Origin of the sequence: Rhizobium jaguaris, assembly GCF_003627755.1 — a bacterium.
In the GTDB taxonomy this organism is placed as follows: domain Bacteria; phylum Pseudomonadota; class Alphaproteobacteria; order Rhizobiales; family Rhizobiaceae; genus Rhizobium; species Rhizobium jaguaris.
Genome location: NZ_CP032694.1, coordinates 1,869,862 through 1,982,338 on the forward strand (window position 1 = coordinate 1,869,862; position 112,477 = coordinate 1,982,338).

Sequence of the window (112,477 nt, forward strand, 5' to 3'; positions counted from 1 at the left end):
GCATGATTGCCGTCTGGATATTGACGGGCACGGGCAGGCTCGCCTTGGGCGGCGCGGTCATTTCAAGCCGGGTGATATGGACTTTGAGCGACGATGGCGTTTTCACAGGGACCGCGCCGCTCAGTCTTTGCCGGTGACGATAGGTGTATCTCGCCGGCTGCCCCATTCCGACCACGAGCCGTCATAGAGCCGGTTGGCACCATGGCCGAGCGATTCCAGCGCCAGCGTGATGATGGCGGCGGTGATCCCGGAGCCGCAGGTGGTCACAACAGGCTTTTCGAGATCGATGCCGGCCTTCTCGATCGTTTCGCGCAGTTCCGGCAGGGATTTGAACTTGCCGTTTGCAGCGAAGCTGCCGGACGGCAGGCTTTTCGCACCCGGCATATGGCCGGAGCGCATGCCTTCGCGCGGCTCCGGTTCGGTGGCGGCGAAGCGGCCGGCGCTGCGGGCATCGGCGATCTGCAGGGAGCCGCTGTCGACGATCTCGAGCATCTCATTGAAAGGGACGATGCGGGCGGCATTGAAATTCGGTTTGAAGGTGACCGCGGGGAGTGCGGGCAGGGCAGTTTCCAGCGGCCGCCCCTCGGCCTTCCAGCCGTCCAGGCCGCCGTCGAGCACGATGACATTCGGGGCGCCCATGACGACATGGAACAGCCACCAGACGCGCGGTGATGCGAAGACGCCGGGGCCGTCATAGACGACGATACGATCGGTCTCGCTGATGCCCAGCTTGCCGACCTCGGCTGCGAAGAATTCCGGCGACGGCACCATGTGCGGCAGACCGGTAGAATGATCGGCGACCTTGTCCTGATCGAAGCGGATGGCGCCGGGAATATGGCCGCTGGCATATTCGGCATCGGCATCGCGTTTCTGTGCCGGCAGATAGAAGGACGCATCGAGGATGCGCAGATCCTTGGCCCCCAGTTCACTCTGCAGCCAATCGGCCGATACGACGAAACGGCTCTTCTCCGCTGTCATGGTAGTCTCCCTGATTTATATCGGGCCTTATTTATAACAGGAATCGTCAGCTCAAGCTTCGTCGGTGGGCGCGCCGAAACGAATGCGGAAGCGGCGGTTCTCTTTGCCCTTCTTCTCGATCTTGGCGATGTAGATTGCACCGACTTCCTGCGTCTCGGACACATGTGTGCCGCCACAGGGCTGGCTGTCAACGACAGAGTTCTCGCCGATGCAGACAAGGCTGACGCGGCCGAGACCAATCGGCGGGCGCACATTCTTGGATTTGACGATACCCGGATTGGCTGCAAGCTCCTCATCCGTGATCCACTGAACGAAAACGGGATGGTTCTCGTTGACGAGCGCCATCATCTTCGCCGTCACCTCATCCTTGTCGATCGTCTCGCTCATGTCGAAATCGACGCGGCTTTCGTCCTCGCCGACGGCCGCACCTGTGATCGGATATTGGCAGACGACCGAGAGCAGGTGGCAGGCCGTGTGCATACGCATCAGCCTGTAACGGCGCGGCCAGTCGACATGCAGCACGAGCTTTTCGCCGACGGCAGGCCGCGTTTCACCCTCGAGCGGCACATGGATGATGATATCCTTCGTCGCCCCGTGCTTGGTCTGGCCAAGCGCGATTTTCGAACCGTCGGCGCGCTCGAAGAAACCGATGTCGCCCGGCTGTCCGCCGGAGGTGGCATAAAAGCAGGTCTGATCGAGCTCGATGCCCCCATCTTCGTGAATTGCAGCTACGACAGCTTCGGCGGTCGAGAGATAGAAATCGTCACGATAAAGGGCATTCACCGACATAAGATCACGCTAGGTTCTCGTAAGGAACAGGAATATCGGAATTCGTCGTCAGATATGCCGGCAGCGGCAGGCCCTTCGACTTCAGGAAATCCGGATTGAAAAGCTTGGACTGATAGCGATTGCCATAGTCGGCGAGGATGGTCACGATCGTATGGCCCGGGCCGAGATCCTTGGCAAGGCGCGCAGCGCCGGCAATGTTGATGGCCGTCGAGCCACCGAGGCAAAGACCTTCGTGTTCGACCAGATCGAAGACATAGGGCAGGGCTTCGGCATCGCTGATCTGATAGGCGAAATCGGGCTTGAAGCCTTCCAGGTTAGCCGTCACGCGACCCTGGCCGATACCCTCCGTGATCGAGGAGCCGGAGGATTTCAGCTCGCCGTTCTTGTAGAATTCATAAAGTGCGGCACCTTCGGGATCGGCGATGCCGATCTTGATGTCCTTGTTGAAGGCATGCAGACCCATGGCCACGCCCGCCAGTGTGCCGCCAGAACCGACCGAGCAAATGAAGCCGTCTATCTTGCCGTTGGTATCGGCCCAGATTTCCTTGGCGGTCGTTTCGATATGGGCCTGGCGATTGGCGACATTGTCGAACTGGTTTGCCCAGATCGCACCGTTCGGGTCGGTCTTCGCCAGCTGTTCGGCCAGCCGGCCGGAAACCTTCACGTAATTGTTGGGATTCTTGTAGGGAACGGCCGGCACTTCCACGAGTTCGGCGCCGAGCAACTTCAGCGCGTCCTTCTTTTCCTGGCTCTGCGTTTCCGGAATGACAATGACGGTGCGGTAGCCGAGCGCCTTGGCGACCACCGTCAGGCCGATACCGGTATTGCCCGCCGTGCCCTCGACGATGACGCCGCCGGGTCTCAGCAGGCCCTTCCTTTCGGCATCGCGGATGATGTAGAGCGCGGCGCGATCCTTGACCGACTGGCCGGGGTTCAAGAACTCCGCCTTGCCGAGAATGGTCGAGCCCGTCGCCTCGGAGGCACCCTTTAGCTTGATCAGTGGCGTGTTGCCGATCGCTTCTAGGACGGAGGGATGGACGGTCATGGAATCTCTGCCTTCTGTTCAGGACTACTGTAAGAACGGTCTTTTCCCTTCACAAGGCGGCATAGGCAAGAAATTCTGTTCCACACTCCCCTTCCACGCCGCAAAATTCCACTTGGGCGATAAAAGTCATCTGCAAAGCGTCCTTGAAGGGCCCCGGCCTTCTGCCTCGTCGACGCGGATTTCTACCCTGACGACCGTGGCTGGCCGAAAGAGGCCACAATGATGCGTTAGTTCTAAAATGCTGCGGAAGACCGCCCGAAGGCTGCATCGGGAAGGTTGCCGGCCAAGGAGAAAAAGTCATGCGCCCGTTTATTGCCCGTCCCGAACATGGAGTGATCTGGATCACAGGAGCCAGCTCCGGGATTGGCCGGGCGCTGGCACTGAAACTTGCAGGCGAGGGCTACAAGGTCGCCGTCACCGCCCGACGTCATGACAAGCTCTTGGAGCTGCAGGCGGAAGCAAGCGAGCAGCCCGGCAGCATTATCGTGCTCGACGGCGATGTCACCAATGCCGAGGATATGGAGCACACCGTCGCGGCGATCGAATATCAACACGGCCCGCTGGCTCTGGCGGTCCTCAATGCCGGCATCTATCTGCCGGCGCGCGGCGAGGATCTGAACCACGATGTCTTCGACCGGAGCTTTGCCGTCAATCTCCATGGCGTCATCAACTGCCTGGTACCGGCTGTGCGCCATATGAGGGCGAGGGGGCATGGTCAGATCGCCATCGTCTCCTCTGCGGCTGGCTATGGCGGTGTACCAGCGGGCGCGGCCTACGGCGCGACCAAGGCCGCCCTGATCAACATGGCCGAAAGTCTGAATTTCGAACTTGACCGGATGGGCATTCATATCCAGCTCGTCACGCCGGGCTTCGTCGACACAGCGCTGACCGGGAAGAATAAATTTTCAATGCCGGGACTGATGTCGGCCGAAGACGCAGCGAAGGCGATCGCCGCCGGCCTGAAATCGCCCGGTTTCGAAATCACTTTTCCGAAGAGCTTCACCTACCGCGCGAAGCTGGTGAACTTTTTGCCGTATAGCCTTTATTTCCGCGTCATCAGACGTATCATCGACGGCCGTCGCCCGTCGCAGGCCTCCGGCCATCATCCCAATCCGCATCCGGCCGAATAGCTGCTAATGTTGCCTCTGATGAAAAGCTTGTGCGCTGCACAATTCGCCGGGCCTTGTCACCGTTTTGTAATGCAAGTTCGCTAGCAGTCCAGCCAACTGACGGGCCCAGAATTGACAGGCAGGGAAGAGCAAGATGGCAGAGATCCGGATCGAGCAAGTCCGCAAGGCCTATGGCCGCAATCAGGTCGTGCACGGCGTCGACCTGAACTTCCGCTCCGGCGAGTTCGTCGTCATTCTCGGCCCTTCCGGCTGTGGTAAATCCACCCTGCTGCGCATGATTGCCGGCCTCGAGGATATTACGTCAGGCGAAATCATCATCGACAACAAGGTGGTCAATCAGCTCGAGCCGCGCGAGCGCGGCTGCGCCATGGTCTTCCAGAACTACGCGCTTTATCCGCATATGGATGTCGCCGCCAACATGGGCTACGCGCTGAAGGTGGCCGGTGTGCCGCGCGAGGAGCGCGACCGCCGCATCAAGGAAACGGCCCGCATCGTCGGCCTCGAAGATTTCCTCGCGCGCAAGCCGTCCGAGCTGTCTGGCGGCCAGCGTCAGCGCGTCGCCATGGGCCGCGCCATCATCCGCGAACCGAAGGTCTTCCTCTTCGACGAGCCGCTTTCCAACCTCGACGCCAAGCTGCGCGTGCAGATGCGTGTCGAAATCCGCCGCCTGCACAAGCGCCTGTTGGCCACCTCGGTTTTCGTTACCCATGATCAGGTCGAAGCCATGACGCTCGCCGACAAGCTGGTGGTCATGTACAAGGGCAATGTCGAGCAGGTCGGCACGCCGCTGGAAGTCTACAATACGCCGCGCACCCGTTTCGTCGGCTCCTTCATCGGTTCGCCGGCCATGAATTTCCTTGAGGGTTCCTTTTCGGCGAATGGCGAGCAATTCATTTTTGACGGACTGCCGATCGCCGTCGACGCCAATATCGGCAAGCGCCACGCTGGTCAGCCGGTCGCGCTTGGCATCCGCCCGGAACATGCGCGTCTCGTGCCGGCGGGTACGCCCGGCGCTGTTCCCGCCACGGTGGATTTCGTCGAAGAACTCGGCGCCGGCCGCGTCATTCATTGCGATATCAAAGGCTCGAACTTCGCCGTTGCCGTCGCCGACCATACCACGGGACAAACGGGCGACGCCGTCGGCCTGGAGCTTCCCCAGCAGCATACTCATCTTTTCGCCCAGGACACCGGCCTGCGGCTCGATGCCATTGCCTCCGTCACGCCCCTCAAGGTCGCGGCGAATTAATTTTCAGAATCAATTTTCAGCAAGAGCGCCCGGAAATCCCATGGGATTTCCGGGTTTTTTGGTGCTTAGGTGGAAGACGGCGGCTGTGGCCTGAAAGCTCGATTGACCCTTACCTGCACGAGCGCACCCATTAGCGTCGCGATGTTTGCACGACGTCTAGGCCTGTTATGCTCGCACTATCGTCGATCAGGCGTCAGGAGCCTGCCGCACTTCCCAAGGAAGCGCGGCAGACAATTCAATTACTTCTCGGGCACGATCAGGCCACGCACGAACCAGCGCTGCATCAGCACAACGACGGCGAGGGGCGGCAGCATAGTGATCAGCGTGCCGGCCATGGCGATGTTCCATTCCGGAATGCCACCCTCATTGGGAATGAGGCTCTTCAGCCCAACGACTGCCGTGGAGAAGGCGGGATCGGTGGTCACGAGCAAAGGCCAGAGATACTGGTTCCAGGCATAGAGGAACATAATGGTGCCGAGCGCGGCCATATTGGTGCGCGACAGGGGCAGCAGGATATCGACGAAGAAGCGCAACGCGCCGGCGCCGTCCATGCGGGCAGCCTCCGTCAATTCGTCCGGCACTGTCAGGAAGAACTGGCGATAGAGAAACGTGCCCGTGGCGGTTGCGACGAGCGGCAGGATTAGGCCGGAATAGGTATTCAGCAATCCCAGGTTCAGCGACACTTGAACGCCGCTTACTTGCTGGATCAGCCAGCTTATGCCGGTGATGTCAAGAATTGCCTGAAAGGGCGACAGCACGTTGGCCGCCACCGCATAGGTCGGCACGATGCGAACTTCCAAGGGCAACATCAACGTGATGAAGACCGCCCAAAAGATCAGGCCTCTGCCGGGATAGCGGAAATAGACCAGCGAAAAAGCCGTCAGCGCCGAAATGATCACCTTGCCGGCAGCCACGCCGGCGCCCAGAATCAGGCTGTTGAGCAGTTGTGGCCCAAGATTAGCCGTCGTCCAGGCTGTTTTCATGTTGGCCCAAAAATCGCTGCCGGGGATCATCGACATGGGGACGTCGTTGACATCGGCAAGATTGTGCGAGGCGGCGATCGCGACGATGACGAACGGCGCGACTGCCACCACGAAGCCGATAAACAGGATGATATGGGTGAAAAAATCGAGTATGGGGGTACGTTCGACCATGGTCGCGCCTCAGCGGTAATGTACGCGCCGCTCGATGAAGCGGAACTGGAAGATGGTGAGCAGAATGATCAGCAACATCAGGATGATGCTCTGCGCGGCGGCGCCCGAATAATCGAGGCCTTTGAAGCCGTCGAAATAGATTTTGTAGACCATGAGATTGGTCGAGTTGGCTGGGCCGCCACTGGTCATGATGTCGACGATGCCGAAGGAGTCCTGGAAGCTCTCGGTGATGTTGATCACCAACAGGAAGAAGATCGTTGGCGTCAGCAGCGGTAATTGCACGTCTCGGAAGCGGCGTAGCACGCTGGAGCCGTCCATCGCGGCCGCCTCGATCAGCGAGCGCGGTACACCTTGCAACGCCGCCAAGAAGAAGATGAAATTATAGCCGATATATTTCCACGAGAAGGCGATGATGATCGAGGCCATGGCATCGGCGCCGTTGAGACCCGGATCCCAAAGGCCCGGCCAATAGTGATTGACAACGGACATGAAGCCGGCTTCGGGCGCCAAGATGAATCGGAAAGCCATCGCCAGCGCGGGCGCAGCGATACCGTAAGGCCAGATCAGCACCACGCGGTAGATCTTAGAGCCTTTGAGCTGTCGATCGGTCAGCGCTGCCAATATCAATCCGCCGCCCATTGCCAGCGTCGTCGTGATCGCGGCAAAGGTCAGGCTTAGGGTCACCGAGTTCCAATATTCGGGGTTGGTGAGGATGGATCTGAAATTGTCGAGTCCGACCCACTCATTACCACCGCCCCAGGGTTGCTGCAGCGTCAGCGACCAATAGACCGCCTCACCTGCTGGCCAATAGAAGAAGGTGAAGATCAGGAGAATTTGCGGCACGGCGAAGAGGAAGCCGATGCTCCATTTGCTGAAGGTTGTACGCTTTTCCATCGGCCCTTCCGGTGAAGATGTCGGTTGCCAGTGCTGCATCATGCCTTTGGCCACGCATGGCGGAAGGGATGATGCAGTCGTTCGAACGAAGCCTTCGATCACGAAGATTGCCGAACCTTGCCCGCTGGATCAAGGTCGGTCGTCGCACCGATGTCGGCTTATAGAAAACGTCCGCCGGGAAAGCCCGGCGGACGCTTGCTGTGGAAACCTGCAGATCAGGGGAGCTGCTTGCCCTTGTAGGTGGCTTCGAAACGGTCGAGGACGGCGTTGCCGTTCTTGACGAGGTTGTCGAGGCCTTCCTGAACGCTAACCTTGTTGGCGAAGATGGCCTGCATCTGGTTGCCGAATTCAGCGCGGATCTGCGTGAAGTTGCCCAGGCGAACGCCGCGGGTGATCGCGGTCGGCTCGGAAGCCGTCAAGCTGGCGATGGCGACTTCGCGGCCCTTGTACGGAGCCTTGTCGTAGAAGCCGGAGGACTTCATGAAGTCGAAGCCGGACTTGGTGACCGGGATGTAGCCGGTATTGGTCGACCAGAAGAGAGCGGTTTCCGGCTTGGCGATGAAGTTCAGGAACGCAGCGGCGCCCTTGTATTCATCGGAAGACTTGCCAGCGAGAACCCAGAGGGAAGCGCCGCCGACGAGCGAGTTCTTGCGCTCCGTGCCGGCGTAGACCGGAAGTTCGGCAACATCCCAGTTCATGCCGGCCTTCTGCGTCTTGCTGACGGTGCCGTGGTCGCCGACCGAAGTCAGGATCATCTGGCAATCGCCGGAGGCGAAAGCCTGGACCATGTCCTGGCCGAGGTCCTTCGACTTGATCTTGATGAGGCCGGCGTCGTACCAGCTCTTGAGGTCGGTGACGTACTTGACGAACTTGGTCTTGTTGACGGTCAGGCGGGCATCGAGGCCGTCATAGCCGTTGTTCTGAGTAGCAACCGGCTCGTTGTGGATGGCCGAGAACTGCTCCATCAACTGCCAGCTTTCATTGCCGGAGATGTTGATGGCCATCGGGCAATCATAGCCTGCGCCCTTGAGAGCCTTCATGTCGTCTGCGGCTTCTTCCCAGGTCTTCGGAGCGGCGGTCTTGCCGATCTTGGCGAAGGCGTCCTTGTTCCAGTAGAGCAGGGCGGTCGAGGAATTGAACGGGAAGGAGAGCAATTCGCCCTTCGAGGTGGCGTAGTAGCGGGCGATACCGGGGAAATAGTCGTTCCAGTTAACCTTGTAGCCGTTTTCCGACATCAGCTTGCTGACCGGATAGTAGGCGCCCGAAAGCATCATGGTCGCCGTGCCGACGTCATAAACCTGCACGATAGTGGGCTGCTTGCCAGCGCGGAAGGCGGCAATGGTGTTCTGCAGAGCGGCGTCGTAATTGCCCTGGCTCGTGCAGACGACCTGATAGTCGGTCTGCGAATTGTTGAAGTTCGTGCACATCGTCTGAACGACGCGTTCCAGATCGCCCGACAGGCCAAACCAGAAATCGAACTTGATGGGAGCAGCAGCAGCCGGCAGGGCCAGCGCTAAGCTCATGACGCCGGCGGCAGCCGCCGAAATGCAGTTTTTAAGTTTCGACATATCCCTAATTCCTTTTGAAAGCTCGGAACCGATGGCCTTGCGCAAGTCCGCGGCAGCGGCGTTATAGACAAGCTGTGTGACAGTTTGTTGTGGGCCAAAATCTCTTGTCAGCAGGGGTTTCGCGTCTCTGCAAACGCTTTTAAAGGGCTATCGCGGAATAATCCGGAGGAAGGGGCAGACAGTGCTTTGTGTCTAACATAAGGTGCGTCTAAATTTTAAATATCGGGAGGAGCTACGCATGAGTCGTCGATCCCGGCGCCTCATCAGGATGGAGCGCTATATGATGCAGCAATTGCTTCTGATTATAGCTGGACTCACCTTGATTGCACTCGCCCCGTTGGCGCTGTTGATCGCGACATATTAATGGGCGCGGCTGAGCTGTGCGCTCTCCTTGCCGCCCACCCGTATCGTGTGCATGATCGTCCCGACAAACTGACAGAAGTCTCGGGAGGAGAGCGGACGATGGGCCAAAGCGAGCGGCAGAAGATGGCGGCGGGGGAATGGTATTGCTGCATCGATCCAGAGCTCGATGGTTTGCGCGCAGTTGCCCGCGAGGCCGTGCATCAGCACAACACTATGCCGCCGGGCGAGCGTGGCAATATCGGCCCCGCGCTGTCGATGCTTTTTGCCAGTGTGGCCGAGGGCGTGTTTATCGAAGCGCCGTTTCATTGCACTTACGGCATAAATATCTCGCTCGGCCCTAACGTCTATTTCAATGCCGGCTGCATCATTCTCGATACTGCCACCGTGCGCATTGGAGAAGGCAGTATGCTCGGGCCGGGCGTTCATATATATTGTGCGGAACACCACAGGGGTCTGGCGGAGCGGCGCGCCGGGCTGGAAGTCGCGCGGCCGGTCGAGATCGGCAGGGATGTCTGGATTGGCGGCGGCGCCATCATCCTTGGCGGCGTGACCATCGGCGATGGTGCCATCGTCGGGGCAGGCGCAGTCGTTACCAAGGATGTGGAAGCAGGCGCGACGGTGGTCGGCAATCCTGCGAGGCATTTGGTCGTCAGATAGGTAAAAAGATTAGTCTGCCGGCCGCCGCCGTCTCGTCCACCACACGGCAAGGCGCCGACGCCAGCGCCGTACGAGCGGCAGGTCATGCGATAACACGATGAAGCCCAGCGGCAACATCCAGAAGCCGAGGACGGGCAGGAAGCCGAGACAGCCGCCGAAGATCAGCGCGAGACCAATGCCAAGGCGGGCAAGCCGCGATCGCGGGAGTGGAATGCGAATGGAGCCGATAACCAGCGCGCGTGCGGTGTGATCTATCCCGAAATGCCGGGCCTTTTCGCTGCCGTTGCGATCGGTGTTTTTTTCGGCTCTGCCTTGATCGATCATCCACAGGAGATGGTAAGGCGACGAAATAATACAAGGGAAATGGATTTTTTTGAAAAAACCGCTTGGCAAATCGGGAAAGCGTTTGTATTACCCCGCTCACACCGCGCCAAGCGGTATTCCCTGGTAGCTCAGCGGTAGAGCATTCGACTGTTAATCGACAGGTCGCCGGTTCGAATCCGGCCCGGGGAGCCAGTTTTTAAGAGCCACATTCTCATTGCCGGGAATGTGGCTTTTTCATTTTCCAATCTTCTGCGTCGAGGCTGGTGGCATTTCCTCGGATGTCGAGCGCCCGCTTCGCCAGCTCCTCCGGGTCACTGCGGAGCGGCCGATATAGCCAGGCTCGGTCATCGCTGGACTTGGATGGATACCCATGTCCTGCGTTGTTGAACATCGTGCCGAAAAACGACACGATCGCGGGTGGTGGAAGTAGCCATTCCCTGTGCCGCGCGTGGCGTTCTGACGCACTTTCCCTTCAGGTCAGGCTGCTCTCGGAAACGTGAGGACGCATTCATGTATCGTTAATGTGAATCGGAGCATGAACGTCGTGCGCCATCATAGCGCAGCATATTCCCCCAATGCTTTTAGAGGTTCGAAATGAAAAACCTGATTCTTGCTTCCGCCGTCGCTCTGGCCTCCTTTGTCGGCATCAGCACGCAGTCTGAGGCAGCCACGATTGTGCATGTGGACAATCATCATCATCACCATTGCGTCGTAAAGACCGTACGCCATCACGTTAACGGCCATTGGGTCGTGCGCAAGGAACGCGTTTGCCGTTAATTCTGTAACAAGTTCAAGCCGGTGGCCTTTGTCGCCGGCGAAATAAGCCGGCTGTTGCCGAATATTGTTCGGCAACGGCCGGAATGTTTTTGGGGGTAAGAGCAGCAGACCCCGCTCATTTTTCATGACGGCGATGCGCCAGGAGTCATCATGAAGCGCCTAAACGACCACTGCCTGCCGCTGTGAATTACGGCCTGATTTCGAAGTAGATGCCTCCGTGGTGCGGACGGTAGTACCGGTTGCGGTAGCGCCAGTCATCATCCCAATAACGGCGGCGATCCCAGCGGTTATCGCGCCAATAGCGGCCATGATAGTGGCGATCGCGCCAATATTCCCGTCGCCCATAATCCCAGTTCGGGTCTCTCCGGGATCCGTGCTCTTGAACCTGAATGACACCGGAAGAGCTAGGCGAGGGCGAATTCGTCAAAGGCAGTGCCGTTGCTGGAACCACGGCGGCCAGCACTGTTCCGATGGTGAGCGAGGCGGCCAGGACTATCGAAGCAATGTGTCTCAAAACGCCGAATCCTTTCGTGGAACAACATCTCTTTTCCCGGGAAAGAACGCCGCGACGGCGGCGAGGTTCCCCTTCAAGGTTGATCCTGGCTCCGGCGACAACACGCTGGAGGACGGCAATGGCGAGATTTTAAGGGGTTGCAGCCCGCTGAAAGTGGCGTAACCGGCTGTGTCGGGCAGGGTCTGAACGAGACCGAGGCTATACGCTCAGGAGGCGTTTGCGTAGAAAAGAGGCCCACATGGAAAAGGAGCCCGGCAGGGAAAGCCGGGCTCCTCTCTTCTCTGATCGGAGGTCAATTCAGATCAGGTCAGAAGTTGCGCTCGAAGCGGAGGATACCGGCGACGGTATCGTCCTTGGCAACGTCGTAGTGAACGTAGGTCACTTCCGGCTCGACCAGCAGGTTCTTGACCGGGTTGAACTTCAGGTTCGTCGTTGCTTCGAACATCTTCGAGTCGGTGTAGGCGAGCTGGAGATTCCACTTCAGCTTGTCGTTGAACGGTACGCCAACGCCGCCCCAAACTGCCCAGTCGCCCCAGCCGCATTTTGCGCCATGAACGGTGCCGTCCGGTGCCGTGCAAGCCGAGACGTTCTGGTTCGAGCCGGCATACTGGTTCAGCTTGTCGCCGTCCGTGTTCCAGCCGCCCATCAAGAAGGCCGAGAAGGCGCCGAAGTCAGCGTCGACACGAGCCTTGATAGCGCCTTCTTCGACGATGGAGTCATAACCACCGACGACGCGGAACTGCCAAGCGCCGGCCTTGTAGCCAGCACCGGCAACGACGTTCGGAGCATAGTGGTTGGCCTTCGAGGTAACCCAGGCGCCGTCATAGCTGGAAGCGTCAGAAGAGGAGTTGGAATCTTCGAGCGAAACTACAGCCGTGAAGCCGTTGCCGGCGTCATAGTTGTAGGTCAACTGATTGAGTTCGTACGGACCGTCATAGATCACGTCGTCGTTGATGACGTCGCCGGCGTAACCAACGAACTGGTTGTAGTAGGAGTCGGTCTTACCAACGGTGAAGCCGCCGAGGCTGATGTACGACCACAGCAGGTTCGTTTTCGTGTCGTTGCCGTCGTTCCAGTCCCAACGAACGATGGTTTCGGTCTTCAGCGGACCATATTCGGTGTCGGTCGCGGTGTCGACGTTCAATTCTGCGCGGGTGTGCCAGAGTGTCCCGACCTTGCTGGTACGGTTGTAAGCGTCATACCACTCACCTTCCGTACGCACCTTTCCGCCGACTTTGAGGCAGGTCTCGGTACCCGGGATGAAGAAGTAGCCTGCACCGTAGGCGTCGCAGATGCGAACGTATTCGAGCGGCTCCGGCTCGGCGGCAACGATGGCGTCGGCCGCGTGAGCACCGGATGCTGCTGCAAGCGCGGCAGCGGAGCCGAGAAGAAGGCTCTTGATGTTCATAATAACTCCAATCTTTTCCTGATTGGGCATGAGATATCGCGCCGAAAAGACGACGTGCCCAACCCCATCCCGTTCATGTTCCCTATCAGTAGGTGCGAAGTAATAAGCTTCGCGAACTATTTCCTGAACCCGTCTCGCTGATTTGACAAGATACTAAGGTGGGCGAATTATACGCGCACTACTTGAAAAAGGGCCTTGTTGCAAAAATGACGCAATTCGCCAGATGGGCGCCTCTGGGTGCCTTATTGGTGTCAATAAAATGGTAAGGTTTGCGGCGGTTTGGCGGCGCCCGCGAGCTGGAAGCCAAGTTATTTGATGATCAGCCGCGATAGGTCTTGCGCTCCAATAAGATTCGTTCTAAACGCCCGCCATCACTCGCCTTTACAAATCGGATGGCCTCGTGGCGGAGTGGTTACGCAGAGGACTGCAAATCCTTGAATCCCGGTTCGATTCCGGGCGAGGCCTCCAAAATTTCCCTTCACGAAAGCTGATAATGTCCGCGACAACCGATTGGTTGTCGCTGAAATTGCAGACATTTTCTGCACGTCCGCGGAATAGATTCGCACTCCTTCTGAGTCGAACGTCGCAGCCCTGTATTTGCAGCAAAATGCTGCATTGCAGAAATCGACCGCTCCCCTATGTCCCGATCACGTGTCGGTCGAACAAATGGGTAGTCCATGAAATACGTTAGGGAGTTTGAGGCCCTCAGGGGCATGCTGGCGATCTGGGTTCTCGTCGGCCATGTCGCTTCGGCCGTCGCCATTCACGGGCGATTGTTTCAGGAGCGATTCTATAATGAGTATGCGGTCGATGTTTTCATCATTCTCAGCGGCTTCGCTATCACCGCATTGATCGACAAACGGCCGGAGCCCTATCGGCTCTATATCGCCCGGCGCGCGCTCAGAATCTTTCCGGCCTACCTCTTCTATTTGGCCATTTCCGTAGCGGTCGCGACAATCGCGTTGCGCATATGGACGGCTTCGCCTGATGGTTCGATGAAGGCTGCGCGCATCGGCATTGCCGCCGACACGCTCGCCTATTGGCCCTGGCATCTCCTGGCGCATCTGACGGGCCTGCATGGGCTGGTACCGCCCGGTCGCTTGCCGTCGACCGACTATGCTTTTCTCGGCCAGGCCTGGAGCATTTCGCTCGAATGGCAATTTTATCTGGTTGCACCACTGCTGATCGGATTGGTGATCAGGCCGGTGTCATGGCAGCGAATCGCGGCGCTCATTCTCCTGGTGCTCGCTGTCGCTACAGTTTCGCCGAAGCTGCCGCAAAGCTTTCTCGGCAAATGGCTCGTCGGTTTCAGCATCGGCATCGGCAGCTTCTATTTCATGAAATACCGTGCTCTTGGCGAGCCCTTCCTGAAAGCGTTGCCACTGCCGCAGCTTTGGCTGATCGGGATCATCCTCTGCATATTGCAACGTTCCGTCGCCTATCTGCCGCTTGCCATCTGGCTGACGGCGATGCTGGTGATCATTTCGGCGCGCGAGGGCAGGGGCGACATCTATGAGCGGCTGTCCGCCATTGCCTGCAGCCGACCGCTACAGTGGCTGGGCGGCATGGCCTATTCTCTTTATCTCTCGCATATGCTGGTGCTGCTTTTCGCGCTCGGAACGCTCCCGAGCCTTGGCCTTTCCTCACCATGGGCGCAGGCGGCCTATCTCCTGGCGGTGACACTCGTCGGCACGCTCATCGTCTCCCGGCTGTCTCATCTTTATATAGAGAAGCCGTTTCACGAGTTCGGCCGCAATCTCGGCAAGAGCGCACCCGTTGCGGCCGAGCCTGCCGATGTCCCTGAAAAGCAAGCGGTTTGATCTATGCAGGGAGGAAAGGGCTGTTGTTGCACGGCGACGCATCGTCACGAATTTCTGCGCCTGCGGCTGCAACGCCTTGAAAGCGCAGCCGCACGCGATTAAGACACGCTGAGCATACAAGCAAACCCGGCTTTGCCTTAGGGCGCGAGAGGATATGATGGATTTCGAAGCAGCACGCGTGAAGATGGTCGAGAACCAGATTCGCACGACGGATGTCACCTCCCATTCGGTGTTGAATGCGTTTCTGACGGTGCCGCGCGAGAATTTCGTGCCGGAGAAGTCGAAGCTCTTGGCCTATATCGACAACGATATCGAGATCAGCCCGGCCATTTCCGGCAAGCCGGCGCGCTTCCTGATGGAGGCATCGCCGCTCGCAAAGCTCCTGCAACTCGGTGAAATCGATAAGGAGGACAAGGTCCTCGATGTCGGCTGCGGCACGGGTTATGTTTCGGCGCTTCTGTCGATCCTTGCCGGCTCGGTCGTCGCGCTCGAATCCGACGAGGCGTTGGCCGTTGAGGCCAAGACCAATCTCGCCGCCCTCGGCTACGACAACGTCACCATCGTCACCGGCGAGCTGGAAAAGGGCCATGCCGGCAGCGGTCCCTATGACGTCATTTTCGTCGACGGTTCAGTTCAAGAGGTGCCGCAGGCGCTTCTCGATCAGCTCGGTGAAGGCGGCCGGTTGATCGTCGTCCTGGGCTATGGCCATGCTGCCCGCGCCACCGTGTTTATTCGGGAGCGTGGTGCTCTTTCGGAAAACGTCTTCTTCAATGCTTCGATCAAGCCGCTGCCGGGCTTCGCCAAGGCAAAAGAATTTGTGTTCTGACCGGTCGTACGGCTGAATGACCCTTTTAGGACGGGCGCTTTGAGCGCCCGTTTTTCGTTGGGCATTTGGATAAAGAAGTCCACAATATCAGGTGATTCGCAGCCACCGTAACAAAACTGTGCATCAGGTAGCTTAGTGCTATCGCGGTGATTTTTTTCCCACGGGTAGTATTCTACGGTGGCGCTGATTGGAGCGCTGCTTTGGCGGAATTCCGGTCATTGTCTGGGAAAACGGGGATGAATATGGCTCAGCCAAATGTAGTGCGTGAACCGTCCATGGAAGAGATTCTGGCGTCGATCCGCCGGATTATCGAAAGCAACGAGCCCGGCGCCGGTAAGTCCATTTCCCCCTCCCTGCCAGCGGTTTATACCGTTGCCGATGATGAGCAGGATGGCGATATCCACCTGACGGTCGATGAAGAATTTGCTGCTGCTGAACTGGATGACGTACCATTCGCCGCAGCCGCTGTCCCCGAGCCACGTTTCGTCGCAGCCAATTCGCAGGTTCCGATGCGCGAGCCGGAATCGCCCGCCCGCACCATGTCGCTTGCCGATGTCGCAGCGCGCGTTCGTGCCGCCTCCGAACGGAATGCTGCGCAGCTAAACCCAGCGCGCGAAGCGCCGCAGCCGCGCGAATTGCCGCCCGCCATGGCCGCGCGTCTCGCCGTTGAGCCGGTCGCCGATGTGCCATTGCGCAACGCGATCGCCGAGGCGCCGGCGCCCGTCGTTACGCCGCCTGCAGCTGCTCTTCTCGCTGAGGCAGCCGTGTCCGTTGCCAAGGCCGAACCGCAGCCTGCACCGGTGGAAGAGCGGCAGCCGCCCGTCGCTTCAGCGGCGCCTCCGGTCGAAATGCCGGTTTTCAATCAACCGCAGCCGGCTACAGCCGCTGCAGATCGCTACCTGCCGCAAGTGCAGGCTGAGCTTACATCCTCGCTGATGTCGGAAACCGCCGGGGCGCAGGTTGCCCGTTCCTTCGGCGAGCTCGCCGCCGCGATCGACGGCAGCCAGCGCCGGTCGCTTGATGAGATCGCCCAGGAGATGCTGCGGCCGATGCTGCAGGAATGGCTGGACGACAATTTGCCGACTTTGGTCGAGCGTCTCGTGCGCGAAGAAATCGAACGAGTGGCTCGCGGCCCGCGCCGCTGACAGCCTGAGCTTCGGGTAGACGATCCGCCGCTCCGGCTTCCGGGGCGGCTTTTTTATTGACTTGCCCGCGCCCATCCTATTTACAACCCGCATCACCGAACCCTCCAGATCCGGTCCCCAAATGCTCGACAAAACTTATGATTCTGCCGCCGTCGAACCGAAGATCGCCCAAAAATGGGATGAGGCCGACGCCTTTCGCGCCGGTGCGAACGCGAAGCCAGGCGCTGAGACTTTCGCGATCGTCATCCCGCCGCCGAATGTTACCGGTTCGCTGCATATGGGCCATGCGCTGAACAACACGCTGCAGGACATTATGGTGCGGTTCGAGCGCATGCGCGGCAAGGATGTGCTCTGGCAGCCGGGCATGGATCATGCCGGCATCGCCACGCAGATGGTGGTCGAACGCCAGCTTATGGAGAGGCAGCAGCCCGGCCGCCGCGACATGGGCCGCGAAGCGTTCATCGAAAAGGTCTGGGAATGGAAGGCGGAATCGGGCGGCTTGATCTTCAACCAGTTGAAGCGCCTCGGTGCTTCCTGCGATTGGTCGCGTGAGCGCTTCACCATGGACGAAGGCCTGTCGAAGGCCGTTCTCGAAGTCTTCGTCACGCTTTACAAGGAAGGCCTGATCTATCGCGACAAGCGGCTGGTCAACTGGGATCCGAAAATGCTGACGGCGATTTCGGATATTGAGGTCGAACAGCATGAGGTCAACGGCCATCTCTGGCATCTGCGCTATCCGCTCGAAGAAGGCGTCACCTATCAGCACCCGGTCGCTTTTAATGAAGAAGGCAAGCCGAGGGAATGGGAAACGCGCGACTATCTCGTCGTCGCCACCACCCGCCCGGAGACCATGCTCGGCGACACCGGTATAGCCGTTCATCCGAGCGACGAACGCTACAAGGCAATTATCGGCAAGCATGTCATCCTGCCGATTGTCGGCCGGCGCATCCCGATCGTTGCCGACGAATATCCTGACCCGACTGAAGGTACCGGCGCCGTCAAGATGACGCCGGCGCATGATTTCAACGACTTCGATGTCGGCAAGCGCCGTGGCTTGCGCGTCGTCAACGTCCTGACGCCCGATGCCCGTATCACCATAAAAGACAATGAGGATTTCCTCGAAGGCCTCGACCACCCGGCGGCGCTGCACGGCGCCTGGGATGAGCTGGAGGGAAAGGATCGTTTCGAAGCCCGCAAGATCATCGTCCGCATTTTCGAGGAGGGTGGCCTGCTCGATAAGGTCGAACCGCACAAGCATACGGTACCACATGGCGACCGTGGCGGCGTTCCGATCGAACCGCGCTTGACCGAACAATGGTATGTCGATGCCAAGACGCTCGCCGAACCGGCGATCGCCTCCGTTCGCGAAGGCCGCACCAAGCTCGTTCCGAAGAGCTGGGACAAGACCTATTACGATTGGATGGAAAATATCCAGCCCTGGTGTATTTCCCGCCAGCTCTGGTGGGGCCACCAGATTCCGGCCTGGTATGGCCCGGACGGTCAGGTCTTTGTCGAAAAGAGCGAGGAAGAAGCGCTGCAGGCCGCTATCCAGCACTATCTTTCCCATGAGGGGCCGATGAAGGCCTATGTCGAGGACTTGCTGGAAAACTTCAAGCCGGGCGAAATCCTGACGCGCGATGAAGACGTGCTCGATACCTGGTTCTCGTCGGCGCTCTGGCCGTTCTCGACGCTCGGCTGGCCGGATCAGACGCCGGAACTGGCGCGTTACTATCCGACTAACGTACTCGTCACCGGCTTCGACATCATATTCTTCTGGGTCGCCCGCATGATGATGATGGGTCTGCATTTCATGCAGGACGAAAACGGCGATCCCGTCGAGCCCTTCCACACGGTCTATGTTCACGCCCTGGTGCGCGACAAGAACGGGCAGAAGATGTCGAAGTCCAAGGGCAACGTCATTGATCCGCTCGAACTGATCGACCAGTATGGCGCCGATTCCCTGCGATTTACGCTGGCGATCATGGCGGCGCAGGGCCGCGACGTGAAGCTCGATCCGGCCCGCATCGCCGGCTATCGCAATTTCGGCACCAAGCTTTGGAACGCTACGCGCTTCGCCGAGATGAACGGCGCAACCAGCGATCCGCATTTTGTGCCGGAAGCAGCCGAACTGACCATCAATCGCTGGATCCTGACGGAACTGGCACGCACGGAGCGGGACGTCACCGAAGCGCTGGAAGCCTACCGCTTCAACGATGCTGCCGGATCGCTCTATCGCTTCATCTGGAACCAGTTCTGTGACTGGTATCTCGAACTGCTGAAACCCGTATTCAACGGTGAAGACGAGAACGCCAAAGCGGAGGCACAGTCCTGCGCTGCATACGTCCTCGAAGAGACCTACAAGCTGCTGCATCCCTTCATGCCCTTCATGACGGAAGAGCTGTGGGCGCATACGGCAGGCGAGGGCAGGGAACGCGACGGTCTGATCTGCCACGCCGATTGGCCGGCACCCTCCTATGCGGACGATGTCGCAGCCGATGAGATTAATTGGCTGATCGATCTCGTATCGGGTCTGCGCTCCGTCCGTTCGGAAATGAACGTGCCGCCCGCCGCTACCGCGCCACTCGTGCTCGTTGGTGCCAATAGCCTGACGCGCGAACGCCTGTTTCGTCATGACGCGGCCATCAAGCGGCTGGCGCGTGTCGAGGAGATTTCACTCGCCGACGCTGCGCCGAAGGGCGCAGCACAGATCATCGTCGGCGAAGCGACCGCCTGCCTGCCACTCGGCAACCTTATCGACCTTGCTGCCGAAAAGGCACGTCTTGAAAAGGGGATCGCCAAGAACGAGCAGGAGATGGCCCGCATTGTCGGCAAGCTTTCGAATGAGAAGTTCGTCGCCAATGCCAATCCGGACGTCGTGGCCGCCGAACGCGAGCGCTTGAGCGAACTCGAAGGTCAGCTCATCAGCCTCAAGGTGGCGCTTGACAGGGTGAGCGAAGCCGGCTGACACGGCAGACAGTATGAGTTTAAAGGGCACGCGACGAAGGTCGCGTGCCCTTTTTATTGTACGCCGCTGATTCGATGGCGAGCGGCAAAATACACGCTGGATTTTCGGCGCTCGCCAGCTTCGCGCAGGCAAGAGGTGTTACCCCTAAATTGGTAGTATTTGTTGAAAAACGGGACTGTTGTCAGATTGTAACAGAATTGTTGCTATGTGGAATGAAAATCTACTCGGGGCCACTGATGAACATTAGCGAAGAAAAAAATGCCTAAACCTGGCTGTGATTTGCCCTGCAGATCATTTTCTTACGTAAGTCAGTCGATATGCCGCAGCGTTGTGGATCGCCGGCGTCGCATTGCCAATTCGGGTGATCGTCGCAACAATTGGATCAATAAATACCCAGGGGGGACACAATGGCATTCCGTATTGCGCTGAGGGGCGCATTTTCATTCATTATAAGCGCATCGTTCGCCAGCGCCGCTTTTGCGGGCGGGCTTGATCGCGCCGGTTACGATATCGATTTGCTTTTCGACAAGGGGCGCTACGTTTTCGAATCCGGCGTGACCTATGTGATGCCCGATCGCAAGCTGAAGAATGCCAAGGATATCAATCCGACCGACGGCAATCTCAATGGCCGCCCGCACTCGGCCGATGCTACCGAAAATTATGCCGTACCCTATATCGGCTTCAAGATAGGCATCACCGATGACATCGACTGCATGGCCGATTACTCCGAGCCGTTCGGCGGTCACACCAATCCGGGTCTGAACTGGGCCGGCGCCAATAGCGAAGTCGAGACCAAGGTCCGCACGCATAACTATGCGGCGACCTGCTCTTATAAATTCGATGCCGGTCCGGGTCAGTTGCGCCTGATCGGCGGTGGTTTCTATCAAGAGGTCAGCGGCTTCAAGTCCCGTCTGGTCTCCGTTGTTCCCCCTCCGTTTTCGGCTGTCTATGACGGCGTCGGCTCGCTGGACGTCGATGGTCATGGCTGGGGCTGGCGCGCCGGTCTCGCTTATGAAATACCCGAATACGCCTTGCGCACCAGTCTCGTTTATAACAGCCGGGTCAAATACGATAATCTCAAGGGCACCGTCGATCTGACGGAACTGCCGCCGGTCCGCGCGTTCTTCGGCAGTGCCACCTCCGTCTTCGGTTCGGCCGATGCACCGGACTCGGTGGAATGGAAGGTGCAGACCGGCATCGCGCCGGACTGGCTGGCCTTCGGTTCGGTCAAATGGACCAACTGGAGTGTTCTGCAGAGCATCGCGCTTTGCCCGACCTCCACGCGTGGCATATCCTGCCACACGGGCGGCGCGACCGAGCTTACCTCACTCGATCTTCTCTATCAGGACGGCTGGACGATCACCGGCGGCGTCGGTCACAAGTTCAGTGACAAATGGAGCGGCGCGCTCAGCTTGACCTGGGATCGCGGCACCAGCCAAGGTTATGGTTTGAGCACGGATACCTGGACGCTCGGCGCTGGCCTTTCCTACAAGGCGACCGAACATCTGGAGTTCACCTTCGCCGGCGCGCTGGGTCTGCTGACCAGCGGCAAATCCGGCGAGATCACCTCCAACGGCATCACCTACGGCAATGACGCCACCTATAGCTTCGGCAATGATCTGGTCGCTGCATTGTCTACGTCGATGAAGGTCCGGTTCTGAGGGTAAACCGTTGAACTGAAGTAGGTTCTGCGGTCTCATCCCTATCGCTTCAGGCGATTCCCGCGCGCCGCGAGCCCTTTTTCGGTCTCGCGGCGCTTTAATGCCAAATTGGCGCCAGGCCATTTCTCGATACCACCCGCAAAATGATCTCGCATAGCGGCTTCGTGGTTAACGAAACCTCAAGATCGGCAATCTCTTTGTGACGAATCAGCAACACTTTATTTCAACAGATTACAGGCGCGTGTTAGGCGCCCAAATTGTCCATTTCCCGCCACAAATGGGGAGCAGCGATTATACGGGCAACGGGGTAGGCCTTGGTAGAAAGTGCGTAAGCGGTTGATGGGTCAGTTTCCACTTCGGCAGAAAAAGCAATCCGGGATCGGAGCGGCGACGTTCTTGATGCAGCCGGAAAGGCATTATTTCCCGTGGGAATCCGAAAACCGTTCTATCTCGAATCTCTCTCTTTGGGCAGCGAAGCGGCGGGCTGTTTCGAGAGTGACATGCGATCGCGCCAGTGCGGATGCTGGTTTGGACATAATTTCAGACTATGGTCTGAAATGTGGCGAACGGCATTGTGCTGGTGCCCTGCGGACATCCCTAGGAGGAGATCTCGCGGGTTTGCGCGCCGGTAGAGAATACATTCGCAGGCCTTACGGTGACGATGGGATCACCGTGGTGAATGCGGATGGAGCGAGAGAAATCGACTGTTATGTTTAAGTCCGAGTTCATATCAGCGAGAGTCATGATGCTCAGCCTGTCGCTTGCCACGTCGGTAGCGCTCGCAGGCCACGCCCTGGCATTCGACATCAATGCGGGTGTCACCAAGGAGTCCGGGCCTTTCGATCTCTTCAAATTCGGCTTCCGGGCCTACAAGAACGGCCAGAAGGAAGAGGCGGTCGAAGCTTATCGTTACGCAGCCGAGAAAGGGCATACAGGCTCGCGTTGGGCGCTCGCCAATATGTATGCTGACGGCGATGGCGTAACGCAGGACGATTTCGAGGCCTTCAAGATCTATAGTGAGATCGCCCAGCAGGGTGTGGAACCCGGTTCCGAGGATACCGGCTTCTTTATCAACGCGCTGCTCGCGCTCGCCAACTATTACAAGACCGGTATTGCAAATAGCCCGGTCAAGATCGATCTCAATCAGGCACGGCAGCTCTACTTCCAGGTCGCATCGACGTTCGGCGTTCCCGAGGCTCAGTTTCAGCTCGCGCAGATGATGCTGGCGGGTGAGGGCGGCGCGGCCAATGTGCAGCAGGCCAAGAAGTGGCTGAACCAGGCCCGCAAGAGCGGCCATCCCGGCGCCATGGCCGTCTTCGGCAATATTCTCTTTCAGGAGGGCCAGTCCGTGCGCGGCCTCGCCTTCATGACGGCAGCGCTCGACAAGTGCAAGCCGAAGGACTGTTCGTGGATGGAAGACCTTCAGGAACAGGCTTTCTCAATCGCCAGCGAAGACGATCGTCGCGTTGCCGTCTCCATGTCGCACCAGTTGGATGTCGCCGGCGCCGAATAGAGCAATTTCAGGAAAAGTGCGCAGCGGTTTTCCGTCCGAAAATTGCGAAAAAAAAAAAGATAGAGTGGCTCGCTGTAGCCCCGATCTCAGGCCTGAAAATCGAAGTGCGCGATCACGGGAACGTGGTCGGATGGTTTTTCCCAGGCGCGCACGTGTTTTTCGATCGCCGCCGAGGTCAGGCGATCGGCCGCTTCCGGCGATAGCATCAGATGATCGATGCGGATGCCGTTGTTTTTTTGCCAGGCACCGGCCTGGTAATCCCAGAAGGAATAGAGCTTGGTCGTGTCCGTCGTGGCGCGCACGGCATCGGTGAAGCCGAGATGCTCGAGCGCGCGAAAAGCCCGGCGGGTTTGCGGCAGGAACAGCGCATCATTCTCCCAGACCTTCGGATCGAAGCAATCATGCGGCTCCGGGATGACATTGTAGTCGCCGGCGAGGATGGTGGGCTCTTCCAGAGCTAGCCGGCCGGCCGCGAATTTCCTCAGGCGTTCCATCCAAGCGAGTTTGTAGGGATATTTTTCCGTATCGATGGGATTGCCGTTCGGCAGGTAAAGGCAGCAAACGCGGAGCGCGCCTTGTCCCGGTACGGAAAAGACCGCTTCGATAAAGCGGGACTGCTCATCGGAATCATCACCCGGCAGACCACGCGTCACTTCGTCGGGCTTCATCTTGGACAGGATCGCCACGCCGTTGAAACCTTTCTGCCCATGCGTTTCAACGTGATAGCCGAGCGCCTCGACCTCGAAGCGCGGAAAACCCTCATCGACCGTTTTGATCTCCTGCAGGCAAACGATGTCGGGATCGGAGTCCTTCAGCCACTGGCACAGGTTCTCGATACGCGCTTTGACGCCGTTGATGTTCCAGGTGGCGATTTTCATGAAAGGGCGGCTCCTCTGCTTTCGCTTTCTTTCTATCCGCAGCAAACGGCCTTGGCCACCCGTCAAAATGCAAACCGGCCGTAAGCAACAGCTTCCGGCCGGTGATCGATCTGTGGAAAAGCAGGAGCGTTAGATCGAAAAACTCGTGCCGCAGCCGCAGCTTGCGACCGCATTCGGATTCTTGATCTGAAAGGACTGGCCGAGCAGATTGTCGACGAAATCGATCTCAGAGCCGGCCATATAGACCAGCGACAATTGATCGATCAATACGGTTGCATTGCCCTTTTCGACAACGATATCATCGTCTTGTGGGCCGTCGGCGAGATCGAATTTGTAGGAGAAGCCGGAACAGCCGCCGCCTTCGACGGCGACGCGAAGCGCTCGCTTGCCGGTCTCGGCGCTGACGATCGCGGCGATTCGCTTTGCCGCCGCGTCTGATAGGGTTACACTTGCTTCAGTCATGCCTTCCTCCTGCCGGGGTCAAGATCCGGAGAGAACCAATGGGCCGTCCGACTTTCAAACGGCTGATATCCATAGCCTTTATCATGAAAGTGCGTCCGATGACAGCTATGGTTATATGGCTGAGCCACGCGCCATTTTGCTGTTTTTCTCCAGTATAGGTATGAAGGCCGTGAAGCGGCGTCAATGGGGCAGAGTATTCCGCGTTTGAATGGCATCATCAAAATGCGGAGAAGATGCTCTGGATTGGAAGAAATAGAGCGACCTTGAGCGTTCAATCGAACGCGTAGCGCTCTAACGCCGGAATGGATGAAGAATGACGATCGACAGGCATGCATTGGGTTTCGGTTATGGTGAGCGGGCTGTTTATGCGACCGATCCCTGGGAATCGCGCGGGCGGCTTTACGAGGAGGGATCGAGCCCGACGCGCTCGGATTTCCAGCGCGACCGCGACCGCATCGTACATACGACTGCTTTCCGGCGCCTGAAGCACAAGACGCAAGTCTTCATCGCGCAGGATGGCGATCATTACCGTACACGTCTGACGCATACGATCGAGGTAGCACAGATCGCCCGTGCTTTGGCGCGGGCGCTGAAGCTCGACGAGGATCTCGCCGAAGGCGTGGCGCTCGTCCACGATTTCGGCCACACCCCCTTTGGCCACACCGGTGAAGATGCGCTGCACGAGATGCTGCTGCCCTATGGCGGCTTCGACCACAACGCCCAATCGCTGCGCATCGTGACGAAGCTCGAGCGGCGTTATGCCGAATTCGATGGCTTGAATCTCACCTGGGAGACGTTGGAAGGGCTGGTCAAGCACAACGGTCCGCTTCTGACGCCCGATGGTAAGGGCACGCGCGGCCCGGTGCCGCAGCCGATTCTCGACTATTGCGAAATCCACGATCTGGAAATCGCGACCTACGCCAGCCTGGAGGCACAGGTGGCCGCGATCGCCGACGATATCGCCTACAACACCCATGACATCGATGACGGCCTGCGCTCTGGCTATTTGAATTTCGACATGCTGGAAGAGATTCCATTTCTATCGGGGCTGATGGCCGAGGTGAGGGCGCGCTATCCTCATCTTGAGCCGAGCCGCTTCACGCATGAGATCATGCGCCGACAGATCACCCGTATGGTGGAGGACGTGATCTCCGTTGCGCAGCAGGCGCTCAGCGAGGTCAGGCCCGGCAGTGTTGCCGATATTCGTGCCGCCGGCCGTATCATGGCCACCTTCTCGCCTGAGATGGCCGAGACGGACAAACAGATCAAGCAGATGCTCTTCAAGCGAATCTATCGCCATCCCGATATCATGCGCATCCGTGCCGGTGCCGCACAGATCGTCACCGACCTGTTCCACGCCTACATGGACAATCCCAAGGAGATGCAGAGCCATTATTGGGTCGATCATATCGCCGGCCTCGCCGTAGCCGCCAAGGCGCGCCATGTCGGCGACTATCTGGCAGGTATGACCGACACCTATGCCATCAGCGCCCACAGGCGTTTGTTTGACCAGACTCCCGATTTGCGGTAGGCAGCGGCGGCGTCGGGCCGACAGGGTCCGCCCAAGCTATGCGTGGACAATATGATGAACCTTTTCACCGATTTCGAAGTCAGAATTAAGAACGCTCTTGAACAAATTGATATTGTGAAGGAAAAGCGATCCGAACTCGACTTCGGCCGTGTCGGCGTGGAGCCGCCGAGAGACGCCAGTCACGGCGATGTTGCCACCAATGCGGCCATGGTGTTGTCGAAGCCGCTCGGCACGAACCCGCGCGCGCTCGCTGAAATCATCATCGCCAAATTGCGGGAAGATGCCGATGTTGCCGAGGTTTCGGTCGCAGGCCCCGGGTTCATCAATATTCGCCTTTCGGTCGGCTATTGGCAGCGCCTGCTGGCGACGATGATCTCCGAAGGGGAAAAATTCGGCCGCTCGACGCTCGGCGCAGGCCAGAAAGTCAATGTGGAATATGTTTCCGCCAATCCGACGGGGCCGATGCATGTCGGCCATTGCCGAGGCGCCGTCGTCGGCGATGCGCTGGCGAATCTGCTCGGCTTTGCCGGCTATGACGTCACCAAGGAATATTACATCAACGACGCCGGTTCGCAGATCGACGTGCTGGCGCGCTCTGTCTTCCTCCGTTACCGGGAGGCTCTAGGCGAGCAGGTCGGCGACATCCCGGCGGGTCTCTATCCCGGCGATTATCTCGTTCCGGTCGGCGAAGCGCTGGCGAAGGAGTTCGGCACCAAGCTGCGCGGCATGCCGGAAGACCAATGGCTGCCGATCATCAAGGAACGCGCCATCGAAGCGATGATGGCAATGATCCGTTCGGACCTGGATGCGTTGAACGTTCATCACGACGTCTTCTTCTCGGAGCGGACGCTGCATGCCAACGGCGCCGCCCTGATCCGCACCGCGATCAACGACCTGACCTTCAAAGGATATGTCTACAAGGGCGCTCTGCCGCCGCCGAAGGGACAGTTGCCGGAAGATTGGGAAGATCGCGAGCAGACCTTGTTCCGTTCGACGGAAGTGGGTGACGATATCGATCGGCCGCTGATCAAGTCGGACGGTTCCTATACCTATTTCGCCGCCGACGTCGCTTATTTCAAGAATAAGTTCGATCGCGGCTTCAATGAGATGATCTATATTCTCGGCGCCGACCACGGTGGCTACGTCAAGCGGCTGGAAGCCGTGGCACGCGGCGTCTCGGATGGTCAGGCGAAACTAACGGTGCTGCTCTGCCAGCTCGTCAAGCTTTTCCGCAACGGCGAGCCGGTGAAGATGTCGAAGCGCTCCGGCGATTTCGTCACGCTGCGTGATGTCGTCGAAGAGGTTGGCCGCGATTCCGTACGGTTCATGATGCTGTACCGGAAAAATTCCGAACCTCTGGACTTCGACTTCGCCAAGGTGACCGAACAGTCCAAGGACAATCCGGTCTTCTACGTGCAATATGCCCATGCGCGCTGCATGTCGGTCTTCCGCCAGGCCAAGGAGGCCTTCCCGGATCTCGATATTGCCTCGCTGGATCTGGCGAAAGCGGTCAGCGGCGCGGTCTCCGATCCGGCCGAATTACAGCTCATCGCAAAGATTGCAGAATTCCCGCGAATCGTCGAGGCTGCAGCTCAGTCACAGGAGCCTCACCGCATCGCTTTCTATCTTTACGATTTGGCTAGTTCCTTCCATGGACATTGGAATAAAGGTAAAGATTTACCTGAATTACGATTTGTTAACGATAAGAACCGAGAATTAAGCATTGCCAGACTTGGGCTGGTGTACGCTGTCGCGTCGGTTTTGAAGTCGGGCCTTGGTATAACCGGGACCGCTGCACCGGACGAAATGCGATAAACGTCACCATTTGCCCACAATGCACTGGCATTTAACTGTATCGTTTGCGAGTGGATTGGGTGATGGCAGAAAAACAGTTGGCGTATCGCGCAAGCGGAAACGACGAGTTCTTTGCGGATGATGATCCGCTTGCCGAACTCGCCCGCATCGTCGGTTTCGAGCCGCGGCCCGCCGCCCAGGCGGCGCCTGCAACTCAGCGACAAGAGCCGGCCTTCGATCTCGAAGATGAGCTCTTGCGGGAATTCGAACGTTATGATGCGCCTCGTTTGAGTCCTGCTGATGACATTCCGGTCTCGCCGGAAGATCAGCCTTTTGCCGGCGAAGCCCAGCTTTCGCATCCGGGAGAACCGACGCGCACCGAACCCGAGTTTGTCGAATTGCCGCAGCAACCCACGGCTCCGGTCAGGCAGGCTGCCAGCGCGCGCGATCTCATTGACGAACTCGAAATGTCGATCGCGCCGACCTTGCAGCCCGTGCGGGCTCCGCAGCCTGTCCCGGCGCCGCAGGCAGCGGCCTCAGCTCCGAAGCCCGTCGTTACGCCGACGCCGCAGTCCGCTGCCGCCACTGTGCGGTTGCCGCTTGCCAATTTCACTGTGAATACTCCGCCGCAAGTACGCGAACTGGCAAAGCCAGCGGCTCAGGCTCCGGTCGCACCACCCGTTGTTCAGGCGCAGCCGCCCATCGAAACGGCGCTCGATTTCGATCTGCCGATGATGCAGGACGCGCCTCAACCTCAACCCCCTCAGCCCCAGCCTGTTGTTGCTCAGCCGGCAGCGCCGGTGGCCAGGGCACCGGAGCCGGTCAAGCCGGCCCTGATGGATGCTGCGGCCCTTTCTGCCGAGATCGATGATCTGCTGGCCGATGTCGACCGTTATCCTGTTCCCGCCAGGGGCGTCGCACCGGAGGCCAAGGCCGAGCCGGACTTCGATATTTTCGGGTCGCAGGCGATGGCGTCGCCACCGCCTGCTCCGGATGTTGGCACTGCGGCCGCTGTTGCGGCTACTCCTGCCGCCGCGAAGACCCCGCAACGAGAGGAGCCGAAGCCGATCGTTCTGGAAGCCGACGATCCCTTCGCCGGTCAAGACTTCGAATTCGACCTTGCCGATATCGAAATGGAGCTTGCCGAGCTCGATTTCGCCGAAACGAACAAGCCTGCTCCGATCACGCGGCCAACGCCCGCTCCGATCGCCGCACAGCAGCCTTCCCCGGTTATTTCTCGGGCGACGCCGCTAGCGCAGCCTCCAGCTGCTCCGCCCGTTACGGCGGCCCCGGTGGCTGCCGCGCCCCATATTGTGCAGACTCCGCGTCCGGAGCCGGCTCTTCAGCGTTCGGTCCAGCCGCCCGTCGTTGCCGCAGCACCGGCGGCGCGCAAGGCTGCGCCGGTTTTCGATGCCGACCAGGCATTGCCTTTCGATCCTGCCGAAATCTCCGATACGGAAGATCGCGTCGAGAGTTTCGAAGGCTCTCATGTGCCGAACCTGCCGCCCGTCGAGCCGGAACAGCCGATCGTGGTTCCGCCGGAATATGATTTCGACATCGACTCGGAAATGGCAAGCCTGTTCAGCACGCCTGCTAAGGAAACGGCTCCCGAGCCGATCAAGCCGGCGGCCGCGGCCGCCCTCGGCGGCGCTGCGATGGCTGCTTCCTGGTCCAAGAATGCTGTAGCAAAGCCCGCTGCGGTGGTGGCCAAACAGCCCGCCGACGAGTTCGACGAGTTCGAGCGGGCTTTGGAAGAGGACTTCCGCCGCAGCTACCGTGAAGCGTCCAATCCGGTCGAGAATGTCGCCCGGATGACGCTGAACCCGGCAGCTGTAGCCGGTCGCCGGCCGGCACGCTCGTTCCGCGGCATGGCGACGGCCGCTGCCGTCATCGCGGTTCTGGGTCTCGGCGCCTATGGCGTCTACGGCTGGGTTCGTCACGGTTCGCCGATTTCGAGCTTCTCCGGCGAGCCGCGCGTCATCGCAGCCGATGCTGGTCCGGTCAAGGTCGCTCCGGAAAACCCGGGTGGTACAGTTGTTCCCAATCAGGACAAGGCTGTCTACGACCGGGTAGCTGGGGACAGCACCGCAGCACCGAAGCAGAAGCAACTGGTTTCCTCCAACGAGCAGCCGGTGGATGTCGTTCAGAAAACCTTGATCCCCGAAGCCGTGTCGCCCGACGACGGCAGCGACGATCAGGTAACGCCGACTCCAGTCGGTGAAACCGAGGATCCGCGGCTGCTGCCGAATCAGAACGGCAACAACGCCGATACGGCTGCCAACAACGATGCTCAGGTCCCCTCCGTGTCGCCGCGCAAGGTGCGCACGATGATCGTCAAGCCGGACGGCTCGCTGGTCGCTCGCGAAGAGCCGGCTGTCGACAAGACCACGACGGCAGCATCCCCGGCATCGACGCCGAAGGCCGTGGCTGCGAAACCGCCGGCTGACAGCCAGGTTGCCTCCGCTGATCTTCGCCCCTCGACGGCGGATGCGCAGGCCTCGCAGCCGGCCGCTGCCCAGCCTGCCGATGGTGATGCTGCCAGTGCCGAAAGCACGCCGATCCGTGTCGTGAAGACAACCCCTGTCCCGACATCGCGGCCGGTGCAGCAGCCGGCGCGTCCTGCTGTCGCCCCTGCCACGAATGCCGCTCCTGCCACGAACAACGTTGCCGCTCGTCCGGTTCCGGCACAGCCGAAGCCACAGCCCCAACAGGTTGCGTCGGCGAGCCCGGCCGCGGCCCAGACGGCTCCGGCCGCATCGGCAAGCGCAGGCGGTGCTTACGGTGTGCAGATCGCTTCGCTGCCTTCCGAGGCCGAGGCGCAGAAATCGCAGGCTAACCTGAAGGCGAAGTTCGCCAGCGTTATCGGCGGTCACCCGCTCGAAATTCGCAAGGCCGACATCGCCGGCAAGGGCACCTACTATCGCGTCCGCGTCGTCGCCGGCTCCAAGGACGAAGCCGCCGCTATCTGCGAGCGTTACCGCGCAGCAGGCGGCACCTGCCTGATCTCGAAGTAAGAGATCAAAGCCCTACGATTGTTGAAAACGGCGGGCTGAGGCTCGCCGTTTTCTTTTGTGTATCTCGGTTTGAGGTTATTCGCATTTCGCGAGGCGGCCTTTATGATTCGAACATGACCGAATCAAAATCCATGATCCTCGGCTGTAGCGGCCATTCCATCACGCCCGAAGAGCGTTCCTTCTATCAGTCGGAACAGCCGTGGGGCTTTATTCTCTTTGGACGCAACATTTCCGAGCCGGCGCAGATTGCCGATCTCGTCGCCTCCCTGCGCGATAGCGTCGGTCGCGATGCGCCCGTATTGATCGACCAGGAAGGGGGCAGGGTGCAACGCATCCGCCCGCCGATCCTGCCGCATTATCCGTCCGGTCAGGCGCTGGGCGACATCTATCGCAAAAACCGCGAACAGGGCCTGCGCGCCGCCTGGCTGATGTCGCGGCTGCATGCTTTCGATCTTCTGAAATTCGGCATCAACGTCGATTGCCTGCCGGTGCTCGACGTGCCGGTCGAAGGTTCAAGCAATGTCATCGGCAACCGCGCCTATGGTGGTGATCCCGTGACGGTGACGGAGATGGGGCGCGCGGCCGCCGAGGGCCTCAAGGCCGGCGGCGTGCTGCCGGTGATGAAGCATATGCCCGGCCATGGCCGCGGCTTTGCCGATTCACATCATGAATTGCCGGTTGTCACTGTTCCGCGCACGGAGCTGGAAGCGCATGACTTTCCGCCCTTCGTGGCGCTCAAGGATGAGCTGATGGCAATGACCTGCCATGTCGTTTTTACCGACATCGACCCCGCCAATCCGGCGACAACGTCGCGCAAGGTCATTGACGAGATCATCCGCGGCCATATTGGCTTCCAGGGTCTGCTGCTCTCGGACGATACCTCGATGAACGCGCTTGCCGGCACGATTGGCGAGCGGGCGGCGAATATTGTTGCGGGCGGCTGCGATATCGTGCTGCATTGCAATGGCGTGATGGATGAGATGCAGCAGGTGGTGCGCAATGTTCCGGTGTTGACCGGTGCCGCGCTGGCGCGCACGAAAGCGGTCGAGGCGGCTTTCGGCAGCAACGACGGTGCCGACGAGGCTTCGATCCGCGCGGAATTCGATGCGATGCTTGCGGTGGCGTAGGATCGAACTCTACAGCGCCGCGCGTCTTTTAAGACACGCTAAGGACGCTGTAGCGCTTTGAAATGCTGCATAATTCCTTAAATCGGCTCCGATTTAAGGAATTATGCAGTAGGGATCTGAGGGGCGAACATGGTGGACGGCACGGAGAAGAATATGCAGGCGCAGACGCCGATGGACAAGCTGTGGCAGGACAATGGCGCCGAGCGCGGCATGCATGAACCGGCACTTGTCGTCGACATTGCCGGCTTCGAAGGCCCGCTCGACCTTCTGCTGCATCTCGCCCGCAACCAGAAGGTCGATTTGTCGCGGATCTCGGTGCTGTCGCTCGCCGAGCAATATCTGCAGTTCATCGAGCGCGCCCGGCGGATCCGCATCGAGCTTGCTGCCGACTATCTCGTTATGGCGGCCTGGCTCGCCTACCTCAAATCGAAACTGCTCATTCCGCAGCAGAGCAAAGAAGACGGCCCGACCGGTGAGGAGATGGCTGCGACGCTCGCCTTCCGCCTGAAACGCCTCGAGGCCATGCGCGATGCAGCGACCGATCTCGTCAACCGCAATCGTCTCGGCCGCGACGTCTTTGCCCGCGGAGCACCGGAACATATTCCCGATCGGCGCCAGTCGGCCTATGACGCCAGCCTCTACGATCTTCTGACCGCCTATGCGAGCTTGCGTCAGCGTCAGGCGATCACGCAGGTGACGATCGAGCGGCGTCGTGTCTGGTCGCTGGTCGATGCGCGTACGATTCTCAGCCGGATGATCGGCGAGATCACCGATTGGACGGCTTTGGAACACTATCTTTTGGACTATATGACCGATGCGAGCGAGCGCATCACTGCCATTGCCAGCGCCTTCGCCGCCTCGTTGGAGCTCGTGCGGGAAGGCAAGCTGGAGATCCGGCAGGAGGGCGCCTTCCAGCCGCTCTATATGCGGCGCGGGCCGAACCATATAGAACTCGAGGCGGCGGAATAGAACAGGAGTGAGCGTGACCGGCCCGGACAACAATCAGCACATGGACGACGAAGCGGCTGCGCCGATAGCGCCGGGTGTCGATGCGCACCTCCTCCGCGAGGCCGAACGTATTGCCGAAGCCCTGGTCTTTGCCTCCGCCCAGCCGGTTTCAGAAGGCTTTATCGCCGATCGCGTTCCACGCGGCATCGATATCAGCTCTATCATGCAGCGTCTGAAGGCGGATTATGCGGCGCGCGGCGTCAATCTGATACAGGTCGACGGCGCCTGGGCCTTTCGCACCGCCGCCGATCTTTCCTTTGTGATCCGCCGCGACGATAACGAGGTCCGGAAACTGTCGCGCGCCGCCCTCGAAGTCCTGGCGATCATTGCCTATCACCAGCCGGTGACGCGCGCCGAGATCGAAGATATCAGAGGTGTGCAGACGTCAAAGGGCACACTCGACGTGCTGATGGAATCCGGTTGGGTTCGTTTTCGCGGACGCCGGCGCACCCCCGGCCGGCCGGTGACGTTGGGCACGACGCGGGATTTCCTGGATCATTTCGGCCTCGAAGAGCTGCGCGATCTGCCCGGTCTCGAGGAATTGAAGGGGGCGGGGCTGCTGTCGGGCCGAATTCCCTCCAATTTCAACATTCCGTCGCCATTGATGAGCGACGAGTTGACCGAGGACGAAGATCCGATCACGCAATTGGATCTGGAGGAACTCGGTCTTTTGGCGCCGGGTGGCGCTTCGGACGATTGAGCCAAAAACGGCGCCATCCGTACATCTCGGGCCGATCAGCTGCGATAAAGCTTTTTTTCAAGCATTGGCGCCAAGTCTCGGTTTTGCCATTAGCGGATGCGAATATGGAAATCATTCTCCCCAGTTGGGGGTGTTCGACTGCGGCTTTGGCGTTCGCTGTCCCCATCCGCGTCGCGGGAGTACATTTTGGTGTTTGAAAAACATCCGTAAACGTCTTACATCGGAAAGACGTTGAAATTGGGAGTTATCGCAATGGGTTCTCTAAGCATATGGCATTGGCTGATCGTTCTGGCCATCGCCCTGTTGTTGTTCGGTCGTGGAAAGATCCCGGAGCTGATGGGTGACGTTGCCAAGGGCATCAAGAGCTTCAAAAAAGGCATGAACGACGACGAAGACGCGCCGTCTCAGACGACAGCGTCGCGTACGGTTGAACACAAGGCCGACGAAACGAAATAATCATGTCGGGTGCGTCAGCAGCTGAGAGGCTCGCTGCCGGCCCAGGAGCCTTTTCATGTTCGACATAGGCTGGTCAGAGCTGCTGATTATTGCCGTCGTGGCGCTTGTGGTCATTGGCCCTAAGGAACTGCCGGCGACGTTGCGGACGATCGGCAAAATGACGGCGCGCGCCCGAAAAGTGGCGGGCGAGTTTCGCGCGCAATTTGACGAGGCCATGCGTGAGGCGGAGCTGGATGATGTGCGCCAGACGATCTCCGATGCGCAGAAGCTCAATCCGGTCAATTCATTGCGAGAGGCAATGAATCCGTTGCGGGAGATGGGCAACGAGATCAAAGCCGATCTGCAGCGTTCGACGACGGTGGATAAGCCTGCCACATCGACGCCCGCTGATCAGGTTTCCGAGCCGTCCATGGGGCTGCCGAAAACGGCTCCGATTGTTCCTGCGGCCGATGCGACGGCGCCGGTTGTTTCACCTCCGCCGCCGATGAAGCCGCAGCCGGCCGTCACTGCCGAAGAGACGCCAGCAAAGCCGAAAGCTGTGCGCAAGCCGCGGGCGAAAGCGCCGGCCAAGACGGATGAGGTTGTTGCTGCAGTGGTCGACACACCGGTTGTCGCGGAAAAGCCGAAGCGGGCGCCCCGTAAGGCTGCAACCACAGACGCTCCCGCCGCCGCGCCTAGAAAGCGCTCAACGGCCAGCAAAACCACGCCTAAGAAGAAGGACGAGGCATGACGGGTGACATCGACGATAAGCCGCAGCCGCTTATCGAACACCTCATGGAATTGCGGACGCGGCTGATCTGGTCGCTGGTGGCCTTTTTCGTTGCCTTCATCGCCTGCTTTGCCTTCGCAAAGCATCTCTTCAACTATCTGGTCTACCCATATAAATGGGCCGTCGAATGGGCTCATCTCGATCTCGCCAAAGCCGAGCTGATCTATACGGCGCCGCAGGAGTTCTTTTTCACCCAGGTGAAGGTCGCGATGTTCGGCGCCCTCGTGATCTCCTTTCCGATCATCGCCGCGCAGATCTATAAATTCGTGGCGCCGGGCCTCTACAAGAATGAGCGCTCCGCTTTCCTGCCGTTCCTGATCGCGTCGCCGATCCTCTTTCTAATGGGCGCGGCGCTGGTCTACTTCTTCTTCACGCCCATGGTGATGTGGTTCTTCCTGAAGATGCAGCAGACGCCGGCCGAAGGACAGGTGGGCATCGCGCTGCTGCCGAAGGTCTCGGAATATCTGAGCCTCATTATGACGCTGGTGTTTTCCTTCGGCCTCGTCTTCCAGCTTCCGGTCATCACCACGCTGCTGGCGCGTGTCGGCTTGTTGACATCAGCCTGGCTTGCGGAGAAGCGCAAGTACGCAATCGTTTTTGCCTTCATCGTCGCCGCCGTGCTCACGCCGCCGGATCCGATGTCCCAGATCGGCCTTGCACTGCCGACGATCCTTCTCTACGAGGTTTCCATCTACGCGGCGCGACTCGTGGAACGCCAGCGTGCCCGGCAAGCGCTCGAGGAGAGTGACGAGACTTCGGATGTCGCCAAGACGGATAGCGTCTAGGCCCCAAATCCGGATCGTCTTTTCATAGGGTTTTGCCGGTTCGATCTCCGGCCGATATCTCGGCCGGAGTGGTGCTCATGTGCAACAACCTGGAACGACGATGCTTGATATCAGATGGATTCGTGAGAATGCCGAGGCTTTGGATGCAGCGCTTGCCAAGCGCGGTGCCGAGCCTTTGTCGCAAAGCCTCATTGCGCTCGACGAGAAGCGCCGCTCCGTCATCCAGTCCGTCCAGGACATGCAGTCTCGCCGCAATGCCGCCTCGAAGGAAATTGGTGCGGCCATGGCGCAGAAGAACACCGAGCTTGCCGAGAAGCTGAAGGCCGAAGTCGCCGAATTCAAAACCTCGCTGCCGGCAGCGGAAGAAGAAGAGCGCGTGCTGACGGCCGAGCTCAACGACGCCCTCTCGCGCATTCCGAACATTCCGTTTGACGACGTGCCGGTCGGTAGGGATGAGCACGACAATATCGTCAAGCATGCCTGGGGCGCCAAGCCGACCTGGAACCATAAGCCGAAGGAGCACTTCGAGATTGGCGAAGCGCTCGGCTACATGGATTTCGAGCGCGCCGCGAAGCTCTCAGGCTCCCGCTTTACCGTGCTGACCTCGCAACTTGCGCGCCTGGAACGGGCGCTTGGCCAGTTCATGCTGGACCTGCATACGGGTGAGCACGGCTATACCGAAGTCAGCTCTCCGCTGATGGTGCGTGACGAGGCCATGTTCGGCACCGGCCAATTGCCGAAATTCGCCGAGGACCTTTTCAAGACCACGGACGGCCGTTGGCTGATCCCGACCGCCGAAGTGACGCTGACCAATCTCGTCTCCGGCGAAATTCTCGATCAGGAAAAGCTGCCGCTGCGCTTCACGGCGCTGACGCCGTCGTTCCGATCGGAAGCGGGTTCGGCCGGTCGCGATACGCGCGGCATGCTGCGCCAGCACCAGTTCTGGAAATGCGAGCTTGTGTCCATCACCGACGCCGAAAGCTCGATTGCCGAACACGAGCGCATGACCGCCTGCGCCGAGGAAGTGCTGAAGCGACTTGGTTTGCATTACCGCGTCATGACGCTGTCCACCGGCGATATGGGCTTCACTGCCCGCAAGACATATGATCTCGAAGTCTGGCTGCCGGGGCAGGATACCTACCGTGAAATCTCTTCCTGCTCGGTCTGCGGCGATTTCCAGGCGCGACGGATGAATGCGCGCTACCGCGGCAAGGACGACAAGGCGACGAAATTCGTCCACACGCTGAACGGCTCTGGTACGGCGGTCGGCCGCTGCCTGATCGCCGTCGTCGAGAATTATCTCAACGAGGATGGCTCGGTTACTGTTCCGGACGTACTGCTGCCATATATGGGTGGTCTGAAAAGGATCGAGCGGGCAGCGTGAATTGACGTGACATGATCTTGTCCGAAAACCGCTTCGCACTTTTCGGGATCATGTTTTAAGCGGTGGGGCAATGCGGATACTTCTGACCAATGACGACGGCATTCATGCCGAAGGACTGGCTGTATTGGAGCGCATCGCCCGCACTATGTCTGATGATGTCTGGATCGTCGCTCCGGAGACGGACCAAAGCGGCCTTGCCCATTCGCTGAGCCTTTCCGAACCTTTGCGTCTGCGCAAGGTCGCGGAAAAACATTATGCCTTGCGCGGCACGCCGACGGATTGTGTCATCATGGGCATTCGCCAGGTCATGGATATTAAGCCAGACCTCGTGCTTTCGGGTGTCAATTCCGGCTCCAACGTTGCCGATGATGTGACGTATTCGGGCACGATTGCCGGCGCGATCGAGGGTACGCTGCAGGGCGTGCGCTCCTTTGCGCTGAGCCAAGCCTATCTGCATGAGAATGGGACGCGCGTCGTACCCTGGGAGGTGGTCGAGGCGCATGCACCCGCACTCCTTGGCAAGCTCATCGATATCGATCTGCCCGACGGCACCTTCCTCAACCTGAACTTTCCGAACTGCCGGCCGGCCGACGTTTCTGGGATCGAAGTCACGGCGCAGGGCAATCTGGCTTTCAATCTGCAGGTCGAGGAACGGGCCGACGGACGTGGTTTTCCCTATTATTGGCTGCGCTTCGGCGAACGCACCGGCATTTTTCGCCCGGGCACCGATATCCACGCCTTGAAACAAAATCGTATTTCGGTAACTCCTTTGAAACTCGATTTGACGGATTATTCAGTGCAAGACCGTGTGGCGCGGGCGCTCGGGTATGGAGTAGCGGATTGACACCTCGTTTGGTCGAGAAGGAAGGCTTTGCAGCCGTCGTGCTGCGGCTGCGGGCCGAAGGCATATTGGACATCGATCTGATGACGGCCGTCGAACAGACGCCGCGCCTTCCCTTTGTGCCGCTGCAATTTGCCGATGACGCTTATTCAAGCCGAACAATCCCGATCGAATGCGGTGCCTTTATGGAAGGCATCGACCTCGTTGTCCGCGTTCTTCACAGCCTGAAGATCAAGCCGGGTCACCGCGTTCTGGAAGTCGGAACCGGCAGCGGGTTCACCGCCGCCGTCATGGGCCGCATTGTCGAGCGGGTATTGACGGTCGATCGCTACAAGACCCTGACGACGGCAGCGCAGCAGCGCATGGACGCCTTGGGCCTGCGCAGTGTCATCATTCGCCAGGCTGATGGCAGCGTCGGTTTGCCGGGCGAGGGCACTTTCGATCGTATCCTGGTGACTTCGGCTTTCACGGCCATGCCGCGCTTCTATGCCGAGCAACTGGTTTCCGGCGGATCGATGATCGCGCCTCTGATACTTTCGGACACGACTTGCCGCATGGTGCGTCTCACCAAGACCGGCAGCCGCTTCGAGCGCGAGGAACTGTTCGACGTTCCCTATCAGCCGATCGTGCCGATGCTCGCCTCTTATCTTTGAGGCCTAATTTAGATTGAAATCCCTGGAATATCCCCGCAAGCGCCGGGATTCATCTTCTATGGTTAGCAATTCCTCAAAAAAACACATGCGACACCAGTGCTTTAACCGCATGGTAAGATTAACGCGCTTTAATCGACCCATAAACGGTTGCGTCTCAAGTGGGTCGAGTCATGGGTTTCAGTCTTTCGTCAAACTTCGGTAAATCGGCAGGGAAAGTCCTGGTGGCCATTCTCCTGGCGAGCACCGCGACAGCTTGTAGTTCGGACACGACGCGCTTCGGCGGGCTCTTCGCAGGCTCTCCGGATCAGACGACGACGGGCTCGATCAATCGCCGCGGCCTGACCGGCCCCGACGGCGATCCAGTGCCGCGTGCCGATGTTGCTCAGGGCGGCGGCTATCAGCAGCAGGATTATTCGCAGCAGAACGCACCGGTTACGCGGCCATATCCGAATTCCCCGGCCCGCTACAATCCATCCTATTCGAGCGCCCGCGTATCGACCGCGCCCATTGCGATCCAGCGTTCCGATCTCGCGGCCCCGACGGCGTCCGCCGCACCGGTTCGTTCGCCTGTCGCGTCAAGGGCAGAAAAAGAAGCGCTCGCCCAGCCGTTCCCGGCATCGCGTGGCAAGGCTGGCGCCTCCCGAACGGAGCCGGCTCTGGCTCCGGATGCAATGCCGACCGGCACGATCAAGGCGCCGCCGACTGTAGCGACCTCTTCCGAGTGGACGGCGGTCAATGCGCCGAGCGTCACGTTGCGTCCCGGCGAAAGCATCAACCTGCTGTCGCGCCGCTACGGCGTTCCGGAAAAGGAAATTCTGCGTGTTAACGGCTTGAAGAACAGCGCCAGCGCTCAGCCCGGTCAGCAGATCATCATCCCGACCATGAACGGCGTTGGTGCCCCCAGCCCGGCTAAAATGGCCTCGGAAGCGACGGATCTGTCCAAGGGCGGCAAGATGCCGGGCCCGGCCAAAGCCCCGGAGCAGGATGCCGTTGTGCTGCCGTCTAACGGCCAGATGCGCGGCAAGTCGCAGGCCGGCCTCGCCGATCCCGGCAAGCTCGCTGCCGGCAACGGCAAAGGTCCGCATCCGAAAGGTGATGGTACCTATGTCGTCAAGCCTGGTGACTCGCTCGCAAGAATCGCGAAGAACACCGGCGTCAGCGTCGATGCGCTCAAACAAGCAAACCACATCCAATCGGGCGGTGGCGTCCGTATCGGTCAGACGCTGAAGCTGCCGCATGGTGCTGTCGCCGAGGCAGAGTCGGTCAGACCGGATCCGGTGAAGACCGCCTCGATCGAGCCGCAGAAGTCTGCCGTGAAGTCGGTCGCCGTGCCGGCTATGGAGCCGAAGCAGGCCGCCGCTGAGCCGACCGCAAAGCCTGCTGCAAAAACAGCCGCTGCTGCCGCAAAGGTTGCGCCGACGAAGACTGCCGCTGCCGAACAGGCAACGAAGGCAACGTCCAAGGCAACGGCACCCGACGCTGCCAAGCCGCAGGCGGTTGCCGCGGCAGCGCCGACCCAATCCGTCAGCGACGCAGCCGCCAAGGCCGACGTGCAGGCTGATGCACCAGAAGAGACCGGCATCGGCAAATATCGCTGGCCGGTTCGCGGCGCCGTCATTGCCGGCTATGGCTCCAACGTCAACGGCAGTCGCAACGACGGTATCGACATCTCGGTTCCGGAAGGCACGCCGATCAAGGCTGCCGAAAACGGTGTGGTCATCTATGCCGGCAACGGCCTGAAGGAACTCGGCAACACCGTCCTTGTCCGTCACGACGACGGCACCGTCACGGTCTACGGTCATGCGGACGCGCTCAGCGTCGCCCGCGGCCAGAAGGTCCAGCGTGGCCAGACGCTTGCCACCTCCGGCATGAGCGGTGACGTCAAGCAGCCGCAGCTTCACTTCGAAGTCCGCAAGAATTCGGCCCCGGTCAACCCAATGACGTTCCTTGAATAGGTAGTGCGTCTCAAGGAGTCTGCAAAAAGCCCGGTCACCACCGGGCTTTTTGTCGTTTTGGGGCAATCGGACCTTCTTTCCGGCCCTGGCAATTTCGGCGCAGGCGGCCACCATTCTTGAGTCTTCTCCACATTCTGCTAAAAATCGATTTGCAAATGCATTTGCAAATCGATTTTTATGCCGTATAAGGCCGATATGAGCACGATTGCAAAAGTTGCGAAGAGAGCAGGGGTGTCACCGACGACCGTGTCGCATGTCATCAATCATGCGGACCGCGTTTCGGCGTCTCTGCGCGCCAAGGTTCAGGCGGCGATCGAGGAACTGGGCTATGTTCCCAATCCGCAGGCGCAGAGCCTGAGGACCGGACGCACCAATATCGTGGCGATGCTGATCCCCGATATCAGCAACCCCTTCTATCCGGAGCTCGTCAAAACGGCCCAATCGGAGCTGGAACGTGTCGGTCTCGACATGCTGATTTTCAATACGGACGTGCCGGGAGGCCATTCGCAGGATCACGGGCGACTCTATCTTCGCCAGATCAGCAATCGACGCATCGACGGACTAATCGTCGGCGACTTTGCCTTGCATGGCAAGCACGATGCCCTGATCGGCCTCGATATCCCGACAGTCTTTATTGGTGATTTGCCTAACCGGGCCGTCGACAGCGTCAGGATCGACGATTTCGGCGGCGGCTATCAGATGGGTGCCTATCTCGCCTCCAAGGGCCATCGCCGCGTGGCGCATGTCACTGGTCCCTCCTTTTTTGCCGAGGCGATGGCGCGCGCGGCGGGCTTCGAAAAGGGCCTTGCGGATCATGGCGCTCCGCCGATTGCCGAGTTGCGTTATGAGGGCACCTATCTTCCGCCCGCCGGAAACGAGGCGGTCGACTGGCTGTTGTCGAAATATGGGAACGATCTGCCGTCTGCGGTCTTCTTCGGCAACTACCTGATGGCCGCAGCGGCACTGGCGGAGTTTTACGACCGCGGTATCCGCATTCCTGAGGACATCGCACTGGCGGTTTTCGGAGATCAGCCGCAGCTGGAATATGTGCGGCCGCGGGTAACGCGCGTCGGCAATACGCCTTCGGAACTTGCGCGTCGCGCGACGGAAATGCTGCTGGAAAGGTTAAGCGGCAGATATGCGGGTGAACCGCGGGCGGACGTCGTCCCCTGCATCCTGCATCCATTCGATACAGCATGAAGCAATACGCCACGCCATCGAAAGAGGAGCCGATGGTGCGGAAGAGATCGAACAAACCAAGGGAGGAAATAATGACTGATAAGAGCAAGAAGCCTGGCGGACTTTCCCGCCGCATCCTTTTGCAGCGAGGCGCGACCTTTGCCGCTGCAGGCGTAGCCGGTGGGCTGACCGGCTTTCCTTTCATCAATAAGATGGCGGTGCGGGCTCAGAGCGCGCCTTTGAAATTTTGGCAGTTCTACGCGCCGGGCGGCCCGGTGAAGACCCAGATCGACTGGTTCGACAAGACGGTGTCAAACTGGAACGACAGCCACGAGCAGAAGATCGAGCTCGAATATATCCCGACCTCCGAATACGTGAACGGCCCGAAGCTTGCGACCGCCTTTGCCTCAGGGGAGGGGCCGGATGTCTTCCTGATCTCGCCCGGCGATTTCCTGCGCTACTACAACGGCGGAGTGCTTCAGGATCTGACGCCGCATATCGATGATGCCGCCAAGGCAGATTTCCCTGAAAACGTCATTGCCAATCGCATGGTCGACGGCAAGATCTACGGCCTCCCGATGGAGGTCGAGCCGATGGCCATGTACTATTCGGTCAAAGCCTTCGAGGAGGCTGGCCTCAACGAGAACGATATTCCGGCGACATGGGAGCAACTGCTGCAGCTGGCGAAAAAGCTGACGACCGCCAACCGTTATGGCGTTCTTTTCGAGACTCAGCCTGGCTACTACCAGAATTTCACCTGGTACCCTTTCCTGTGGCAGGGCGGCGGCGAATTCCAAACCGAGGACGGCAAGAGCGCCTTCGATTCGCCGGCGACCGTCCAAGCATTGAAATTCTGGCAGGATGCCGTCAACTCCGGCGTAGCGCCGCGGCAGGTTATGGGCACGGGTGCCAATGACACCGTCGCCAATCTCGCCGCCGGTTATGTCGCCATGCAGAATGTTGGCATCTGGGGCATTTCGCAGCTCGCCAACAATGCCAAGGATTTCAAATATGGGGTCTTCAAGCTGCCGACGCCGCCCAATGGCAAATATGTGACGGTCGGCGGCGGCTGGGCTTTCGTCGCCAATGCAAAGGGTAAGAATCCCGATGCCGCCGCCGCCTTCTGCGCCTGGGCCCTGGCCTCAGCGGACAAGGGCTCGGTCGGTCGTGTCGTCGACTGGTGCACCAAGGGCAAATCCGACATGCCGCCGCGCAAGAGCGCGCTCGAGGCCGGCAAGGCCGACTTCGACCAAGGCATGATCGGCACCTTCGCCAAGAACATCTATCCGGGCATCCGCGCCGAGCCGCGTCTGCCGCCGGAGGTCTACAAGATCATCTCGGACGCAATCCAGCAGACGCAGCTCGGCGGTGCAGACCCGCAGGCGACCGCTACGGCTGCATCCCAGCAGTTGGATGCATTTCTGGGGTCTTACAGCGGCGCCCCCATCCTGTGACGGCGCCCGCCATCCGGCCGCGCAGGACGCGCGACCTTCCTTGCTTTTAAATGCCCGTGAGAGCCGGTATGGCCGATATGATTGTACATTCGAAGCCCGTTGCACGACGAGGCCTTTCCGCAAAGCATCAGGAGTGGCTGGCAGGTTATATCTTCATCCTGCCGGACGCCCTCGGGCTTCTCGTCTTCCTCGGTATGCCGATGGTCCTGTCCCTGGTTCTCGGCTTCTTCGAGGTCAACGGCTTCGGCGCCTATCGCTTCGTGGGCTTCGGAAACTATGTGCGGATGTATCGTGATCCGCTGTTCTGGACGGCACTGCGTGCGACCCTGCTCTATGCGGTCGTGCTGGTGCCGTCACTCTACGTCTGCGGACTGGGGCTGGCTCTCCTGGTGCAGACGACCAACCGCTTCAACAGCGTCATGCGCGCCATGTTTTTCGCGCCGCAGATGGTGAGTCTCGTCGTCGTCGCGGTCGTCTGGCAGTTCATGGTGATCGACAAGATCGGCCTCATCAGCCGTCTGATGTCGATGCTGGGGGCTGGTGCTGTCTCTTTTCTCGGCGATCCCCATTTTGCGTTGCTGACCATCGCCTTCGTCAGCCTGTGGTTCCTTATGGGCTTCTATATGCTGATCTTCCTCGGCGGCTTGCAGGATATCCCGGCCGAATATTACGAAGCGGCGAAAATTGATGGGGCAGGGCCGGTCGCACGCTTCTGGTTCATCACCATGCCCCTGCTCAAGCCCACCAGTTTCTTTGTGATCATGGTCTCCATGGTCGCTGCAGTCGCCGGCGCCCAGGCCTTCGACATCATCTACATCATGACCAAGGGCGGCCCTGCCAATTCGACTGCCGTGCTCATCGTCTACATCTATCAGCAAGCCTTTGCTTTCGGTGCCTTCGGCTATGCCGCCGCCATGGCCTCCGTGCTGATGCTGGTCACCGGGCTTCTCTTCCTGTTCACGCGAGGGGGGCGCTTCAACTATGACTGAGCATCGGCAGAGCGCCTATTTCTCCCGTTCACAGGTGACCGTCGTGCGTGTCGTCTGGATGGTAGTGACGACCATATTGGCATTGATGACGCTGTTTCCGCTGTTCTGGATGGTGTCGATGGCCTTCAAGCCCGCCCCCGAAGCCTTCTCATCGAACCTGATCCCGCAAGCGCCTACGTTCGACAACTTCATCTACGTGCTGACCGGTGTTCCCTTCATCCGCTATATGCTAAACAGCTTCTTCGTGTCGGCAACCGTGACCGTCGTGGCGCTGTTCTTTCACACGATGGCAGGTTATGCGCTCGCCCGGCTGCGCTTTCCGGGCCGAGAGCTCATCTTCCTCGCGATATTCTCCACTTTTCTGATATCGCTTCCCGTCATCATCGTGCCGCTGTTCATCATCGTCAGGGCGATGGGCATGCTCAACAGCTATGCGGGGCTGATCGTCCCCGCGATTTTCAATGCCTTCGGTATCTTCCTGCTGCGGCAATATTACCTGTCGCTGCCGCGGGAGATCGAAGAGGCAGCCCGCATCGATGGCGCCGGATATTGGCGCATCTACTGGAGCATCATTCTGCCGCTCAGCAGGCCGATCATGTCGGCCTTGGCGATCCTCTTCTTCCTTGCCAATTGGAACGCCTTCCTCTGGCCGCTGACCATCGCGTCTGATCAGAAGCTGTGGGTCGTGCAGGTCGGTATCGCCAATTTCAAGAGCCAATATTCCGCATCCTGGAACTACATGATGGCGGCCTCGACCATCATTGCCATTCCAACCCTCGTTCTTTTCGTGATTTTCCAGCGGCAAATCATGGATTCCCTCAAGACCAGCGGCCTCAAATAGCCGCTGGCGCTGCAAGACATAGGAGACAAGGATGACCGATGCCGGCCTTTCGCCACTCAGGGGGCTTGCCAAATTGCGCAAGGCCAAGAGCCGCCGTTTTTCCAGCTATGACCGGACTGGCGGCAATGACGACCGACTGCATATCGAGCCTGGCAAGACGGTTGTGATCGCCGAACATGCAGGTGCCGGCATCGTCACCCATATCTGGGCGACGCTTGCCTGCGAAAGCGAGAGTTTCCTGCGCAAGATCGTCATCCGCGCCTATTGGGATGGTGAAAGCGAGCCCAGCATCGAAGCGCCGATCGGCGATTTCTTCTGCATGGGCCACGCGCGGACAAAGACCTATGTCAGCCTGCCGATGCAGGCGAGCCCCGAGGACGGCAAGGCCTTCAACTGCTATCTGCCGATGCCCTTCGGTTCACACATGAAGTTCACCATCACCAACGAGGCCGAAGACGATCTTTTGTTCTACTACTACATCGACCTCGAACTGCATGACGCCCTCGAGGAAGGCCTCGGGCGCCTGCATGCGCAATACCGGCAGGACCGGCCGAAGGGCGCGGACGAGCACGGCCTCACCAACGAACAGTTTCTGTTCGGCGGCGAAACGGTTGACGGCAAGGACAATTATACGATCCTCGATGCGGTCGGGCATGGCCACTATATCGGCGTGCTCTTCAGCGTCTATTCCCGTCGACGCTCCGAAATCTGGGATTGGTATGGCGAGGGCGACGACATGATTTTCGTTGACGGCGAGCCGGGAATCTCGGTTCCCGACACGGTTCGCAAGCCGGATCCACGCATCGGTCCGAAGGCGGCTTTGATCGACGCGCGCCCAGAATCGGTAGAAGGCGCCAACGATGCCTGGCCGCCGACCCTGCACGGCACCGGCACGGAAGATTATTTCAACACCGCCTGGTGCCCGACCCAGGATTACAGCGCCCCCTATCACGGCATCATTTCAGCCGGCGGGCCGAACTGGACCGAGCCGGTGACGCTCTACCGCTGGCATATCGAGGATCCGATTATCTTTCACAAGCGCATTCGCGTGACGATCGAACATGGCCATGCCAACCGCCGCTCCGACGATCTTTCCTCTGTGGCCTTCTGGTACCAGGCTGAGCCGCACAAGTCTTTCGGCAAATTTCCCGATGTCGCGGATAGGGTTCCCACCTTCCGGCGCCCCTACGAGAACTGGGTGGCAGCCGCGGAAAAGGCTAGGGTCGGATGACGAAAAGTAGGAAGCGGCGGAAAGCCGCTTCCTACCTCAGTACCTTGATTTAGAGGCGTATTCAGACTTGGGGTTGAACAGACCTAAGGCCGGCGGCCGTTGAGTCGCCGGCGCCTCAATCCCGCTCCAGCACCATTCGCTGCCGCCCGGCCAGATCCTGGATATATTGCCACGCCACGCGTCCGGACCGGGCGCCGCGTGTCGTCGCCCATTCCAGCGCCTCGCGGTGCATCTGGGCGCGATCGAGGGGGAGCTTGAAGTGATCGGCATAGCCGTCGATCATCAGCAGATAGTCTTCCTGGCTGCACTTGTGGAAGCCGAGCCATAGGCCGAAGCGGTCGGAGAGCGACACCTTTTCCTCGACGGCTTCCGACGGGTTGATCGCCGTCGATTGCTCGTTTTCCATCATATTCCGAGGCAGCAAGTGGCGGCGGTTCGATGTGGCGTAGAACAGCACGTTGTCTGGCCGTCCCTCGACACCACCGTCCAGTGCCGCCTTCAGCGACTTGTATGCGGTGTCGTCGTGATCGAAGGAAAGGTCGTCGCAGAAGACGATGATGCGATGCGGCGTATCTTTCAGGATATCGAGCAGCACAGGCAAGGAGGAGATGTCCTCACGATGCACTTCGACCAGCTTCAGCGAGACGCCGGTGGCGCGGCGCACATCCTCATGCACGGCCTTGACGAGCGACGACTTGCCCATGCCGCGCGCACCCCAGAGCAACACGTTATTGGCGGCGAAACCTTCCGCGAAGCGCAACGTGTTCTCGTGGAGAATGTCGCGCACATGGTCGACGCCGCGGATCAGGGCCAGTTCCACGCGGTTCGGCCTTGCGACAGGCTGCAGATAGAGCCGAGCCGGCGCCCAGACGAAGCAATCGGCCGCGTTCCAATCGTTGACGGCCGGCGCCGGGCCGGCGAGGCGTTCGAGTGCGTCGGCGAGGCGGCGAACTTCCGCAAGGATCAGCTTGTTTTGATCTTCGGTCACCGTTTTTCCTCCAGAACGTTAGTCGGGAAAGGAGTAAAATGCTCCCTGTGCTGCCGGTACCATGCTCCTTCCGGGGCCGAAAGGCTAAGAGGCCGGGAAAACAGTACGGTTCGCGGCTGTTTTTGTTGCATTCGCTATGATCGCAACTATATTCCGGCCACCTGACGCGGGGCCCGTTCCCGCTAGGAGTTCAAGGGAGTTCTCGATGTTTATCACCAACGCATATGCGCAGAGCGCGACAGATTCAGCCGCAGGCGTCTTCGGCGGTTCCGGCTTTGAAATGATCATCCTGTTTGTGCCGCTGATGGTGGTTTGGTATTTCCTTCTTATTCGCCCGCAGCGTACGCAGGCTAAGAAGCGTGAGGAAGTCCTGAAGAACATCCGTCGCGGCGACCAGATCGTCACCGGCGGCGGTATCGTCGGCAAGGTTACCAAGGTCGTCGACGACAAGGAACTGGAAGTCGAAATCGCCGAAGGCGTCCGCATCCGCGTCGTTCGCAGCGCTATCTCGGAAGTGCGCGTTAAGGGCGAGCCGGTCAAGGCTGACGCAGCGTAAGGCTTGACAGAGAGGCGGTTCGAAGCGGCTTACCAAGCTAAAGCCCGGTTTCGAAAATCGGATTCGACTTTCGAAGAGAACTGTGCGCAAATTCAAAGTGTTACTGCGCCTTTACGTGTCTCGGCGAATGTTGGGGGCGCAGTAAGAAGCCAAAACTCGAGAGAGCGATGCTGCACGTCTCCTGGTGGAAGACCGTCCTAATCTGGTTCGCCGTTCTCTTGAGCGTACTCCTTGCCGTGCCCAATCTGCTCAGCGATCAGCAGCTTTCCGCCTTTCCAGCCTGGTTTACGCAACGGAAAATCGAGCTTGGGCTCGATCTTCAGGGCGGCTCGCATATCATGCTCAAGATCGAGCGTGGCGATGTGATCAGAGACCGGCTGGAGACGGTAGTCGGTGACATCAGCGCCAGGTTGCGCACGGTCAATATCGGCTATTCAGGTCTGACAGGCACCGGCCAGAAGATCCAGCTCCGCATCAACGATCCGGCGCAGGTGCAGGCCGCGATGAATGCCCTGAAACCGATCACCAGTGCCAACGGCAGGCCCGGAGCGGTCCTGTCGCAGGGTGATAATGGCGCTATTGCGATCGATATCAGCGACGCCGGCATAAATGAGCGCGTTTCCGCAGCCATGACACGGTCGCTCAAAGTCATCCGCAACCGCATCGCTCAGTTGGGCGTCGGCGAACCGCTCATTCGCCGGCAGGGGGCGGACCGTGTCGTCATCCAGGTGCCGGGCCTTCCCGATCCACAGCGCCTTAAGAACCTTCTGAACCAGCCTGCGCAGCTCAGCTTCCGCCTCGTGGATCAATCTATGCAGGTGCAGGACGCCATGAACGGCCGTCCACCCGCCGGTTCGGAGGTCCTGTTCTCGGAAGATGACCCGCCTGCCGGTTACCTCGTTCAGAAGCAACCTCTCCTCTCGAATATCGACTTTGCCGACGCCGTAGCGGTATCCAATACTCAAAACAATGATGGCAATATCTCCGTCAAACTGACGCCGGAGGCGGCCAGCCGTTTCGCACAGGCGACCGCGGCCAATCTCGGCAAGAACGTCGTGGTGGTGCTTGACGATCAGGTTCTTTCGGCCGCTGCATTGAAGACAGCAATTACCACTGGCGATATCGATATCCCAGGTGATTTCACCGCGCAGGGCGCACAGGATTTGGCCGTCATGCTGAAGTCCGGCCCGCTGCCGGCGACACTGACGACGGTCGAAGAACGGACCATCAAGCCCGGGCTCGGTAATGAAACGATGCGCTCCGGCATCACTGCCTGCATTGTCGCCTCCATCTTTGTCGCCGCGCTGATGATCGGCTTCTACGGGCTGCTCGGTGTCGCCGCGACGATCGCGCTTGTCATCAATATCATAATGGTTCTGGCAATCATGGGGCTGTTCGGCATTACCCTGACCCTGCCGGGGATTGCCGCCATCGTCCTCATCATCGGCATCGCGCTCGACGCCAATGTTTTGATCTACGAGCGCGTCCGGGAAGAGGAAAAGAAGACGCATCTCCTCGTCGATGCGCTGCGCCACGGCTTCAACAGGGCGGTCGCAACCGTTGCCGACGCCAATCTGACGGTGCTCATCGTTGCCGCCATCCTTTTCTATGTCAGCAGCGGCGCGGTTCGTGGCTTTGCCGCAACGTTGATAACCGGCGTTTTCACCACCTTCTTTACGGCTTGCTTCGTCACGCGTTCACTCGTCGACGCCTGGATTTCGCATCGCAAACCGCGCGTGCTGCTGGCGGGTGTGCGAAGCGGCATCTTCGACGGCGCAAATATCCGTTTCATGGGCATCCGCCGCTATACGTTTACGGTGTCGGCGGCGTTGTCGATAGCAACTCTGCTTGCCTTCGCGACGATCGGCATGCATCTCGGTATCGATTTCACCGGCGGCTCGATCATCGAGGTTCGCGCCAAGCAGGGCGTTGCCGATCCGGCCAATATTCAATCACGCCTGCAGAACGTCGTTCCGGGCGATGTGCAGGTCGATCGGTTGGACGATCGACTAAGCGCCGTGATCCGGGTGCATGCACAGCAGGGCGGCGAGAATGCCGAACAATCCGCCGTGACCCTCGTGCGCGACGAGCTAGGCAAGGAGTACGATTTCTCCCGTGTCGAGGTCGTCGGCCCGGCAGTCTCCGGCGAGATCAGCACGACGGCCTCGTTCGCCGTTCTGGCGGCGCTGGCAGCGATCCTCATCTATATCTGGCTGCGTTTCGAATGGCAGTTTGCAGTCGGCGCGATCGTCGCGACGCTGCATGACGTCATCCTGACGCTTGGCCTTTTCGTGCTGACCGGCATGGAATTCAACATGACGGGCATTGCCGCCCTTTTGACCATCGTCGGCTATTCGCTGAACGACACGGTCGTCGTCTATGACCGGATGCGCGAAAATCTGCGGCGCTATTCGAAGATGCCGTTGCCGATCCTGATCGATGCTTCGATCAATCAGACGCTGTCGCGCACGGTCCTAACCTCCGCGACGACTTTGCTGGCGCTCCTCGCGCTGTATATATTCGGCGGCGAGGTGATTCGCTCCTTCACCTTCGTCCTGCTCTTTGGCGTCGCGGTCGGCACTTTCTCGTCGATCTATATCGCGGCACCGGTCCTGATCGTCTTCAAGCTGCGCCCGGACAAATTCCAGGCTGGTGGCGAAAATAAGGGACAGGCAGGGGGCGACGTACAATCAGGCAAACCAGCGGTGTGACAGAGTGGCAAAAGGCATAGAAATACGGAACGCGCATTTTCCCGGCCGCGCACCGATCGACGCATATGGCAATGGCGGCTTTCGATTTGCCGACATGTCGCATCGCGGCTCGCTGCTATGCCTGCCCTCTGGCATTTATGGCTGGGACATGACGCTGGAGGACGCGCTGACGCCGGCGCATTTTCAGAAAGTGCTCGAAGAGGCGGCCGAGATCGAAGTATTGCTGGTCGGCACCGGCATGGACCTCCGGCCATTACCCTCGGAGCTCAAAGCGGCGCTGCGCGCCAAGCAGATTTCTTCCGATGCGATGAGCACGGGTGCGGCGGTGCGCACATTCAACATCATGCTGTCCGAGTCGCGCGCCGTGGCCGCGGCGCTGATCGCCGTTTGACGAGGATCGCGCAAGGACATGACGACAGGAGCTGCGCCCCGTAGCAACCAGGATCTTTGCCTGGCGACGCTTCGCGACACCGATCGCGACCGTTATCTCGCCTGCTTGCTGGCGCCGGAGGATAGGCGCGGCGCCCTAGCGGCACTTTATGCCTTCAATGCCGAGCTGGCGCGCATTCGCGATCTCGTCCATGAGCCCTTGCCGGGCGAAGTGCGCATGCAATATTGGCGTGATCTGCTTGAAGGGCAGGCGCATGGATCGAGTGCTGCCAATCCCATCGCCGCCGAACTGCTTGCCGCGATTGAGTTGCATCGGCTGCCACGTCAAACACTGATCGATATGATCGATGCACGTATCTTAGATCTCTACGACGATCCGATGGAAACACGCGGTACGCTGGAAGGCTATGCCGGCGAGACCGCGTCGGCGCTGATCCAGCTTGCAAGCCTTGTGCTGTCGCCGGAGGATGCCCCTCGCTCAGCCGACGCCGCCGGCCATGCCGGCGTGGCGCAGGCGATTGCCGGGCTCTTGTTACTCATGCCGTTACATCGCCGCCGCGGTCAGCTTTATCTGCCGCTGGAGATTCTGACGGCGACGGGCCTTGACCGCGATAGCTTCCTAGAGGGCAAGGATACGGCACGGATTTCCGCCGCCATCGAGGCTTTCGCTGGCCTCGGTCGCGAACACCTGGCGAAGGCTAGGTCTGCCGGCAATATCTCGCCAAGGGTATTTCCGGCTTTCGTGCCGGTCGTTCTGGCAGAGCCTGTGCTGAAACGCGCACAGACCCTGGGTGCCAAGGTGTTCGAGCGGTCTGTCCTCCAGCCGCAGTGGCGCCGGCAGATGCGCATGGCGCGAGCCTCGATGTCCAAGAAAATCTGAAACCGACCACGTTCGCGCAAGTCTCGGGGTCTATGAGGATGGCCGAACCATTTGCCTGCATCCCAGAGCGGTTCAGCGTTTCACGGAATCGCTTTCCCGCTCTGTCCCTTTGTTTTTACGCAATTCCGGACGGAAAACCGCTTCGCACTTTTCCTGGAATTGCTCTAGGAGAGCCGCATGGGCATCATTGTCTGGTGCATACTCTTTGCGATCGTCGTTTTCTTTGCCTTCTTTGCAACGCGCATGGCGTCGCAGAACAAGGAAGATGGTTTGCACGATACTGGCCTTGCCATTCTTGAATTCGGCCGCGCTTTTCCGACGGAGGCGATCCGGCAATTGCAGACCACGGCCAATGGCCAGGCCGTTTTCGTACGCCTTCATGACGACAAGGCCGGCTTCATGCGTAGCCTGCGCAATCACTTCGCCGTTCATCTGATCGAGTCGGGCAGGGCGCGCGCCAAGGATTCAGGAACCGGTCGTGGTCTAACCGTCGAGTTCCTTGACGCTCCGCATCACAACGGCACGTTCGAATTCGCCACGCCGGCCGAAGCCGCCGAGGTTTCACTCTGGCTGCTTGGCAATTATGTTGCGAGCGATGATCCAAAGCCATCGGCAACCAAGCCGGCGGCAAAGGCTTGAGAAGGGCTCAGGCGCTTTCGGCCATCGTGGGCGCCTGAACGCCGAGCCATTCAGCGCAATCTGCAAGCGCCCGCTTGGCGATGAGTTGCCGTTTCATGATCGTCTTGTCCTTGCCGCGGAAGCGCTTGATGCCCTCTGGTTTGACGATCGAGCCCGGCTGCAGTTCCGGAAACAGCCCGAAATTGATGTTCATTGGCTGGAAGGAGCGTTTGCCCGGCTCTTCATCGGAAACGATGTGGCCGCCGGTAATGTGGTTGAGCAGCGAACCCAGCGCCGTCGTGTCCGGTGGCAAGGACGGCGAGTGGCCCTTGCGCTCGGCAGCCGCGAAGCGACCGGCGAGCAGGCCGATGCTGGCGCTTTCGACATAGCCTTCGCAGCCGGTGATCTGGCCGGCAAAACGCAGGCCCGGCCGTGATATCAACATCAGCGAGCGGTCGAGCAGGGTCGGGGAATTGATGTAGGTGTTGCGGTGCAGGCCACCGAGCCGCGCGAATTCGGCGTTCTCAAGGCCCGGTATCAGCCGGAAAATCTCGGCTTGTGCGCCATATTTCAGCTTCGTCTGAAAGCCGACCATGTTGTAGAGCGTGCCGAGCGCATTGTCCTGGCGTAGCTGCACGACTGCATAGGCCTTGACGCCTGGGTTATGGGCGTTGGTCAAGCCCATCGGCTTCATCGGCCCGTGGCGCAGCGTCTCGCGCCCGCGCTCGGCCATAACCTCGATTGGCAGGCAGCCGTCGAAATAGGGCGTGCCTTCCCATTCCTTGAAACCAACGGCATCGCCGGCAACCAGCGCATCGACGAAGGCATTGTATTGGGCTTCGTCCATCGGGCAGTTGATGTAGTCCTTACCCGTGCCGCCGGGACCGACCTTGTCGTAACGGGATTGGTACCAGCAAATGTCCATGTTGATGCTGTCGCGATAGACAATCGGCGCGATGGCGTCGAAAAAGGCAAGTGCATCCGCGCCGGTCTCGTCCTGGATCGCACTGGCGAGCCCTGGTGCGGTCAAGGGACCGGTGGCGATGATCGCCTGGTCCCATTCCTTCGGCGGCAAACCCGGATCTCCTCGCGCACGACCGTGATCAGCGGGTGGTTTTCGATGGCCTGTGTTACGGCTGCCGAAAATCCATCGCGATCCACGGCCAGTGCGCCGCCGGCGGGAACTTGATGCTTGTCCGCCGCAGCCATGATCAGCGAGCCGGCCAGGCGCATTTCCGCGTGGATAACGCCGACCGCGTTGCTCGTCGCATCGTCGGAGCGGAAGGAATTTGAGCAAACGAGTTCTGCCAGACCGTCGGTCTTGTGCGCCTCGGTACCGCGCACGCCGCGCATTTCATGCAGGATGACGGGTACGCCGGCGCTGGCGATCTGCCAAGCGGCTTCGGAGCCGGCAAGACCGCCGCCGATGACGTGGATAGGAGAAAAGGAGCTGGTATTTGTCATGCGCGCGTCATTACCACGGGCGGGCCGGCGATCCAATTGCTTTGCTAAAGCATGTCGCGCAAAACTGTGCGGCGGTTTTGCGATAACGATATGCGCAAGATCAAAAACTTGAAACGCAAAGAGCGAATCTCAGAGATCGCAACGCGCTTTAGTCGCCGGAATCAAAAACGGCGCCGAAGAGCGCCGTCTTGAGGCAGTCTGCTCAGTCCGTTGCGATTAACGGAAAGAGCGGGAAGCGATATTGCGGATTTCGTAGCGGCTAACGCCGATATCCGACAGGGTCTGGGCGGAAAGGTTGCCGAGCTCGTTCAGGGTGCGGCGATAGCTAATCCAGTTCTTGGCGATGCGAATCGGGTTCATTGTCTTGTCCTCGGTCATTCTGGTTGCGAGCGGCACGATTGCCGCCTCAGCGCTTGACACTCATATAGGCGTGAGGACGAATATTTTGCAGTGCAAATAAAAGGCGTCTGCCATGCAATTGTGCAATATGACGCCTAAAAAGCCATCAGTGCTCAAATTTTATGTGCCATGTGCGGGGCGAATGGCTTTAGACAGCACGGTCGTTGTTGCAGGCGCGAACGACGCGCAAAAAAGAACGCCCGCCGCGGTTGTCCGCAACGGGCGTTGTGAAGGCTGTCGCTGTTTAGCGAAGCCAATCCGGTAATTAGCGGCCGGTGGCTTCGCGAGCTACGCGATGGATGTCCGAGCGATCGATACCGAGGTCGTGCAGTTCGCGGGTGCTCATACGGCCAAGTTCGGTAACGGTCTGACGATACTTGCGCCAGTTGTTGAAAGAGCGGGTCAGGTTCATTTTAGATCCCTTTCGAGGGTTTGGAGATCTTGTCGGTTCCGCGATTGGTTCCGTCCGCGATCTGATGAGTGCGAATATATGCTGCGCTGCAAGAACTAAAAGAGCGAATGCTTCATGCCACCTATGCATATGATGCATTTCTCACGGGCGATTTGCCTCAAAGAGTGACTGCTTTATGTGCATGTCACGGCAGCGTGAAGGCGGCTTGTCAGCCGAAAAACGGACGAATGTGCGCATTTCAGCTCAAATGCCGAGCAATTGCTCAGTTGTTGCTCTTATTCGAACGTGATTCACACGATGTTATGGACCCTGCCGGAGTTTGGGGCGTCGATCGCTTGTAAGGAGAGAATCCTGCTACACTGCTTTTTTCGCGCTGTTTGCACGCGCAGGCCTGCTTAAAAGCGCCCTGCAGATCGTATCTGTCGATTCACGAGATATTAACCGATTTAATCAGCAGATAAAAATAACGCCCACCGCGGGAGGAGGATGCGGTGGGCGTCATTTGTGGTGATTGACGACTGGGAGGAGGAGTGTCGTCAATCCATCGGAGCGCACTGGGAGGAGGAGTGTGCGGCTCCGAATTCTATATGAGGAAATCCTTCCTCAAGCTCTTTCCGGCTTTCGCCGAAGCGGCACGCCACTGCCGTCCTTCGATGCTCATAAAATAGTATGACTTTTGATTTTTGTGCAGCGCAATAATTTCATGGGAGGTATGTGAATTACGCATGCCTTCGAGGCTCTGCATCCTGCGGATCATACTATAACGAATGAAGCCTTAACCCTGCATTAATATGGTGCGATTTTGCCTGCATTACAGGGTAATTTCAGCGATGAATGAGCGACCTCGCTCACCCTTAATATGTGATAAGACAGTTTGATGAGGGAATCGCGGTTTAGAGGCGCGCAATGTACCGGGGCAGGCTGGAGCGTGATCTAAAGGTTTGGGTGGATAAAGGGCTGGTCGACGCGCCGGCAGCGGCGGCGATTCTCAGCGAATACGACAGCCGCCCGGCTAGCTTCAGCCTCGGTCGCGTCCTTGCCGTCATGGCCGCACTTCTTGTCGGAGCTGCGATCCTGCTCTTCGTTGCGTCGAATTGGGATCAGATACCGCGGATCATCAGGCTCTTCGGGCTCATCGCGCTGATCTGGGCCTTTTATCTTGGCGCTGCCTATTCATTTTCGCTCAGACGCTCGATCCTCGCCTCGGCCTTACTGATTCTCGGCACGATGAGTTTCGGCGGCGCCATGTCACTGGTCGGTCAGATGTATAATCTGTCCGGTGATGAACTGACGATGATGATTGTCTGGTTCGCGGCCGCCAGCGTTGCCGCCGCGCTGTTTCGCTCGGGTGGGCAGGTCGCTCTCGCCGGTTTTCTGGCTTGGGGATTTTGCGGCCTCTATCTCTGGGAGCACTATGACGAATGGTACGGCATCATGCCGTGGGCGCCGCCGGTTATGGCGGCCGTGCTGATCGCTCTCGTGCGATATGTCGATGCGCCTGCGTCCCGGCATCTGGCCTATCTCATGCTTGTCGGCTGGCTGACCTGGATCTTCACGCAGTACGGGGGTCTGCGCGCGGCGATCCTGTTTGCTGCCGCCGGCATGATCGCCTTCCTGGCCGCCAGCCTCCCGGTTTCGCCCTTGACGCGGATCGCGCGGACTGCCGGCGTCGCGCCTGCCTTTTATACCTTCCTCATCGCCGCCATCGGCTTCTTCGCAATCCATGGGGAGATCAGCGATGGGGTCTTTGAAAATAATACATGGGTTGAAAACAAGCTGCCTCTTATCGTGCTCGCCTTCGCGACACTGGCAAGCGCGCTTGTTGCAATCATTCTGAGCGGCCGCGACAACGGTCCAGTGCGCTATCTTGCCTACGTCGTCTTTGCTGGCGAAATCTTCTATCTTGCCAATGAGACGGTCGGTTCGATCATCGGCACGTCGGGGTTTTTCCTGATCTGTGGCGCGCTAGTCGCAATCGCCGCCTGGCTGGTCATCCGTCTGGAGCGGCGATTCTCCCATCGCAGCGGCCCCCATAGCGATAGGCAAGGCGTGCAGGCATGACGACGACAGGTGACATCAGTTCCGTTACACCCAATTTCAGCCGTCGCATGTGGATCGCTGCCATCGTTGTCGCAGCACTGCAAACGGCGGTCCTCGGCTATATGGTCGGCGAAAGGGCGTGGGGCCTGAGGAGCGGCGTCGAAGTCCTGTTGAAAACCGCACCGATCGATCCGCGCGATTTGCTGCGCGGCGACTACGTGACGCTGAACTACGATATTTCGCGCGTGCCGGTATCGACCCTGATCGGCGGCGCACCGACGGAAAATAGGAAAAACCAGGTTCTTTCCGTCCGCCTCAAGAGGCAGGATGACGGCTATTGGGGCATCGTCGAATCGTCTTTCGGAAGGCTGGAACCGAAACCGGACACGGTCGTTCTCAAGACCCTGCCTTTCGACTATTTCTCTTATGGCGATAGCGCGCCGCCCCCGCAGGCTACGATCTCGGTCACATACGGCATCGAGCGCTATTATGTGCCTGAGGGCGATGGCCACAATATTGAGGATGCACGCAATCACGACCGTGTTGCGATCGCCGCCCGCGTTTCCGCCGATGGCGAGGCGCATATCAGAAGCCTGCTTTTGGACGGCAAATCCGTCTACGAAGAGCCGCTTTACTGAGAGGATTTCGGCATAAAACCAAACAAGATCCGTGGACGGTCGTGGAACCGTCATTTTTCCTTTGCGTGGTTTAAAACGGGTGATATAGAGACGCCGCGCTCCGGAAGGCCCCATGGGCAGGCATTGCCGTGCGGTTTTGGGAACGCGGGTATGGTGAAATTGGTAGACACGCCAGATTTAGGTTCTGGTGCCGCAAGGCGTGGGAGTTCAAGTCTCTCTACCCGCACCAAGGCTGCCTTGTGGACGGGGGAGGCTTAACGGTCTGTCTCCTGACCCGCTGTTGGAAGCGCCATTTTGCCTAGAGCATCCCGCTTTCGAGTGGAAAGTGGACAAGATGCCCTAGATTCAGAAGAGTAGAGCGACCTTTTGCGCGTTCACGAACGCGCGGCGCTCTAGCAGAATGATGAGGAATTGCATCCAAGCCACGCTCGGGATTTTCCGGCGTCGTGCTCATCGAAACGAACGGCTGTCTGAGCACGGCCGCCATGAATGAAGGTAGGACAATGCAGGTTATCGAAACGCTCGCTGAAGGGCTGAAGCGCGAAATCAAGGTGGTCATCCCGGCCAAGGACATGGAAGTTCGCATGAACGAGCGCCTGGCCGAGGTCAAGGACAAGGTCCGTATCAACGGTTTCCGTCCGGGCAAGGTGCCGGTTGCGCATCTGAAGAAGGTTTACGGCAAGTCGATCATGGCCGACCTCGTTAACGAGATCGTTCGTGACCAGCCGCCGGCAATCCTGACCGAGCGCGGCGAAAAGTCGGCAACCCAGCCGGAAATCGCCATGACCGAGGACAAGGACGAGGCTGAAAAGATCCTCGCCGCTCAGGCCGATTTCGAATTCACGCTCTCCTATGAAGTCATCCCCGCGATCGAACTGAAGCCGGTCAACGGCATCAAGGTGACCCGTGAAGTCGCTGAAATCAGCGAAGACGAAGTCACCGAACAGATCCTGAAGATCGCCGAAAGCGCCCGCAGCTACGAGACCAAGAAGGGCAAGGCCGCCGATGGCGACCGCGTCACCATCGATTATCTCGGCAAGGTCGACGGCGAAGCCTTCGAAGGCGGCAAGGATGAAGACGCTCAGCTCGTCCTCGGCTCCAACCGCTTCATCCCGGGCTTCGAAGAGCAGCTCGTCGGCTTCAAGGCTGACGACGAGAAGACCATCACCGTGACGTTCCCGGTCGATTACCCGGCCAAGAACCTCGCCGGCAAGGAAGCCACTTTCGACATCAAGGTGAAGGAAGTCGCAGCTCCCGGCGAAATTGAAATCAACGACGAACTCGCCTCCAAGCTCGGCATCGAATCCGCCGACCGCCTGAAGGAAATCGTTCGCGGCCAGATTGAAAGCCAGTACGGCTCGGTCACCCGCCAGAAGGTCAAGCGTCAGATCCTCGACCAGCTCGACGAGATGTACCAGTTCGACACGCCGCAGAAGCTGGTGGAAGCTGAATTCGCCAGCATCTGGCGTCAGATCGAGGCCGATCTCAGCGAATCGGGCAAGACCTTCGAAGACGAAGATACGACCGAGGAGAAGGCTCGCGAAGAATACCGCAAGCTCGCCGAGCGCCGCGTCCGCCTCGGCCTCGTTCTCTCTGAAATCGGCGAAAAGGCCGGCGTCGAAGTGAGCGAAGACGAATTGCAGCGCGCCCTTTATGCGCAGCTCCAGCAGTTCCCGGGCCAGGAAAAGGAAATCCTGGAATTCTTCCGCAACACGCCCGGCGCTTCCGCCAACCTGCGCGCGCCGATCTTCGAAGAAAAGGTCATCGACCACCTGCTGACCGAAGTCGACGTCACCGACAAGACCGTTTCCAAGGAAGCGCTGCTGGCTGACGACGAAGCCGAAACGGAAGACAAGCCGGCAGCCAAGAAGGCTGCTCCGAAGAAGAAGGCTGCCGCCAAGGCTGAAGCAACCGAAGCCGCCGCCGAAGGCGAAGAAGCTGCTGCTCCGAAGAAGAAGGCCGCTCCGAAGAAGAAGGCTGCTGAAGACAGCGCCGAATAATCCGGTTTTCTTTCCTGAAGAAATCAGGCCCTGCCGTTCGCGGCGGGGCCTTTTTTGTTGGCGCAGACGTCGGGAATTTGTGGAATTCGGCAGCAGAAACCATCAGCCATGCCGGTAGCGCATTCCGCCACAAGCGGTCATCAGAGATCAGTGCCTCATTATTGTCGGGTCAGCGGCCGCAGCAGGACGACGTGCTTTGCCCCGCAAGGTCTTTTAAAATGACGCATCCTGCTCCAGGCCCGCCGGCGCAGGCGTCGTTACAGCGCTGCACGAAATCAGCAAGACGCTTTTCCAGGATCCGTAGTTCCTCAAGCTTTGTCCGTACTTCGTCCAGATGCGCCTGCGCGATGTCGCGCGTTTCGGTGCAATCCCGCTCGCCGCTGATAGACAAATCAAGAAGGACGCGAACCTGCTCGATACCGAACCCAAAGTCTCGGCACTGCTTGATGAAGGTGAGCCGAGATAGGTCGCTGTTTTCATAATAGCGCTGTCCTGCAGCCGAACGCCGCGCTTTCGGCAGCAGACCGATCTCTTCATAGAACCTGATCGTTGGCGCGGTTACATCCGAGGCCTTTGCCAACGCCCCAATGCTGAACACGGGCTTGTGAAGATTCATGTCGATGCCGCTCCTTGACCTTAAAGTTACTTGAGGGAGTAGGCTTCCACTAGTCACGATTTCGGGAGGTCGGAGAATGGACAATACGACGAAACTTGCGGGCGTGGGTGCGCTTGCCTGCGCCGCTTGTTGCGCAATCCCGCTGCTGTCAGCCGTGGGGGCAGGTATAGCGGCAGGCACGGGAACAATTGGTTTTCCTTTGGCCCTGGCGGCGGTCCTGCCCCTCGGCCTGATGCTTCTTCACTCAAGACGGCGGAAAGAAGCTGCGGCCGGGAGTGGCACCATGACCCTGCCGACCGCCAGTTCATGCGGCTGCGGCACGGGTACAACTACGAATGCCCAAATGCCACTCATCGCCTGCACATTGGACGCGACAGATTTCAAAGCGCGGACCGCCGAGATACAGAACATCGCGTCTCGATACCTGCAAAGGGTCTCAAGGCAGTCGCTCTCAATCGAACTGACCTACTTGCCGGCGGCCCAGGCGCAACTGCGGGATCTGGTTCGCAAGGAAACTCAATGCTGCGCATTCCTGACTTTCGATCTGAGGGAACGCGGGAATGCCGTAGTGCTCGTGATAACCGCACCTGAAGAGGCCGGCGATGCAGCCCACATGCTGTTCGACCGCTTCGCACCACCCATCATCCAAAGACAGTTGGAGAACGCCCAATGAACCGTCGTCAATTCATCTCGACCTTGTCTGCCCTCATCCTCTCAATGACCGCGGCTTCCGGCGGCCATGCAGCCGGGATCGGCATTCCCGGCTTCGATGAGGCTGCCTCCGCCGGCGTGCCGGTCCTCGTACATGTCACCGCGACGTGGTGCGAGACCTGTCAGGCGCAGAAGCCCGTGGTTGCAAAGCTAGTCGGCAAGGGTGATTTCGCGTCGATGAAGAAATTCGATGTCGATTTCGACACCCAGAAAAACGTGCTGCGACAACTTCGCGTCCAGAGCCAGAGCACGATGGTGCTCTTCAAGAATGGCAAGGAAATCGACAGAAGCGTTGGCGTCACCGACCCCGCTGAGATCAAAGCTTTTCTGCGCAAGGCGCTGTAATGACCGCGCTCGCCTTCCTGGCTGGTATCCTATCGATCATGTCGCCGTGCGTCCTGCCGCTGGTGCCTGTCGTCATGGCGGCCGCTGCGGCAGAACATCGAGCAGCACCTCTGGCGCTGGCGGCAGGGCTGGCCATATCCTTCACTGCCATCGGCATTTTCGTGGCGACGATCGGGTTTTCCATCGGGTTGGACATGACGCTGTTCAGGATCCTGTCCGCGGTCCTGCTCATCGTCACCGGAGCCATACTTGTTCTGCCTCCGCTGCAGGCGGGTTTTGCGACCGCCACGGGTCCCTTCAGCGACTGGGCTCAGAGCCGCTTCCGGGGATCGCCCACTGCGGGGATCGGTGGCCAGTTCGGCGTCGGCCTTTTGCTCGGCGCCGTCTGGACGCCTTGCGTCGGGCCGACGCTTGGCGCCGCCTCCGTAATGGCCGCAAGGGGCGAAAACCTGACGGCGGTGACCGTGACCATGCTTGCCTTCGGCATAGGCGCTGCGGTGCCACTTGTCGTCCTGGGCTTGGTTTCCCGCGAGGCTCTTGTTCGATGGCGTGGGCATGTGGCGCGATCGGCGGGCGGCCTAAAGCTGACCCTAGGTGTCCTACTCATCCTTGCAGGAGCGATGACACTCACAGGCACTGACCGGATTATTCAAACTGCATTGCAGGATGTCATGCCAAAGTGGCTGCTGGCGCTGACCACACAGATCTAACTTCGCTCCGAAGGTGGCCATTATTGGCATTTGCCGCAAATCATCGGAAAGTAGGGCATCCTCGCTCCGATTGGACCGGGAGAGGGGACTATTCCACAAGCTGCTCAAATCTCCGACTTGATATCGCCCATGCGATTCCACGCATCCAGGCCGGCAATTTTGTAGGCTTCGGCGAGCGTCGGGTAGTTGAAGGTGTTCTCGACGAAATATTCGACCGTGCCTTTGAGGTTCAACACCGCTTGGCCGATATGGACGAGTTCGGTTGCACCTTCGCCGACGATGTGGACGCCAAGCAGGCGGCGGGTCTTCAGCGAGAAGATCATCTTCAAGAGGCCGGTGTCGAGGCCCATGATATGGCCGCGAGACGTCTCGCGGAAACGGGCGATGCCGCATTCGTAGGGAATGTGGCGTTCCTTAACCTCTTCCTCGGACAGGCCGCAGGTGGAGATTTCCGGGACGGCATAGATGCCGTAGGGGAAGTATTTCGGCGGCTCCTTGGCGATGGCGCCGACAGCGACGCGGGCAGCGATTCGGCCCTGTTCCATCGAGGTCGAAGCGAGGCTCGGAAAACCGACGACGTCGCCGGCCGCAAAGATATGGGGGACATTGGTGGCAAAGGTTTCGGGATTGACGCTGAGGCGGCCGCGATTGTCGGCTTCGAGACCGGCGGCGGCCAAATTGAGCGTATCGGTCGCGCCCATGCGGCCGGCCGCAAACAGCACCATATCAGTGACGATGCGGCGGCCATTGTCCAGCAGCAGTTCCACCTTGCCGTTCTCCCGGACGACCTTCTCGGCCTTTTGTCCCAACAGGAGCTTCATGTTGCGGTCGCGAAGCTGGTAGATGAAATCCTCGACGATTTCCTTGTCGATGAAGTCGAGCATCGTCGATTTCGGGTCGATCAATGTCACCTGCGTGTCGAGCGAACTGAAGATCGTCGCATATTCGATGCCGATGACGCCGGCGCCGATGACGACCATCGAACGCGGCAGATCCCCGATTTCCAGCAATTCGTCGCTGTCGAGAACGGTCTTGCCGTCGAAGGGCATGTAATCGGGGCGAAAGGGTTTGGTGCCGACCGCGAGCAGAATGCTGGCGCCCGTGACATGGACGATCTCGCCATCATCCTTGATGACCTGCATCGTCTGCGGATCGACGAAGCTCGCCTTGCCGCGTATGTGGTGCACGCGGTTGCGGGCGAACTGATGCTCGAGCACTTCGACCTCATGGTCGAGGGTGATCAACAGGCGGCGGCGCAGATCCTCGGCGCTGATTTCCTGTTTGACGCGGTAGGCGCGACCGTAGAAGCCGCGTTCGCGCCAGCCGGAGAGGTTGAGCGCGGTTTCACGCAGCGTCTTTGACGGAATTGTGCCGGTGTGCACGGATACGCCGCCGACCCGCTTGCCCTGCTCGATCACAAGCACCCTCTTGCCGAGCTTGGCGGCCTGAATGGCGCCTCTGCGTCCTGCAGGGCCGCTGCCCACGACTATGAGATCGAATTGGTCCATCAGGAAGCCTCGGGTGATAGATTAAGAATCAATGTCGCAACGCAACATGCCGTCCGTCAACCGGTAGCCGCTCAATGTTACAGATTATCTAACAGGAAATGATCAGGAGCTGGAAAGGCCGAGCCAGGGCTCCAGCTTTTCAAAAGTCCGGTCCATGGCATAGGCGCCGGTGAAGGAAAGCGGCAGATGTCCGTACATGATCGACATCTGACCTTCCGCGGTCGCTTCGCCGGTTTTGGCGATAGCCGCGAGATAGAGGGCTGAGGCAAGCCCGGTGCGATCAGCGCCTGCCTGGCAATGGATCAGCAACGGCTTCGGTGCGTCGCGCATGATTTCGACGAGCTGGGCTGCCCGCGCCTGGGGCAGTTCGTGATTGGCGGACATCTTGAAGTCGATGTGGTTGATATTGAGTTCCTTCGCCTGGGCGACTTCGTTGTCATACCAACTGCGGCCGCTGTTGTCGCCGCGCAGATTGATGATGGTCTTGATGCCGTATTTCTTCTGCAGTTCGGCGATCGTCGCAGCCGATGGCTGGGAAGAGCGGTAGAGCTCGCCGGCGATGACGGGATGGAAATTCGTCGTCCAGAGCATGTGCGCGTAGAAGCCGCCGGCGATCAACGCAAAGGGAGTGAACGCTAGGAGCATGCTGCGGCAGATGCGGCGCAGTTGATGAGAAAGCGGTGATGATGTCTTCGGCATGTGGTCTCCGCACACGCCGAACCTCGAGCAGATAAGGCGCAAACAAAACAACGGCTTCCGCCGGCAAATGCGCCGATGTGGAGGCGGCGTCCTTCTGTCAGAACATCCTGACAAATACCTGAAAAGTGGAGCGTGTTACCTAAGGTTGAAAATATCGAGATATCGACAATCGAAATCTCTACCCGCGGCAAATAATGCGATAAAGAACAGGTTGATATAATAATATTCTAATGTGTCGCTCCATCTGGGATGGCGCATTTAAATGAGCTGCAGCGCCCTGAAGCTGACGTGGCCGTTCTTGCCGATGATAATATGATCGTGAACGGTGATGCCCAAAGGACCGGCCGTGTCGATGATCGTCTTCGTCATATCGATATCGGCGCGCGAGGGAGTGGGATCCCCGGAGGGGTGGTTGTGCACGAGAATAACGGCCGTGGCCGAGAGTTCGAGGGCTCGTCTGACTACTTCGCGCGGATAGACCGGCGTATGGTCGACGGTGCCCAAACCCTGCACCTCGTCGGCGATCAGGGCATTGCGCTTATCGAGAAACAGGATGCGAAACTGTTCGCGCGTCTCGTGCGCCATGGCGGTATGGCAATAATCGATCAGCGCTTTCCACGAGGAGAGCACCGGTTTACCGCTGAGCTCGCTTTTCAGCATGCGTTGCGCGACGGTCGCCACCAGCTTCAGATCGAGAGCCACTGCTTCGCCGACCCCGCTGATTTCCTGCAGCAGGTTGGCCGGCGCGCCGAAGACGCCGCCGAGCGTGCCGAAACGGGCAAGCAGCGCCTTGGCGATCGGCTTGGTATCGCGGCGGGGGATTAGACGAAAGAGCAAGAGTTCGAGGATTTCATAGTCGGCAAGCGCCGTGTCGCCGCCATCGCGATAACGATTGCGAAGGCGTTCCCGGTGGCCGTGATAGTGAGCCTCGGCATTGGTCGGCGTGCTCGGCAATTTCGCCGGTTTGTCGCGTGGAGCGGTCTTGGTGGATTGATGGGCGAAAAACAGCCGCTCGTCGAAAAGCGGAGCGTCTTCAGGACCATCCGTTGCCCCGCCGCTATCGATGGGCATGTCGCCATGTCCGGAGGAAGAAGCGGGGTGTTTCGCCATCAATTACCCCTGCAACGGCGGCAGGCCGGGGCGGTCGAGGCCGCCGGGCGACAGGGTGAAAATCTCGCAGCCCGTGGCCGTGACGCCGACGGTATGTTCGTATTGTGCCGACAGCGAGCGGTCGCGCGTGACCGCCGTCCAGCCGTCGCCGAGCACTTTCACATGCGGTCTTCCAAGGTTGATCATCGGCTCGATGGTGAAGATCATCCCTTCGCGCAGTTCCGGGCCTTCGCTGGCACGCCCGTAATGCAGGATGTTCGGTGAATCATGGAACAGGCTTCCGACGCCATGGCCGCAGAAGTCCCGCACGACGGAGCAACGCTCCGCTTCGGCATAGGTCTGGATCGCCTCGCCGATGGCCCCGGTCCTAGCACCTGGACGCACGGCGGCAATACCGCGCATCAGCGATTCATAGGTCACTTCCAGCAGCCGCTCCGCCGAGCGCTTGATCTCGCCTACGGGATACATGCGGCTGGAATCGCCATGCCAGCCGTCGAGCACGTAGGTCACATCGATGTTGACGATGTCACCGTCGCGCAGCGGCTTGTCATTGGGAATGCCGTGACAGACGACGTGGTTGATCGAGGTGCACGACGATTTCATGTAGCCGCGATAGTTCAGTGTCGCCGGGTAGGCGCCGTGATCCATGCCGAATTCGAAGACGAAGCGATCGATGACATCGGTCGGTACACCAGGCCCGACGATATCAGCCAGTTCGTCGAGGCAACGGGCGGTCAATTGGCACGCCTTGCGCATTCCTGCGAAAGCATCCGGTCCGTAGAGGCGGATGGCGCCCGTATTTTTCGACGGCGCCGTTGCCGCTTCGATGTAATTCACCATGACTAGCCTTCAGCAGAAATCTTTATACTGTTATTTAATGCAGCTATGCCGGGTTCGTCTATCGGGATCAACCCCGCGGGCGTTATTTCCGTCGGCGAAACCCTGCATTTCAAAGCGTAGACTTCAACACCGCGTTTCAACGCTCGCTCGAAAGCAGTCGCGTAAACCCTATCAAGATCGGCGCAGATGCGAAAGCGCTGGCAATCGTGCCGCTGGATCACGTACAGCATGACGGCACGGTATCCCGCTTCCGCCATATCGCCCAGTTCTTCCAGATGCTTGGCACCGCGGGCTGTGACCGTATCAGGAAATTCGGCAAGGCCCGGCTGGCGCATGAAATGCACATTCTTGACTTCGACATAGGTGGTTGTCCTCAAGGGATCGGTCAAGAGCAGGTCGATGCGGGAATTGCGGCCGTAGTTCTGTTCGCGCCGCACGCTCGTGTAGTCGCCGAGGTCGGAAACCTGGCTGAGAGCGATTGCCTCCGCCGCCAGCCGGTTCGGCATCGCAGTATTGACCCCGACCGTGGTACCGTCGGCCTCGATCAATTCGAAGACGTGACGATATTTGCGCTTGTGGCCATCATGTTCGGAAAGCCAGATTCGCGAACCCGGTGCCGTCAGGCCCTGCATCGAGCCGGTATTCGGGCAGGAACCGGTGATGATCTCGCCACTTTCCAGTTCGGCATCGAAGAGGAAGCGCTTGTAGCGGGCGATCAGCCGTGCGGGGACGAGGGGCGGATTGAACAGCATGGACGATCGCCGCTCAGGCGCGCTCCATCACGAAGCTGCCAGGCGCTTCCTCAAGGGCGTTCAGCGCCGCGCCGCCGGGCTTGCGGGCGGGAACCATGCGACTGTCGTGGCTCTTGATCCAATCATGCCAGTGAGGCCACCACGAGCCGGGCGTCTCCTTGGCCTCCACCAGCCATCGATCGTAGTCGCCCTTGACGGGGCCGCCGGTCCAGAACTGGTATTTGTGCTTGCCCGGCGGGTTGACGACGCCGGCGATGTGGCCGGACCCCGTCACCACGAATTCTACCGGACCGCCGAAGAACTGGCTGCCGACGAAGACGGATTTGGCCGGCGCAATATGGTCCTCGCGTGTCGCCAGATTATAGACGGGTATCTTGACGTCCTTCAGCGACAGTTTCTTGCCGTCGAGCATCATCTTGCCCTGGCTGAGCGCATTGTCGAGATAGCAATTGCGCAGATAAAAAGAGTGGTTGGCGGCGGCCATTCGTGTGGAATCGGCGTTCCAGAACAGCAGATCAAAGGGCAGGGGTTCCTGGCCCTTCAGATAGTTGTTGACGAAATAGGGCCAGATCAGTTCCGAGGCGCGCAGCATATTGAAGGCGGTCGCCATCTTCGAACCCTCGAGATAGCCGAGCGCGTTCATCTGCTCTTCGAGTGCCGCGATCTGCTCCTCGTCGACGAAGACCTTGAGATCGCCGGCAAAGGTGAAATCGACTTGCGTCGTCAGGAAGGTTACCGTGCGGATGCGCTTGTTCTTTTCCTTGGCATGCAGGGCAAGTGTCGCAGCCAACAGCGTGCCGCCAACGCAATAGCCAACGGCGTTGACTTCCTTTTCGCCGGTCGCCTTCTCGATCGTCTCCAACGCGAAATCGATGCCTTCACGGGCATAGGATGTCCAGTCCTTGGCCGCATGGCGCTTGTCCGGGTTCACCCAGGAGATGACGAAGACGGTATGCCCCTGTTCGACACACCATTTGATGAAGGATTTCTGCGGGTTGAGATCGAGAATATAGAACTTGTTGATCCAGGGCGGGCAGATCAGCAGCGGCCGCTTCAAAACCTTGTCTGTCGCTGCCTCGTATTGAATGACCTGGCAGACGTCGCTTTGCGCGATCACCTTGCCGGGCGTCAGCGCCATGTCCCGCCCTACGGCGAATTTCGTCATGTCGGTCTGGCGCAGCCGCAATTCGCCGTGGCCGGCGCTCATGTCCTCGGCGAAGATCTTCATGCCGCGCACCAGGTTTTCCGCATTAGAAGCTACGGTCTCGCGGTAGAGCTGCGGGTTGGTCGCAACGAAATTGGCCGGTGAAAGCGCCGCGGTGATCTGCTTGGTGTAGAAAGCGGCCTTGTGGCGCGTGTGCTCGTCCAATCCTTCGGCGTCAGTGACCAGCTTCTCCGCCCAGCCGGAGGTCAGGAGATAGGTTTGGCGCAGGAAATCGAAGAAGGGATTCTTTTGCCAGTCCTCATCGGCGAAGCGCTTGTCCTTGACCGGCTCAGCTTCGGGTTCAGCAGCCGAATCGCCGCTGAGACGCTGCATGGTTTTTGTCCACAGGCCGAAATAGCCGGATAGCAGGTAAGTCTGCGCCTCCAATGTCCGGCGCGGATCGGAAAGCCAGTATTCGCCGACCTTGGAGAGCGTCTTCACTATGTCGGTTATCGGATCGGCGACGGTGTCGATCTTCTCACCGCGCTCGCGCGGGGCGAGCCAGGCAGATGCCGCTTTGCCGAGATTTTCCAGAGCACGGGCAAAGTTCACGGCCATCGCCTCGGGGTCTTTGACAATGTAAGCCTCGACCGACTTCGGATCGAAGCCGGGAAAGGCGCCGTTGCCTTCACTTTTATCCCGCTTGCTGTCGGTCACGCATCATCCTCCCGGCGGCAGCTCTCTTTTGTTTTCCATTTGTACATCTTGCCGGAAAAGGAATACAAGTCGAATGAAACGCATCCCTGCTCTTGCTTTGCCGCTGCGACAAATTTAACAGTCGCAACCCACGGCAAGGAACAGGGCAGGACGACAATATGGGCGGCGGCATGGTGGCAAGACTCAACCGGTATTCCGTACTCTGCGGTGCTTTGTGCGGCATTATTGCACTGGCGCTAGCTGGCTGCTCGACACCCGAGGAAAAAGCGGCCTTTGCAAAAAGGCAGCAACCGCCGCAGGCTGTGGTCGTCAAATCGGCTGCGGGCAAGCCGGTCGACGAAGGCAACACGCAGCAGCACTACAAGGACGGTTATCCATCCTTCAACGCTCCTCCCACGGCGGCGAATGTCCAGATCAACGACCAGCAGGCGGCAGATCTCGTCAAGCAACTGACGGCGCTCGGTACACAGCGCAAGGATGGCACGATTTCGGAGGCCGAATATCAGAAACGCGTCGCCGAAATGCGCAAGCTCGCGGCCGAGCACGGCCAGGACACGCTGTCGCAAATTCATCAACAGAGCGCTGAGCCCAGCCAGACGCCCGCACCGACGCAGAATTAGCCTTGCGTTTCAGCCGATTTGGACGCAAAGCGTTCAGACAGGCTGAATTTCGATGTTTCTTCCTGGGTTGAAAACGCTTTGCGTCTGTCACCGTCAAAGATTCACCGTATCCTTCGCGTCACTATAGTTGCGGCGCCGCGATTCCGGAGTTCGTATCGCGGCTGACCGGGAGATCGACGAACTTCATTGCGGTTGTGAGGGCCGCTGTCCCATGGGGAAAGAAATGGAAGAGTTTCATAAAGTCCGGCGTTTGCCGCCCTACGTTTTCGAACAGGTCAATCGTTTGAAAGCGAGCGCGCGAGCGGGCGGGGCGGACATTATCGACCTCGGCATGGGCAATCCGGACCTTCCGACCCCAAGGCAATCGTCGACAAGCTGTGCGAAGTGGTCCAGGACCCGCGCACGCATCGTTATTCCTCTTCCAAGGGCATTCCTGGTCTGCGCCGTGCGCAGGCGGCCTATTACGCTCGCCGCTTCGGCGTCAAGCTCAATCCGGATACGCAGGTGGTCGCCACCCTCGGCTCCAAGGAAGGCTTCGCCAATATGGCGCAGGCGATCACGGCGCCGGGCGACGTTATCCTTTGCCCGAACCCGACCTATCCGATCCATGCCTTCGGCTTCCTGATGGCGGGCGGCGTTATCCGCTCGATGCAGGTCGAGCCGGACGACAGTTTCTTCCCGCCGCTGGAACGCGCCGTGCGCCATTCGATCCCGAAGCCGCTGGCGCTGATTCTGAATTACCCGTCGAACCCGACTGCCTATGTCGCGACGCTGGATTTCTACAAAGAGGTTATCGCCTTCGCGAAGAAGCACGACATCATCGTGCTGTCGGATCTCGCCTATTCGGAAATCTACTTCAACGATGACCCGCCGCCCTCCGTTCTGGAAATTCCGGGCGCAATGGATGTCACCGTCGAGTTCACCTCGATGTCGAAGACCTTCTCCATGCCCGGCTGGCGCATGGGCTTCGCCGTTGGCAACGAGCGCCTGATCGCGGCGTTGACGCGTGTCAAATCCTACCTCGATTACGGTGCCTTCACGCCGATCCAGGTGGCGGCGACGCATGCGCTGAACGGCGACGGCTCCGATATCGCGGAAGTCCGCAACATCTATAAGCGTCGCCGCGACGTGCTGGTCGAAAGCTTCGGCAAGGCTGGTTTCGATGTGCCGCCGCCGGCAGCGACCATGTTTGCCTGGGCTAAGATCCCGGAAAAATTCCGCCATCTCGGTTCGCTGGAGTTCTCGAAGCTTTTGGTCGAGAAGGCTGATATCGCGGTGGCGCCCGGCATCGGTTTCGGCGAGCAGGGCGACGATTATGTTCGTATTGCGCTTGTCGAGAATGAGCATCGCATCCGCCAGGCGGCGCGCAATTTGAAGCGCTTCCTCTCCACCGCGGATGAGACCATGCATAATGTGATTTCACTGAACGCCCATCGCTCGTAATTTTTCACGGCAGCCGTTTTCGCGGCTGCCGTGTCCCAAGACATTGATCAGGAATTTCTCATGGCAGATGCCCTCAAAATCGGCATTGCGGGCTTGGGCACGGTTGGTGCCTCACTTGTCCGCATCATTCAGAGCCGCGCCAACGAGCTTGCCGTTACCTGCGGCCGCCCCGTCCAGATTGTCGCAGTCACCGCTCGCGATCGTACCAAGGATCGCGGCATCGATCTTGCCGGCATCGAATGGTTCGGCGGCCCGGTCGACCTGGCGCAGAAGGCCGATATCGACGTCTTCGTCGAGTTGATCGGTGGTGCAGAGGGGGCGGCCAACGCCGCCGTGCGCGCCGCCCTTGCGCGTGGCCTGCATGTGGTCACCGCCAACAAGGCGCTGCTTGCCTATCATGGCGTCGAACTGGCAGAGATCGCCGAGGAGAAGGGCGCGCTGCTCAACTTCGAAGCGGCGGTCGCCGGTGGCATTCCCGTTATCAAGGCACTGCGTGAATCCCTGACCGGCAATACGATCTCGCGCGTTTACGGCATCATGAACGGCACCTGCAACTACATCTTGACCCGGATGGAGAAAGAGGGCCTGTCCTTTGCCGATTGCCTGAAGGAAGCACAGCGTCTTGGTTACGCCGAAGCCGATCCTGCCTTCGACATCGAAGGCAACGACACCGCGCATAAGCTCGCTATCCTGACGACGCTTGCCTTCGGCAACCGCATTGCGGCCGACGACATCTATCTCGAGGGGATCACCAATGTCTCCATCGAGGACATCCGTGCTGCCGCCGAGCTCGGCTATCGCATCAAGCTGCTCGGTGTGGCTCAGCGCACCGAGACCGGCATCGAACAGCGCGTTCATCCGACTATGGTGCCGCTCGAATCGGTCATCGCTCAGGTCGACGGTGTCACCAATGCAGTTGCGATTGAATCGGACATTCTCGGCGAACTGCTGATGGTCGGTCCCGGTGCCGGTGGCAATGCAACGGCTTCGTCAGTGCTCGGTGATATTGCCGATATCGCCAAGAGCCAGCCCGGTGCGCAACGTGTGCCGGCCCTCCACCATCCCGCCAAAGCGCTGGAGCCCTATCGCAAGGCGCAGATGCAGAGCCACGAGGGCGGCTATTTCATCCGCATGACCGTTCTCGACCGCACCGGCGTTTTCGCGAGCGTTGCTACTCGTATGGCGGAAAACCACATCTCGCTGGAATCCATCATGCAGCGCGCGACGCAGCATCTGGCGCCGGCCCATCATCAGACGATCATCCTCGTCACCCATGCGACGATGGAGGACTCGGTGCGCAAGGCGGTCGCCGCGATCAAGACCGAGGGTTATCTCGTCGGCGAGCCGCAGGTCATCCGCATCGAGCGGCCGAAGGAATAGTTCTGACGACCAAGGCCCGTTCCGACAAATCGGAAACGGGCCATCCAATTCTGGGAGAGATGGTGGAACAGCCGGCAGATCCTGTGCAGCGGGCATTTCTGGGCGTCGAGCGCTCCGTCTCCGGCAATCGCTGGATTTCCCGGCTCGACCAAGCCGGCCAGAACCGAGCGCTTGCCATCGCCCAAACTCACGGCCTGCCGGACCTGATCGCCCGCGTTCTTGCCGGCCGCGGCGTTGGCCTCGACGAGGCCATGGCCTTTCTTGACCCGACCATTCGTAGCCTGATGCCCGATCCGCATCTGCTGACCGACTGCGAGAAGGCCGCGCAACGCCTGCTGCGCACCATCAAGGCGCGTGAGACCGTCGCCATCTTTGGTGACTACGATGTCGACGGTGCGGCCTCCTCGGCACTGCTGTACCGTTTTCTCAGCCATTTCGGCGTGCCGGCCAGCATCTATATTCCCGACCGGATATTCGAAGGCTACGGCCCGAATCCCGCCGCCATCAACCAGCTCATCGACAATGGCGCGACGCTGATCGTCACCGTCGACTGCGGCTCCACCAGCTTCGAATCGCTGGAGGCGGCGAAAGCGCGGAACATCGACGTCGTCGTCATCGATCATCACCAGGTCGCGCATGAGCTGCCGCATTGCCACGCGCTGGTCAATCCGAACCGCGAGGACGATCTGTCGGGGCAGGGGCACCTCTGCGCGGCCGGCGTGGTCTTCCTAGTCCTGGTCGCCGCCCTGCGGCAATTGCGCGAGGCGGGTGATGCCCGGGTCCGCTCCATCGACCTGCTTGCCTGGCTGGATATCGTCGCCCTGGCGACGGTCTGCGATGTCGTGCCGCTGAAGGGGCTGAACCGCGCTTATGTTGTCAAGGGCCTGATCGCCGCCCGCCATCAGGGCAATCCCGGTCTTGCCGCCTTGTTTCGCAAGGCGGGGCTTGGCGGCCCAGTTACGCCCTATCATTTCGGTTTCATGATCGGCCCGCGCATCAATGCGGGCGGGCGTATCGGTGATGCGGCGCTCGGCGCTCGGCTGCTGACGCTCGACGTTGCCTCCGAGGCCGAGACGATCGCCGAGAGGCTGGATGATCTCAATCGCGAGCGCCAGGCGATGGAAGCCGCCATGCTGCAGGAAGCGGAAGCCGAAGCGCTGGCCGAATACGGCAACGGCGAGGGGGCTTCTATCATCGTCACGGCGCGGGAGAACTGGCATCCCGGCATTGTCGGCCTGATCGCCTCGAGGTTGAAAGATAAGTTCCGCCGTCCAACGTTTGCTATTGCTTTCGATTCGATGGGGCGGGGCACTGGCTCCGGGCGCTCGATCAACGGCTTCGACATGGGCCGCATGGTGCGCGCCGCCGTCGATGCCGGCCTGCTCGTCAAGGGCGGCGGTCATGCCATGGCGGCGGGGCTGACGGTGGAACGCGCCAATCTCGGCAAACTGCGCGCCTTCTTTACAGAGAAGGCGGAGAGGCAGGTCGCCGGCCTCGTGGCCAACGAAACGCTGAAGATCGACGGCGCGCTCGGCGCCGGCGGCGCGACGGCGGAACTGGTCGACCAGCTCGAAACCGCCGGCCCCTATGGCTCCGGCCATCCGCAGCCGATCTTCGCTCTTCCAAGCCACCGCCTGCGCGATTCGCGCCTCGTCGGCCAGTCTCACATCAAGATCACCCTGGAGGCCCAGGACGGCGGCCGTCTCGACGGCATCGCCTTCCGCGCCGTTGAAACGCCCCTCGGCGAACTGCTGCTGTCTTCCCGCGGTGCGCAAATCCATATCGCCGGCACGCTCGGTGCCGATCACTGGCAGGGCGCAAGGCGCGTGCAATTGCGTGTCATGGATGCCGCCAAGGCCGTCTAACAGCCGAGCCAGAACTCTGCGTTTCGAAGCTAAGCGAGCCGTAGCGTTCGACGCCGCTATCGTGCCTTATCGGGCTCCGGCGGCTGGAGGCAGGTCGCTGGTGTACTGAATATCCATATCCGCCAATGCAAATATAATTGGCGCAATCTTATGAGTTTTATTTTTAAACCAGCGTAGCTGTTCTTCAGTGTAATAGTGGCACAAAGCTGACGATCTGATCAGCTGAGTTTTGATCGCATTTGGTGAAGGTTTTTCGATGCGGGCCGCGGTGTGACGGTGGCGGCTGGGCGTGTGTCGGCCCGCGTTGAAAAACCTTCCAAGGAGGAGGCCTGCGGGGGCTGGGTGGAGCGCCTATGGGGAAAGCGTGCGGCTGCGGTTTTCTGAGGTGGCTATCGGTGGGAGCGTCGGGTGCAAGCGGGTTGCCCCGAAGGCTTGCAATGACGCGATCGGGGTTGGGGTGCTCCTCTTTCGTAGGCCTCGCATCGGCGGTTTTGCAGTGTGCGGCGTTGCCTGGCGCAAATCGGCGCCACCCCGGAATGCATCGCAGATCCGGGCCGGCCTTGGCTGATGTGACAGGCGTTTCGTCATGCGGCGTCCTTTCGGGGTGGCGCACGGGATTTGGGTCGCTGGCCACGGCGGAATATCTCGACGATGCGCATCGGGCCGCCGCAATCTGGGCATGGCTGCCTCAGGGTGAGCGGGATGCTCTCGGCGCTTGGCGTGTCGTCCTGTGATGGCGCTTCCGTCCCGAGCAGTTTCCTTATCTTTGCGACATTGGCCTTGCGGCCTGCTCCGGCCAGCAGGCCGTAGTGGCGGATGCGGTGGAATCCGTCGGGCAGCACGTGGATTAGGAAGCGGCGGATGAACTCGTCGGTGGCCAGCCGCATGACCTTGTGACGGTCACCGGTCTTGATGCGGTAGTCCTTCCAGCGGAAGGTGACCGCCTCGGCATTCGCGCTGATCAGGCGGCTGTTCGAGATCGCCACGCGGTGCGTGTAGCGGCTGAGATAGGCCAGCACGGCCTCGGGGCCGCCGAATGGGGGCTTGGTGTAGACGACCCAGTCGGATTTGCGGAAGGGGGCAAGCCAGGCAGCGAAGGCATCCGCCTCTGCAAGCCGGGCTAGATCGCCGAAGAAGCAGAGCACCCCGGATTGACTGAGTGCCATCAGTCCTTCGAGAAACAGCCGCCGAAACAGACGAGACAGAACCTTTATGGGCAGAAGGAACCCCGGGCGACAGCCAATCCAGCGCGTGCCATCCGGCGACAGTCCACCGCCGGGCACGACGATGTGCACATGCGGGTGATGGGTCAGCGCCGACCCCCAGGTGTGCAGCACGCTGGTCATGCCGATGTTTGCGCCAAGGTGCCGGGGATCGGCGGCGATGGTGGTCAACGTCTCCGCCGATGCCCGGAATAGAAGATCATAGACCGTCTTCTTATTCCAATAGGCGATCTGCGCGATCTCGGCGGGGATGGTGAAGACAACATGGAAATACTCGACCGGCAGCAGGTCTTCGGCACGGGCGGCCATCCAGTCCCGCGCCGCGGGTCCCTGGCACTTCGGGCAGTGCCGATTCTTGCAGGAATTGTAGGCGATGTGATGGTGGCCGCATTTGGCACAGGCTGCCACATGCCCGCCGAGCGCCTCGGTTCGGCAGGCCTCGATCGCCGCCATGACCTTGAGCTGGGTCAGGCTAACATGCCCGGCATTGGCCCGCCGCCACGCCGGGCCATAGGCACGGAAGATGTCGGCGATCTCCAGTTTTGGCCGGATCACCGGACGGGCGCTACTCCAGTTCGCGTCGGAGCGTTTGGTCCTGCAGCTTCTTCAGGGTCTCGAACGGGCTGATCGTGTCGCGGATCGTCTTCGTGGCGACATGCATATAACGGGCGGTGGTCGTCAGCTTGGCGTGTCCCAGAAGGACCTGGATCACCCGCACATCCGTGTTCGCTTCCAGCAGGTGGGTGGCAAAACTGTGCCGCAGGGTGTGCAGCGTCGCTGGCTTGGCGATCCCGGCCAGTTTTTTGGCGGCGGTGAAGGCGCGGTTGAGCTGCCGCGGCGAGATCGGGTTGATCTTCGGTTTGCCAGGAAAAAGCCAGCCCTGCGGCCGTGACTCGCGCCAATAGTCGCGCAAGAGTTCCAGCAGCAGGGGCGACAGCATCACCTTGCGGTCCTTCTGTCCCTTGCCCTGTTCGACATGGATCAGCATCCGATCGCTGTCGATGTCGCTGATCTTGAGGTTGCAGACTTCGGAGGCCCGCAGTCCGGCGCCATAGGAGATGCTGAGCGCCGCTCGATACTTCAGGCCCGGCCCCTGGGCCGCCACAAGCAGGTCGGAAACCTCCTCAACGCTCAAGACAACGGGCAACTTCTGCGGTTGCCGACGGAACTGCATATGCCGCTTCATCTCTTCGCGGTCGCAGGTGATGCCGAAAAAGAACCTCAGCGCGACGATGCGGGCGTTGAAGGTCGGCGGCGTGACGCCCGCATTGGTCATGTGCAATTGGTAGGCGCGCAGGTCGTCGGGTGTCGCGGTATCCGGAGATCGCTTCAGAAACCCGGCGAAATCCTTGATCGCCCGAATATGGGCTTGCCGGACTTTGTCGCCCATCCCGCGGATGCGCATGTCTTCGATCATCCGTTCGCGCAGCGGGGTCGTCTTCTCCTCCGTCATGGGAACCTCCTGTCTGGTGATTGAGAAGACCCCAATCCTCAGCCAGGACGGCAAACCCACAAAATGCACGGCGTTCAGATCGTTGCTGCACCGTCACCACGGGCGCCAATGCCGCGCGAGCGGCTTCGTCCTTGGCCCGATAGCCGACGGCGAGAAGCTATAGAAGTAGCCGATTATCGTGAGAGCTTGTTCTGTCCGACCAAAGGTGTCTTCCGGAAGAAACGCTTTGAATTCGATTAAGTTGTCCCTGGCGATATCTTCGGCATCCGCTATTCGATCAACGTATGCAGCAAGATTGAAAGCCGCTCGGTCAAAACCCAAATTTGTGACAATAACGGTAAGTTTTCCTTCGTCTTCAAAGAAAGGCGTACCGACTGTGAGTCCATATTCGGGTGGCGTAATAGCGTTGCAGAGCTTATTCCAGGATGCGATGTATGTCCGAAAGCTCGCATTCATATCCGCTGCGGAAAGTGCTTCGTGAGCGTATTTCGCTTGCTCCGCGGTAGCTGAGGCAGCCTGCCAAGAAAAGAAAGACGAAAATGCGGCTACGGTTGTTCCTAGAACTACCAAGCCCAGCTCAATCATCCTTAAAGGGTCGTGCCTGAGCTGTTTAAACCAATTCACTTTCGCGACAGATTGGATACGCCGCTTCTCCTGCATCTCAACCTCATGCTTGATGAATGAATACATCGATAAGTCGTAATATTCCTTACTGGTGCCTGCAATCGCTTATATGACTCGCCTAAAACGGGTGCAGATTCCGGGCTCCATGACGTCGCCGATTAGGTGTGCGGCATGGACAAAAGAGGCGTCGTGTGTGGAACGTTTCATTATTACAAAGCTCATAAGATCAGTGATGCTTTACATGGCCAACAAGCGCAACTCCGCCGCAGCAATATGGGACTGGCGCGTTGTTGGAAGACTACCGAAATGCAGAAGCACGTCGATGCGGCGAACAGGAAATCGTTATTCTCGGTGCTATAACAAAGATGAACGCAAACGCATGAGAACGGCTGAACAACAGCGACCTAGTAACGTTGATGCAGCGTTTGTAAATCGCGCCAGCGATGCATTTGAAATATCAGGAAGAACAGTGGCACGCCCTAGGGGAGTCGAACCCCTCTTTACAGAATGAAAATCTGTCGTCCTAACCGATAGACGAAGGGCGCGTGCTGTGGCGCCCTTATAGTCAGCACCTTTTGTTCCCGCAAGCGGAAAATCGAGAAAAATCTGCGGGTAGAGCCGGATTTTTCGCGGCAATTGTGGAAAAGTTCGCGGCTGGTTTGATTGGTACGCCCTAGGGGAGTCGAACCCCTCTTTACAGAATGAGAATCTGTCGTCCTAACCGATAGACGAAGGGCGCAGGATGCGCTTGCGACCATATAGGAATAACGCAAAGCAGCCGCAAGCGGAAGCTGGATCATTTGTTGTCAAAGAATAAGGACAGCGGTACGCCGGACAAGATGAAACTGCGAAGTCGTATATAATTGTTATCGCCGCCAATTTTCGCGCGGCAGTTCTCCTTTGCACCATCTTTGAACCCAGCCGACAACGCCGCAGGATCGCAAACCCCGACATAGTTATCGCGGAAATCATACAACCTTGCGTTTTTAGAAGCATATCCGTATTTTAGCTCACGCGGGAATTTGCGACCGATGCGCATGCCGCGCCGTCGCACGAATGTTGTCGTTCACAATCACAAGGGACCTCATCATGCCGGACAAATCTCCAAAAGGCATCGATCGCCGCAATTTGCTAAAGGCGTCCATTGCCACGGTCGGCGCCGCAGCGGCGGCCGCCGTCGCAGCTGGTACGGCGAATGCTCAGGACGCCCCGACACCATCTGCCAATCCGCCATCGGGAACGGTTTATACCGGCGATGTTATCGACGGCAAAAAGGTCGTCAGCGCGCTCGATGTCAATGACCTGGAGCCAGGCAAGAAGCACCTTTTGTACTTCCAGGGTGTTGAGATGCCGACCGGACAGCACTGGTATGTGTCTGTGACGGTCGCCAAGGGAGCAAAGCCGGGCAAACGCGGTGTCCTGACCAGCGGCGTGCATGGCGACGAGATGAGTTCCATACACACGGTGCAGGCCGTGATGAACCAGCTCGACCCGGCGCAGATGTCGGGCACGGTGATTGCGGTCACGGATGTGTCCAGCCCAGCCCTGGAAAGCATGCAGCGCAGATGGCCTAACCAGGGCAGAGGCCTCGATCTGATCGATATGAATCGGGAGTGGCCCGGGAACGAGAACGGCGCAACTGCACCCAGCCGACATGCTGGGCTTCTGTTCAATCGGCTGCTGCGGCCGAACGCCGATTTCGCGATCGACTTCCACACCGGGACAACCGGATTTGAAGTCACTGCATTCAATATTGGCGGTATGGATGTGCCCGAAGTCAAGGCGATGGTGGAGCTGTATCCCGTCGGCCAGATCTTCGATAATCATGTATATCCCGGTGTCCTGCACAACGCGTTTATGGACGTGGGCATCCCGTCCTTCACACCGGAAATCGGCGCTCCACGCGTCTTAGACCTCGAAATGATCCCGCTCTTCGTCGAAGGCACAATGAACGTCCTCAAGCATCACGGCATCGTTGCCGGGCCAATGGGTCGCACAGGCAAGGACGTGACTGTCTTTGTCGGCAACAGCGCGTTCCCGATCCTGGCCACTGCGGGCGGGCTCGTCGAACATCTGGTCAAACTCAACGACAAGGTCGGAGCCGGACAAAAGGTTGCCATCCAGCGCAATAGCTTCGGCGAGGTGGTTGCGGAGTATACAAGCAGCGTGGCGGGCGAGATAACGGGCCAGCGCAGCGATGCAATGTCCGAGCCCGGCAACCCCTTGGTATTCATCCTTTTCAACAAGCCGAAGCCGGAGGACGTCCCGGTCTATCCCGAGTAGTCGCTGCGTCGACCTGGAGGCCTAGCGAGGTCACTTAAAAATAAGCGACTTGCCTCACACCGCTTTTTCCGGAACAAATGAAACGGCTGCAAGTTCGGTCGCCGACGAGTTTGCCGTTGGGCTCTAGGCTCGCTAACCGCCTCCCCACGGGGCGATGAGAGAGGCGCCGTCGACCTCGCCCTTTCCCTCATCAACGGTGTCCCTCGACCAAGCGCGGTGGGAACACTTGGGTGCCCCTGGTTCCCTGCCGTGTTTCCTGGCAACGTCCCTGCCTTTTGGGCTCTTGAATTGGCCTAAAAGAATTTCGGCAACGTAGACACGCCCGACAAAATCCGGGCTGCTCGTGCGGCTCACAAGGAGCGCATCGCGCAAATTCTGGAATTCACGAACCGGAAGAAGGTGGCACGCCCTAGGGGAGTCGAACCCCTCTTTACAGAATGAAAATCTGTCGTCCTAACCGATAGACGAAGGGCGCGTGCTGTTGTGTGGCGCGCTTATAGCGGGGGGATTTCATTACCGCAAGCGCCTATTTCGTTTTTTCTTGGAAAAAATGACAGAAGCATAACGCTGCGGCGAAACTTGAATAAGCCTGCCTTAACAGGATGTTGCATGGATTTGCGGAGAGGGGCGGCTTATAGTCCCGCTCCGCTTTGCGCCTGCGTGATCAGAGGCTTGCCATCTTGCCCCTGACCCTTCGACGCAACGATATGCGCCAGCATCAATGCTTCCTTGCTGTCGATTTTCCGGGCATTGGAGCCGCGGACAGGCATGATTTTCGACGGCGTGGCGTCCGCCGTTGGCTTCATCGGGCTTCCCGATGTATAGGCGGCGTTGCGGATGACGGGCGGAGGGATTACCGCCTGGGACGTTTGGTCGACGGGCATACCGCCATCGCCCTGTTGTGGCGTGACATTCTGCAGCGCACCGGGCGGCATGCTGTAGACGCTGCGCATGATCGGGGTGGGTCCCTGCGGCTGTCCGGCACCCGGCTGCGTGTTGGCCAGCGTTCCGTCGGGATTGACGGTAATCGGCGCTGGCGTCGAATAGATGCTGCTTCTATTGGCGTTGACCGCCGTCGGCTGCGTCACCAGCCCGGCGATGCCCGCTGGTGCATCCGTGGCAACAGGTGTTGCGCCGGCCGGAGCGGCCGGGAAGTAGGCTTGACTGCCCGTCTGCTGGGCAACCATCTGCGGCTGCGCGCCATGCACGCTGTGGACCAGTGGATCGCGATAGGCGACCTCGCCCTTTTGCCGTTTCGCCTCGGCTTTGGTGTTGAGAGCGTCGGCAAGCTGTTCTGCGGCGCTCGGCTGCGGCGTGACCTCGGCCGTTTGTTGCGGCTTGTCGCTCGTCGTCGCGCAGCCGGCGAGCATTACAAATGACATGGCGGCGGCAATAGCGCTTGCAAGCTTTTTATTGCCGGATAAAATTGGCCTATCGCACAAAGGACGTTCCCCGCTTAAAAATTAGCACCGGAACGGCCTCTCGCGAGGGACGATGATAACGTGCGGCGCTGACTGGGAACGATGACCGCACGAAATCCGATGCATGATGCTTCGAGTCGTCCAAGCATGCCGGAGAGCGGGTATGACCGGCAAGCGCGAAACCGATGGCTCCGCGCGTGCCGTAAGCTTCGCGAAAGCTAGCGCCTACCAGGCGCCGGTGTTGGGCATCGAAGCCCAGGGCTCGGCCGGAGCAAGATCGGCGCCCTTCTGCAGGATCTCAATGGAAATGCCATCCGGAGACCGCACGAAAGCCATGTGACCGTCGCGGGGCGGCCGGTTGATTGTAATGCCATTGTCCATAAGTTTCTGGCAGATTGCATAGATATCATCAACCTCATAGGCGAGGTGACCGAAGTTGCGTCCTCCGGTATACTCTTCAGGGTCCCAGTTATAGGTAAGCTCCAGACTGGGAGCGCCGCGGCTTCGCGACGCGTCGACATCCTCGCTGGCAGCAAGGAAAACGAGTGTGAAACGGCCTTTCTCGTTTTCGTAGCGACGGGTTTCAGTGAGGCCGAAGAGAGTGCTATAAAAGTGCAGCGAGGCGTCGAGATCGGTAACGCGGACCATTGTGTGGAGATAACGCATTCTATTTCCTCTCTAATGTTGTGCTGGACACGATCATGAAACGAGACACCAGCTTCAGGCAAGACTTGGCGCAATAATCTACGGATGGGAATAAACGAAAACTAGGACTTGCGCTTTTCCGTTACCAAGATGTTAATCTTGATTTCAAGGAATCAGTTAACCGTAACAGTGTGACGCGTAATCGAGGGCTGGCTAAGATGGGTGATAGAATTTCATCGAAGGGAATCGTCGACTTCGGAGAGATGTCGGGCGAAGCCGTCGAGCTCATCGAAATCTCCGGCGTCGTCAAATGGTTCGACGTCGCCAAGGGTTTTGGCTTCATCGTTCCTGACAACGGTATGCAGGATGTGTTGCTGCATGTGACCTGCCTGCGTCGCGATGGTTATCAGACCATTCTCGAGGGAACGCGTATCGTTGCCCTGATTCAGCGTCGCGAACGTGGCTATCAGGCTTTCAAGATCCTCTCCATGGATCAATCGACCGCTGTGCACCCGTCGCAGATGCCGCCTGTGCGCACGCATGTCCAGGTGACGGCAACCAGCGGCCTGGAGCGCGCCTTGGTCAAGTGGTTCAACCGCACCAAGGGATTCGGCTTCCTGACGCGCGGCGAGGGCACGGAGGATATTTTCGTGCATATGGAAACCTTGCGTCGTTTCGGTCTGGCGGAGCTGCGGCCAGGGCAGGTGGTCCTCGTCCGCTTCGGGCCGGGTGAGAAGGGATTGATGGCTGCGGAAATCCATCCGGATGCGCCAAGCCCGGTGACGCGGCCGCATTGACATGAGCAGGGTTACGTTTTCTTTCGTTTTGAAGAGCGCCGTCGTGGCGCTTTTTCTTGTTGGAGCATCCGCACCCGCCTTTGCAGCACAAGCGACCAGCGAGAAATTGATGGCGTTCGATTCGGAACAGTTGTCGATCCAGACGGCTAAGGGCGTGACGCACAAGTTCACTGTGGAATTGGCGTTGACCGAGCCGCAGCTCGAGTTCGGCCTGATGTATCGCAAGAGCATGCCGGCCGATCACGGCATGCTGTTCAATTTCGGTGCTCCCCGTCCGGTCATGATGTGGATGAAGAACACCGTGTTGCCGCTCGACATGCTCTTCCTGGACAAGAACGGCGTCATCACGCACATTCAGGAAAACGCCGTACCCTATTCGGAAGCGATCATCAGCTCCGAGGGGGCGGTGCTTTACGTCATCGAGCTGAACGGCGGTATCGCTAGGAAGCTTGGCCTTGCTGTCGGCGACAAGGTGACCAGCGCCACGATTTCCGCCAACCTCGCCAAGTAGATTTTTCGTCGGGGATCAGCACCTCGACGCCATTTTAGCTGTTGCAGCATGGAGATGAACCGTGTATCTCCGCACTCGTTCTGCAGAGCGGAACAACGCGATCCCCTAAAGGGGATTATGCGTATGGGCACGGAGTGTAGCGCAGTCTGGTAGCGCATCTGGTTTGGGACCAGAGGGTCGGGAGTTCGAATCTCTCCACTCCGACCATCGCCATATGATTGAATTCATGGCGCAATTTCCAATTTCGTGAGCGACGGTAATTTTCTAAAATCAACCGGCCGGATCGGATTGGTACCCATTTTCTGCCCTTTCCCGGGAGTTCACACCGTTCTGCGGTATAGGTCCGCTCGAATTCTTCCACGGTCATTCCGAGCGATCCAGATGACGGAATCGCGGCGATTTCTCTCTAATGAGATATGCATCGAAGCCCTTGAAGCTTTCGGGATTGGTTCAACATCAAGGTGAATGAAACGAAGCCATACGGCATCGTGGCCTTCGGAGACGCCCGCCTTGACGGAGATGGCGCCGACCTACCGCTCCTGCGCAAACACCTCATATACCTCAATTTTTCGACGGAAACGGCTCGTGGCTATCGAAGCCACGGCGATGCGGCCGGATGTTCGCTTGTCGTAGGCATGTCCTCTGTTTTGCGGACTATTTTTCGCCCAAAGGTATCGGGAGATATTGAATTGCTAAATTAGAGGTATACTTTTTCTCGGGTTGTATCCGTTTTTCCATAGGCCAGACCGAAGGAGTTAGCAGATGAAAAAGCTGGCGGTTGCAATTATTGCTGCATCGACCGCGCTCGCAGGCGTGGGTGAAGCCTACGCATTCCCCATCGTAACATTGACGGTTCCGGAAGTTTCGAGCAAGGCGCAGCCGGTGCAATACCGCCGGGGTGACCAGCCTCGTCGCGGAAGTAACCAGGTTCGTCGCCCCCGCCGCTCCGATCGCTGGTATAATGGCTACCGTGGGAGTCGATACCACCGGCATGGCTATAGACGCAGCTCGAATGGCTGGTGGTATCCCGTTGCCGCCTTCGGTGCCGGAGCATTGATAGGTGCCGCTGCGGCTCGTCCGGCGCCGGTTCGTCATGCGCCTGTGCAAGTTGTCGGTCTTCCGCCTCGGCACGTTCAATGGTGCACGAACAGATGGCGCACCTATCGCGTGTCAGACAACACCTTCGTACCACGGGTTGGCGAAAGAGCGGTTTGCCGCTCGCCGTATTTTTGATCGAAAACGCTACGAAATAGCAACAGCTACAGCCCGCCACCATCAAGTGGCGGGTTTGCTTGTGCAGGAAGGTGGCCTATTCTCGCCACAATGAATGTGAGTTGAAGCCCAGCCGGCGCGTCCGGCGCCTCAAGCTTCGAGAGAGCGGCTGCTGGAAGTCATCTAATATCTCACTCGAAAAGCGTATATCGAAGCTCTCTCAACCTGCTTCGATTTCCCGCCAGGTTTGATGAACCTTGGGCGAGCATCCGAAAAGGGGCTCATTCTTGTCCATCGTCCGCTCATTTTGCATTATTCTGTGGTTGTTTCTCAAAGAGCTTGAGCTGATCAAGGGCCTTCTGTAGTGCGGCAAGTTGTTCCGGTGTCCATTTTGGAGCATTGCCGCCGCTGTCTTTGCCACCCTTTCCAGATGCGGGCGGGATGAACGAGAAACTGCCCTTGCTCAGGTCGGCAGTGGCGACGTTTTTGAAGGTAACGGTAATCGTGTTTCCGCGATTGGCACTGGAGCTTTCCCCATGTCCAGCGCTTGCGCCCAGGGTTCCACCTGCAGTGCCAATTGGCACGTCTGCGACATTCAATTGAACGTTGCCCGTGTCACCCGCGGTGACTGCAATAGCGAACTGCACCTGAACCTCATCGACCATCATGCCGATCTTGTCTTTTCCGGCATATTTCTTCTGCAGCCTGTGAAGCGAGTCCGCAACATCGTTCAAAGCTGTGTCGAGCGAGATGTCACTCGGCTTCGCGACTTGCGCAGGCGTAAAGCTGGCGCAGCTCGCCAGTGCTGACGACATCAGCGTCAAAATAGCAAACACCTTGCACATGACTGTTCCTCAGGTTGAACAAGCCATGATCGCCGGGGGCGCGGTTTAGTCCATCGCCACAAAAGGCGGTGTCTCTACCACTCTAAGACGATGATGTTTTCATATGAACCGGGCGAAACTCCTCGCTGTGGTGCGAACTTCTATTTTGGGGGAGACGCCATCGCAGACATGGCATCGAGGCGAAATTGGACACGTGCGATGCGGAAGCTGCTATCGAGCTTCGCTAGGTCGCTCATGTCCTTGCCACACCAACGATCAAAACGTGCGCCGTTGTCCTGATCATCGAGAACCGGAATTACGGCGCCGCCGGCTTGTGGGCGACGTTCCCGAAGTACTTCAGTGTGGTGCCGGCTCAAAGCTAATCCCGCAAATGAGGGACGGTGAATGCGCCATCCCCCATCACTGCGTTTGCCCGTTAACTGATGGACGATGTTATTTAACTTGATCGGCGGTGACACCGAACACGACGTTTTTGCGCGTTGATTTGAGGGTTTCTTGCGCACTTCCGTCATAGCCGCCGTTGCCAATCGTTATTTTGTCAAAGGGCGGGCGGCTGTAAACGTCTGCCTTCTTGGCTACCGCTACAGCGGATGTGATATAGTACGGTTTGTTGCGCGGCAGGATTGTTTCTCTACACGCTTTTGCGATGTTATTGGTAATGAACCTCGTAGGGTCGTCATCTGTGTTCATTGTTGACGTCGTGAAGCCCGTTACCTTTACCCTGGTATATGGTACTCTCAGGGTTGTGACGCCGACGCCAAAATAAGCTCCTGAAAGATAGACTTGATCCTGTACAACTTCGTCCGGGTCAGAGCTCGCGGATGTGAATGAAAGAGCTTTCAGCGCGTTTTGTTTCTTGAAGTCATTCTGACAAAGCTCATAGAATTTTCCGGCTGAATCCTGATGATAGATCCGGCCTGGCTTAAGAAGGTCGGATGAAACGAGTGCGGTAGAGTACGCGCCGGGTCTTAATGCTTGAGACGCGGCGGTTTGACTTAGAAGTGGATTTGGTTTCTGGATGACGTCGCTTGTACAAGACGTCAGCATCAATAGTCCGAAACAACTAATATAAAGCTTCTGCATCCAAAGACCCTCTTTTAGCGGCAAAGTATTTAGAGTGAATGACTTTAAACTATAGAGGGAAACGAAGTACTGATTCTGGTTGTAAGTCAATCGACGCTATGGCGGCGAAGAAATAAACGCACATAAAAGCGAAACGAATGCCGGCGCGACCATGAAACTTCGCCCTTCGTCGCCGAAGCGAAGTATTTTTCGAGGCGCTTCGGCGCGAGCTGGAACCTATTCGGTTGAACAGAGGAGGATGGAATGCTGCGCACGATCCTGCTGGTTATCCTGATCGTGGTCATGTTCGGCGCGTTGCCGTACTGGCCCTACATGGCGCCGCTTGGATTCGGCTATGGCCCTTCGAGCGTCGCGCTGGTCCTGCTGGCTATTGTCCTCATGCTGGTGCGTATGAGGCGGATATAGAGCCTGTTGCCGACGCGAGTTGTGAGTGCGGATCGAGCAGGGTGGCATCGAATGGCTAAGGTAACGGGGCGCCACCATTTTTGCTTGAAACCACGCGGATTCGCGGCTAAGCAAAATCCCATGTTGCTCTGCCTTTACCGGCCGGGCGAAGGCAAGAGAAGCAAAAGGCGGGACTGTCCCGCTTACCCGGAGGCGCTGCAGCGATGCCTGCCAAGATTTACCGTCCCGCAAAAACCGCCATGCAGTCCGGCAAGGCCAAGACCCATTTGTGGGTTCTGGAATTCGACCAGGAGATCCCGCGCAAGATCGATCCGATCATGGGCTATACTTCTTCGGCGGACACGCGCCAGCAGCTCAAGCTGACCTTCGATACGCAGGAGCAGGCCGAGGCCTATGCCCAGCGCAATGGCATCGAATATCGCGTTCTCCCCCCTAAGGACGCCAACCGTCAGGTGGTTTCCTACACCGACAACTTCCGTTTCAATCGCATCCAGCCCTGGACCCATTGAGTGCGGCGCTGATTGAATTCGGCGCCCATTGAGTTTGACGGAAGTTTCAGGCATGTGTTGTCGGCCGCCACAAGTTCGCGGCGGCTTGGATTTCAGGCCCCTTAGCTCAGCTGGATAGAGCACCTGCCTTCTAAGCAGGTGGTCGCAGGTTCGAATCCTGCAGGGGTCGCCATCTTCTTTTTTGTCCGACCCGAAGACATAGGTAACAGCTTGTTCCTAAGACATGGGTGACAATCTCGTGCCGAACGGATTGTCGATGGTTTGCAAAGTCCTCTGCTCCAAGTCGATATATCCCAGATCATAGTGCATGAAGCTTATGAGCCAAATGCCATCGTCGACTTCTTTGATGCCCAGTTTCTGTCCTGCCAGCACGGTCGAGATGTTGATCTTCTTGCGGTGCATGCAGATGCGGCCGCAATTGGTCACGAGTGCATCTCTGTCGTGGAAGGGATAGGTGATCTCCGGCAGGCCCCGATAGGGGCGCGACGATGCGGTGTAGATGTCTGCGGGAGCTTTCATCGCAAGCGCCTCATGCGGCCGTTCGGTATTGAATTCGCTTAAGAAAGCATCGAAGCGCGCCTGTTGCTGCAGGATGTTTTTGCCGGGCGGGCGGGTCGCCTCTTTCTTGAGCGTTAAATGCATGCGCTCATGCCGGCCGTTCTCTTGCGGATGGCCTGGCCTGATGCGCTCGAGTGTGATGCCGAGTCTCAGCCACCATACCGACAGCTTCGAGAGATTGTAGAGGCCATTGGGACTGGCAAACGGCAAGCCATTGTCGGAGCGGATGGCGGTGGGAAGTCCGCGCTCGGCAAACAGCCGCCGGAAGGCATCGAAGACGCCTTGTTCGCGCGTTGATTCGAAGGCTTCGCAAGCGAGTAGGAACCGCGAGGCCTGGTCGGTGACCGTCAGCGGGTAACAATATCGTCCGTCGCCGAGCTTGAACTCGCCCTTGAAGTCGGCGCACCAAAGATCGTTCGGCATGAGCGCCTGTGACAAGGCGGTTCCCTCGGCGCGGTGACGTTGCCGCTTGCGGGCATGCGTGACCAGCCCGTGCCGGTCGAGAATGGCATGTACCGTGCTTTGAGCCGGTACACGTACGTCTCCGGCAAGCTTCCTGACCAGCAGCTCCCTGATCTTCCTGGCGCCCCAATGCGGCTTGTTCTTCTTGCATGAGACAATCATCGCCTCGACCGGCTCGGGCAGTTGATTGGCGTAGCGCACCGGTCGGCGCGACCGATCCGTCAGGGCTTCCAGCCCCTCATCCTTATAGCGGTTGAAGATCTTGTAGCCGGTCTTGCGCGAAATGCCGAACTCCCGGCACACATCGCTCATACCTTCGCCCTCAAGCAAGCGGGCGACAAATCGTAGACGTTCCTCCATCACCGAAGTCTCTTTCCACGGCATCAACACCTCCCGCAAAAGCAAAAAGTGTTACCCATGTCTCCGGTACAAAACGTCACCTATCTCTCAGGTCTGGCATTTCCTAACTACCTGATTCTTATTATTTAATTTCCGCTTTTGGGTCACTGAGTTTCAACGGTGGGAGCATTGCGCTGCTGAAACGACACGTTCAACGTGTCTCCACTGGCCATCCGCCCCTGTCCGCAGGTCGGGTGGCGTCGACCGCCATATCGATCAGGTCATATCCGGCTATCGCGCCCATCAGTTTTATGACGATGACTGCCACGCCCAGCAGCGCAAGCGTAGCGATTATCCTATCATGTTTCTTCACAGTTCTTCCCCAACGCCTTGTGAAATCTGCGTTTTGCGCAGTTGGCAGCAGTATATCGAGTTTGCTGTGGAGCGCTACGGGAAGCTCTCGAAGAGGCCGGCATCATCGACCGCTATGTAGCGGTGCTCGATCCGGTCAAGGCGGGATTGCCGCTCTTCATGTTCGCGCGCGTCTGGCTGACGGCCGAGGATGCCGAGACCATCGACCACTTCATGGAAGCGATGAAGAAATTGCCGCAGGTGATGCAGTGCTACATCATGCTCAGAGAACGCGACGCCTTAATGCGCGTCGTTGTTTCCGATCTCGACGACTATCGGCAATTTCAGTCGACGCATCTCACGAGGGTCAACGGCATCCAGAACGTCAAGACGGACGTACCAAGCCAGATCGTCAAACAGACCTACGCACTGCCTTTGCGCCAAATGCGAGACGCTTCGCGTGGCGATGTGGAGCCTCAGCCGGCGTTCAGGTCCGCGATTTCGCCGTGCCGTGCCAGGAGGCGAGGGGAGGTCATGTCGCCGGTCTCTTCGTCGACCATGACCGCATAGGCCGCAACGCCAACGAAACGCGCAGACATGGAGGAGGCGATCTTCTCGGCACTGGCAGCGCTTGATGCCTGCCGCATCTCTCCGGGAACCAGATTTCCCCGATTCTTCTTGTAGGGAAGGATAATGAACTTTTCGCCGGATGCCATTGTGTTTGCCCTGATTTGTTCACGCAATGTTCTGGTTCGTTCAAGCTGTCAATATGGTTAACGACGACCGCCACCGTATTTTCTGTATGTGCGTAGAAACGCCGGCTGGGTCACAGCCGGCGGGTCTCGATCGCCGCTCGGCCGGCTTAGTGCAGGATCTGGCTCAAGAACAGCTTGGTGCGTTCGTGCTGCGGGTTTTCGAAGAATTCCTTCGGCGAGTTCTGTTCGACGATCTGGCCCTGGTCCATGAAGATCACCCGGTTGGCGACCTGACGGGCGAAGCCCATTTCGTGGGTGACGCAGAGCATGGTCATGCCCTCCTCGGCCAGGCCTACCATGGTGTCGAGCACTTCCTTGATCATTTCCGGGTCGAGCGCCGAGGTCGGCTCATCGAACAGCATGATCTTCGGGTTCATGCAGAGCGAACGGGCGATCGCCACACGCTGTTGCTGGCCGCCTGAAAGCTGCCCGGGATATTTCTTCGCCTGCTCTGGGATCTTGACGCGGGTCAGGAAGTGCATGGCGATTTCTTCCGCCTGCTTCTTCGGCATCTTGCGCACCCAGATCGGCGCCAGCGTGCAGTTTTCCAGGATCGTCAGATGCGGGAAGAGATTGAAGTGCTGGAACACCATGCCGACTTCGCGGCGCACTTCGTCGATCTTCTTCAGGTCGTTGGTGAGTTCCACGCCATCGACGACGATCTTGCCCTTCTGGTGCTCTTCCAGGCGGTTGATGCAGCGGATCATCGTTGATTTGCCTGAGCCGGACGGGCCGGCAATGACGATGCGTTCACCGCGCATGACCTTGAGGTTGATGTCGCGCAGCACGTGGAAATCGCCGTACCACTTGTTCATATTGATCATTTCGACCGCGACTTCGGTTTCTGAAATAGTCAGTTTTTTGCGTTGGACTTCAGCCATATTATTTCCCTCAATTCTTATCGTTTGTGGCCTGTGTCGAGATGGCGCTCCACAAAACCTGAATAGCGCGACATGCCGAAGCAGAACAGCCAAAAAATGAAGCCGGCGAAGACCAGGCCGGTAATCGGTGTCACGGCGCTCGCCCAGTTTGCGTCGGAGAAGTTCTGGCGAACGATGCCGAGCAGATCGAACATGCCGATGATCGCCACCAGCGACGTGTCCTTGAACATGCCGATATAGGTGTTGACGATGCCGGGAATGACCAGCTTGATCGCCTGCGGCAAGATGATCAGCCGCATTTTCTGCCAATAGCCGAGGCCGAGCGAGTCGGCGCCCTCGAACTGACCCTTGGGTATCGCCTGCAGGCCGCCGCGAATGACTTCAGCCATATAGGCCGAGGTGAAGATCGCAAGGCCGACGACTGCACGCAACAGCTTATCCACCGTCCAGCCCTGCGGCATGAACAGCGGCAGCATATAGCTTGCCATGAACAGCACCGTGATCAACGGCACGCCGCGGATCACTTCGATGAAGATCACGCACAGCATGCGAACGACGGGCAATTTCGAGCGGCGCCCGAGGGCAAGAAGGATGCCGAACGGAAAGGAGACGGCAATCGCGACGAAGGAAAGTACCAGCGTCACCAACAGGCCGCCCCATCTTTCCGTTTCCACGGTCTCAAGGCCGAAGCCACCATGGAGCAGGAAGAACGCAATAACCGGCAGCACGAAGAATGCGAGGATCGCGTTCAATCCTTTCCTGGGAACCGACGGCATCAACAGCGGCGTGAAGCCAATAATCATCAGGATCGCGACGAGTATCGGCCGCCAGCGTTCGTCCGGTGGATAGAGACCGAACATGAAGATGACGAATTTCGAGCGGACGAAGGCCCAGCACGCGGCATTCCAGCCGTCCGGCTGCGTTCCACCCTGAACGGTCGTGGCGCAGAATGTGCGATCGGTTCCGTTCCAGACTGCCTGTATGAACAGCCAATTGACGAGATGCGGGATCGCCCAGGCAAGAAAGGCAATGGCGAGAACCGTCAGTACGACGTCGTTCGGCGTGGCGAAGAGGTTCTTCTTGCTCCAATGCCACGCGCCTCGTTCACTGGCGGGTGCCGGCTGCGGCGACAAAAGCCCCTTGCTGACGAAGTGTTGATCAACGTTGGCCATATTATCTCTCCACCAGAGCCATCTTGGCGTTGAACCAGTTCATGAACAGCGACGTTGCGATGCTCAGGGCGAGATAGATGACCATCCATATGATGACGACCTCGACCGCTCGGCCGGACTGATTGAGGATCACGCCGCCGACGGCGACGAGATCGGCGTAGCCGATGGCGATGGCGAGCGAGGAGTTCTTGATCAGATTGAGATATTGGCTCGTCAACGGCGGAATGATGATGCGCATTGCCTGTGGTATGACGACAAGCCTGTTGATGGCCGGCGCGCGAAGGCCGAGGGCGCCGGCTGCCTCCGACTGACCCTTTGCCACGCCGCGAATACCGGCGCGCACGATCTCGGCAATATAAGTTGCGGTATAGAGGGAAAGAGCCAGGAGAAGAGCGATGAACTCCGGTCCCACGACCATCCCGCCAGTCAGGTTGAACTTGCCGGCGACGGGATAGTCGAATGACAGGGGCATACCCGTCGCGAGGAAGGTCAGCAACGGCAGACCGATCAATATGCCGATCGCCACCCAGATCGTATGGAATTGCTGGCCCGTCGCTGCCTGACGTCTATGCGCCCATCCCGCGACGAAATATACCGCCGCGATGGCGACGAGGAACGCAACACCGACGGCCCACATGCCCGCGCCGAAGATTGGGCTGGGGAAGGCAAGGCCGCGATTGCTGAGATAGCTGGAAAACGGCAGATGGACAGCGTCCCGCGCCTGCGGCAGCAGCACCAGAACGCCGCTGTACCAGAAGAAGATGACGAGCAATGGCGGAATGTTGCGGAAGATTTCGACATAGGTCTGGGATAGCTTCGCGATCAGCCAGTTATGTGAAAGCCTGCCGATACCGACGATAAAGCCGACGATCGTTGCTGCGACGATGCCGACCACTGAAATAAGCATCGTATTAAGCAGCCCGACGACAAGTGCGTCGATATTGGTAGAATCGCTGGTAAAGGGGATGAGGGCCTGTCCCAGATTGAAGCCGGCACGGCCCGCGAGGAAGTCAAAGCCAAAGGAGCGGTTCAACGCGCGCAGATTGTCAACTGTATTTGTGACGACGAACCAGCAGATAAATGCGAGAACGAGAACGGTGAGAACCTGATAGAACAGCCCCCGGACTTTGGGATTGTTCAGCGCAGATACGGATGCGCTATCGCCATGAGGCGAATTCGTAGTAATTGCCATGCAAAATTTTTCCCCAATGTGCCTGTTTCAGGCTTGTTTTCTTGAGGTGAGGAAGGCGGCTTGCTGCCGCCTTTCTCGAAATTGGCCGTCTGCGGCTTAGCGAACCGGAGGCGCGTACTGGATGCCACCCTTGTTCCACAGGGCGTTGAGGCCGCGGGCGATCTTCAGCGGGCTGCCTGCGCCGATGTTGCGATCGAAGACTTCGCCGTAGTTACCGACACCCTTGATGATGTTGTAGGCCCATTCATTGGTCAGGCCGAGGTCGGTGCCGATCGTGGAGCCCTGTTCTACGCCGAGGAAGCGCTTGATATCCGGGTTCGGCGAGTTCTTCATCTCATCGACGTTCTTCTGCGTGATGCCGAATTCTTCAGCATTGACAAGTGCATAGGCCGTCCAGCTGACGATGTTGAACCACTGATCGTCACCCTGGCGAACGGCCGGGCCAAGCGGCTCCTTGGAGATGATCTCAGGCAGAACGACGTTATCGTCTGGGTTCTTCAGCGTCAGGCGCAGCGCATAGAGGCCGGACTGGTCGGTGGTGTAAACGTCGCAACGGCCGGAGTCATAGGCCGTGTTGACTTCCTCGAGCTTGTCGAAGACGACCGGATTGTACTGCAGGTTGTTGGTCTTGAAGAAGTCCGCGAGGTTCAGTTCCGTCGTCGTGCCGGATTGAACGCAAACGGCGGCGCCGGAGAGTTCCAGAGCCGACTTCACATTCAGTTCCTTGCGAACCATGAAGCCCTGGCCGTCAAAATAGGTGACAGGACGGAACTTGAGGCCGAGTGCGGTATCGCGGTTGATCGTCCAGGTGGTATTGCGAGAAAGTAGGTCGATTTCACCGGACTGCAGCGCGGTGAAGCGGTCCTTCGCGCTGAGGGGGGTGTACTTGACTTTGGTTACGTCACCAAAGACGGCCCCGGCGACAGCTTTGCAGAAGTCGACGTCGAAACCGGCCCAGTTTCCAGATGCATCGGGCTGTGCGAAGCCAAGAAGCCCCGTATTCACGCCGCATTGAATAAAGCCCTTGGCCTTAACATCGCTCAGCGTCGAAGCCGACGCGCCCGATGTGGTGTATGCCAACGCGGCCGCTCCAAGGAATACGGATAGAGCAATCTTTTTCATCTTTCCCAACCTCTGTCTATTGTTTTATACTTAAAGGGTATCGCTCCCGAGGCAGGCTCTCGGAGGACCGTGTTCCCCACTCTCCCGGTGCGAGCGTTTCTATCACAGTCGCAAATGCATTTATGGTCAAGACATCGCCCGAATTATTGAGGATTAATTCGGCATTTTCGGCCACCTTGAGCTGAAAATGGGCGCGTGGCATCTATTTGGGCAGCGTTTTGCCAAAAAACTGCGCGACAATGAGTGTTGCTTCGTCATTTCAGCAGATAGAGAAGTATTACGTTTGGGGTTGACCCCATCCGGCTTGGCAGCCAAAAATCAAAGTCCCCACAGCGCCAAAGGCATACCCACAGATGAAAGATAAAGACACTTTGCTGCAGAACGCCGGCATCAACACGCGTTTGTCCCACATCGGTAACTCGCCCTCAGATTTCCATGGTTTCGTCAATCCGCCGGTCGTGCATGCCTCAACGGTGCTTTTCCCGAACGCGCGGACGATGGAGACTCGCGACCAGAAATATACCTACGGCACGCGCGGTACGCCGACGACAGATGCGCTCTGCGACGCCATCGACGCGCTGGAAGGATCGGCGGGAACGATCCTCGTGCCATCGGGGCTTGCGGCGATCACCGTGCCGTTCCTGGCCTTTCTGTCTGCCGGCGACCATGCGCTGATCGTCGATTCGGTCTACGGGCCGACGCGCATCTTCTGCGACACCATGCTGCAGCGTCTCGGTGTTGAGATCGAATATTACGACCCGCTGGTCGGCGCCGGCATTGAGCAACTGATCAAGCCGAATACCAGACTGGTGCACACGGAAGCGCCAGGCTCCAACACGTTTGAAATGCAGGATATTTCCGCGATCTCGACGGTCGCTCACCGGCATGGCTGCGTGGTCACTATGGACAACACCTGGGCGACGCCGATCTATTTCAAGCCGTTGGATCACGGCGTCGACATCTCCATTCATGCGGCGACGAAATATCCGGCCGGTCACTCCGATATTTTGATGGGAACGGTGTCCGCCAATGCAGCCCATTGGGACCAGTTGAGGGAAGCCAATATTCAGCTCGGGATCTGTGGCGCGCCGGACGATGCCTATCAGGTGCTGCGGGGCTTGCGCACTATGGGAGTGCGTTTGGAGCGGCACCAGGAAAGCACACTGGCTATCGCGCAATGGCTTGAGGGGCGGGAGGACGTCGCACGCGTGCTGCATCCTGCGCTGCCGAGCTTTCCGAGCCACGAGCTTTGGAAGCGCGACTTCAAGGGATCGAGCGGCATTTTCTCCTTCGTGCTGGCCGTCAGCAGCCCGGAAAAATTCAAGGCAAAGGCGCATGCCTTCCTCGATGCGCTCCGGATTTTCGGCCTCGGCTATTCCTGGGGCGGCTATGAGAGCCTTGCGGTGCATGTCTATCTCGGAGACCGCCGCATCAGCAAGGCGCCGACGGAAGGACCGGTCTTGCGCCTGCAGATCGGACTGGAAGACGTCGCCGATATCAAGGCCGATATCGAAAAGGGCCTCGCTGCGGCGAAGGAAGCCTGATCAGCCAATGGCGGGGTAGCCGTAGACCCAATCCAGATCCGCCGCGAGACTTTGCGGCGGACGCACGGACAGAACAAGATCACGGGCCAGCCGCACCGGCCCGCGGGCGTGATAGGCAAAATGATTGAAGGCGGCGCGCTGGCGTAGCCGCGCAATGCGCGGTGTGCGGTGCTTTTCGTAGCGATCGAGCGCTTCGACGAGGGGGCGAGACGCCACCATGCCAGCGAGTTCGAAGGCATCCTCGATAGCCATGGCTGCACCCTGCGCCGCAAAGGGCATCATCGCATGGGCCGCATCGCCGATTAATATGACATCCTTGCCATTGTGCCAGCGGCCGGCGCTCGCCTGGTAGAGCGGCCAGAAGGTGGCTTCCTCCTGTTGTTCCAGCATTGTCGTGATGGCGCCGTTCCAGTCTGCGAAGTGCCGCAGGAGAAGCTCGCGTTGCGCCTTGGTTCCCGTGGCATTCCAATCATGGCTCGCACTGCTGCCGGAAATGATCGCCACGATATTGAATGCGGCGTTTTCCTTGATCGGATAGCTGACGAGATGTGCTGAAGGACCGAGAAATGCCATAACGCTTGTTCTGTCGAGGGCGCCGGGCGTCAGCACCTCCGGAATGGTGAAGCGCCAGGCGATATTGCCGGAGAAATGCGGCGAGGGGCCGCCCGGTACCAGCGCGCGCACCTTCGACCAGACGCCATCGGCACCGATGATCAGATCCGCATCCTCACCGATGGCCGCATCAAGGGTTTGTCGGTTCGTTGCGTCGATAGGCCGGCCGAGATGCAACGTGCAGAGTGGGTTCGCCATCACGGCATCGAGAAGCGCCTTTTGCAGCGTCGCGCGATGAAGGGCGCCGTAAGGCGAGCCCCAACGTTCCATGGCGAAGTTGCCGCAGGGCACCGATGCAATCAGCCGCAAGGAAGAACCGGAGACCAGGCGCACCTCTTTTGGCTCGAGCCATATAGGCCGAAGAGCGTCGAGCACGCCGAGCGTGTCGAGAATGCGAGATGCATTGGGCGAAACTTGCAGGCCGGCGCCGACCTCGGTCAGTGCTTCAGCCTGTTCGAAAATTATGGCACGAACGCCGTGTCTTGCCAGCGCCAGCGCCGCGACGAGACCAGCTATTCCGGCGCCAATGATTGCGGCGGTCTTGATCGGCATTCGGTTATGTCCGATCCGGTCTCGGTATCAGGCAGCCTTGAAGTGGAAGACGCAGCCGGCCGGATTGGTTTCGTCCGCCTTCAGCGACGGATTGTAGCGATAGAGCGTCGAGCAGTAGGAGCAGACCTTCTCATTTTCATCGCCCATGTCGATGAAGATATGCGGATGGTCGTAGGGGACGGAGGCGCCGGTGCACATGAATTCCTTCACGCCGATCTCGATCACGCGGTGTCCGCCGTCGTTCTGGAAATGGGGAATATTGTGGCCGGCCATGATGATCTCCGAATGCGTCTTGCCTTAGATGGCATGAATGTTGCGCCAGACTTGATAGCCCCTCTTTATAATCCTTCGTGCCGAATGTGTAGTGCGAAAGTCCGGCTCGGCGCACAGATTTTCACAAAGGCGGGGTTCACCTGATATTGCCGATAAAATAAGGTCCGCAGCAAAAGAGACGATGTTCACGAAGATCTTGCCATGAATTTGAATAGTCCCACCTTTTCCTATTTCGTCCATGACGGGCTGAAACTGGCCTATTTCGACGAGGGCGATCCGAATGGCGCGCCTGTGCTGCTGATTCACGGCTTTGCCTCGACCGCGGTTGCCAATTGGATCAATCCAGGGTGGCTCAAGTCGCTGGGCGAGGCGGGGTACCGCGTCATCGCCATCGACAACAGAGGCCATGGCTTGAGCGACAAAGCCTATGACGTCGGTGCCTATCATCCTTGGGTCATGGCCGAGGATGCGGTCGCTCTGCTCGATCATCTCGGCATCCCGAATGCCCATATCATGGGATATTCCATGGGCGCGCGTATCTCGGCTTTCCTGGCGCTCGCCCATCCCGATCGCGTCCGTTCGCTGGTATTCGGCGGATTAGGCATTGGCATGGTCGACGGTGTCGGTGATTGGGATCCGATTGCCGATGCATTGCTGGCCCCGTCGGTCGACGATGTCACCCATATGCGCGGCCGGATGTTTCGCGCTTTCGCCGATCAGAATAAGAGCGACCGCCTAGCGCTGGCCGCCTGTATCCGGGGCTCGCGCGATCTGGTCGCCAAGGAGGATGCGGCAAAGATCGAAGCTCCGACCCTGATCGGCGTCGGCACCAAGGATGATATCGCCGGTTCGCCGCAAGAGCTTGCGACGCTGATGCCGCATGCCGAGGCGCTGGATATCCCGAACCGCGACCACATGCTGGCCGTCGGCGACAAGGTATTCAAACAGGCGGTCCTGGACTTCTACGAACGCCTTGCCGATCGATAGAGACCAGGTCACTTCCCGGTGAAATGCGGTTTGCGCCGCGCGGTGAAAGCTGCACGGCCTTCGGCATAATCGGCGCTGTCGAAGGTCTCGGCACCGATAACCTCGGCCTCGCGCAGCAGGTCGCTATCCTGTTCGATTACGGCGCGAACCGCCAGCTTCGAGGCATGCAGCGCGATCGGCGCGTTGGCGGCAATCGCGTGAGCAAGCGCCGAAACTTCGCCGTCGAACGCATCGGCTGCGATCTCTTCCAGCAGAAAGCCGGCCGCGACCATCTTATCGGCCGACATCGGTGCGCCTGTGAAAAGCGTGACCTTGGCCATCTGCGGCCCAAGTGCATTGACGATGTCTTGCACCGCGTCGGCAGGGTAGGCGATGCCGAGGCGCACGGCCGGCACCGAGAAGCGCGCGCCTTCTTCGGCGACACGCAGGTCGCAGGCGGCGGCAATTCCGAAACCGCCTCCGTAACAGATGCCGCGGATCGCCGCGATCGTCGGCACACGGCAATGGCGGATCGCGGTGAAGGCGTCGCTGTTCAGCGCCTCGTAAATGACCGCTGTTTCGGCATCCTTGCGCAGGCTGTCGAATTCGCTGATGTCGGCGCCGGTGGAAAAATCCTGGGCCGCACCACGAATGACGATCACATGGGCATGTGCCTCGTCGGTCAAGACGCGGATGGCCTGCGGTATGGCGCGCCACATTGCCGCGGTGATGGCGTTCTTGCGGCCGGGATTATCGATGGTGAGTGTGCCGATGGCGTCGCTACAGGTAGCGCGCAGGAAACCGTTAGCAAAATCATGCTCAAAACTCATGCGCGCCTGACCCATTTATGTTGTGGGACTTTTACTCTATATAATGTTTCACCGGTAGGAAATCAGGAGACCGCCAATGGTCGCAGCAACGGACATTCGCCAGGTCGAAGGCCCAAACTCGGTAAAAGTTGTCGATCCCATCTGGGGCAGTGTGCGTGAGGAAGCCCGCGCGGCTGCCGAGCGGGATCCGCTTCTGGCGGCCTTCCTCTATTCTACGATCATCAATCACCGGTCGTTGGAAGAATGCGTCATCTATCGCATTTGCGAGCGCCTCGATCATCCGGACATGCAAGGCATCCTGTTGCGCCAGACCTTCGAGGAAATGCTGTTGGATTGGCCGGAATGGGGCGCGATCCTGCGCGTCGACATCCAGGCGGTCTATGACCGCGACCCAGCCTGCCTTCGCTTCATGGAGCCGGTTCTCTATTTCAAGGGCTTCCACGCGCTGCAGACCCATCGTCTTGCGCATTGGCTTCTCAATCGCGGTCGCCGTGATTTCGCGCTCTATCTGCAAAGCCGCTCCTCCAGCGTCTTCCAGACCGATATCAACCCGGCGGCGCGCATCGGCAAGGGCATCTTCCTTGATCACGCGACCGGCTTGGTGGTCGGCGAAACGGCCGTCATCGGTGACAACGTCTCGATCTTGCACGGCGTCACTCTCGGCGGCACCGGCAAGGAAGGCAGCGACCGCCATCCGAAGATCGCCCATGGTGTGCTGATCGGTGCTGGCGCGAAGATTCTCGGCAATATCCAGATCGGCCATTGCTCGCGCATTGCTGCCGGGTCGGTGGTGCTGAAGGAAGTGCCGCCGAAGACGACGGTGGCCGGCGTGCCGGCCAAGGTGGTCGGTGAAGCAGGCTGTTCGGAACCGTCCCGTTCTATGGATCAGATCCTTGCTGAACAGGTGGTCGTCGACCAGATCATGGGCGCAGGAATCTAAGGAAAACCACCTGATTTTCAGGGTTTTGCGCTGACGGTAAGGGCCGAAGGCGCGCTTCCGGCCTTTACACCGCCGCTTTTCCTATGCAAGAACCGGCCAACCTGAGAATCTTCACGGAGATGAATTGTGAAGCCTGACGAAATCAAGAAGCTCGACACCTACTTCAAACGCACGTTCAACCCGCAGATGGTAGTCAAAGCCCGCCCGCGGAAGAATGATTCCGCGGAAGTCTATCTCGGCGAAGAGTTTCTGGGCGTTGTCTACATCGACGACGAAGACGGCGATCGTTCCTACAACTTTTCCATGGCCATTCTGGACGTCGATCTCTGATCGACACTTCGATCATCTGATCGACACTTCGACTACCTGGCCGGCGCTACGACCACTGGTCGGTCTTCGGTTTCCAATAAGACTAATATCAAGGAGCCGCATTTCACCGAAATGCGGCTCTTTTCTTTGAGAAATCGCTCGGATATAGGCCAAATGCTCATATTTGCGATCGAATTTGGCCGATAGACTATCGAAATTCCGTTTTTTTCCATCTAAATCGAATATTTCTCGTTAAGCCTAGAGTTGTAGGCTGGTTGATATATTTTAGCAAAAACAGAAGGATGCCTTCGGGCCTCTCTGGAGGTCATTCCTTTGTCATCGGAAATACAATTTTGAGAGGATATTGCGACGCACAAGACTACTTGACTATTTGTGCGTCGCATTTAGATTTCGTCCTGGTAAACCGGCCATCGGCCAACAAGCAAGGGACGGAGAAACATGTTCAATTTCGATGAGGCAAACAAGAAGGGCAAGGAAGCCATGGACACGGCGCTGAAGAGCTATTCCGATGTCACCAAGGGTTTCCAGGCGATTGCCGCTGAAGCTGCCGATTTTTCCAAAAAGTCGTTCCAGGACAGCGTTGCGCATTTCGAAACGCTGGCCGGCGTCAAGAGCTTTGAGGCCGCTTTCGAACTGCAGAGCAACTACGTGAAATCGTCCTACGAAAACTTCATCGCTGAAGCGACCAAGATGAGCGAGATGTACGCTGATCTCGCCAAGACCGCTTACAAGCCCTATGAAGCTCCGGTTGCTGCTGCCACGAAGGCTGCCAGCAAGGCCGCCGCTTCGGTTGCGCCTGCAGCATAAGCGCTTCGCTTAAGAACAGTAATTCCAGGGAGACCGGCTGCGCGATGCGTGGCCGGTCTCTTGCGTTTCCGATTACCGATCTCAATCCGATCGCAGCCACGACTTTTTTGATGATGGCCCCCTTTGGCAACGAATTGTGATTGCAGTGTCTGGTAGGGGGCTTAAAATCGCACCAATATGAACTAAGTTAGGGGTTCGGATATCCGGCCCGACAGAGTCAGTTACCCAATCCAGTTTGCCAAGTCGGAATGCGATAGCTTCTGCCGGATGATTTGAGGAATGAATGAAATGATCGCTGAGCCGATCCGGATGCAAAACGACAGCGAAAGGAACGGGGACAACGGAAATCGCGGGACCTCGGTGATCACGCGCACCAAGCCCAAAACCAAAAAACCCAACCTGTACCGCGTGCTGCTTCTGAACGACGACTACACGCCCATGGAATTTGTGATCCATATCCTGGAGCGTTTCTTCCAAAAGGATCGAGAGAGTGCCACCCGCATTATGCTTCATGTCCACAATCACGGCGTCGGCGAATGCGGGATATATACATATGAAGTAGCTGAAACGAAGGTGAGCCAGGTGATGGATTTTGCCCGGCAGCACCAGCATCCGCTGCAATGTGTTATGGAAAAGAAGTGAGGATCTGAACGTGCCAACATTTTCGCCTAGTCTTGAGAAGGCGCTGCATCAGGCACTGACCTACGCGAACGAGCGGCATCACGAATATGCCACGCTGGAACATCTGCTATTGGCTTTGGTTGACGACGCCGATGCCGCAGCTGTCATGGGCGCGTGCAATGTTGATCTCGACGCGCTCCGTAAGACGCTGACTGAATACGTCGATAATGAACTTTCAAATTTGATCACTGGTTATGACGAGGACTCGAAGCCGACATCCGGCTTCCAGCGCGTCATCCAGCGTGCCGTCATCCATGTCCAATCCTCGGGCCGCGAGGAAGTGACAGGCGCTAACGTTCTCGTCGCGATCTTTGCCGAACGGGAAAGCCATGCGGCCTTTTTCCTGCAGGAGCAGGAAATGACCCGCTATGACGCGGTCAACTACATCTCTCACGGCATCGGCAAGCGTCCGGGTTCCTCCCAGACTCGCACGCCGCGCGGTGCCGAGGACAGTGAAGCCGAAAGCAAGCCGACCTCCCGCGGCGAGCAGGAAGAGGGCAACAACAAGAAGCAGCAGGATGCGTTGAAGGCCTACTGCGTCAACCTCAACGAGAAGGCCAAGAGCGGCAAGATCGATCCGCTGATTGGCCGTCATTCGGAGGTCAGCCGCACCATCCAGGTCCTGTGCCGCCGTTCGAAGAACAATCCGCTCTATGTCGGCGACCCCGGCGTCGGCAAGACTGCGATCGCCGAAGGTCTTGCCAAGCGCATTGTCGAGGGCAAGGTTCCCGAGGCTTTGGCCGACGCAACGATCTTTTCGCTCGACATGGGCACGCTGCTGGCCGGCACCCGTTATCGCGGCGATTTCGAAGAACGCCTGAAGCAGGTCGTCAAGGAGCTCGAAGAATATCCGGGCGCCGTGCTGTTCATCGACGAGATCCACACCGTTATCGGTGCGGGCGCCACCTCCGGCGGCGCGATGGATGCGTCGAACCTGCTGAAGCCGGCTCTGTCCTCGGGTGCGATCCGTTGCATCGGTTCGACCACCTATAAGGAATACCGTCAGTTCTTCGAGAAGGACCGGGCGCTCGTCCGCCGCTTCCAGAAGATCGACGTCAACGAGCCGAGCATCGAGGATGCCATCGAAATCATGAAGGGACTGAAGCCCTATTTCGAAGAGTATCATCACCTGCGTTACTCGAACGACGCCATCAAGTCGGCGGTCGAACTGTCGGCTCGTTATATCTCCGACCGCAAGCTTCCGGACAAGGCGATCGATGTCATCGACGAAACCGGTGCGGCGCAAATGCTGCTCCCGCCGTCGAAGCGTCGCAAGCTAATCACGGAGCGCGAGATCGAGGTTACGATCGCCACCATGGCGCGCATTCCGCCGAAGACGGTGTCCAAGGACGACGAGATGGTTCTTGCCAATCTCGAGCAGGAGCTGCGTTCGGTCGTTTACGGTCAGGATACGGCAATCGAAGCTCTGTCGACTTCGATCAAGCTGGCCCGTGCCGGCTTGCGCGAACCGAACAAGCCGATCGGCTGCTACGTCTTCTCCGGCCCGACCGGCGTTGGCAAGACGGAAGTCGCCAAGCAGCTTGCTTCCTCGCTCGGCGTCGAACTGCTGCGCTTCGACATGTCGGAATATATGGAGCGTCACACGGTTTCCCGTCTACTCGGCGCACCTCCCGGCTATGTCGGCTTCGATCAGGGCGGTCTGCTGACCGATGGTGTTGATCAGCATCCGCATAGCGTTGTGCTGCTTGACGAAATCGAGAAGGCGCATCCGGATATCTTCAATATCCTGTTGCAGGTCATGGACCATGGCGCACTGACCGACCACAACGGCAAGAAGATCGACTTCCGCAACGTCATCCTGATCATGACGACCAATGCGGGCGCATCGGAAATGGCCAAGTCCGCCATCGGCTTCGGTTCGTCCAAGCGTACGGGCGAGGACGAAGAGGCTCTCAACCGGCTCTTCACCCCGGAATTCCGCAACCGTCTGGATGCGACCATTCCGTTCGCGGCGCTGCCGACTACGGTCATCCACAAGGTCGTGCAGAAGTTCATCATGCAGCTTGAGGCTCAGCTTTCCGAACGGAATGTTACCTTCGATCTGCACGAGGATGCGATCGCCTGGCTGTCCGAGAAGGGTTACGACGACAAGATGGGTGCCCGCCCGTTGGCACGCGTCATCCAGGAACACATCAAGAAGCCGCTGGCGAACGAAATCCTCTTCGGTAAGCTGAAGAAGGGCGGCGTTGTCAAGGTTACCGTCGGCAAGAAGGAAGACGGCACAACCGGAATCCTGCTCGACTCCATCGCGGATACCGCCCCGATCCGGCCGAAGCCGGAAGCCGAAGTGGTCGACGCCGTGGTTGAGGTGGACGAGGATGACGGTGATACCGTTAAGACCAGAAGCCGCGTCGGCAAGGCAGGCACCGCTTCCGATGCCCGCCGTTCGCCGAAGACGCCGTCTGCCGGCGACGACGAGCCGGAAAGCAAGTCGCCGCGCAAGGGAAGCACGGTGCCGAAGGTGCCGCGCAAATAATCGGCGACTGATCGCCTGAGAAAACAAAACGGCTGCATTGGTGACAATGCAGCCGTTTTCATAGGCTTATGAACCATATCTCATAAAGAGAATTAGGAAGATCAGCGCTTGCTCGGATCAGCGCAGAAGCTCGATAATCTTCTTTGCATTCTCAGCCAACACCGCGCCATCTTCCGTCCTGCCTGCATGCGGTTTCAGCGCGATACCCTCGTGGCGTGGGATGATGTGGAAATGCAGGTGGAATACCGTCTGGCCCGCTGCCGGCTCGTTGAACTGGGCGATATAAACGCCATCCGCATCGAAAGCCTCCTGGACCGCGACCGCGACTTTCTGGACCGTCGTGATCAAATGTGGCAGGGCGCTCGGATCCGCATCGAGAATGTTGCGCGAAGGTGATTTCGGCAGCACCAGCGTATGGCCGGGCGCTTGCGGCATGACGTCCATGAAAGCGACAGTGTGCTCATCCTCATAGACACGATGGGACGGGATCTCACCTTTCAGGATCTTCGCGAAAATATTGTTGGCGTCATAGGCGGGGCTGGTCATCCAGGGTCTCCTCGTCTTCCGATTATAGTTCTCCAGGGCAGCTAGAGCGCCGTGCGTTCATTTGAACGCACAAAGGTCGCTCTAGTCTTTTGAATCTAGAGCATCTTATCTGCTTGCAGTCGATTCCACCTGAAAGTGGGATGCTCTAGATATCTTGCCGTTCGCCTTTGCGGAAGGGGCTGTGCTCGGTCAGGATCTCGCTCATCTCCTCCACTTGCTCGCGCTCGTGCTTGAGGTAGTCGGCAACGGCGCGGCGCAAGCCCTGATGGCCGATATAGTGCGCCGAATGCGTAATGACCGGCAGGTAGCCGCGAGCGAGTTTGTGTTCGCCCTGCGCACCGGCTTCGACCCGCTTCAGCCCCTTGGCCAGCGCGAAATCGATCGCCTGATGATAGCAGACTTCAAAGTGCAGGAAGGGGTGATCTTCGATGCAGCCCCAATGCCTGCCATAGAGCGCTTCGCCGCCGATGAAGTTGATGGCTCCGGCGATATAGCGGCCTTCGCGCTTCGCCATCACCAGCAGGACATCGTCGGCCATCCGTTCGCCGATCAGCGAGTAGAATTTGCGGGTAAGGTAGGGCCGACCCCATTTGCGGCTGCCGGTGTCCATATAGAAGGTGAAGAACTGGTCCCAGACGCGCTCGGTAAGGTCTCTGCCGGTCAGCCAGTCGATGCTGATGCCGTTTTCGAGGGCCGCGCGACGCTCTTTTTTCAGTGCTTTGCGCTTGCGCGACGCCAGCGTTTCCAGGAAGGCGTCATGATCGGCATAGCCGTCGTTGATGAAATGGAACTGCTGGTCGGTACGGTGCAGATAGCCGTCGCCTTCGAAGACGCAAATCTCGTCATCCGGCAGGAAGGTGATGTGGGCGGAGGAGACGCCGAGCTGCCGGGTCACTTCCTTCAGGCTTTCGGCCAGTGCGGGCTGAATCATCTGGCGATCCCAACCCTCGGCAACAAGCAGGCGCGGACCGGTCGCCGGCGTGAAGGGAATGGAACATTGCAGCTTCGGGTAATAATGGCCGCCGGCACGCTCGAAGGCATCGGCCCAGCCATGATCGAAGACATATTCGCCCTGGCTGTGGTTCTTGAGATAGCCGGGGATAGCACCGATCAATTCGCCGCTATCGGTTTCGAGCAGCAGGTGATTGCCGAGCCAGCCGGTTTTGTCGGTAGCGGAGCCGGACTCCTCCAGCGACGACAGAAAGGCATGCGAGACAAAGGGGTTATACGGCAGCACCGCAGCACTCCTCGACGCCCCGGCGAGCTTGCACCAGCTCTCCGGAGCGATGTTCTTGAAGGAACGTTCTACGCGAATGGATAATTCGTCTGTCATGAAATGAGGGAAGGGCTCTCTCTGGGATCAAAACCTTCGAAGGTCATCTGGTCTGCGTTGGCAAATGTTTGTTGGCGGGCTGCTTCGTCGCGCACAGTCCAGGTGATGACCGGAATACCACGCTGGCGCTGCGCCGTGATGAACGCATTCGGCAGGTGACCATAAAAATACGAAATGAAGTCTAGCCCAAGCTGCATGGCTTCGTCATGCTTAAAAAACGTCTCGGGCTCATTTCCATCGGCTGTCAGGCCGACGGGGTAGGGTGCATCAAGTGCCTTCAGGTCCTTGAGCAACCAGTGATCGAAGCTCATCAGGGCCACGTGACCCTTATAGCCTTCCAGCACTTCGAGCACGGATTCCGCAAAGCCTTCATCGTCGCCCTCGCGGCCCTTGAGTTCCAGCACCAGCGGCACCTTGCCGTCGCAAAGCTTGAGGAGCTGTCTCAGCGTCGGAACCTTGTCCTTCGTGCCGCCGACCGAGAGTAGACCGAGTTCGGCCGAAGTACGGTCACGAAGCTCGCCAGGAAGATTGCAGACGCGTTGCAGGTCGTCGTCATGAAAAACGACAGGGACGCTGTCGGAGGCATAATGCAGATCGCATTCGATGGAAAAGCCCGCCTCGATTGCGCGAGCAAAGGCCGACAGCGTGTTTTCCCAAACCTGCCGGTTCATGTCGTGATAGCCGCGATGAGCGACAGGACGTTCGGTAAGCCAGGCAATCTTGCTCATTATGCAATTTCCATGATGGCATCGATCTCGACGGCGGCATTCAGCGGCAGCGCCGCCATGCCGACAGCGGCGCGTGCATGCTTGCCGGTATCGCCCAGTATATTTGCCAGAAGATTGGAGGCGCCGTTGATCACAAGATGTTGTTCGACGAATTCGGGCACTGAGGCGACAAAGCCGTTCAGCTTTATGATACGTTTGATGCGGCCGAGATCGCCACCCAGGGCAGCCTTCGCCTGGGCAAGAATATTCATGGCGCAAAGCTCGGCAGCGCGTTGGCCGCCGGCGACGTCGACGTCCCTGCCGAGGAGACCGGTGATGGCGAGCCTGCCGTTTTCCATGGGCAATTGCCCGGACAGATAAAGAAGATTGCCGCTGATGACATAGGGTACGTAGTTGGCGGCCGGCGCGGCAGCCTGAGGCAGGACGATGCCAAGCTCCTTCAGACGGCCCTCGATAGCGTCGGACATTTTCATCTCCCGTTTTGTTGTAAAATCTTCAAAAATCCGGCATCAAGGCTAAATTCCCGTGATTGGGGGGGCGGCAGCCTCGTTTTAGCCGAAAGCGTTCTTATAACATCGCGTGCGAGTCCAACAGGAGATAATGAATGTTCCGCTCGAGTCTTGCCGCCGTTGTTGTTTCGAGTTTGGGCGTCGCGTTTCTCAGCGTATCCCCTGCCCACGCGGCCGGTCCGAGTGGGCTGATCGCCCATCGCGCCGTCTACGATCTCGAGCTGAAGGACGCCTCTGACCGCTCCGGCATCGCCGGCATGTTCGGCCGTATGGTCTACGAGTTTGACGGCTCTGATTGCACCGGATTCACCACCAATTTCCGTTTCGTCACGCAGATCGACACGGGCGATTCAACTCGTGTCAGCGACCAGCAGACGACCACGTTCGAGGATCTCGCCAAGCGGATTTTCCGCTTCGAAACCAAGTCCTATACCGACGATCAGCTCGACAAGGATGTCCGCGGCGCAGCGGCGGACGATCAGAAGGGCATAAAGGTTAGCCTGACCCAGCCGAAGGCCAAGCAGGTCGAGCTCATCCAAAGCCGTTTTCCGACGGAACATATGCTCGACATCATCCATAATGCGAAGCTGGGCAGGAATTTCTTTGAGGCCGAGGTTTTTGACGGCTCCGACGATGGCGACAAGCCGTTGATCGCAACCACCGTCGTCGGCAAACAGGCGACGCCCGCCACCGACGACCCCGATGCCGATAAGGCCGGCGTCTTCGCGAAGACGCCGTACTGGCCGGTGACCGTGGCTTATTTCGACGAGAAGTCCAAGGGCGACGCCGTGCCGGTCTACCGCATGTCGTTCAAGCTCTATGAGAACGGCATTACCCGTGACCTCACGATGGACTATGGCGACTTCGTATTGACCGGCAGGCTCTCCAAGCTTGAAGTGCTCGACACCAAGGCTTGCCAATAGGCTTTGTGAGGGCGCAGGCCACAAAGTAAAATCTCCGTCATAAAACCGTGTCCGAAGTTTCACTATTCTGTGAAGCATTCGGCACGCGGTGAGTGAGTCTCATGTCCCGTTGTGCCTATCTGGAATTGTAGTGGGCCGTGCGGGCCGCGTCGCTTATCGTGGAATAATCGGCCGGTGTTCCGCAGACAGGTCCCGTGTTGATAGACGAGAAAGCACGACCTATGGCCAATACCGATCTCGCTCCAACCTCCGACGCTTTGCCGGCTGTCACCGCCGATCCGGCAGAAATTGCCCGTATCGGCGATACCATCGATCTGACCGATCGCGCCGGCATTTCCGTCTATGGCGACCGCGCTCAGCAATCCGTTTCGGACTATTCCGACAAGATTCTCCGCGAGGTCCGAAATCGGGATCTTGGCGAAGTCGGCAGGCTGCTGACCGATATCATCATCAAGTCGAAGAAGCTTGACCCTGCATCGCTGAAGGATGAGGGCTTCCTTTCTAAGATATTCTCGTCGTTCAAGGCGAGGCTGGAACGCTTCAAGGAGGAGTTCGAGGATGTGGCCGGCCAGATCGACCGCATCGGCCTCGAGCTCGATCGGCACAAGGATACGCTTCGCCGCGACATCGCGCTTCTCGACGATCTCCATGAGGAGACGAAGCAGTCCATCCTGCAGCTCGACGCCTATGTCCAGGCTGGCAAGACCTTTGCCGAGCATTTTCGCAGTGTCGAACTGCCGAAGCTGAAAAGTGCCGCCGACGCGGCCGCTGCCAATCCCGGCGGCGGCATGTTGGAGGCGCAGACTTATCAGGACAACGTGCAAGCCCTCGACCGGCTCGAGAAGCGGGTATTCTACCTGCAGCAGGCGCGCCAGCTCGGCATTCAGCAATTGCCGCAGATCCGCATCGTTCAGGCCGGCGACGAGACGCTGATCGAGAACCTGCAGGCGACGTCGGCGCTGACTGTGCCGGCCTGGAAGCAGAAGATGGTGATTCTGCTGGGGTTGTCCCGACAGAAATCGGCGCTTGAGCTGCAGAAGACCGTCACCGACGCCACCAACGACATGATCCGCCAGGCATCCGAGATGATGAAGGACCAGGCGATTGCCATCGAGCAGCAGTCGCAGCGCGGCATCGTCGATATCGATACGCTCGCCGCCGCCAATCGTGACCTGATCGATACCATCAACGGCGTCTTGAAGGTGCAGGAGGAGGGCCGCAGGAAGCGGGCAGAAGCCGAGCAGCAAATGGAGAAAATGACCGTCGAACTCAAGAAAGCAATGATCGAGGCACGATGAGCGGCATGATGATCCGCACATTTCTCACCGGACTGGCGCTGACGGCTGCTCTTGTCCTCACAGGCTGCAATTTAGGCGGCAAGGATCCGAAATTCTCGATCGTCTCCGGCTCGGAAAACACCGTTATGCAGCCTATCGTCGAGGAATTCTGCAAACAGAAGAGCGCGACCTGCAGCTTCACCTATGAAGGCACGCTGGATATTGGTCTGGCACTGCAGAGCGACAAAGGCGTCGAACAGGACGCCGTCTGGCCGGCATCGAGTGTCTGGGTCGATATTTTCGATACCAAACGTCGCGTGAAGTCGCTGACATCGGTGGCGCAGATGCCAGTCATTCTCGGCGTGCGCAGCTCCAAGGCCGAGGCGCTCGGCTGGGTCGGCAAGCCGGTCTATATGAAAGACATATTGGCGGCGGTTAAGGGCGGCTCGCTGAAGTTTCTCATGACCTCGGCAACCCAGTCCAATTCAGGCGCGAGCGCCTATCTCGCCATGCTTTCAAGCGCGCTCGGCAACAAGCCCGTCATCGAGCCGGGCGATCTCGACAAGCCGGACGTCCAGGACACCGTCAGGGCATTGCTTGCCGGGGTCGAACGCTCGTCCGGTTCGTCCGGCTGGCTTGCGGACCTCTACACGGAATCCGCCAGCAAGGGCACGCTCTACGATGCCATGTGGAACTACGAGGCGGTGCTGAAGGAGACCAATGACAAGCTCATCGGCATGGGCAAGGAGCCGCTTTACGCGATCTATCCGGCCGATGGCGTCGCGATTGCGGATTCGCCGATCGGTTTTATCGATCACGGACGCGGGCCTGAGGTCGAGGCCTTTTTCAACGAGCTTGTCGCCTATCTGCGTTCCGCACCCGTACAGAAGCGCATTGCCGATACCGGCCGCCGCATTCCATTGGCAGATGTTGCAGCCAAAGGGGACCCGAGTTGGAATTTCGACCCGACCCGGCTGGTGACGGCGATCCGGATGCCGGAGCCGGCCGTGATTCGCCAGGCGCTCGATCTCTATCAAGGCGCATTGCGTAAGCCTTCGCTGACGGCCCTCTGCCTCGATTTCTCCGGTTCGATGGGGGGCAAGGGCGAGAGTCAATTGCAGGCCGCCATGCAGTTCCTGTTCAATCCGGATGAAACCGGCAAGGTCCTGGCGCAATGGACGCCGGCAGACCGCATCATGGTCATTCCTTTCGACAGCCGCGTGCGGACGACCCTTTTGGCGACGGGCGACCCGGCGCAACAGAAGAGCCTTGTCGACAAGGTGGCGCGGCAGCATGCCGGTGGCGGCACCGATATGTATGCCTGCGCAAGCACGGCGCTTGGCAGCATGAAGGATACCCCAAACCTTTCGTCCTATCTGCCGGCGATCGTCATCATGACCGACGGAAAGTCTGACGATGCAAGCCGCGAATTCCTCGACGAGTGGAAGGCTACCAATCCGCATGTGCCGGTTTTCGGCATCACCTTTGGCGATGCCGACAAGACGCAGCTCGATGCTCTGGCCAAAGCGACATCGGCGCGGGTGTTCGATGGCAGGGATGATCTCGTCAGCGCGTTCCGCGCCGTGCGTGGATACAACTAGGACAGCGATGCGAAACTGGTTCGGCAATGACTGGAATTGGATCGTGGCAGGGCTCGCCGCCGCGATCGTCGTTCCCATCTTGAGTTTCTTTGCCAAGATGCCGTTGTGGATCGGGGCCGTTATCGGTCTGCTGGTCTTTGCGGGCCTTGTCTTCGCCCTGTCGCCGCGCCGGCTTTTCGAAGGCCTGGACGCAAAGGCCATCGGCAAAGGGCGGCTCGATTTCGCGCGCGATCTTTTGACCGCGGCCGCTCCGGCGGCGCAAAGACTGGAAACCTCCTCGGACCATATTACCAATAAGGAGACTGCAAAGCGCGTGCGGCATCTGGCCGAGATCGCCGCCGACGTCTTCGCCAAAGTGGAGGCGAGCCCGGAAAGTGCCGGTACGGTGAGGCGGTTCCTCAGCTATTACCTGCCGCGCGCTGCCGAAGTCGCCGAGGGTTTCGCCACCCTCGAAGCTAAACGTCTACCCGACCAAAAACGGTTGCAGGAAGTGGATCTCGTGCTCGCCAAGCTCGAGGATGCCTTCGTGCACTATTCGGATAGCCTCGTCGACGACAGGCTCGATACGCTAGACACCGAGCTGCGCCTCATACAGGCCTCGCTCAAAGAGGATATCGGACGCTGATGGCCATCTCTCGCCGCGCCTTTGGAGTAGGACTACTTGCTGCGGGCGTCGCCGGCACCGGCGGTTATATCGCCGTGAGGGACAGGCCGGAGTTCCAGGGACTGCTCGGCAACCGCACGAAGCTCTTCGGCTTCATCGGCGGTGAGAAGGAGGCGTTTCTTGCTGACAATGACGTCGTCGGCGCTCTGCATGGCTATGGGCTGGATATAGACAGCCGCGTGGCCGGCTCCGTCGAGATGGTGCGCGAGCAGGCGCTTCTGTCGCAGACCCCCGCTTTCCTCTGGCCGTCGTCCTCGATCATGGTCGATATTGCCCGGCAGAGCGGGGTCAAGATCCGCAATGACCGTGTGGTGCTGAACACTCCGGTCGTTGTCTACACCTGGCAGCCGGTGGTCGATGGATTGATGAAAACGGGGCTGGTCAGCGTCACGTCGACGGGTCAGCATCAGCTTGATCTCAAGGCATTGCTCGACGCCGTTCTTGCGGGGACAAGCTGGTCCAAGCTCGGGGTCGACTCGCTTTATGGGCAGGCACGTATCGTCTCGACCGATCCAAACCGCTCCAATTCCGGTTTCATGTTTGCCGGACTGGTCTTAAGCCTGTTTGCCGGCAATATCGCGACTACTGCCGGTCTCGACCAATTCGGCGACAAGGCGCAGACTATCTTCCGCAATATGGGCTTCAAGTCGCCTTCTTCCGGCAAGCTTTTCGATCAATATCTGGCTGGCGGCCTCGGGGGCGAACCGATGATCGTCGGCTACGAGAATCAGCTGGTCGAATGGATTATCGCGGACCCCGAGCGATGGAGGCGCGTTCAATCGAGTTCCACCGCCAAACCCGTCGTGCTTTACCCGCACCCCACGGTCTATTCCTCGCATCCCCTTATCGTCATCGACGAGAGCGCCAATCGGCTGATGGATGCGCTGACAAGCCCGAAGCTGCAGGAACTTGCCTGGACCAAGCACGGCTTCCGCGGGCCGCTGGGTACGGCAACCGGGAATGCCGATAGTGCGATTGCGGGCCTCCTGCCGGCCGAGATCGACGCCGTGCTGCCGATACCCGACGCCAGCGTCATGCTTGCGCTGCTCGATAAGCTGGCGGCATAAGGGCAGGGACCCGCGCATTTTTTCCGCCTAAGCCTTGCATTCTTGATAAATCGAATGTATGGGCAGCCGCATTCCACACGTAAGGCATGGGATTGTCCGGGAGAAATCCGGATCGTTCCGCCCGGTGGCATCTTCGAAGAGGATGCTGTTCGCCTTGCGGAGGTTCAACCGGAAAAGGAGTCAAAGGCATGGCATTGCCTGATTTTTCTATGCGTCAGCTTCTGGAAGCTGGTGTTCACTTCGGCCACCAGACGCATCGCTGGAACCCGAAGATGAAGCCGTACATCTTCGGCGATCGTAACAACATTCACATTATCGACCTCGCCCAGACGGTTCCGATGCTGAGCCGCGCCCTGCAGGTCGTCAGCGACACCGTTGCCCGTGGCGGCCGCGTTCTGTTCGTCGGCACCAAGCGCCAGGCGTCCGAACTGATCGCCGACAGCGCAAAGCGTTCGGCTCAGTACTACGTCAATGCCCGCTGGCTCGGCGGCATGATGACCAACTGGAAGACGATTTCGAATTCTATTCAGCGTCTGCGCAAGCTCGACGAAATCCTCAACGGCGAAGCCC

General features: G+C 58.9%; 106 protein-coding genes, 8 tRNA genes and 2 pseudogenes (2 of these 116 running past the window's edge). 68 read left to right on the forward strand and 48 right to left on the reverse strand.

What is annotated here, in order from left to right:
* The 4 genes in view from CCGE525_RS09190 to CCGE525_RS09205 are tightly spaced (at most 59 nt apart) and all read right to left on the reverse strand, a layout consistent with a single transcriptional unit that may run on beyond the window.
* Positions 1-61, reverse strand: the 5' end (the start) of a protein-coding gene (locus tag CCGE525_RS09190) for a GNAT family N-acetyltransferase (RefSeq protein ID WP_120706339.1). The gene continues 452 nt to the left of window position 1, outside the view; 61 of the gene's 513 nt are visible here — the first part of the coding sequence; the start codon lies at positions 59-61; its stop codon lies beyond the left edge, outside the window.
* Positions 62-120: 59 nt separating this feature from the next.
* Positions 121-978: a 3-mercaptopyruvate sulfurtransferase gene (gene sseA, locus CCGE525_RS09195; protein ID WP_120703993.1), complete on the reverse strand. Its 858-nt coding sequence runs from the start codon at positions 976-978 to the stop codon at positions 121-123.
* Between the two features lie 51 nt (positions 979-1,029).
* A complete protein-coding gene (locus CCGE525_RS09200; RefSeq protein ID WP_120703994.1) occupies positions 1,030-1,767 on the reverse strand; it encodes an alanyl-tRNA editing protein in 738 nt (245 codons plus the stop codon).
* 4 nt (positions 1,768-1,771) lie between these two features.
* Positions 1,772-2,812, reverse strand: coding sequence for a cysteine synthase A (locus CCGE525_RS09205; RefSeq protein ID WP_120703995.1), 1,041 nt, complete (start codon positions 2,810-2,812; stop codon positions 1,772-1,774).
* A 299-nt stretch (positions 2,813-3,111) separates the two neighbouring features.
* On the opposite strand from CCGE525_RS09205, the gene CCGE525_RS09210 reads away from it, so the two are divergent.
* Together CCGE525_RS09210 and CCGE525_RS09215 are read left to right on the forward strand one after the other, a co-directional pair.
* On the forward strand, positions 3,112-3,942 hold the full coding sequence (locus tag CCGE525_RS09210) for an SDR family NAD(P)-dependent oxidoreductase (RefSeq protein WP_120703996.1): 831 nt from the start codon (positions 3,112-3,114) through the stop codon (positions 3,940-3,942).
* Positions 3,943-4,075: 133 nt separating this feature from the next.
* On the forward strand, positions 4,076-5,188 hold the full coding sequence (locus CCGE525_RS09215) for a sn-glycerol-3-phosphate import ATP-binding protein UgpC (protein WP_120703997.1): 1,113 nt from the start codon (positions 4,076-4,078) through the stop codon (positions 5,186-5,188).
* 239 nt (positions 5,189-5,427) lie between these two features.
* Here the strand turns inward: CCGE525_RS09215 and CCGE525_RS09220 are convergent, their stop codons facing one another.
* The 3 genes from CCGE525_RS09220 to CCGE525_RS09230 form a co-directional block, all read right to left on the reverse strand.
* Entirely contained in the window at positions 5,428-6,342 is a 915-nt protein-coding gene (locus tag CCGE525_RS09220; protein ID WP_120703998.1) for an ABC transporter permease subunit, read from the reverse strand.
* 9 nt (positions 6,343-6,351) lie between these two features.
* Positions 6,352-7,236, reverse strand: coding sequence for a carbohydrate ABC transporter permease (locus CCGE525_RS09225; RefSeq protein ID WP_120703999.1), 885 nt, complete (start codon positions 7,234-7,236; stop codon positions 6,352-6,354).
* A 215-nt stretch (positions 7,237-7,451) separates the two neighbouring features.
* Complete coding sequence (locus CCGE525_RS09230) at positions 7,452-8,804, reverse strand: extracellular solute-binding protein (RefSeq protein ID WP_120704000.1); 1,353 nt, start codon at positions 8,802-8,804, stop codon at positions 7,452-7,454.
* Between the two features lie 238 nt (positions 8,805-9,042).
* Here CCGE525_RS09230 and CCGE525_RS39560 point away from each other — a divergent pair, with 238 nt between their 5' ends.
* Together CCGE525_RS39560 and CCGE525_RS09235 are read left to right on the forward strand one after the other, a co-directional pair.
* Positions 9,043-9,168, forward strand: a complete 126-nt coding sequence (locus CCGE525_RS39560) for a hypothetical protein (protein WP_281024649.1) — start codon at positions 9,043-9,045, stop codon at positions 9,166-9,168.
* A gap of 98 nt (positions 9,169-9,266) precedes the next feature.
* Positions 9,267-9,824 carry a sugar O-acetyltransferase gene (locus CCGE525_RS09235; RefSeq protein ID WP_120704001.1) on the forward strand — a complete coding sequence of 186 codons (558 nt, stop codon included), beginning with the start codon at positions 9,267-9,269 and terminating at the stop codon, positions 9,822-9,824.
* Between the two features lie 9 nt (positions 9,825-9,833).
* Here CCGE525_RS09235 and CCGE525_RS09240 read toward each other — a convergent pair whose 3' ends face one another.
* Positions 9,834-10,148 carry a hypothetical protein gene (locus CCGE525_RS09240; RefSeq protein WP_120706340.1) on the reverse strand — a complete coding sequence of 105 codons (315 nt, stop codon included), beginning with the start codon at positions 10,146-10,148 and terminating at the stop codon, positions 9,834-9,836.
* 117 nt (positions 10,149-10,265) lie between these two features.
* Between CCGE525_RS09240 and CCGE525_RS09245 the strand changes: the two genes are divergently transcribed.
* Positions 10,266-10,340 (forward strand) — tRNA-Asn (locus tag CCGE525_RS09245).
* A gap of 360 nt (positions 10,341-10,700) precedes the next feature.
* Here the strand turns inward: CCGE525_RS09245 and CCGE525_RS38760 are convergent.
* From CCGE525_RS38760 to CCGE525_RS09260, 3 genes are all read right to left on the reverse strand, one after another.
* Positions 10,701-11,051, reverse strand: coding sequence for a hypothetical protein (locus CCGE525_RS38760; RefSeq protein ID WP_205587443.1), 351 nt, complete (start codon positions 11,049-11,051; stop codon positions 10,701-10,703).
* 61 nt (positions 11,052-11,112) lie between these two features.
* The gene (locus CCGE525_RS09255; protein ID WP_120704003.1) at positions 11,113-11,439 is read right to left on the reverse strand and encodes a DUF2613 domain-containing protein; all 327 of its coding nucleotides are present in this window, start codon (positions 11,437-11,439) and stop codon (positions 11,113-11,115) included.
* 307 nt (positions 11,440-11,746) lie between these two features.
* Positions 11,747-12,847 (reverse strand): porin, encoded by a 1,101-nt coding sequence (locus CCGE525_RS09260; protein ID WP_120704004.1) that lies wholly within the window; start codon positions 12,845-12,847, stop codon positions 11,747-11,749.
* Between the two features lie 394 nt (positions 12,848-13,241).
* Here CCGE525_RS09260 and CCGE525_RS09265 point away from each other — a divergent pair.
* The 7 genes from CCGE525_RS09265 to exoR all read left to right on the forward strand — a co-directional run bounded on the left by CCGE525_RS09265 (position 13,242) and on the right by exoR (position 22,777).
* Positions 13,242-13,315: transfer RNA gene (locus tag CCGE525_RS09265), tRNA-Cys, on the forward strand.
* 209 nt (positions 13,316-13,524) lie between these two features.
* The gene (locus tag CCGE525_RS09270; RefSeq protein WP_120704005.1) at positions 13,525-14,667 is read left to right on the forward strand and encodes an acyltransferase family protein; all 1,143 of its coding nucleotides are present in this window, start codon (positions 13,525-13,527) and stop codon (positions 14,665-14,667) included.
* Positions 14,668-14,821: 154 nt separating this feature from the next.
* On the forward strand, positions 14,822-15,493 hold the full coding sequence (locus CCGE525_RS09275; RefSeq protein WP_205587444.1) for a protein-L-isoaspartate O-methyltransferase family protein: 672 nt from the start codon (positions 14,822-14,824) through the stop codon (positions 15,491-15,493).
* 242 nt (positions 15,494-15,735) lie between these two features.
* A complete protein-coding gene (locus CCGE525_RS09280; RefSeq protein WP_120706342.1) occupies positions 15,736-16,638 on the forward strand; it encodes a DUF2497 domain-containing protein in 903 nt (300 codons plus the stop codon).
* A 121-nt stretch (positions 16,639-16,759) separates the two neighbouring features.
* Positions 16,760-19,603: a valine--tRNA ligase gene (locus tag CCGE525_RS09285; RefSeq protein WP_120704006.1), complete on the forward strand. Its 2,844-nt coding sequence runs from the start codon at positions 16,760-16,762 to the stop codon at positions 19,601-19,603.
* 407 nt (positions 19,604-20,010) lie between these two features.
* Positions 20,011-21,264 (forward strand): OmpP1/FadL family transporter, encoded by a 1,254-nt coding sequence (locus CCGE525_RS09290; RefSeq protein ID WP_120704007.1) that lies wholly within the window; start codon positions 20,011-20,013, stop codon positions 21,262-21,264.
* Between the two features lie 709 nt (positions 21,265-21,973).
* Positions 21,974-22,777, forward strand: a complete 804-nt coding sequence (gene exoR, locus CCGE525_RS09295; protein WP_120704008.1) for an exopolysaccharide production regulator ExoR — start codon at positions 21,974-21,976, stop codon at positions 22,775-22,777.
* An 86-nt stretch (positions 22,778-22,863) separates the two neighbouring features.
* On the opposite strand, the gene xth is transcribed toward exoR, so the two are convergent.
* Together xth and erpA are read right to left on the reverse strand one after the other, a co-directional pair.
* Positions 22,864-23,655: an exodeoxyribonuclease III gene (gene xth / locus CCGE525_RS09300; protein ID WP_120704009.1), complete on the reverse strand. Its 792-nt coding sequence runs from the start codon at positions 23,653-23,655 to the stop codon at positions 22,864-22,866.
* A gap of 129 nt (positions 23,656-23,784) precedes the next feature.
* Complete coding sequence (gene erpA, locus CCGE525_RS09305; RefSeq protein WP_120704010.1) at positions 23,785-24,117, reverse strand: iron-sulfur cluster insertion protein ErpA; 333 nt, start codon at positions 24,115-24,117, stop codon at positions 23,785-23,787.
* A gap of 313 nt (positions 24,118-24,430) precedes the next feature.
* Between erpA and CCGE525_RS09310 the strand changes: the two genes are divergently transcribed.
* The 18 genes from CCGE525_RS09310 (at position 24,431) to CCGE525_RS09395 (ending at position 45,828) form a co-directional block, all read left to right on the forward strand.
* Positions 24,431-25,648: a deoxyguanosinetriphosphate triphosphohydrolase gene (locus CCGE525_RS09310; RefSeq protein ID WP_120704011.1), complete on the forward strand. Its 1,218-nt coding sequence runs from the start codon at positions 24,431-24,433 to the stop codon at positions 25,646-25,648.
* A gap of 54 nt (positions 25,649-25,702) precedes the next feature.
* On the forward strand, positions 25,703-27,463 hold the full coding sequence (gene argS, locus CCGE525_RS09315; RefSeq protein ID WP_120704012.1) for an arginine--tRNA ligase: 1,761 nt from the start codon (positions 25,703-25,705) through the stop codon (positions 27,461-27,463).
* A 62-nt stretch (positions 27,464-27,525) separates the two neighbouring features.
* Positions 27,526-30,456: an SPOR domain-containing protein gene (locus tag CCGE525_RS09320; protein ID WP_120704013.1), complete on the forward strand. Its 2,931-nt coding sequence runs from the start codon at positions 27,526-27,528 to the stop codon at positions 30,454-30,456.
* Positions 30,457-30,569: 113 nt separating this feature from the next.
* Positions 30,570-31,583 (forward strand): beta-N-acetylhexosaminidase, encoded by a 1,014-nt coding sequence (nagZ, locus tag CCGE525_RS09325; protein WP_120704014.1) that lies wholly within the window; start codon positions 30,570-30,572, stop codon positions 31,581-31,583.
* A 129-nt stretch (positions 31,584-31,712) separates the two neighbouring features.
* Positions 31,713-32,552 carry a segregation and condensation protein A gene (locus tag CCGE525_RS09330; RefSeq protein WP_120704015.1) on the forward strand — a complete coding sequence of 280 codons (840 nt, stop codon included), beginning with the start codon at positions 31,713-31,715 and terminating at the stop codon, positions 32,550-32,552.
* 40 nt (positions 32,553-32,592) lie between these two features.
* Entirely contained in the window at positions 32,593-33,291 is a 699-nt protein-coding gene (scpB, locus tag CCGE525_RS09335) for an SMC-Scp complex subunit ScpB (protein ID WP_120706343.1), read from the forward strand.
* Between the two features lie 252 nt (positions 33,292-33,543).
* On the forward strand, positions 33,544-33,747 hold the full coding sequence (locus tag CCGE525_RS09340) for a twin-arginine translocase TatA/TatE family subunit (RefSeq protein ID WP_120704016.1): 204 nt from the start codon (positions 33,544-33,546) through the stop codon (positions 33,745-33,747).
* 55 nt (positions 33,748-33,802) lie between these two features.
* Positions 33,803-34,477, forward strand: a complete 675-nt coding sequence (tatB, locus tag CCGE525_RS09345; protein WP_120704017.1) for a Sec-independent protein translocase protein TatB — start codon at positions 33,803-33,805, stop codon at positions 34,475-34,477.
* Entirely contained in the window at positions 34,474-35,301 is an 828-nt protein-coding gene (gene tatC, locus CCGE525_RS09350) for a twin-arginine translocase subunit TatC (RefSeq protein ID WP_120704018.1), read from the forward strand. Before tatB ends, tatC begins: the two co-directional genes overlap by 4 nt.
* Positions 35,302-35,401: 100 nt before the next feature.
* Positions 35,402-36,685, forward strand: a complete 1,284-nt coding sequence (gene serS, locus CCGE525_RS09355; RefSeq protein ID WP_120704019.1) for a serine--tRNA ligase — start codon at positions 35,402-35,404, stop codon at positions 36,683-36,685.
* Between the two features lie 70 nt (positions 36,686-36,755).
* Entirely contained in the window at positions 36,756-37,529 is a 774-nt protein-coding gene (gene surE, locus CCGE525_RS09360; protein ID WP_120704020.1) for a 5'/3'-nucleotidase SurE, read from the forward strand.
* Positions 37,526-38,179 (forward strand): protein-L-isoaspartate(D-aspartate) O-methyltransferase, encoded by a 654-nt coding sequence (locus tag CCGE525_RS09365; RefSeq protein ID WP_120704021.1) that lies wholly within the window; start codon positions 37,526-37,528, stop codon positions 38,177-38,179. Before surE ends, CCGE525_RS09365 begins: the two co-directional genes overlap by 4 nt.
* Before the next feature lie 170 nt (positions 38,180-38,349).
* Entirely contained in the window at positions 38,350-40,134 is a 1,785-nt protein-coding gene (locus tag CCGE525_RS09370; protein WP_120704022.1) for a LysM peptidoglycan-binding domain-containing M23 family metallopeptidase, read from the forward strand.
* A 195-nt stretch (positions 40,135-40,329) separates the two neighbouring features.
* Positions 40,330-41,334 (forward strand): LacI family DNA-binding transcriptional regulator, encoded by a 1,005-nt coding sequence (locus CCGE525_RS09375; RefSeq protein ID WP_120706344.1) that lies wholly within the window; start codon positions 40,330-40,332, stop codon positions 41,332-41,334.
* A gap of 71 nt (positions 41,335-41,405) precedes the next feature.
* Complete coding sequence (locus tag CCGE525_RS09380) at positions 41,406-42,767, forward strand: ABC transporter substrate-binding protein (protein ID WP_120704023.1); 1,362 nt, start codon at positions 41,406-41,408, stop codon at positions 42,765-42,767.
* Positions 42,768-42,835: 68 nt separating this feature from the next.
* The gene (locus tag CCGE525_RS09385) at positions 42,836-43,756 is read left to right on the forward strand and encodes a carbohydrate ABC transporter permease (RefSeq protein ID WP_120704024.1); all 921 of its coding nucleotides are present in this window, start codon (positions 42,836-42,838) and stop codon (positions 43,754-43,756) included.
* Entirely contained in the window at positions 43,749-44,597 is an 849-nt protein-coding gene (locus tag CCGE525_RS09390; RefSeq protein WP_120704025.1) for a carbohydrate ABC transporter permease, read from the forward strand. Before CCGE525_RS09385 ends, CCGE525_RS09390 begins: the two co-directional genes overlap by 8 nt.
* 31 nt (positions 44,598-44,628) lie before the next feature.
* Complete coding sequence (locus CCGE525_RS09395; protein ID WP_120704026.1) at positions 44,629-45,828, forward strand: glycoside hydrolase family 172 protein; 1,200 nt, start codon at positions 44,629-44,631, stop codon at positions 45,826-45,828.
* Between the two features lie 115 nt (positions 45,829-45,943).
* Here CCGE525_RS09395 and CCGE525_RS09400 read toward each other — a convergent pair whose 3' ends face one another.
* On the reverse strand, positions 45,944-46,816 hold the full coding sequence (locus CCGE525_RS09400; RefSeq protein ID WP_120704027.1) for an ATP-binding protein: 873 nt from the start codon (positions 46,814-46,816) through the stop codon (positions 45,944-45,946).
* A gap of 205 nt (positions 46,817-47,021) precedes the next feature.
* On the opposite strand from CCGE525_RS09400, the gene yajC reads away from it, so the two are divergent.
* The 5 genes from yajC (at position 47,022) to CCGE525_RS09425 (ending at position 51,992) form a co-directional block, all read left to right on the forward strand.
* Positions 47,022-47,372: a preprotein translocase subunit YajC gene (gene yajC / locus CCGE525_RS09405; protein ID WP_120704028.1), complete on the forward strand. Its 351-nt coding sequence runs from the start codon at positions 47,022-47,024 to the stop codon at positions 47,370-47,372.
* Between the two features lie 167 nt (positions 47,373-47,539).
* Positions 47,540-50,083, forward strand: a complete 2,544-nt coding sequence (secDF, locus tag CCGE525_RS09410) for a protein translocase subunit SecDF (RefSeq protein ID WP_120704029.1) — start codon at positions 47,540-47,542, stop codon at positions 50,081-50,083.
* A 4-nt stretch (positions 50,084-50,087) separates the two neighbouring features.
* Positions 50,088-50,474: an Mth938-like domain-containing protein gene (locus CCGE525_RS09415; protein ID WP_120704030.1), complete on the forward strand. Its 387-nt coding sequence runs from the start codon at positions 50,088-50,090 to the stop codon at positions 50,472-50,474.
* An 18-nt stretch (positions 50,475-50,492) separates the two neighbouring features.
* Positions 50,493-51,353, forward strand: coding sequence for a phytoene/squalene synthase family protein (locus tag CCGE525_RS09420; protein ID WP_120704031.1), 861 nt, complete (start codon positions 50,493-50,495; stop codon positions 51,351-51,353).
* Between the two features lie 177 nt (positions 51,354-51,530).
* Positions 51,531-51,992 (forward strand): hypothetical protein, encoded by a 462-nt coding sequence (locus tag CCGE525_RS09425; protein ID WP_120704032.1) that lies wholly within the window; start codon positions 51,531-51,533, stop codon positions 51,990-51,992.
* A gap of 7 nt (positions 51,993-51,999) precedes the next feature.
* Here CCGE525_RS09425 and trmFO read toward each other — a convergent pair.
* From trmFO to CCGE525_RS09440, 3 genes and pseudogenes are all read right to left on the reverse strand, one after another.
* Positions 52,000-53,435, reverse strand: a pseudogene (trmFO, locus tag CCGE525_RS09430) (methylenetetrahydrofolate--tRNA-(uracil(54)-C(5))-methyltransferase (FADH(2)-oxidizing) TrmFO).
* 216 nt (positions 53,436-53,651) lie between these two features.
* Positions 53,652-53,795 carry a DUF1127 domain-containing protein gene (locus CCGE525_RS09435; protein ID WP_120706345.1) on the reverse strand — a complete coding sequence of 48 codons (144 nt, stop codon included), beginning with the start codon at positions 53,793-53,795 and terminating at the stop codon, positions 53,652-53,654.
* A 304-nt stretch (positions 53,796-54,099) separates the two neighbouring features.
* A complete protein-coding gene (locus tag CCGE525_RS09440) occupies positions 54,100-54,246 on the reverse strand; it encodes a DUF1127 domain-containing protein (protein WP_007690983.1) in 147 nt (48 codons plus the stop codon).
* Positions 54,247-55,152: 906 nt separating this feature from the next.
* Here CCGE525_RS09440 and CCGE525_RS09445 point away from each other — a divergent pair.
* The 4 genes from CCGE525_RS09445 (at position 55,153) to tig (ending at position 58,924) form a co-directional block, all read left to right on the forward strand.
* Positions 55,153-56,307 carry a DUF2157 domain-containing protein gene (locus CCGE525_RS09445; protein ID WP_120704033.1) on the forward strand — a complete coding sequence of 385 codons (1,155 nt, stop codon included), beginning with the start codon at positions 55,153-55,155 and terminating at the stop codon, positions 56,305-56,307.
* Positions 56,304-56,924: a GDYXXLXY domain-containing protein gene (locus CCGE525_RS09450; RefSeq protein ID WP_120704034.1), complete on the forward strand. Its 621-nt coding sequence runs from the start codon at positions 56,304-56,306 to the stop codon at positions 56,922-56,924. The genes CCGE525_RS09445 and CCGE525_RS09450 overlap by 4 nt, the downstream gene beginning before the upstream one ends.
* A 144-nt stretch (positions 56,925-57,068) precedes the next feature.
* Positions 57,069-57,153 (forward strand) — tRNA-Leu (locus CCGE525_RS09455).
* A 274-nt stretch (positions 57,154-57,427) separates the two neighbouring features.
* Positions 57,428-58,924, forward strand: a complete 1,497-nt coding sequence (tig, locus tag CCGE525_RS09460; RefSeq protein ID WP_120706346.1) for a trigger factor — start codon at positions 57,428-57,430, stop codon at positions 58,922-58,924.
* Between the two features lie 169 nt (positions 58,925-59,093).
* Here tig and CCGE525_RS09465 read toward each other — a convergent pair whose 3' ends face one another.
* Positions 59,094-59,540, reverse strand: a complete 447-nt coding sequence (locus tag CCGE525_RS09465; RefSeq protein WP_120704035.1) for a MerR family transcriptional regulator — start codon at positions 59,538-59,540, stop codon at positions 59,094-59,096.
* 76 nt (positions 59,541-59,616) lie between these two features.
* Between CCGE525_RS09465 and CCGE525_RS38935 the strand changes: the two genes are divergently transcribed.
* Genes CCGE525_RS38935 through CCGE525_RS09480 form a run of 3 tightly spaced genes read left to right on the forward strand, consistent with a single transcriptional unit; the run spans position 59,617 to position 61,306 of the window.
* Positions 59,617-60,213: a hypothetical protein gene (locus CCGE525_RS38935; RefSeq protein WP_245472115.1), complete on the forward strand. Its 597-nt coding sequence runs from the start codon at positions 59,617-59,619 to the stop codon at positions 60,211-60,213.
* Complete coding sequence (locus tag CCGE525_RS09475; protein WP_120704036.1) at positions 60,210-60,596, forward strand: thioredoxin family protein; 387 nt, start codon at positions 60,210-60,212, stop codon at positions 60,594-60,596. Before CCGE525_RS38935 ends, CCGE525_RS09475 begins: the two co-directional genes overlap by 4 nt.
* Positions 60,596-61,306, forward strand: coding sequence for a cytochrome c biogenesis CcdA family protein (locus tag CCGE525_RS09480; RefSeq protein ID WP_120704037.1), 711 nt, complete (start codon positions 60,596-60,598; stop codon positions 61,304-61,306). The genes CCGE525_RS09475 and CCGE525_RS09480 overlap by 1 nt, the downstream gene beginning before the upstream one ends.
* Before the next feature lie 104 nt (positions 61,307-61,410).
* Here CCGE525_RS09480 and sthA read toward each other — a convergent pair whose 3' ends face one another.
* The 6 genes from sthA to CCGE525_RS09510 all read right to left on the reverse strand — a co-directional run bounded on the left by sthA (position 61,411) and on the right by CCGE525_RS09510 (position 68,076).
* The gene (gene sthA / locus CCGE525_RS09485) at positions 61,411-62,814 is read right to left on the reverse strand and encodes a Si-specific NAD(P)(+) transhydrogenase (RefSeq protein WP_120704038.1); all 1,404 of its coding nucleotides are present in this window, start codon (positions 62,812-62,814) and stop codon (positions 61,411-61,413) included.
* Between the two features lie 102 nt (positions 62,815-62,916).
* Positions 62,917-63,513 (reverse strand): dual specificity protein phosphatase family protein, encoded by a 597-nt coding sequence (locus tag CCGE525_RS09490; RefSeq protein WP_120704039.1) that lies wholly within the window; start codon positions 63,511-63,513, stop codon positions 62,917-62,919.
* 258 nt (positions 63,514-63,771) lie between these two features.
* Positions 63,772-64,584, reverse strand: coding sequence for a RadC family protein (radC, locus tag CCGE525_RS09495; protein WP_120704040.1), 813 nt, complete (start codon positions 64,582-64,584; stop codon positions 63,772-63,774).
* Between the two features lie 42 nt (positions 64,585-64,626).
* Entirely contained in the window at positions 64,627-65,463 is an 837-nt protein-coding gene (gene map, locus CCGE525_RS09500) for a type I methionyl aminopeptidase (protein WP_120704041.1), read from the reverse strand.
* Between the two features lie 2 nt (positions 65,464-65,465).
* Positions 65,466-66,215, reverse strand: a complete 750-nt coding sequence (sfsA, locus tag CCGE525_RS09505) for a DNA/RNA nuclease SfsA (protein ID WP_120704042.1) — start codon at positions 66,213-66,215, stop codon at positions 65,466-65,468.
* Between the two features lie 13 nt (positions 66,216-66,228).
* Positions 66,229-68,076 carry a PHA/PHB synthase family protein gene (locus CCGE525_RS09510; protein WP_120704043.1) on the reverse strand — a complete coding sequence of 616 codons (1,848 nt, stop codon included), beginning with the start codon at positions 68,074-68,076 and terminating at the stop codon, positions 66,229-66,231.
* A gap of 158 nt (positions 68,077-68,234) precedes the next feature.
* Here CCGE525_RS09510 and CCGE525_RS09515 point away from each other — a divergent pair, with 158 nt between their 5' ends.
* From CCGE525_RS09515 to recJ, 4 genes and pseudogenes are all read left to right on the forward strand, one after another.
* Complete coding sequence (locus CCGE525_RS09515; RefSeq protein ID WP_120704044.1) at positions 68,235-68,696, forward strand: hypothetical protein; 462 nt, start codon at positions 68,235-68,237, stop codon at positions 68,694-68,696.
* A gap of 223 nt (positions 68,697-68,919) precedes the next feature.
* Positions 68,920-70,139, forward strand: a pseudogene (locus CCGE525_RS09520) (LL-diaminopimelate aminotransferase).
* A 60-nt stretch (positions 70,140-70,199) separates the two neighbouring features.
* Positions 70,200-71,519, forward strand: a complete 1,320-nt coding sequence (locus CCGE525_RS09525) for a homoserine dehydrogenase (RefSeq protein WP_120704045.1) — start codon at positions 70,200-70,202, stop codon at positions 71,517-71,519.
* Positions 71,520-71,578: 59 nt separating this feature from the next.
* Positions 71,579-73,384 carry a single-stranded-DNA-specific exonuclease RecJ gene (gene recJ, locus CCGE525_RS09530; RefSeq protein ID WP_120704046.1) on the forward strand — a complete coding sequence of 602 codons (1,806 nt, stop codon included), beginning with the start codon at positions 71,579-71,581 and terminating at the stop codon, positions 73,382-73,384.
* A 584-nt stretch (positions 73,385-73,968) separates the two neighbouring features.
* On the opposite strand, the gene CCGE525_RS09540 is transcribed toward recJ, so the two are convergent.
* The 6 genes from CCGE525_RS09540 to CCGE525_RS09565 all read right to left on the reverse strand — a co-directional run bounded on the left by CCGE525_RS09540 (position 73,969) and on the right by CCGE525_RS09565 (position 77,723).
* Positions 73,969-75,162 (reverse strand): IS91 family transposase, encoded by a 1,194-nt coding sequence (locus CCGE525_RS09540; RefSeq protein ID WP_120703951.1) that lies wholly within the window; start codon positions 75,160-75,162, stop codon positions 73,969-73,971.
* 10 nt (positions 75,163-75,172) lie between these two features.
* Entirely contained in the window at positions 75,173-76,060 is an 888-nt protein-coding gene (locus CCGE525_RS09545; protein WP_120703950.1) for a tyrosine-type recombinase/integrase, read from the reverse strand.
* Between the two features lie 93 nt (positions 76,061-76,153).
* Positions 76,154-76,750: a hypothetical protein gene (locus CCGE525_RS09550; RefSeq protein WP_120704047.1), complete on the reverse strand. Its 597-nt coding sequence runs from the start codon at positions 76,748-76,750 to the stop codon at positions 76,154-76,156.
* A gap of 404 nt (positions 76,751-77,154) precedes the next feature.
* Positions 77,155-77,229: transfer RNA gene (locus tag CCGE525_RS09555), tRNA-Glu, on the reverse strand.
* Positions 77,230-77,348: 119 nt separating this feature from the next.
* Positions 77,349-77,423, reverse strand: a tRNA-Glu gene (locus tag CCGE525_RS09560).
* A gap of 57 nt (positions 77,424-77,480) precedes the next feature.
* The gene (locus tag CCGE525_RS09565; protein ID WP_162950144.1) at positions 77,481-77,723 is read right to left on the reverse strand and encodes a hypothetical protein; all 243 of its coding nucleotides are present in this window, start codon (positions 77,721-77,723) and stop codon (positions 77,481-77,483) included.
* A gap of 50 nt (positions 77,724-77,773) precedes the next feature.
* Between CCGE525_RS09565 and CCGE525_RS09570 the strand changes: the two genes are divergently transcribed.
* Complete coding sequence (locus CCGE525_RS09570; RefSeq protein WP_120706348.1) at positions 77,774-78,967, forward strand: M14 family metallopeptidase; 1,194 nt, start codon at positions 77,774-77,776, stop codon at positions 78,965-78,967.
* A gap of 400 nt (positions 78,968-79,367) precedes the next feature.
* Here the strand turns inward: CCGE525_RS09570 and CCGE525_RS09575 are convergent.
* The 3 genes from CCGE525_RS09575 to CCGE525_RS09585 form a co-directional block, all read right to left on the reverse strand.
* A tRNA-Glu gene (locus CCGE525_RS09575) sits at positions 79,368-79,442 on the reverse strand.
* A gap of 157 nt (positions 79,443-79,599) precedes the next feature.
* Entirely contained in the window at positions 79,600-80,349 is a 750-nt protein-coding gene (locus CCGE525_RS09580) for a hypothetical protein (RefSeq protein WP_245472117.1), read from the reverse strand.
* A gap of 264 nt (positions 80,350-80,613) precedes the next feature.
* Positions 80,614-81,054, reverse strand: a complete 441-nt coding sequence (locus CCGE525_RS09585) for a VOC family protein (protein WP_120704050.1) — start codon at positions 81,052-81,054, stop codon at positions 80,614-80,616.
* A 197-nt stretch (positions 81,055-81,251) separates the two neighbouring features.
* Between CCGE525_RS09585 and CCGE525_RS09590 the strand changes: the two genes are divergently transcribed.
* From CCGE525_RS09590 to CCGE525_RS39815, 4 genes are all read left to right on the forward strand, one after another.
* Entirely contained in the window at positions 81,252-81,830 is a 579-nt protein-coding gene (locus CCGE525_RS09590; protein ID WP_028753855.1) for a cold-shock protein, read from the forward strand.
* A 1-nt stretch (position 81,831) separates the two neighbouring features.
* Positions 81,832-82,341: a DUF192 domain-containing protein gene (locus CCGE525_RS09595; protein ID WP_120704051.1), complete on the forward strand. Its 510-nt coding sequence runs from the start codon at positions 81,832-81,834 to the stop codon at positions 82,339-82,341.
* Between the two features lie 130 nt (positions 82,342-82,471).
* A tRNA-Pro gene (locus CCGE525_RS09600) sits at positions 82,472-82,548 on the forward strand.
* A 555-nt stretch (positions 82,549-83,103) separates the two neighbouring features.
* Positions 83,104-83,574 carry a BA14K family protein gene (locus tag CCGE525_RS39815; protein ID WP_120704052.1) on the forward strand — a complete coding sequence of 157 codons (471 nt, stop codon included), beginning with the start codon at positions 83,104-83,106 and terminating at the stop codon, positions 83,572-83,574.
* 281 nt (positions 83,575-83,855) lie between these two features.
* Here CCGE525_RS39815 and CCGE525_RS09610 read toward each other — a convergent pair whose 3' ends face one another.
* The gene (locus CCGE525_RS09610; protein ID WP_120704053.1) at positions 83,856-84,398 is read right to left on the reverse strand and encodes a hypothetical protein; all 543 of its coding nucleotides are present in this window, start codon (positions 84,396-84,398) and stop codon (positions 83,856-83,858) included.
* Between the two features lie 432 nt (positions 84,399-84,830).
* Positions 84,831-85,481, reverse strand: a complete 651-nt coding sequence (locus tag CCGE525_RS09615; protein WP_120704054.1) for a hypothetical protein — start codon at positions 85,479-85,481, stop codon at positions 84,831-84,833.
* Between the two features lie 243 nt (positions 85,482-85,724).
* Between CCGE525_RS09615 and CCGE525_RS09620 the strand changes: the two genes are divergently transcribed.
* From CCGE525_RS09620 to CCGE525_RS09630, 3 genes are all read left to right on the forward strand, one after another.
* Positions 85,725-85,886, forward strand: coding sequence for a DUF3309 family protein (locus tag CCGE525_RS09620; protein WP_120704055.1), 162 nt, complete (start codon positions 85,725-85,727; stop codon positions 85,884-85,886).
* A gap of 203 nt (positions 85,887-86,089) precedes the next feature.
* Entirely contained in the window at positions 86,090-86,395 is a 306-nt protein-coding gene (locus CCGE525_RS09625; protein WP_120704056.1) for an ETC complex I subunit, read from the forward strand.
* A gap of 95 nt (positions 86,396-86,490) precedes the next feature.
* Positions 86,491-86,567, forward strand: a tRNA-Arg gene (locus tag CCGE525_RS09630).
* A 44-nt stretch (positions 86,568-86,611) separates the two neighbouring features.
* Here the strand turns inward: CCGE525_RS09630 and CCGE525_RS09635 are convergent.
* On the reverse strand, positions 86,612-87,799 hold the full coding sequence (locus CCGE525_RS09635) for an IS481 family transposase (RefSeq protein WP_120704057.1): 1,188 nt from the start codon (positions 87,797-87,799) through the stop codon (positions 86,612-86,614).
* Positions 87,800-88,168: 369 nt separating this feature from the next.
* Between CCGE525_RS09635 and CCGE525_RS09640 the strand changes: the two genes are divergently transcribed.
* Positions 88,169-88,675, forward strand: coding sequence for an Lrp/AsnC family transcriptional regulator (locus CCGE525_RS09640; protein ID WP_245472118.1), 507 nt, complete (start codon positions 88,169-88,171; stop codon positions 88,673-88,675).
* On the opposite strand, the gene CCGE525_RS09645 is transcribed toward CCGE525_RS09640, so the two are convergent.
* The 5 genes from CCGE525_RS09645 to CCGE525_RS09665 form a co-directional block, all read right to left on the reverse strand.
* The gene (locus CCGE525_RS09645) at positions 88,582-88,821 is read right to left on the reverse strand and encodes a hypothetical protein (RefSeq protein ID WP_120704058.1); all 240 of its coding nucleotides are present in this window, start codon (positions 88,819-88,821) and stop codon (positions 88,582-88,584) included. The genes CCGE525_RS09640 and CCGE525_RS09645 overlap by 94 nt on opposite strands.
* A 146-nt stretch (positions 88,822-88,967) precedes the next feature.
* On the reverse strand, positions 88,968-89,741 hold the full coding sequence (locus CCGE525_RS09650) for an amino acid ABC transporter ATP-binding protein (protein WP_120704059.1): 774 nt from the start codon (positions 89,739-89,741) through the stop codon (positions 88,968-88,970).
* Between the two features lie 17 nt (positions 89,742-89,758).
* The gene (locus tag CCGE525_RS09655) at positions 89,759-90,913 is read right to left on the reverse strand and encodes an amino acid ABC transporter permease (protein ID WP_120704060.1); all 1,155 of its coding nucleotides are present in this window, start codon (positions 90,911-90,913) and stop codon (positions 89,759-89,761) included.
* Position 90,914: 1 nt separating this feature from the next.
* On the reverse strand, positions 90,915-92,105 hold the full coding sequence (locus CCGE525_RS09660) for an amino acid ABC transporter permease (protein WP_120704061.1): 1,191 nt from the start codon (positions 92,103-92,105) through the stop codon (positions 90,915-90,917).
* A 96-nt stretch (positions 92,106-92,201) separates the two neighbouring features.
* Positions 92,202-93,227, reverse strand: coding sequence for an amino acid ABC transporter substrate-binding protein (locus CCGE525_RS09665; RefSeq protein ID WP_120704062.1), 1,026 nt, complete (start codon positions 93,225-93,227; stop codon positions 92,202-92,204).
* A 353-nt stretch (positions 93,228-93,580) separates the two neighbouring features.
* Between CCGE525_RS09665 and CCGE525_RS09670 the strand changes: the two genes are divergently transcribed.
* Entirely contained in the window at positions 93,581-94,771 is a 1,191-nt protein-coding gene (locus CCGE525_RS09670) for a cystathionine beta-lyase (protein WP_120704063.1), read from the forward strand.
* Here CCGE525_RS09670 and CCGE525_RS09675 read toward each other — a convergent pair whose 3' ends face one another.
* Together CCGE525_RS09675 and CCGE525_RS09680 are read right to left on the reverse strand one after the other, a co-directional pair.
* Entirely contained in the window at positions 94,772-95,935 is a 1,164-nt protein-coding gene (locus tag CCGE525_RS09675) for an FAD-dependent monooxygenase (protein WP_120704064.1), read from the reverse strand.
* Positions 95,936-95,962: 27 nt separating this feature from the next.
* Positions 95,963-96,208: a zinc-finger domain-containing protein gene (locus tag CCGE525_RS09680; protein WP_120704065.1), complete on the reverse strand. Its 246-nt coding sequence runs from the start codon at positions 96,206-96,208 to the stop codon at positions 95,963-95,965.
* A gap of 201 nt (positions 96,209-96,409) precedes the next feature.
* Between CCGE525_RS09680 and CCGE525_RS09685 the strand changes: the two genes are divergently transcribed.
* Positions 96,410-97,195 (forward strand): alpha/beta fold hydrolase, encoded by a 786-nt coding sequence (locus CCGE525_RS09685; RefSeq protein WP_120704066.1) that lies wholly within the window; start codon positions 96,410-96,412, stop codon positions 97,193-97,195.
* Positions 97,196-97,203: 8 nt separating this feature from the next.
* On the opposite strand, the gene CCGE525_RS09690 is transcribed toward CCGE525_RS09685, so the two are convergent.
* Positions 97,204-98,004 carry an enoyl-CoA hydratase-related protein gene (locus CCGE525_RS09690; RefSeq protein WP_120706349.1) on the reverse strand — a complete coding sequence of 267 codons (801 nt, stop codon included), beginning with the start codon at positions 98,002-98,004 and terminating at the stop codon, positions 97,204-97,206.
* 76 nt (positions 98,005-98,080) lie between these two features.
* On the opposite strand from CCGE525_RS09690, the gene cysE reads away from it, so the two are divergent.
* The 5 genes from cysE to clpA all read left to right on the forward strand — a co-directional run bounded on the left by cysE (position 98,081) and on the right by clpA (position 103,259).
* Positions 98,081-98,944: a serine O-acetyltransferase gene (gene cysE / locus CCGE525_RS09695; RefSeq protein ID WP_120704067.1), complete on the forward strand. Its 864-nt coding sequence runs from the start codon at positions 98,081-98,083 to the stop codon at positions 98,942-98,944.
* Positions 98,945-99,070: 126 nt separating this feature from the next.
* Positions 99,071-99,274, forward strand: a complete 204-nt coding sequence (locus tag CCGE525_RS09700; protein WP_104822967.1) for a DUF3126 family protein — start codon at positions 99,071-99,073, stop codon at positions 99,272-99,274.
* A gap of 438 nt (positions 99,275-99,712) precedes the next feature.
* Complete coding sequence (locus CCGE525_RS09705) at positions 99,713-100,081, forward strand: phasin family protein (protein WP_120704068.1); 369 nt, start codon at positions 99,713-99,715, stop codon at positions 100,079-100,081.
* Between the two features lie 288 nt (positions 100,082-100,369).
* A complete protein-coding gene (gene clpS / locus CCGE525_RS09710) occupies positions 100,370-100,723 on the forward strand; it encodes an ATP-dependent Clp protease adapter ClpS (RefSeq protein WP_028755011.1) in 354 nt (117 codons plus the stop codon).
* Positions 100,724-100,733: 10 nt separating this feature from the next.
* Positions 100,734-103,259 carry an ATP-dependent Clp protease ATP-binding subunit ClpA gene (gene clpA / locus CCGE525_RS09715; RefSeq protein WP_120704069.1) on the forward strand — a complete coding sequence of 842 codons (2,526 nt, stop codon included), beginning with the start codon at positions 100,734-100,736 and terminating at the stop codon, positions 103,257-103,259.
* A gap of 117 nt (positions 103,260-103,376) precedes the next feature.
* On the opposite strand, the gene CCGE525_RS09720 is transcribed toward clpA, so the two are convergent.
* The 4 genes from CCGE525_RS09720 to CCGE525_RS09735 all read right to left on the reverse strand — a co-directional run bounded on the left by CCGE525_RS09720 (position 103,377) and on the right by CCGE525_RS09735 (position 106,333).
* Complete coding sequence (locus CCGE525_RS09720) at positions 103,377-103,805, reverse strand: HIT family protein (RefSeq protein WP_120704070.1); 429 nt, start codon at positions 103,803-103,805, stop codon at positions 103,377-103,379.
* 145 nt (positions 103,806-103,950) lie between these two features.
* Positions 103,951-105,138: a GNAT family N-acetyltransferase gene (locus tag CCGE525_RS09725; protein WP_120704071.1), complete on the reverse strand. Its 1,188-nt coding sequence runs from the start codon at positions 105,136-105,138 to the stop codon at positions 103,951-103,953.
* Positions 105,135-105,866, reverse strand: a complete 732-nt coding sequence (locus CCGE525_RS09730; protein WP_120704072.1) for a glycerophosphodiester phosphodiesterase — start codon at positions 105,864-105,866, stop codon at positions 105,135-105,137. Before CCGE525_RS09730 ends, CCGE525_RS09725 begins: the two co-directional genes overlap by 4 nt.
* Positions 105,866-106,333, reverse strand: a complete 468-nt coding sequence (locus CCGE525_RS09735) for a RidA family protein (protein WP_120704073.1) — start codon at positions 106,331-106,333, stop codon at positions 105,866-105,868. Before CCGE525_RS09735 ends, CCGE525_RS09730 begins: the two co-directional genes overlap by 1 nt.
* A 137-nt stretch (positions 106,334-106,470) precedes the next feature.
* Here CCGE525_RS09735 and CCGE525_RS09740 point away from each other — a divergent pair, with 137 nt between their 5' ends.
* From CCGE525_RS09740 to rpsB, 6 genes are all read left to right on the forward strand, one after another.
* Positions 106,471-107,298: a cell envelope integrity EipB family protein gene (locus CCGE525_RS09740; RefSeq protein WP_120704074.1), complete on the forward strand. Its 828-nt coding sequence runs from the start codon at positions 106,471-106,473 to the stop codon at positions 107,296-107,298.
* Positions 107,299-107,519: 221 nt separating this feature from the next.
* Complete coding sequence (locus CCGE525_RS09745) at positions 107,520-108,596, forward strand: toxic anion resistance protein (RefSeq protein WP_120704075.1); 1,077 nt, start codon at positions 107,520-107,522, stop codon at positions 108,594-108,596.
* Positions 108,597-108,604: 8 nt separating this feature from the next.
* Positions 108,605-110,176 carry a substrate-binding domain-containing protein gene (locus CCGE525_RS09750; RefSeq protein ID WP_425375897.1) on the forward strand — a complete coding sequence of 524 codons (1,572 nt, stop codon included), beginning with the start codon at positions 108,605-108,607 and terminating at the stop codon, positions 110,174-110,176.
* Positions 110,177-110,183: 7 nt separating this feature from the next.
* Positions 110,184-110,801, forward strand: a complete 618-nt coding sequence (locus CCGE525_RS09755) for a 5-bromo-4-chloroindolyl phosphate hydrolysis family protein (protein ID WP_120704076.1) — start codon at positions 110,184-110,186, stop codon at positions 110,799-110,801.
* Positions 110,801-111,907, forward strand: coding sequence for a substrate-binding domain-containing protein (locus tag CCGE525_RS09760; RefSeq protein WP_120704077.1), 1,107 nt, complete (start codon positions 110,801-110,803; stop codon positions 111,905-111,907). The genes CCGE525_RS09755 and CCGE525_RS09760 overlap by 1 nt, the downstream gene beginning before the upstream one ends.
* A 188-nt stretch (positions 111,908-112,095) precedes the next feature.
* On the forward strand, positions 112,096-112,477 hold the 5' end (the start) of the coding sequence (gene rpsB / locus CCGE525_RS09765; protein WP_120704078.1) for a 30S ribosomal protein S2. It continues 386 nt past the right edge of the window; only the first 382 of its 768 coding nucleotides appear in the window; its start codon is at positions 112,096-112,098; the stop codon falls past the right edge of the window.

What these genes read in the sequence shown, in the direction of transcription:
- sseA (WP_120703993.1), bottom strand. Translation starts at nt 978, where the DNA reads ATGACAGCGGAGAAGAGCCGTTTCGTCGTATCGGCCGATTGGCTGCAG.
- CCGE525_RS09200 (WP_120703994.1), bottom strand. Translation starts at nt 1,767, where the DNA reads ATGTCGGTGAATGCCCTTTATCGTGACGATTTCTATCTCTCGACCGCC.
- CCGE525_RS09205 (WP_120703995.1), bottom strand. Translation starts at nt 2,812, where the DNA reads ATGACCGTCCATCCCTCCGTCCTAGAAGCGATCGGCAACACGCCACTG.
- CCGE525_RS09210 (WP_120703996.1), top strand. Translation starts at nt 3,112, where the DNA reads ATGCGCCCGTTTATTGCCCGTCCCGAACATGGAGTGATCTGGATCACA.
- CCGE525_RS09215 (WP_120703997.1), top strand. Translation starts at nt 4,076, where the DNA reads ATGGCAGAGATCCGGATCGAGCAAGTCCGCAAGGCCTATGGCCGCAAT.
- CCGE525_RS09220 (WP_120703998.1), bottom strand. Translation starts at nt 6,342, where the DNA reads ATGGTCGAACGTACCCCCATACTCGATTTTTTCACCCATATCATCCTG.
- CCGE525_RS09225 (WP_120703999.1), bottom strand. Translation starts at nt 7,236, where the DNA reads ATGGAAAAGCGTACAACCTTCAGCAAATGGAGCATCGGCTTCCTCTTC.
- CCGE525_RS09230 (WP_120704000.1), bottom strand. Translation starts at nt 8,804, where the DNA reads ATGTCGAAACTTAAAAACTGCATTTCGGCGGCTGCCGCCGGCGTCATG.
- CCGE525_RS39560 (WP_281024649.1), top strand. Translation starts at nt 9,043, where the DNA reads ATGAGTCGTCGATCCCGGCGCCTCATCAGGATGGAGCGCTATATGATG.
- CCGE525_RS09235 (WP_120704001.1), top strand. Translation starts at nt 9,267, where the DNA reads ATGGGCCAAAGCGAGCGGCAGAAGATGGCGGCGGGGGAATGGTATTGC.
- CCGE525_RS09240 (WP_120706340.1), bottom strand. Translation starts at nt 10,148, where the DNA reads ATGATCGATCAAGGCAGAGCCGAAAAAAACACCGATCGCAACGGCAGC.
- CCGE525_RS38760 (WP_205587443.1), bottom strand. Translation starts at nt 11,051, where the DNA reads ATGAAAAATGAGCGGGGTCTGCTGCTCTTACCCCCAAAAACATTCCGG.
- CCGE525_RS09260 (WP_120704004.1), bottom strand. Translation starts at nt 12,847, where the DNA reads ATGAACATCAAGAGCCTTCTTCTCGGCTCCGCTGCCGCGCTTGCAGCA.
- CCGE525_RS09270 (WP_120704005.1), top strand. Translation starts at nt 13,525, where the DNA reads ATGAAATACGTTAGGGAGTTTGAGGCCCTCAGGGGCATGCTGGCGATC.
- CCGE525_RS09275 (WP_205587444.1), top strand. Translation starts at nt 14,822, where the DNA reads ATGATGGATTTCGAAGCAGCACGCGTGAAGATGGTCGAGAACCAGATT.
- CCGE525_RS09280 (WP_120706342.1), top strand. Translation starts at nt 15,736, where the DNA reads ATGGCTCAGCCAAATGTAGTGCGTGAACCGTCCATGGAAGAGATTCTG.
- CCGE525_RS09285 (WP_120704006.1), top strand. Translation starts at nt 16,760, where the DNA reads ATGCTCGACAAAACTTATGATTCTGCCGCCGTCGAACCGAAGATCGCC.
- CCGE525_RS09290 (WP_120704007.1), top strand. Translation starts at nt 20,011, where the DNA reads ATGGCATTCCGTATTGCGCTGAGGGGCGCATTTTCATTCATTATAAGC.
- exoR (WP_120704008.1), top strand. Translation starts at nt 21,974, where the DNA reads ATGTTTAAGTCCGAGTTCATATCAGCGAGAGTCATGATGCTCAGCCTG.
- xth (WP_120704009.1), bottom strand. Translation starts at nt 23,655, where the DNA reads ATGAAAATCGCCACCTGGAACATCAACGGCGTCAAAGCGCGTATCGAG.
- erpA (WP_120704010.1), bottom strand. Translation starts at nt 24,117, where the DNA reads ATGACTGAAGCAAGTGTAACCCTATCAGACGCGGCGGCAAAGCGAATC.
- CCGE525_RS09310 (WP_120704011.1), top strand. Translation starts at nt 24,431, where the DNA reads ATGACGATCGACAGGCATGCATTGGGTTTCGGTTATGGTGAGCGGGCT.
- argS (WP_120704012.1), top strand. Translation starts at nt 25,703, where the DNA reads ATGAACCTTTTCACCGATTTCGAAGTCAGAATTAAGAACGCTCTTGAA.
- CCGE525_RS09320 (WP_120704013.1), top strand. Translation starts at nt 27,526, where the DNA reads ATGGCAGAAAAACAGTTGGCGTATCGCGCAAGCGGAAACGACGAGTTC.
- nagZ (WP_120704014.1), top strand. Translation starts at nt 30,570, where the DNA reads ATGACCGAATCAAAATCCATGATCCTCGGCTGTAGCGGCCATTCCATC.
- CCGE525_RS09330 (WP_120704015.1), top strand. Translation starts at nt 31,713, where the DNA reads ATGGTGGACGGCACGGAGAAGAATATGCAGGCGCAGACGCCGATGGAC.
- scpB (WP_120706343.1), top strand. Translation starts at nt 32,593, where the DNA reads ATGGACGACGAAGCGGCTGCGCCGATAGCGCCGGGTGTCGATGCGCAC.
- CCGE525_RS09340 (WP_120704016.1), top strand. Translation starts at nt 33,544, where the DNA reads ATGGGTTCTCTAAGCATATGGCATTGGCTGATCGTTCTGGCCATCGCC.
- tatB (WP_120704017.1), top strand. Translation starts at nt 33,803, where the DNA reads ATGTTCGACATAGGCTGGTCAGAGCTGCTGATTATTGCCGTCGTGGCG.
- tatC (WP_120704018.1), top strand. Translation starts at nt 34,474, where the DNA reads ATGACGGGTGACATCGACGATAAGCCGCAGCCGCTTATCGAACACCTC.
- serS (WP_120704019.1), top strand. Translation starts at nt 35,402, where the DNA reads ATGCTTGATATCAGATGGATTCGTGAGAATGCCGAGGCTTTGGATGCA.
- surE (WP_120704020.1), top strand. Translation starts at nt 36,756, where the DNA reads ATGCGGATACTTCTGACCAATGACGACGGCATTCATGCCGAAGGACTG.
- CCGE525_RS09370 (WP_120704022.1), top strand. Translation starts at nt 38,350, where the DNA reads ATGGGTTTCAGTCTTTCGTCAAACTTCGGTAAATCGGCAGGGAAAGTC.
- CCGE525_RS09375 (WP_120706344.1), top strand. Translation starts at nt 40,330, where the DNA reads ATGAGCACGATTGCAAAAGTTGCGAAGAGAGCAGGGGTGTCACCGACG.
- CCGE525_RS09380 (WP_120704023.1), top strand. Translation starts at nt 41,406, where the DNA reads ATGACTGATAAGAGCAAGAAGCCTGGCGGACTTTCCCGCCGCATCCTT.
- CCGE525_RS09385 (WP_120704024.1), top strand. Translation starts at nt 42,836, where the DNA reads ATGGCCGATATGATTGTACATTCGAAGCCCGTTGCACGACGAGGCCTT.
- CCGE525_RS09390 (WP_120704025.1), top strand. Translation starts at nt 43,749, where the DNA reads ATGACTGAGCATCGGCAGAGCGCCTATTTCTCCCGTTCACAGGTGACC.
- CCGE525_RS09395 (WP_120704026.1), top strand. Translation starts at nt 44,629, where the DNA reads ATGACCGATGCCGGCCTTTCGCCACTCAGGGGGCTTGCCAAATTGCGC.
- yajC (WP_120704028.1), top strand. Translation starts at nt 47,022, where the DNA reads ATGTTTATCACCAACGCATATGCGCAGAGCGCGACAGATTCAGCCGCA.
- secDF (WP_120704029.1), top strand. Translation starts at nt 47,540, where the DNA reads ATGCTGCACGTCTCCTGGTGGAAGACCGTCCTAATCTGGTTCGCCGTT.
- CCGE525_RS09420 (WP_120704031.1), top strand. Translation starts at nt 50,493, where the DNA reads ATGACGACAGGAGCTGCGCCCCGTAGCAACCAGGATCTTTGCCTGGCG.
- CCGE525_RS09425 (WP_120704032.1), top strand. Translation starts at nt 51,531, where the DNA reads ATGGGCATCATTGTCTGGTGCATACTCTTTGCGATCGTCGTTTTCTTT.
- CCGE525_RS09435 (WP_120706345.1), bottom strand. Translation starts at nt 53,795, where the DNA reads ATGAACCCGATTCGCATCGCCAAGAACTGGATTAGCTATCGCCGCACC.
- CCGE525_RS09440 (WP_007690983.1), bottom strand. Translation starts at nt 54,246, where the DNA reads ATGAACCTGACCCGCTCTTTCAACAACTGGCGCAAGTATCGTCAGACC.
- CCGE525_RS09445 (WP_120704033.1), top strand. Translation starts at nt 55,153, where the DNA reads ATGTACCGGGGCAGGCTGGAGCGTGATCTAAAGGTTTGGGTGGATAAA.
- CCGE525_RS09450 (WP_120704034.1), top strand. Translation starts at nt 56,304, where the DNA reads ATGACGACGACAGGTGACATCAGTTCCGTTACACCCAATTTCAGCCGT.
- tig (WP_120706346.1), top strand. Translation starts at nt 57,428, where the DNA reads ATGCAGGTTATCGAAACGCTCGCTGAAGGGCTGAAGCGCGAAATCAAG.
- CCGE525_RS09465 (WP_120704035.1), bottom strand. Translation starts at nt 59,540, where the DNA reads ATGAATCTTCACAAGCCCGTGTTCAGCATTGGGGCGTTGGCAAAGGCC.
- CCGE525_RS38935 (WP_245472115.1), top strand. Translation starts at nt 59,617, where the DNA reads ATGGACAATACGACGAAACTTGCGGGCGTGGGTGCGCTTGCCTGCGCC.
- CCGE525_RS09475 (WP_120704036.1), top strand. Translation starts at nt 60,210, where the DNA reads ATGAACCGTCGTCAATTCATCTCGACCTTGTCTGCCCTCATCCTCTCA.
- CCGE525_RS09480 (WP_120704037.1), top strand. Translation starts at nt 60,596, where the DNA reads ATGACCGCGCTCGCCTTCCTGGCTGGTATCCTATCGATCATGTCGCCG.
- sthA (WP_120704038.1), bottom strand. Translation starts at nt 62,814, where the DNA reads ATGGACCAATTCGATCTCATAGTCGTGGGCAGCGGCCCTGCAGGACGC.
- CCGE525_RS09490 (WP_120704039.1), bottom strand. Translation starts at nt 63,513, where the DNA reads ATGCCGAAGACATCATCACCGCTTTCTCATCAACTGCGCCGCATCTGC.
- radC (WP_120704040.1), bottom strand. Translation starts at nt 64,584, where the DNA reads ATGCCCATCGATAGCGGCGGGGCAACGGATGGTCCTGAAGACGCTCCG.
- map (WP_120704041.1), bottom strand. Translation starts at nt 65,463, where the DNA reads ATGGTGAATTACATCGAAGCGGCAACGGCGCCGTCGAAAAATACGGGC.
- sfsA (WP_120704042.1), bottom strand. Translation starts at nt 66,215, where the DNA reads ATGCTGTTCAATCCGCCCCTCGTCCCCGCACGGCTGATCGCCCGCTAC.
- CCGE525_RS09515 (WP_120704044.1), top strand. Translation starts at nt 68,235, where the DNA reads ATGGGCGGCGGCATGGTGGCAAGACTCAACCGGTATTCCGTACTCTGC.
- CCGE525_RS09525 (WP_120704045.1), top strand. Translation starts at nt 70,200, where the DNA reads ATGGCAGATGCCCTCAAAATCGGCATTGCGGGCTTGGGCACGGTTGGT.
- recJ (WP_120704046.1), top strand. Translation starts at nt 71,579, where the DNA reads ATGGTGGAACAGCCGGCAGATCCTGTGCAGCGGGCATTTCTGGGCGTC.
- CCGE525_RS09545 (WP_120703950.1), bottom strand. Translation starts at nt 76,060, where the DNA reads ATGACGGAGGAGAAGACGACCCCGCTGCGCGAACGGATGATCGAAGAC.
- CCGE525_RS09550 (WP_120704047.1), bottom strand. Translation starts at nt 76,750, where the DNA reads ATGTATTCATTCATCAAGCATGAGGTTGAGATGCAGGAGAAGCGGCGT.
- CCGE525_RS09565 (WP_162950144.1), bottom strand. Translation starts at nt 77,723, where the DNA reads ATGCGCATCGGTCGCAAATTCCCGCGTGAGCTAAAATACGGATATGCT.
- CCGE525_RS09570 (WP_120706348.1), top strand. Translation starts at nt 77,774, where the DNA reads ATGCCGGACAAATCTCCAAAAGGCATCGATCGCCGCAATTTGCTAAAG.
- CCGE525_RS09580 (WP_245472117.1), bottom strand. Translation starts at nt 80,349, where the DNA reads ATGTCATTTGTAATGCTCGCCGGCTGCGCGACGACGAGCGACAAGCCG.
- CCGE525_RS09585 (WP_120704050.1), bottom strand. Translation starts at nt 81,054, where the DNA reads ATGCGTTATCTCCACACAATGGTCCGCGTTACCGATCTCGACGCCTCG.
- CCGE525_RS09590 (WP_028753855.1), top strand. Translation starts at nt 81,252, where the DNA reads ATGGGTGATAGAATTTCATCGAAGGGAATCGTCGACTTCGGAGAGATG.
- CCGE525_RS09595 (WP_120704051.1), top strand. Translation starts at nt 81,832, where the DNA reads ATGAGCAGGGTTACGTTTTCTTTCGTTTTGAAGAGCGCCGTCGTGGCG.
- CCGE525_RS39815 (WP_120704052.1), top strand. Translation starts at nt 83,104, where the DNA reads ATGAAAAAGCTGGCGGTTGCAATTATTGCTGCATCGACCGCGCTCGCA.
- CCGE525_RS09610 (WP_120704053.1), bottom strand. Translation starts at nt 84,398, where the DNA reads ATGTGCAAGGTGTTTGCTATTTTGACGCTGATGTCGTCAGCACTGGCG.
- CCGE525_RS09615 (WP_120704054.1), bottom strand. Translation starts at nt 85,481, where the DNA reads ATGCAGAAGCTTTATATTAGTTGTTTCGGACTATTGATGCTGACGTCT.
- CCGE525_RS09620 (WP_120704055.1), top strand. Translation starts at nt 85,725, where the DNA reads ATGCTGCGCACGATCCTGCTGGTTATCCTGATCGTGGTCATGTTCGGC.
- CCGE525_RS09625 (WP_120704056.1), top strand. Translation starts at nt 86,090, where the DNA reads ATGCCTGCCAAGATTTACCGTCCCGCAAAAACCGCCATGCAGTCCGGC.
- CCGE525_RS09635 (WP_120704057.1), bottom strand. Translation starts at nt 87,799, where the DNA reads ATGCCGTGGAAAGAGACTTCGGTGATGGAGGAACGTCTACGATTTGTC.
- CCGE525_RS09645 (WP_120704058.1), bottom strand. Translation starts at nt 88,821, where the DNA reads ATGGCATCCGGCGAAAAGTTCATTATCCTTCCCTACAAGAAGAATCGG.
- CCGE525_RS09650 (WP_120704059.1), bottom strand. Translation starts at nt 89,741, where the DNA reads ATGGCTGAAGTCCAACGCAAAAAACTGACTATTTCAGAAACCGAAGTC.
- CCGE525_RS09655 (WP_120704060.1), bottom strand. Translation starts at nt 90,913, where the DNA reads ATGGCCAACGTTGATCAACACTTCGTCAGCAAGGGGCTTTTGTCGCCG.
- CCGE525_RS09660 (WP_120704061.1), bottom strand. Translation starts at nt 92,105, where the DNA reads ATGGCAATTACTACGAATTCGCCTCATGGCGATAGCGCATCCGTATCT.
- CCGE525_RS09665 (WP_120704062.1), bottom strand. Translation starts at nt 93,227, where the DNA reads ATGAAAAAGATTGCTCTATCCGTATTCCTTGGAGCGGCCGCGTTGGCA.
- CCGE525_RS09670 (WP_120704063.1), top strand. Translation starts at nt 93,581, where the DNA reads ATGAAAGATAAAGACACTTTGCTGCAGAACGCCGGCATCAACACGCGT.
- CCGE525_RS09675 (WP_120704064.1), bottom strand. Translation starts at nt 95,935, where the DNA reads ATGCCGATCAAGACCGCCGCAATCATTGGCGCCGGAATAGCTGGTCTC.
- CCGE525_RS09680 (WP_120704065.1), bottom strand. Translation starts at nt 96,208, where the DNA reads ATGGCCGGCCACAATATTCCCCATTTCCAGAACGACGGCGGACACCGC.
- CCGE525_RS09685 (WP_120704066.1), top strand. Translation starts at nt 96,410, where the DNA reads ATGAATTTGAATAGTCCCACCTTTTCCTATTTCGTCCATGACGGGCTG.
- CCGE525_RS09690 (WP_120706349.1), bottom strand. Translation starts at nt 98,004, where the DNA reads ATGAGTTTTGAGCATGATTTTGCTAACGGTTTCCTGCGCGCTACCTGT.
- cysE (WP_120704067.1), top strand. Translation starts at nt 98,081, where the DNA reads ATGGTCGCAGCAACGGACATTCGCCAGGTCGAAGGCCCAAACTCGGTA.
- CCGE525_RS09705 (WP_120704068.1), top strand. Translation starts at nt 99,713, where the DNA reads ATGTTCAATTTCGATGAGGCAAACAAGAAGGGCAAGGAAGCCATGGAC.
- clpS (WP_028755011.1), top strand. Translation starts at nt 100,370, where the DNA reads ATGATCGCTGAGCCGATCCGGATGCAAAACGACAGCGAAAGGAACGGG.
- CCGE525_RS09720 (WP_120704070.1), bottom strand. Translation starts at nt 103,805, where the DNA reads ATGACCAGCCCCGCCTATGACGCCAACAATATTTTCGCGAAGATCCTG.
- CCGE525_RS09725 (WP_120704071.1), bottom strand. Translation starts at nt 105,138, where the DNA reads ATGACAGACGAATTATCCATTCGCGTAGAACGTTCCTTCAAGAACATC.
- CCGE525_RS09730 (WP_120704072.1), bottom strand. Translation starts at nt 105,866, where the DNA reads ATGAGCAAGATTGCCTGGCTTACCGAACGTCCTGTCGCTCATCGCGGC.
- CCGE525_RS09735 (WP_120704073.1), bottom strand. Translation starts at nt 106,333, where the DNA reads ATGTCCGACGCTATCGAGGGCCGTCTGAAGGAGCTTGGCATCGTCCTG.
- CCGE525_RS09740 (WP_120704074.1), top strand. Translation starts at nt 106,471, where the DNA reads ATGTTCCGCTCGAGTCTTGCCGCCGTTGTTGTTTCGAGTTTGGGCGTC.
- CCGE525_RS09745 (WP_120704075.1), top strand. Translation starts at nt 107,520, where the DNA reads ATGGCCAATACCGATCTCGCTCCAACCTCCGACGCTTTGCCGGCTGTC.
- CCGE525_RS09750 (WP_425375897.1), top strand. Translation starts at nt 108,605, where the DNA reads ATGATCCGCACATTTCTCACCGGACTGGCGCTGACGGCTGCTCTTGTC.
- CCGE525_RS09755 (WP_120704076.1), top strand. Translation starts at nt 110,184, where the DNA reads ATGCGAAACTGGTTCGGCAATGACTGGAATTGGATCGTGGCAGGGCTC.
- CCGE525_RS09760 (WP_120704077.1), top strand. Translation starts at nt 110,801, where the DNA reads ATGGCCATCTCTCGCCGCGCCTTTGGAGTAGGACTACTTGCTGCGGGC.